General features: G+C 72.8%; 92 protein-coding genes, 1 tRNA gene and 1 pseudogene (2 of these 94 cut by a window edge). 45 read left to right on the top strand and 49 right to left on the bottom strand.

What is annotated here, in order from left to right; translation table 11 throughout:
- A protein-coding gene (gene lysA, locus OG982_RS02400) for a diaminopimelate decarboxylase (protein WP_266947806.1) crosses the window boundary here: on the top strand, positions 1-889 show its 3' portion. 446 nt of this gene lie to the left of the window's left edge; the window shows 889 of its 1,335 coding nt (coding positions 447-1,335); its start codon lies beyond the left edge, outside the window; its stop codon occupies positions 887-889.
- 4 nt (positions 890-893) lie between these two features.
- Here the strand turns inward: lysA and OG982_RS02405 are convergent, their stop codons facing one another.
- The 4 genes from OG982_RS02405 to OG982_RS02420 form a co-directional block, all read right to left on the bottom strand.
- Positions 894-1,766, bottom strand: a complete 873-nt coding sequence (locus OG982_RS02405; protein WP_266790171.1) for an alpha/beta fold hydrolase — start codon at positions 1,764-1,766, stop codon at positions 894-896.
- A gap of 89 nt (positions 1,767-1,855) precedes the next feature.
- Positions 1,856-3,793, bottom strand: coding sequence for an amino acid transporter (locus OG982_RS02410; RefSeq protein WP_266790170.1), 1,938 nt, complete (start codon positions 3,791-3,793; stop codon positions 1,856-1,858).
- A gap of 157 nt (positions 3,794-3,950) precedes the next feature.
- Positions 3,951-6,101 (bottom strand): potassium-transporting ATPase subunit KdpB, encoded by a 2,151-nt coding sequence (kdpB, locus tag OG982_RS02415; protein ID WP_266947807.1) that lies wholly within the window; start codon positions 6,099-6,101, stop codon positions 3,951-3,953.
- Between the two features lie 50 nt (positions 6,102-6,151).
- Positions 6,152-8,020: an APC family permease gene (locus tag OG982_RS02420; protein ID WP_266947808.1), complete on the bottom strand. Its 1,869-nt coding sequence runs from the start codon at positions 8,018-8,020 to the stop codon at positions 6,152-6,154.
- 420 nt (positions 8,021-8,440) lie between these two features.
- Here OG982_RS02420 and kdpF point away from each other — a divergent pair, with 420 nt between their 5' ends.
- The 6 genes from kdpF (at position 8,441) to OG982_RS02450 (ending at position 16,358) form a co-directional block, all read left to right on the top strand.
- The gene (gene kdpF / locus OG982_RS02425) at positions 8,441-8,530 is read left to right on the top strand and encodes a K(+)-transporting ATPase subunit F (protein WP_266790164.1); all 90 of its coding nucleotides are present in this window, start codon (positions 8,441-8,443) and stop codon (positions 8,528-8,530) included.
- An 8-nt stretch (positions 8,531-8,538) separates the two neighbouring features.
- A complete protein-coding gene (kdpA, locus tag OG982_RS02430) occupies positions 8,539-10,203 on the top strand; it encodes a potassium-transporting ATPase subunit KdpA (protein ID WP_266947810.1) in 1,665 nt (554 codons plus the stop codon).
- On the top strand, positions 10,200-12,305 hold the full coding sequence (kdpB, locus tag OG982_RS02435) for a potassium-transporting ATPase subunit KdpB (protein WP_266790161.1): 2,106 nt from the start codon (positions 10,200-10,202) through the stop codon (positions 12,303-12,305). Before kdpA ends, kdpB (OG982_RS02435) begins: the two co-directional genes overlap by 4 nt.
- A gap of 6 nt (positions 12,306-12,311) precedes the next feature.
- Positions 12,312-12,989: a potassium-transporting ATPase subunit C gene (locus OG982_RS02440; RefSeq protein ID WP_266947811.1), complete on the top strand. Its 678-nt coding sequence runs from the start codon at positions 12,312-12,314 to the stop codon at positions 12,987-12,989.
- Between the two features lie 98 nt (positions 12,990-13,087).
- The gene (locus OG982_RS02445) at positions 13,088-13,771 is read left to right on the top strand and encodes a response regulator (protein WP_266947812.1); all 684 of its coding nucleotides are present in this window, start codon (positions 13,088-13,090) and stop codon (positions 13,769-13,771) included.
- A gap of 40 nt (positions 13,772-13,811) precedes the next feature.
- On the top strand, positions 13,812-16,358 hold the full coding sequence (locus tag OG982_RS02450; protein ID WP_266947814.1) for an ATP-binding protein: 2,547 nt from the start codon (positions 13,812-13,814) through the stop codon (positions 16,356-16,358).
- Here OG982_RS02450 and OG982_RS02455 read toward each other — a convergent pair.
- Both OG982_RS02455 and OG982_RS02460 read right to left on the bottom strand, forming a co-directional pair.
- Positions 16,351-17,019 (bottom strand): TetR/AcrR family transcriptional regulator, encoded by a 669-nt coding sequence (locus OG982_RS02455; protein WP_266790153.1) that lies wholly within the window; start codon positions 17,017-17,019, stop codon positions 16,351-16,353. The two genes, OG982_RS02450 and OG982_RS02455, sit on opposite strands and share 8 nt — an antisense overlap.
- A 98-nt stretch (positions 17,020-17,117) precedes the next feature.
- Positions 17,118-18,008, bottom strand: a complete 891-nt coding sequence (locus OG982_RS02460; protein ID WP_266947816.1) for a pirin family protein — start codon at positions 18,006-18,008, stop codon at positions 17,118-17,120.
- A gap of 233 nt (positions 18,009-18,241) precedes the next feature.
- Between OG982_RS02460 and OG982_RS02465 the strand changes: the two genes are divergently transcribed.
- Positions 18,242-19,795 (top strand): alpha/beta hydrolase, encoded by a 1,554-nt coding sequence (locus tag OG982_RS02465; RefSeq protein ID WP_266949849.1) that lies wholly within the window; start codon positions 18,242-18,244, stop codon positions 19,793-19,795.
- 77 nt (positions 19,796-19,872) lie between these two features.
- Here the strand turns inward: OG982_RS02465 and OG982_RS02470 are convergent, their stop codons facing one another.
- Both OG982_RS02470 and OG982_RS02475 read right to left on the bottom strand, forming a co-directional pair.
- Entirely contained in the window at positions 19,873-20,325 is a 453-nt protein-coding gene (locus OG982_RS02470) for an SRPBCC family protein (protein ID WP_266790149.1), read from the bottom strand.
- On the bottom strand, positions 20,325-21,047 hold the full coding sequence (locus OG982_RS02475; protein ID WP_266792259.1) for a TetR/AcrR family transcriptional regulator: 723 nt from the start codon (positions 21,045-21,047) through the stop codon (positions 20,325-20,327). The genes OG982_RS02470 and OG982_RS02475 overlap by 1 nt, the downstream gene beginning before the upstream one ends.
- 181 nt (positions 21,048-21,228) lie before the next feature.
- On the opposite strand from OG982_RS02475, the gene OG982_RS02480 reads away from it, so the two are divergent.
- On the top strand, positions 21,229-22,158 hold the full coding sequence (locus OG982_RS02480; RefSeq protein WP_266790147.1) for an SDR family oxidoreductase: 930 nt from the start codon (positions 21,229-21,231) through the stop codon (positions 22,156-22,158).
- 22 nt (positions 22,159-22,180) lie between these two features.
- Here OG982_RS02480 and OG982_RS02485 read toward each other — a convergent pair whose 3' ends face one another.
- From OG982_RS02485 to OG982_RS02515, 7 genes are all read right to left on the bottom strand, one after another.
- A complete protein-coding gene (locus tag OG982_RS02485; RefSeq protein WP_266947818.1) occupies positions 22,181-22,594 on the bottom strand; it encodes a PaaI family thioesterase in 414 nt (137 codons plus the stop codon).
- Between the two features lie 49 nt (positions 22,595-22,643).
- The gene (locus OG982_RS02490) at positions 22,644-24,668 is read right to left on the bottom strand and encodes an NADPH-dependent 2,4-dienoyl-CoA reductase (protein WP_266790143.1); all 2,025 of its coding nucleotides are present in this window, start codon (positions 24,666-24,668) and stop codon (positions 22,644-22,646) included.
- A 407-nt stretch (positions 24,669-25,075) separates the two neighbouring features.
- Complete coding sequence (locus OG982_RS02495) at positions 25,076-28,099, bottom strand: glycoside hydrolase family 38 C-terminal domain-containing protein (RefSeq protein ID WP_266790141.1); 3,024 nt, start codon at positions 28,097-28,099, stop codon at positions 25,076-25,078.
- A 62-nt stretch (positions 28,100-28,161) separates the two neighbouring features.
- Entirely contained in the window at positions 28,162-29,031 is an 870-nt protein-coding gene (locus OG982_RS02500) for a carbohydrate ABC transporter permease (RefSeq protein ID WP_266949850.1), read from the bottom strand.
- Between the two features lie 5 nt (positions 29,032-29,036).
- Positions 29,037-29,930: a carbohydrate ABC transporter permease gene (locus OG982_RS02505; RefSeq protein WP_266792256.1), complete on the bottom strand. Its 894-nt coding sequence runs from the start codon at positions 29,928-29,930 to the stop codon at positions 29,037-29,039.
- Between the two features lie 122 nt (positions 29,931-30,052).
- Positions 30,053-31,387 carry a sugar ABC transporter substrate-binding protein gene (locus tag OG982_RS02510; RefSeq protein ID WP_266947819.1) on the bottom strand — a complete coding sequence of 445 codons (1,335 nt, stop codon included), beginning with the start codon at positions 31,385-31,387 and terminating at the stop codon, positions 30,053-30,055.
- A gap of 311 nt (positions 31,388-31,698) precedes the next feature.
- A complete protein-coding gene (locus OG982_RS02515) occupies positions 31,699-32,061 on the bottom strand; it encodes a hypothetical protein (RefSeq protein WP_266790137.1) in 363 nt (120 codons plus the stop codon).
- 190 nt (positions 32,062-32,251) lie between these two features.
- On the opposite strand from OG982_RS02515, the gene OG982_RS02520 reads away from it, so the two are divergent.
- Positions 32,252-32,707, top strand: coding sequence for a universal stress protein (locus OG982_RS02520; protein WP_266947820.1), 456 nt, complete (start codon positions 32,252-32,254; stop codon positions 32,705-32,707).
- A gap of 277 nt (positions 32,708-32,984) precedes the next feature.
- Here the strand turns inward: OG982_RS02520 and OG982_RS02525 are convergent, their stop codons facing one another.
- A complete protein-coding gene (locus OG982_RS02525; protein ID WP_266790133.1) occupies positions 32,985-33,920 on the bottom strand; it encodes a serine/threonine dehydratase in 936 nt (311 codons plus the stop codon).
- 62 nt (positions 33,921-33,982) lie between these two features.
- Positions 33,983-34,624 carry a TetR/AcrR family transcriptional regulator gene (locus OG982_RS02530; RefSeq protein ID WP_266790131.1) on the bottom strand — a complete coding sequence of 214 codons (642 nt, stop codon included), beginning with the start codon at positions 34,622-34,624 and terminating at the stop codon, positions 33,983-33,985.
- Between the two features lie 227 nt (positions 34,625-34,851).
- On the opposite strand from OG982_RS02530, the gene OG982_RS02535 reads away from it, so the two are divergent.
- From OG982_RS02535 to OG982_RS02570, 8 genes are all read left to right on the top strand, one after another.
- Complete coding sequence (locus tag OG982_RS02535) at positions 34,852-36,543, top strand: ricin-type beta-trefoil lectin domain protein (RefSeq protein WP_266790129.1); 1,692 nt, start codon at positions 34,852-34,854, stop codon at positions 36,541-36,543.
- A gap of 11 nt (positions 36,544-36,554) precedes the next feature.
- Positions 36,555-38,951, top strand: coding sequence for an alpha-N-acetylglucosaminidase (locus tag OG982_RS02540; RefSeq protein WP_266947821.1), 2,397 nt, complete (start codon positions 36,555-36,557; stop codon positions 38,949-38,951).
- Between the two features lie 233 nt (positions 38,952-39,184).
- The gene (locus OG982_RS02545; protein WP_266947822.1) at positions 39,185-39,472 is read left to right on the top strand and encodes a hypothetical protein; all 288 of its coding nucleotides are present in this window, start codon (positions 39,185-39,187) and stop codon (positions 39,470-39,472) included.
- Positions 39,465-40,499, top strand: coding sequence for a polyprenyl synthetase family protein (locus tag OG982_RS02550; RefSeq protein ID WP_266947823.1), 1,035 nt, complete (start codon positions 39,465-39,467; stop codon positions 40,497-40,499). The genes OG982_RS02545 and OG982_RS02550 overlap by 8 nt, the downstream gene beginning before the upstream one ends.
- A 142-nt stretch (positions 40,500-40,641) precedes the next feature.
- Positions 40,642-41,763 (top strand): oxygenase MpaB family protein, encoded by a 1,122-nt coding sequence (locus tag OG982_RS02555; protein ID WP_266949851.1) that lies wholly within the window; start codon positions 40,642-40,644, stop codon positions 41,761-41,763.
- A 55-nt stretch (positions 41,764-41,818) separates the two neighbouring features.
- Positions 41,819-42,397, top strand: a complete 579-nt coding sequence (locus OG982_RS02560) for a TetR/AcrR family transcriptional regulator (protein WP_266947824.1) — start codon at positions 41,819-41,821, stop codon at positions 42,395-42,397.
- A 154-nt stretch (positions 42,398-42,551) separates the two neighbouring features.
- Positions 42,552-43,334, top strand: coding sequence for an oxidoreductase (locus OG982_RS02565; RefSeq protein WP_266790119.1), 783 nt, complete (start codon positions 42,552-42,554; stop codon positions 43,332-43,334).
- An 80-nt stretch (positions 43,335-43,414) separates the two neighbouring features.
- Positions 43,415-45,043, top strand: a complete 1,629-nt coding sequence (locus OG982_RS02570) for a molybdopterin-dependent oxidoreductase (RefSeq protein WP_266947826.1) — start codon at positions 43,415-43,417, stop codon at positions 45,041-45,043.
- On the opposite strand, the gene OG982_RS02575 is transcribed toward OG982_RS02570, so the two are convergent.
- Positions 45,009-45,902, bottom strand: coding sequence for a hypothetical protein (locus OG982_RS02575; protein ID WP_266947827.1), 894 nt, complete (start codon positions 45,900-45,902; stop codon positions 45,009-45,011). The genes OG982_RS02570 and OG982_RS02575 overlap by 35 nt on opposite strands.
- Before the next feature lie 180 nt (positions 45,903-46,082).
- Here OG982_RS02575 and OG982_RS02580 point away from each other — a divergent pair, with 180 nt between their 5' ends.
- Positions 46,083-47,183, top strand: a complete 1,101-nt coding sequence (locus OG982_RS02580; RefSeq protein ID WP_266947828.1) for an esterase family protein — start codon at positions 46,083-46,085, stop codon at positions 47,181-47,183.
- A gap of 18 nt (positions 47,184-47,201) precedes the next feature.
- Here OG982_RS02580 and OG982_RS02585 read toward each other — a convergent pair whose 3' ends face one another.
- From OG982_RS02585 to OG982_RS02595, 3 genes are all read right to left on the bottom strand, one after another.
- The gene (locus OG982_RS02585; protein ID WP_266947830.1) at positions 47,202-48,467 is read right to left on the bottom strand and encodes a cytochrome P450; all 1,266 of its coding nucleotides are present in this window, start codon (positions 48,465-48,467) and stop codon (positions 47,202-47,204) included.
- Between the two features lie 86 nt (positions 48,468-48,553).
- Positions 48,554-49,816 carry an Ig domain-containing protein gene (locus OG982_RS02590; RefSeq protein ID WP_266947832.1) on the bottom strand — a complete coding sequence of 421 codons (1,263 nt, stop codon included), beginning with the start codon at positions 49,814-49,816 and terminating at the stop codon, positions 48,554-48,556.
- Between the two features lie 98 nt (positions 49,817-49,914).
- A complete protein-coding gene (locus OG982_RS02595; RefSeq protein ID WP_266790108.1) occupies positions 49,915-50,808 on the bottom strand; it encodes a LysR family transcriptional regulator in 894 nt (297 codons plus the stop codon).
- A gap of 473 nt (positions 50,809-51,281) precedes the next feature.
- Between OG982_RS02595 and OG982_RS02600 the strand changes: the two genes are divergently transcribed.
- The 10 genes from OG982_RS02600 (at position 51,282) to OG982_RS02650 (ending at position 72,144) form a co-directional block, all read left to right on the top strand.
- Positions 51,282-58,577: a type I polyketide synthase gene (locus OG982_RS02600; protein WP_266947834.1), complete on the top strand. Its 7,296-nt coding sequence runs from the start codon at positions 51,282-51,284 to the stop codon at positions 58,575-58,577.
- A complete protein-coding gene (locus tag OG982_RS02605; protein ID WP_266947835.1) occupies positions 58,570-63,264 on the top strand; it encodes a type I polyketide synthase in 4,695 nt (1,564 codons plus the stop codon). Before OG982_RS02600 ends, OG982_RS02605 begins: the two co-directional genes overlap by 8 nt.
- Positions 63,251-63,598, top strand: a complete 348-nt coding sequence (locus tag OG982_RS02610; RefSeq protein ID WP_266947837.1) for an acyl carrier protein — start codon at positions 63,251-63,253, stop codon at positions 63,596-63,598. Before OG982_RS02605 ends, OG982_RS02610 begins: the two co-directional genes overlap by 14 nt.
- 6 nt (positions 63,599-63,604) lie before the next feature.
- Positions 63,605-64,486, top strand: a complete 882-nt coding sequence (locus tag OG982_RS02615) for an alpha/beta fold hydrolase (protein ID WP_266947839.1) — start codon at positions 63,605-63,607, stop codon at positions 64,484-64,486.
- Positions 64,483-65,697: a glycosyltransferase gene (locus tag OG982_RS02620; RefSeq protein ID WP_266790099.1), complete on the top strand. Its 1,215-nt coding sequence runs from the start codon at positions 64,483-64,485 to the stop codon at positions 65,695-65,697. Before OG982_RS02615 ends, OG982_RS02620 begins: the two co-directional genes overlap by 4 nt.
- Complete coding sequence (locus tag OG982_RS02625) at positions 65,694-67,580, top strand: class I SAM-dependent methyltransferase (RefSeq protein WP_266947841.1); 1,887 nt, start codon at positions 65,694-65,696, stop codon at positions 67,578-67,580. The genes OG982_RS02620 and OG982_RS02625 overlap by 4 nt, the downstream gene beginning before the upstream one ends.
- Positions 67,577-68,554 carry a galactokinase gene (locus OG982_RS02630; protein ID WP_266947843.1) on the top strand — a complete coding sequence of 326 codons (978 nt, stop codon included), beginning with the start codon at positions 67,577-67,579 and terminating at the stop codon, positions 68,552-68,554. Before OG982_RS02625 ends, OG982_RS02630 begins: the two co-directional genes overlap by 4 nt.
- A gap of 160 nt (positions 68,555-68,714) precedes the next feature.
- A complete protein-coding gene (locus OG982_RS02635) occupies positions 68,715-69,917 on the top strand; it encodes an alkaline phosphatase family protein (RefSeq protein WP_323139219.1) in 1,203 nt (400 codons plus the stop codon).
- Between the two features lie 25 nt (positions 69,918-69,942).
- Positions 69,943-71,211, top strand: coding sequence for an MFS transporter (locus OG982_RS02645; protein WP_266947845.1), 1,269 nt, complete (start codon positions 69,943-69,945; stop codon positions 71,209-71,211).
- 9 nt (positions 71,212-71,220) lie between these two features.
- Positions 71,221-72,144 (top strand): SDR family oxidoreductase, encoded by a 924-nt coding sequence (locus OG982_RS02650; protein ID WP_266790091.1) that lies wholly within the window; start codon positions 71,221-71,223, stop codon positions 72,142-72,144.
- Here OG982_RS02650 and OG982_RS02655 read toward each other — a convergent pair.
- Complete coding sequence (locus OG982_RS02655) at positions 72,135-72,917, bottom strand: TetR/AcrR family transcriptional regulator (protein WP_266790089.1); 783 nt, start codon at positions 72,915-72,917, stop codon at positions 72,135-72,137. The genes OG982_RS02650 and OG982_RS02655 overlap by 10 nt on opposite strands.
- 95 nt (positions 72,918-73,012) lie before the next feature.
- Here OG982_RS02655 and OG982_RS02660 point away from each other — a divergent pair, with 95 nt between their 5' ends.
- Positions 73,013-75,697 carry an ATP-binding cassette domain-containing protein gene (locus OG982_RS02660; RefSeq protein WP_266790087.1) on the top strand — a complete coding sequence of 895 codons (2,685 nt, stop codon included), beginning with the start codon at positions 73,013-73,015 and terminating at the stop codon, positions 75,695-75,697.
- A gap of 17 nt (positions 75,698-75,714) precedes the next feature.
- On the opposite strand, the gene OG982_RS02665 is transcribed toward OG982_RS02660, so the two are convergent.
- Positions 75,715-76,794: an enoyl-CoA hydratase/isomerase family protein gene (locus OG982_RS02665; RefSeq protein WP_266947847.1), complete on the bottom strand. Its 1,080-nt coding sequence runs from the start codon at positions 76,792-76,794 to the stop codon at positions 75,715-75,717.
- 27 nt (positions 76,795-76,821) lie between these two features.
- Here OG982_RS02665 and OG982_RS02670 point away from each other — a divergent pair, with 27 nt between their 5' ends.
- Positions 76,822-77,391, top strand: coding sequence for a dihydrofolate reductase family protein (locus OG982_RS02670; RefSeq protein ID WP_266790083.1), 570 nt, complete (start codon positions 76,822-76,824; stop codon positions 77,389-77,391).
- Here OG982_RS02670 and OG982_RS02675 read toward each other — a convergent pair.
- On the bottom strand, positions 77,376-78,191 hold the full coding sequence (locus OG982_RS02675; RefSeq protein WP_266790081.1) for a helix-turn-helix transcriptional regulator: 816 nt from the start codon (positions 78,189-78,191) through the stop codon (positions 77,376-77,378). The two genes, OG982_RS02670 and OG982_RS02675, sit on opposite strands and share 16 nt — an antisense overlap.
- A gap of 156 nt (positions 78,192-78,347) precedes the next feature.
- Between OG982_RS02675 and OG982_RS02680 the strand changes: the two genes are divergently transcribed.
- The gene (locus OG982_RS02680) at positions 78,348-79,514 is read left to right on the top strand and encodes an MFS transporter (protein WP_266949853.1); all 1,167 of its coding nucleotides are present in this window, start codon (positions 78,348-78,350) and stop codon (positions 79,512-79,514) included.
- Between the two features lie 104 nt (positions 79,515-79,618).
- On the opposite strand, the gene OG982_RS02685 is transcribed toward OG982_RS02680, so the two are convergent.
- Complete coding sequence (locus OG982_RS02685) at positions 79,619-80,185, bottom strand: matrixin family metalloprotease (RefSeq protein WP_266947848.1); 567 nt, start codon at positions 80,183-80,185, stop codon at positions 79,619-79,621.
- Positions 80,182-80,634 (bottom strand): hypothetical protein, encoded by a 453-nt coding sequence (locus OG982_RS02690; protein ID WP_266947849.1) that lies wholly within the window; start codon positions 80,632-80,634, stop codon positions 80,182-80,184. The genes OG982_RS02685 and OG982_RS02690 overlap by 4 nt, the downstream gene beginning before the upstream one ends.
- A gap of 224 nt (positions 80,635-80,858) precedes the next feature.
- Between OG982_RS02690 and OG982_RS02695 the strand changes: the two genes are divergently transcribed.
- Together OG982_RS02695 and OG982_RS02700 are read left to right on the top strand one after the other, a co-directional pair.
- Entirely contained in the window at positions 80,859-81,317 is a 459-nt protein-coding gene (locus tag OG982_RS02695; protein WP_266790076.1) for a MarR family winged helix-turn-helix transcriptional regulator, read from the top strand.
- 43 nt (positions 81,318-81,360) lie between these two features.
- Positions 81,361-81,933, top strand: coding sequence for a hydrolase (locus tag OG982_RS02700; protein ID WP_266947850.1), 573 nt, complete (start codon positions 81,361-81,363; stop codon positions 81,931-81,933).
- Positions 81,934-81,960: 27 nt separating this feature from the next.
- Here OG982_RS02700 and OG982_RS02705 read toward each other — a convergent pair whose 3' ends face one another.
- The 9 genes from OG982_RS02705 to OG982_RS02745 all read right to left on the bottom strand — a co-directional run bounded on the left by OG982_RS02705 (position 81,961) and on the right by OG982_RS02745 (position 88,503).
- Complete coding sequence (locus OG982_RS02705; RefSeq protein ID WP_266790073.1) at positions 81,961-82,359, bottom strand: ATP-binding protein; 399 nt, start codon at positions 82,357-82,359, stop codon at positions 81,961-81,963.
- Between the two features lie 65 nt (positions 82,360-82,424).
- Positions 82,425-82,790 carry an STAS domain-containing protein gene (locus OG982_RS02710; protein ID WP_266947851.1) on the bottom strand — a complete coding sequence of 122 codons (366 nt, stop codon included), beginning with the start codon at positions 82,788-82,790 and terminating at the stop codon, positions 82,425-82,427.
- Between the two features lie 103 nt (positions 82,791-82,893).
- Positions 82,894-84,096, bottom strand: a complete 1,203-nt coding sequence (locus OG982_RS02715; protein WP_266947852.1) for an MAB_1171c family putative transporter — start codon at positions 84,094-84,096, stop codon at positions 82,894-82,896.
- Positions 84,093-84,647: a hypothetical protein gene (locus OG982_RS02720; RefSeq protein ID WP_266790068.1), complete on the bottom strand. Its 555-nt coding sequence runs from the start codon at positions 84,645-84,647 to the stop codon at positions 84,093-84,095. The genes OG982_RS02715 and OG982_RS02720 overlap by 4 nt, the downstream gene beginning before the upstream one ends.
- Before the next feature lie 37 nt (positions 84,648-84,684).
- Entirely contained in the window at positions 84,685-85,275 is a 591-nt protein-coding gene (locus OG982_RS02725) for a helix-turn-helix transcriptional regulator (protein WP_266790066.1), read from the bottom strand.
- 157 nt (positions 85,276-85,432) lie between these two features.
- Positions 85,433-86,053 (bottom strand): ATP/GTP-binding protein, encoded by a 621-nt coding sequence (locus OG982_RS02730; RefSeq protein WP_266790064.1) that lies wholly within the window; start codon positions 86,051-86,053, stop codon positions 85,433-85,435.
- Complete coding sequence (locus OG982_RS02735) at positions 86,034-86,393, bottom strand: DUF742 domain-containing protein (protein ID WP_266790062.1); 360 nt, start codon at positions 86,391-86,393, stop codon at positions 86,034-86,036. The genes OG982_RS02730 and OG982_RS02735 overlap by 20 nt, the downstream gene beginning before the upstream one ends.
- Positions 86,390-86,797, bottom strand: coding sequence for a roadblock/LC7 domain-containing protein (locus OG982_RS02740; protein WP_266790060.1), 408 nt, complete (start codon positions 86,795-86,797; stop codon positions 86,390-86,392). Before OG982_RS02740 ends, OG982_RS02735 begins: the two co-directional genes overlap by 4 nt.
- Complete coding sequence (locus tag OG982_RS02745; RefSeq protein ID WP_266947853.1) at positions 86,794-88,503, bottom strand: sensor histidine kinase KdpD; 1,710 nt, start codon at positions 88,501-88,503, stop codon at positions 86,794-86,796. The genes OG982_RS02740 and OG982_RS02745 overlap by 4 nt, the downstream gene beginning before the upstream one ends.
- A 417-nt stretch (positions 88,504-88,920) precedes the next feature.
- Between OG982_RS02745 and OG982_RS02750 the strand changes: the two genes are divergently transcribed.
- Entirely contained in the window at positions 88,921-89,550 is a 630-nt protein-coding gene (locus tag OG982_RS02750) for a hypothetical protein (RefSeq protein WP_266790057.1), read from the top strand.
- A gap of 139 nt (positions 89,551-89,689) precedes the next feature.
- Here OG982_RS02750 and OG982_RS02755 read toward each other — a convergent pair whose 3' ends face one another.
- Positions 89,690-91,534 (bottom strand): VanW family protein, encoded by a 1,845-nt coding sequence (locus OG982_RS02755; protein WP_266947854.1) that lies wholly within the window; start codon positions 91,532-91,534, stop codon positions 89,690-89,692.
- 287 nt (positions 91,535-91,821) lie between these two features.
- On the opposite strand from OG982_RS02755, the gene OG982_RS02760 reads away from it, so the two are divergent.
- The 3 genes from OG982_RS02760 (at position 91,822) to OG982_RS02770 (ending at position 95,130) form a co-directional block, all read left to right on the top strand.
- Positions 91,822-92,589 carry a YitT family protein gene (locus tag OG982_RS02760; protein WP_266947855.1) on the top strand — a complete coding sequence of 256 codons (768 nt, stop codon included), beginning with the start codon at positions 91,822-91,824 and terminating at the stop codon, positions 92,587-92,589.
- 22 nt (positions 92,590-92,611) lie between these two features.
- Positions 92,612-93,529, top strand: coding sequence for an ADP-ribosylglycohydrolase family protein (locus tag OG982_RS02765; RefSeq protein WP_266947856.1), 918 nt, complete (start codon positions 92,612-92,614; stop codon positions 93,527-93,529).
- Positions 93,530-93,741: 212 nt separating this feature from the next.
- A complete protein-coding gene (locus OG982_RS02770) occupies positions 93,742-95,130 on the top strand; it encodes a chloride channel protein (RefSeq protein ID WP_266947857.1) in 1,389 nt (462 codons plus the stop codon).
- A 12-nt stretch (positions 95,131-95,142) separates the two neighbouring features.
- Here the strand turns inward: OG982_RS02770 and OG982_RS02775 are convergent, their stop codons facing one another.
- The 7 genes from OG982_RS02775 to OG982_RS02805 form a co-directional block, all read right to left on the bottom strand.
- Positions 95,143-95,760 (bottom strand): GNAT family N-acetyltransferase, encoded by a 618-nt coding sequence (locus tag OG982_RS02775; RefSeq protein WP_266947858.1) that lies wholly within the window; start codon positions 95,758-95,760, stop codon positions 95,143-95,145.
- 474 nt (positions 95,761-96,234) lie between these two features.
- Positions 96,235-97,077, bottom strand: coding sequence for an IS5 family transposase (locus OG982_RS02780; RefSeq protein ID WP_266947859.1), 843 nt, complete (start codon positions 97,075-97,077; stop codon positions 96,235-96,237).
- 359 nt (positions 97,078-97,436) lie between these two features.
- The gene (locus OG982_RS02785; protein ID WP_266947860.1) at positions 97,437-98,432 is read right to left on the bottom strand and encodes a carbohydrate kinase; all 996 of its coding nucleotides are present in this window, start codon (positions 98,430-98,432) and stop codon (positions 97,437-97,439) included.
- An 83-nt stretch (positions 98,433-98,515) separates the two neighbouring features.
- Entirely contained in the window at positions 98,516-99,358 is an 843-nt protein-coding gene (locus tag OG982_RS02790; protein ID WP_266613692.1) for a carbohydrate ABC transporter permease, read from the bottom strand.
- Positions 99,359-99,361: 3 nt separating this feature from the next.
- A complete protein-coding gene (locus OG982_RS02795; protein WP_266947861.1) occupies positions 99,362-100,231 on the bottom strand; it encodes a carbohydrate ABC transporter permease in 870 nt (289 codons plus the stop codon).
- 256 nt (positions 100,232-100,487) lie between these two features.
- The gene (locus OG982_RS02800; RefSeq protein ID WP_266947862.1) at positions 100,488-101,831 is read right to left on the bottom strand and encodes a sugar ABC transporter substrate-binding protein; all 1,344 of its coding nucleotides are present in this window, start codon (positions 101,829-101,831) and stop codon (positions 100,488-100,490) included.
- Positions 101,832-101,911: 80 nt separating this feature from the next.
- Positions 101,912-102,931, bottom strand: a complete 1,020-nt coding sequence (locus OG982_RS02805; RefSeq protein WP_266947863.1) for a LacI family DNA-binding transcriptional regulator — start codon at positions 102,929-102,931, stop codon at positions 101,912-101,914.
- A gap of 180 nt (positions 102,932-103,111) precedes the next feature.
- Here OG982_RS02805 and OG982_RS02810 point away from each other — a divergent pair, with 180 nt between their 5' ends.
- The 3 genes and pseudogenes from OG982_RS02810 to OG982_RS02820 form a co-directional block, all read left to right on the top strand.
- Positions 103,112-104,458: a mucin-1 gene (locus OG982_RS02810; RefSeq protein ID WP_266947864.1), complete on the top strand. Its 1,347-nt coding sequence runs from the start codon at positions 103,112-103,114 to the stop codon at positions 104,456-104,458.
- Positions 104,459-104,619: 161 nt separating this feature from the next.
- The gene (locus OG982_RS02815; protein WP_266947865.1) at positions 104,620-105,012 is read left to right on the top strand and encodes a helix-turn-helix domain-containing protein; all 393 of its coding nucleotides are present in this window, start codon (positions 104,620-104,622) and stop codon (positions 105,010-105,012) included.
- Between the two features lie 208 nt (positions 105,013-105,220).
- Positions 105,221-105,634 (top strand): annotated as a pseudogene (locus tag OG982_RS02820) (transposase); the annotation flags it as partial.
- Here OG982_RS02820 and aspA read toward each other — a convergent pair.
- From aspA to OG982_RS02845, 5 genes are all read right to left on the bottom strand, one after another.
- Positions 105,624-107,033 carry an aspartate ammonia-lyase gene (gene aspA / locus OG982_RS02825; protein ID WP_266947866.1) on the bottom strand — a complete coding sequence of 470 codons (1,410 nt, stop codon included), beginning with the start codon at positions 107,031-107,033 and terminating at the stop codon, positions 105,624-105,626. The pseudogene OG982_RS02820 and the gene aspA overlap by 11 nt on opposite strands.
- Positions 107,034-107,089: 56 nt before the next feature.
- Complete coding sequence (locus OG982_RS02830) at positions 107,090-108,106, bottom strand: asparaginase (protein ID WP_266947867.1); 1,017 nt, start codon at positions 108,104-108,106, stop codon at positions 107,090-107,092.
- An 88-nt stretch (positions 108,107-108,194) separates the two neighbouring features.
- Complete coding sequence (locus OG982_RS02835) at positions 108,195-109,634, bottom strand: amino acid permease (protein ID WP_266947868.1); 1,440 nt, start codon at positions 109,632-109,634, stop codon at positions 108,195-108,197.
- Positions 109,631-110,359, bottom strand: coding sequence for a FadR/GntR family transcriptional regulator (locus OG982_RS02840; protein ID WP_136226690.1), 729 nt, complete (start codon positions 110,357-110,359; stop codon positions 109,631-109,633). The genes OG982_RS02835 and OG982_RS02840 overlap by 4 nt, the downstream gene beginning before the upstream one ends.
- A 32-nt stretch (positions 110,360-110,391) precedes the next feature.
- Complete coding sequence (locus OG982_RS02845; protein ID WP_266947869.1) at positions 110,392-111,183, bottom strand: gamma-glutamyl-gamma-aminobutyrate hydrolase family protein; 792 nt, start codon at positions 111,181-111,183, stop codon at positions 110,392-110,394.
- Positions 111,184-111,443: 260 nt separating this feature from the next.
- Between OG982_RS02845 and OG982_RS02850 the strand changes: the two genes are divergently transcribed.
- The 3 genes from OG982_RS02850 (at position 111,444) to OG982_RS02860 (ending at position 114,597) form a co-directional block, all read left to right on the top strand.
- A complete protein-coding gene (locus tag OG982_RS02850; RefSeq protein ID WP_266947870.1) occupies positions 111,444-112,352 on the top strand; it encodes a LysR family transcriptional regulator in 909 nt (302 codons plus the stop codon).
- A 210-nt stretch (positions 112,353-112,562) separates the two neighbouring features.
- Entirely contained in the window at positions 112,563-113,828 is a 1,266-nt protein-coding gene (locus OG982_RS02855) for a hypothetical protein (RefSeq protein ID WP_266947871.1), read from the top strand.
- A 469-nt stretch (positions 113,829-114,297) separates the two neighbouring features.
- Positions 114,298-114,597, top strand: coding sequence for a hypothetical protein (locus OG982_RS02860; RefSeq protein WP_266947872.1), 300 nt, complete (start codon positions 114,298-114,300; stop codon positions 114,595-114,597).
- A 98-nt stretch (positions 114,598-114,695) separates the two neighbouring features.
- Here OG982_RS02860 and OG982_RS02865 read toward each other — a convergent pair.
- Positions 114,696-114,769: transfer RNA gene (locus OG982_RS02865), tRNA-Pro, on the bottom strand.
- 118 nt (positions 114,770-114,887) lie between these two features.
- Between OG982_RS02865 and OG982_RS02870 the strand changes: the two genes are divergently transcribed.
- Positions 114,888-115,343, top strand: the 5' portion of a protein-coding gene (locus OG982_RS02870; protein ID WP_266790045.1) for a DUF309 domain-containing protein. Its footprint extends 24 nt past the window's final position; 456 of the gene's 480 nt are visible here — the first part of the coding sequence; it begins with the start codon at positions 114,888-114,890; its stop codon lies beyond the right edge, outside the window.

Raw genomic sequence — 115,343 nt, forward strand, 5'->3', positions numbered from 1 at the left:
CCGGCTGGCGGCCGCCGTGGGGCCGGGCGGCCATCAGAAGGTGCTGGTCCGGGTGGTCCCCGGGATCTCGGCGGGCGGCCACGAGAAGATCCGGACCGGCACCGACGGCCAGAAGTTCGGGCTGTCGCTCACCGACGGCTCGGCGCAGCACGCCGTCGCCCGGGTCCTGGGCCAGCCGCAGCTCGAACTGGTCGGCCTGCACTGTCACATCGGCTCGCAGATCACCGAGGTCAAGCCGTACGTGGCCGCCCTGCGCCGGGTCGTGGGGCTGATGGCGCGGATCCGGGACGCCCACGGCCTGGTGCTGCCCGAGCTGGACATGGGAGGCGGGCACGGCGTCGCGTACCGGCCCGGCGAGCCGGCGCTGGACCTCACGGCGCTGGCCCGCGGGCTGCGCGGCGAGCTCGCCTCGGCGTGTGCGGCGGCCGGGCTGGCGGTGCCCCGGCTGGCCGTCGAGCCGGGCCGGGCGGTCGTCGGGCCGGCGGGGGTTGCGCTGTACCGCGTCCTCTCGGTGAAGCACACCGGGGACCGGGTGTTCGTCGCCGTGGACGGCGGTATGAGCGACAACCCCCGGCCCGCCCTGTACGGGGTGCGGTACGCGCCCCGGCTGGTCGGCCGCCACTCCGGCGCGGAGCCCCGTACCGCCACCGTGGTCGGGCGGCACTGCGAGGCGGGCGACGTCCTCGCCGCCGACGTGGAGCTTCCCGGCGACATCCGGCCCGGTGACCTGCTGGCCGTGCCCGTGGCGGGCGCGTACCACCTCTCCATGGCCTCCGGCTACAACATGATCGGCCGCCCGCCGGTCGTCGCGGTGGCCGACGGCGCCGCCCGCCTCCTGGTCCGGCGCGAGACGCTGGACGACTTCCGCGGCCGGGACGTCGGCGCGTAGGGGATCAGCCGCACAGCCGGGCCACGCGTTCCAGTTCGTCGGCGAGGACGCCCGGGTCACGGGGGCCGATGTGGGGGGCCGCGAGGGAACGGACGCGGAACCGGTTGTGCGGCGTGACCTCGTCGGCCTCCTTGATCATGAGGTCCTGGAGTTCCGGCGGGATCGTGCGGTCCTCGGTGAGCCGCACGAAGGTGCGCGGGATCCGGCCCCACGTCTCGGGCAGGCCCCGGGAGTCGGCGGGCGAGATCGAGGCCGCCTCGTCGGGTTCGAGGATGTTGAGCAGGGCCCGGATCTCGTGCTCGGGGTAGTCGGCGGCGAGGGCCTCGCGCGCGGCGTCCAGCAGCGCCGGGTCGTTGGAGCGCCAGTTGATCCGGTTGACGCCCAGTTCCGGGGCGGTCTGGACGACGGGAAGCCGGAAGATCATGCTCGCGGCGGCCTCCGGCGCCGCCATCAGCTCCATGGCGGACTTCCGCCGGGCGGGGCAGAAGGCCGAGACGTAGACCAGGTGCGCGAGCAGCTCGGGCACCTGGTTGGCGACGGCGTTGAGGGTCACGCCGCCCATGCTCTGGCCGACGAGGACCACGGGGCCCAGCCGGTGGGCCCGGCGGACGACGGCGGTGACGTGCTCGGCGAAGTCGGCCAGCGTCACCTTGCCCAGCGGGGAGGGCTCCGTACGCAGCCGCTCCGGGTCCTGCGGTGTCTGGTAGGAGGCGGGGAGGTACGCGCCGGGGCCGTGGCCGGGCAGGTCGACCGCGACGGCGCGCTGTCCGCGCAGGGCGAGTTCGGCGAGCAGGGGGGACCAGCCGTACGCGTTGCTGCCGGCTCCGTGGACGAGGACGAAGGTGGGGGCCCCGGCGGCCCCGGTGGTGTCGGTCATGCGGTCAACCGTACGAGCCGATGATCATGTACACGGCGAGATCCGGCCATGTCCGGCCCCCGCCGCCCGCCGGGCGGTGCTCCCCCGCCTCAGCCCGCGTGGACGTGGGGGCGGCGGTTGCGGTCGGGTTCCGCCTCGCGGATGACCTCGCGGGTGACGGGGGCGACTTCGCCCTGTCCGAAGAGGAAGAAGCGGAGGAAGTTGGCCATCGGGTTGCCCTCGGTCCATTCGAAGTAGATGTGGGGGCGTTGCCCGGTCTCGTCCCGGACGTGGAGGAGGAGGGCGGCGAGCGCGTTGGGGATGCTGGAGCTCTCCAGGGTCAGGACGCGGTAGCGGTCGTGCAGGACCTCACCGCGCACCCGCATGCCGGATTCGAACTCCGACGCGTCCAGGACGGTGACCTCGACGAACATCACGTCGTCCTCGGCCGGAATGTCGTTGTCCGCGCGGATTTGCGCCTTCTTCTGCCTGTACTCGTCGAGGTCCCGGCTGTCGGGCTCGTTGGCGATGAGCCGGATGGTGCGGTTGGCGGTGTCACGGATGAACCGCTGCGCCATGTCGTCGAACTCCACGTGCGTGACGCGCAGCTCGAAGACCCGGGCGAGCCGGGACAGGAGGGACAGCGCCATGATGCCGCCGATGAAGCAGGCGCCGATCTTCACGCCGTCCGGCCGCTCCACGACGTTGACGGCGGTGGTGTAGATGAAGACGGCCGAGATGACGCCGAAGCCGATCGTCCAGCCGCGCTCGCCGGCCCGGCGGGCGGCGATGGTCACGGCGACGGCCGCCGAGGTGATCAGGACGAGGACACCGGTGGCGTAGGCGCCGCCCTGGGCGTCGACGTCGGCGTTGAAGATCCAGGTCACCAGGAAGGCGATCAGCGTGAACACGATGACCATCGGGCGCAGGGCACGGGCCCACTGCGGGGCCATGCCGTAGCGGGGCAGGTAGCGCGGCATCAGGTTCAGCAGGCCCGCCATCGCGGAGGCGCCGGCGAACCACAGGATCAGGATCGTCGAGATGTCGTAGACCGTGCCGAAGGCAGAGCCCAGGTACTCGTGTGCCAGGTAGGCGAGGGCGCGGCCGTTGGCCTCGCCGCCCGGCTCGAACTGGGCGGCCGGGATCAGCAGGGTGGTGATCAGGCTGGAGCAGATCAGGAAGACGCTCATGATCACTGCGGCCGTGGTCAGCAGCTTCTTCGCACCGCGGATCCGGCCGGCGGGCCTCTCCTCGGTGTCCGCGGGGTCGCCGTGGACGTGCGGCATGACCGCCACGCCGGTCTCGAAGCCGGAGAGGCCGAGCGCGAGCTTCGGGAACACGACGAGGGCGATGGCGATCATCATGAAGACGTTGCCGTGCTCGGCGGTCAGCGCGGTCGTCCAGTCGGTGATGACCTGCGGTTCGGCGAACACGTTCCACAGCCCCACCGCCACCACGACGACGTTCAGGCCGAGATAGGTGGCCACCAGGACCACCGCGACGCCGATGGCCTCGCTGAACCCCTTGAGGAACACCGCGCCGAGCAGCGCGATCATGATCAGGGTGATCAGCACCTCGTGCCCGTGCAGGGTGGAGGTCAGGTGCGGGTTCTCCACCAGGTGGGCGGTCGCGTCCGCGGCCGACAGGGTGATGGTGATCAGGAAGTCGGTGGCCGCGAACCCGAGCAGGGTCAGGACGAACAGCTTCCCCTTCCAGAAGGTCAGCAGCCGCTCCAGCATGGCGATGGAACCCTCGCCGTGCGGGCTCTCCTCGGCCACCCGCCGGTAGACGGGCAGCGCACCGAACAGGGTCAGCAGCACGAGCACGATGGTCGCCAGCGGCGACAGCAGACCGGCCGCCAGGAAGGCGATGCCGGGCTGGTAGCCGAGGGTGGAGAAGTAGTCCAGACCGGTCAGGCACATGACGCGCCACCACGGCCTGCCGTGGGGCTGGGCCGCCGCCTCCTTGGCGGCGGGCGAACTCGTCTGGGCGGTCAAGCCTTCCAGCAGCCACGCCCGCAGGCGCGAGGTGCGGGCAGGGGTGGCCATCGTGGGGTGCTCCTGTCGTACGGCATGGTTTCGGCCATCGACGCGACGGCCGAGCCAGCGTACGAATTCTGATCGTCCGCGCACGGATCTGAGCGAATCCTGACGTGTCTTTAACGCGAACCGCTCCCCCGGCGTAGCGGGCGGCCGCCGCGGGGCATCACCCCAGGCCGGGGATGGTGGAGACCACGAGGTCGATGACCTTGATGCCGACGAAGGGCAGGACGAGGCCGCCGAGGCCGTAGACGGCGAGGTTGCGGCGCAGCAGGTCGTGCGCGGAGGCCGGGGTGTAGCGGACCCCGCGCAGCGAGAGCGGGATCAGCGCCACGATGATCAGGGCGTTGAAGATGATCGCCGAGGCGATGGCCGAGGTGGGGCTGTGCAGTCCCATGACGTTGAGCGCGCCGAGCCCCGGAAAGGCCGACGCGAACATGGCCGGAATGATCGCGAAGTACTTCGCGACGTCATTGGTGATCGAGAAGGTGGTCAGGGCCCCCCGGGTGATGAGGAGTTGCTTGCCGATCTCGACGATGTCGAGGAGCTTGGCGGGATTGGAGTCCAGGTCCACCATGTTCCCGGCCTCCTTGGCGGCCGAGGTGCCCGTGTTCATCGCCACGCCCACGTCCGCCTGCGCGAGGGCCGGGGCGTCGTTCGTTCCGTCACCCGTCATCGCGACGAGCCTGCCGCCCGCCTGCTCCCGCTTGATCAGGGCGAGCTTGTCCTCCGGGGTGGCCTCGGCGAGGTACTCGTCGACACCGGCCTCCCGCGCGATCGCGGCCGCGGTCAGCGGGTTGTCCCCGGTGACCATGACCGTACGGATGCCCATGCGGCGCAGTTCCGCGAACCGCTCGGCGATCCCGTCCTTGACGACGTCCTTGAGGTGGATGATCCCGAGGACGCGCGGGCCCTCCCAGTCGTGGACGGCGACCAGCAGGGGCGTGCCGCCCGACCGCGACACCCGCGCGGCCCACTCGGCGGCCTCGGGCGGCACGCTGCCGCCGCGCATCGTCACCCAGTCGGTGATCTGGGGGACGGCGCCCTTGCGAATGGCGCAGCCGGTCCCGTTGTCCCAGCTCAGGTTGAGCCCGCTCATCCGGGTCCGGGCGCTGAACTCCACGAAGCGCGGATGGCTCAGCTCGTGCTCCGCCGGGGCCGTCAGTCCGTACCGCTCGGCGAGGGCGACGACGGAGCGGCCCTCGGGGGTGTCGTCGGCGAGCGAGGAGAGCTGCGCGGCGTCGGCCAGTGCGGCGTGCTCGACGCCCGGGAGCGGGAAGAACCGCTCGGCTTCCCGGTTGCCGGTGGTGATGGTGCCGGTCTTGTCGAGGAGCAGGGTGTTCACGTCCCCGGCGGCCTCCACGGCCCGGCCGCTCATCGCCAGGACGTTGCGCTGCACGAGGCGGTCCATGCCGGCGATGCCGATCGCGGAGAGCAGTGCGCCGATGGTGGTGGGGATGAGGGTGACGAGCAGCGCCACGAGCACGGCCGTGGACTGGGCGGCGCGGGCGTGGGCGGCCATCGGCTGGAGGGTGACCACGACGAGTACGAAGATCACCGTCATGGCGGCCAGCAGGATGTTGAGGGCGATCTCGTTGGGGGTCTTCTGCCGGGCCGCCCCCTCGACCAGGGAGATCATGCGGTCCAGGAAGCCGTGGCCGGGGCGGGAGGTGACCCGGACGACGACCGAGTCGGACAGGACGGTCGTGCCGCCGGTGACACCACAGCGGTCGCCGCCCGACTCGCGCAGCACGGGCGCCGATTCGCCCGTGACGGCGGATTCGTCGATCATGGCGGCGCCGTCCACGACGTCGCCGTCCGCCGGGATCATCCCGCCCGCCTCGACGAGGACGAAGTCGAAGGGCTGGAGTTCGGCCGCGGTGACGGTCTCCGTCTCGGCGCGGCGCAGGTCGGTCCCGTACGTCCAGTGCTTCAGCCGCAGCGCGACCGTGTCGGTACGGGCCTTGCGCAGCGACTCCGCCTGCGCGCGGCCGCGGCCCTCCGCGACCGCCTCGGCGAGGTTCGCGAAGAGCACGGTCAGCCACAGCCATCCGCTGATCACCCAGGTGAACACCGACGGGTGCAGGAGCCCGGAGAGCGTGGTCCAGGCGGATCCGACGGCGACGACGAACAGCACCGGCTTGCGCACCAGTTCGCGCGGCCGGAGCTTGCGCACCGCCTCGCGGGCCGAGGCCGCCAGGCGTGCCGGCTCCAGCACGCTCGCCGGTCCGGGGCGCTTGCGGGACGGCCGGTTCACGGGGGCCGGCGACGGGGTCCCGAGACCCGGCGGGGTGTGCTGGGCGGCAGCGGAGGGCATCGAGTGGCCTTCTGGGAGAGGGGGTCCGGTCGGGGTGGTGGGTCGTGCCGTCAGCGCGCGTCGTCGGTGATGCGGAACCGCAGTCGGCAGATCACCGCGTCGGTGTCGCGGCGTACGGCGTGGGCGACGACGGATCCGCGCTGGTTCTGCAGGAGGCGCTGCCACAGGTGCGCGGGCTCGGTCTCCGGGATCAGGACGGTGACCTGGGAGTCCGGGTGGGTGGCGGTGAGTTCGCGGACGTAGCCGGAGACCGGGCGGCCCAGGGCGCGGGTCGGTGAGGTGAGCTCGACGAGTGCGACGCCGGGGTTCCAGAGCTCCCAGTCGCGGCGCAGTGCTTCGGCGTTCTTGCGGTCCTCGGTCGCGGGGTGGGTGACGGTGACGGCGAGGACCTCGTCGCCCAGCGAGCGGGCGGCGGTCAAGGCCTGGCAGGTCAGCCTCGACAGTCCGGAGACGGGGACGACGACCAGCGAGCGGGCCCGGGTCGGGGGCTGCGGGATCCGGCCGAGTTCCAGGCGCTCGCCGATGCGTGCGTAGGTGCGCTGGATCTTCTCGAAGCCGAGGACCAGCAGCGGCAGGGCCAGCACGATCAGCCAGGCGCCCTCGGTGAACTTGGTGGCGGTGACGACGACGGCCGCCACCCCGGTCAGGAGCGCGCCGAACCCGTTGAGGGCGGCGTTGGCCTGCCAGCGCGCGGGGCGCTCCCCGTACCAGTGCCGGACCATCCCGACCTGGCAGACGGTGAAGCCGACGAACACGCCGATCGCGAAGAGCGGGACGAGGGTGTTGGTGTCGCCGCCGGAGAAGACCAGCAGGAGCGCGGAGACGGCGGCGAGCGCGAGGACGCCGTGCCGGTGCACCTGGCGGTCGGCCTTGAGGGCGAACAGGTGCGGCAGGTGGTTGTCGCGGGCCAGCAGGCTCATCAGGACCGGCAGGCCCCCGAAGGAGGTGTTGGCGGCGAGGGCGAGGAGAACCATGGTGGCGAACTGGACGACGTAGAAGGCCGCGTTGTGCCCGAAGGAGGCGTCGGCGAGCTGGGCGAGGACGGTGACGCCCTCGACCGGCTGGAGGTGGAAGCGGCCGATCAGGACGGAAAGGCCGATCAGCATCACGCCCAGCAGGGCGCCGAGCGCGACCTCGGTGCGTTGGGCGCGGCGGGCGGCCGGGGCACGGAAGGACGGCACGGCGTTGGCGACGGCCTCGACGCCGGTCAGCGCCGAGCAGCCGGCCGCGAAGGCCTTCAGGAGCAGCAGCGCGCCGACGGTGGTGGCGCCCTCGCCGAGTGCGGAGGCGTGCCCCGCGGCGGAGGTGGTGCTGACCGGGCCGTCCCGGAACAGGCCGACGGTGATCATGGCGAGGATCGAGCCGACGAACAGGGCCGTCGGCAGCAGGAACAGCCTCGCCGAGTCGACGACGCCGCGCAGGTTGACGGCGGTGACCAGGAGGAGGACGCCGAGGCAGATCCACACCCGCTCCCCGTACAGCTGCGGGAAGGCGGAGGTCAGGGCGGCCACGCCGGCCGTGACCGACACGGCGACGTTCAGCACGTAGTCGAGGATCAGCGAGGCCGCGGCGACCAGGCCGGTCCGCCGCCCCAGGTGCCGCTTGGCCACGGCGTACGAGCCGCCGCCGTCCGGGAACGCGGCGATGACCTGCCGGTACGAGGCCACCAGCACGGCCAGGAGCGCGGCGATCGCGAGCGTGACGGGCAGCGTGAACCCCAGCCCGTACGCCCCGGCGGCCGCGAGCACCAGCACGATCGACTCGGGCCCGTACGCGACGGAGGCCATCGCGTCGAGGGAGAGCGCGCAGAGCCCCTGGAGGGCGGTCAGCCTGTGACGGGCGTCGGCCCCGATATCAGGGGGTTCCTCCGTGCCCGCCGCCTTGAGCGCCGTGTCCGGTGTGCCTGCGTGTATGGCCATGACGTGGTTCCTCCGATTGGGCAAAGTCGAGGAACAGCGTCGAGGCCGGAAGGCGCCCTGCCCAGCACTCTTGGCGGCATCCATACGCCCGCTGCCGCACTCTTCACGCCCTCCATACGGGGGGATCGGCGGTCCATACGGGGGGATCGGCGGCGCCTCACGCGCTCCGCACGGGGGGCGCGGCGGCGCCGCGGCGGGGTCCGCGTCAGGGGAGCGTCAAGAGTTCCGGCGCCCCCGTATGGAGCCCGTCAAGGAGTCTTAACGCACCGCTGAGCTCGCGGTTTGCTCGTACTCGGCCACTCCGGCCGATTCCATTCACCACTTCATCCAGGAGCTCACGATGGCCGATCTGGCCTTCGTCGTCACCACGGTCGCGGTCTTCGCGCTGGTGGCTCTCATCGCCAAGGGGGTGACCAAGCTGTGACCGCCGAGAACATCGTCGGCCTGCTCGTGGCCGTCTCCCTGCTGGGTTACCTCATCCTCGCCCTTGTGTACCCGGAGAGGTTCTGAGCACTGACATGAGCCCCGCAACCGCTGGTGTGCTCCAGCTGCTCGCGCTGATCGGCGCGCTCGCACTGGCATACCGTCCGCTCGGCGACCACATGGCCCGGGTCTACTCCTCCGAGAAGCACTACACGCCGGAGAAGTGGATATACAAGGCCATCGGCGCCAACCCGTCGGCCGAGATGCGCTGGCCCGCGTACCTGCGCGGCGTCCTGGCGTTTTCCGCCGTGAGTGTCCTCTTCCTCTACGTCCTGCAGCGCCTGCAGGGCGTCCTGCCCGGCTCGCTCGGCTTCGTGTCGATCGACCCGGACCAGGCGTTCAACACCGCCGCGTCGTTCGTGGCGAACACCAACTGGCAGTCGTACTACGGCGAGCAGGCCATGGGCCACGTCGTGCAGACCGGCGGCCTCGCGGTCCAGAACTTCGTCTCGGCGGCGGTCGGCATGGCCGTGGCCGTGGCGCTCGTACGCGGCTTCGCCCGCTCCCGTACCGGTGAGCTCGGCAACTTCTGGGCGGACCTGGTGCGCGGCACCGTCCGCATCCTGCTGCCCCTCTCGGTGATCGGCGCGCTGATCCTCGTCGCGTGCGGCGTGATCCAGAACTTCGCCGGGATCCACGAGGTCGGCCAGTTCATGGGCGGCACGCAGCAGTGGAACGGCGGCGCGGTGGCCTCGCAGGAGGTCATCAAGGAGCTGGGCACCAACGGCGGCGGTTACTTCAACGCCAACTCGGCCCACCCGTTCGAGAATCCGACCCCGTTCTCCAACCTGTTCGAGGTCTTCCTGATCCTGGTCATCCCGTTCGCCCTGACGCGGACCTTCGGCCGGATGGTCGGCAACCTGCGCCAGGGTTACGCGATCCTCGCCACCATGGGCGTCATCTGGGTCGGTTTCACGGCGCTGATGATGTGGACCGAGTTCGCCCACCACGGCCCGGCGCTCCAGGCGGCGGGCGGGGCGATGGAGGGCAAGGAGACCCGCTTCGGCATCGGCGCCTCGTCGATCTTCGCCGTGGCCACCACCCTGACCTCGACGGGCGCGGTCAACTCCTTCCACTCCTCCTACACCGGCTTCGGCGGCGGCATCACCATGCTGGGCATGCAGCTCGGCGAGATCGCGCCCGGCGGTGTCGGTTCCGGCCTCTACGGCATGCTGATCATGGCGATCATCGCGGTGTTCATCGCCGGCCTGATGGTCGGCCGCACGCCCGAGTACCTGGGCAAGAAGATCGGCACCCGCCAGATCAAGCTGGCCGCCTGCTACATCCTCATCACCCCGGCGCTGGTGCTCTGCTTCACCGCCGCCGCGATGGCGCTGCCCACCCCGGGCAACTCGATGGCCAACCCCGGCGCGCACGGATTCTCCGAGATCCTCTACGCCTACACCTCGGGCGCCAACAACAACGGCTCCGCGTTCGCGGGCCTGAACGCCGACACGCAGTGGTTCAACTCGACCATCGGCATCGCGATGCTGCTGGGCCGCTTCCTGCCGATCGTGTTCGTCCTGGCCTTGGCCGGCTCGCTCGCCGAGCAGCAGCCCGTACCGGCCACGGCGGGCACGCTTCGCACCGACAAGCCGCTCTACGCGGGCCTGCTCGTCGGCACGATCGTCATCATCACCGGTCTGACCTACTTCCCCGCCCTCGCGCTGGGCCCGCTTGCCGAAGGGCTCGCCTCATGAGCACCATCACCCCCACCCGTGCTCCGCACGAAGACCTTCCCACCGGACACAAACCCCCGGCGGGGCGCGTCGGCGGCGGCCTGTTCGACCCCAAGGCCCTGATCAAGTCCTTCCCCGACGCGGTGAGGAAGCTCGACCCGCGCGTCATGGTCAAGTCGCCGGTCATGTTCGTGGTCCTCGTCGGCTCGGTGGTCACCACCGCCTTGGCGATCAAGGACCCGACGGACTGGTTCGGCTGGGCGATCACCGCCTGGCTGTGGCTGACCACGATCTTCGCCAACCTCGCGGAGGCCGTGGCGGAAGGCCGCGGCAAGGCGCAGGCTGACACGCTGCGCAAGGCCAAGACCGACACGGTCGCCCGCCGGCTGTCCGAGGACGGCCGGACCGAGGAGCGGGTCCCGGGCACGGACCTGCGGATCGGCGACCTGGTCGTCTGTGAGGCCGGGGACGTCATCCCCGGTGACGGTGACGTCGTCGAAGGTGTCGCCTCCGTGGACGAGTCCGCCATCACCGGCGAGTCCGCGCCCGTCATCCGGGAGTCCGGTGGCGACCGCAGCGCCGTCACCGGCGGTACGAAGGTCCTCTCCGACCGCGTCGTCATCAAGATCACGACGAAGCCCGGCGAGACCTTCATCGACCGCATGATCAACCTGGTCGAGGGCGCGGCCCGGCAGAAGACGCCCAACGAGATCGCGCTGAACATCCTGCTCGCGTCCCTCACGATCGTCTTCCTGCTGGCCGTCGTCACGCTCCAGCCGTTCGCGATCTACGCGGACGCCCAGCAGTCGATGATCGTGCTCACCGCGCTCCTGGTCTGCCTGATCCCGACCACCATCGGCGCACTGCTCTCCGCGATCGGCATCGCCGGCATGGACCGCCTGGTCCAGCGCAACGTCCTGGCCATGTCGGGGCGCGCGGTGGAGGCCGCGGGCGACGTGTCGACGCTCCTGCTGGACAAGACCGGCACCATCACCCTGGGCAACCGGCAGGCGGCCGAGTTCGTGCCGGTCAAGGGCACCACGGAGGCCGAACTGGCCGACGCCGCGCAGCTGTCGTCGCTGGCGGACGAGACCCCCGAGGGCCGTTCGATCGTCGTCCTGGCGAAGGAGAAGTACGGGCTGCGCGAACGCCACCAGGGCGAACTGACGCAGGCCACCTGGGTCGCGTTCACCGCCCAGACGCGGATGTCGGGCGTGGACGTGGACGGGAAGAAGACCCGCAAGGGCGCGGCCGGTTCGGTCATCACCTGGGTCAAGGAACAGGGCGGCCGCGTCGGCGAGGACGCCGACCTCCTCGCCAACCGGATCTCCGAGGCCGGCGGCACCCCGCTCCTGGTGGCGGTCCAGGACGAGAAGGGCGCCCGGATCCTGGGCGTCATCCACCTCAAGGACGTCGTCAAGGACGGCATGCGCGAGCGGTTCGACGAACTGCGCCGCATGGGCATCAAGACGATCATGATCACGGGTGACAACCCGCTCACCGCGAAGGCCATCGCGCGGGAAGCCGGTGTCGACGACTTCCTGGCCGAGGCCACTCCCGAGGACAAGATGGCCCTCATCAAGCGGGAGCAGGCGGGCGGCAAGCTCGTCGCGATGACGGGTGACGGCACCAACGACGCCCCGGCCCTCGCGCAGGCGGACGTGGGCGTGGCGATGAACACGGGCACCTCGGCCGCCAAGGAGGCCGGGAACATGGTGGACCTGGACTCCAACCCCACCAAGCTCATCGAGATCGTCGAGATCGGCAAGCAACTCCTCATCACCCGGGGGGCCCTGACCACCTTCTCGATCGCCAACGACGTCGCGAAGTACTTCGCGATCATCCCGGCCATGTTCGCCGTGGTCTACCCGGGCCTCGACAAGCTCAACATCATGGGCCTGCACTCGCCGAACTCCGCGATCCTCTCCGCGGTCGTCTTCAACGCGCTGATCATCATCGCGCTCGTGCCGCTCGCCCTGAAGGGCGTCCAGTACAAGCCGACCAGCGCCGACAAGATGCTCCGCCGCAACCTGGGCATCTACGGACTCGGCGGCCTCATCGCCCCGTTCATCGGCATCAAGCTCATCGACATGCTCATCACCCTCATTCCCGGAATCGGCTGACCTGCCATGAACACTTCTGTCGGCAACACCGCCCGCCTCCTCGGCGCCGGCCTGCGTGCCCTCCTCGTCCTGACGGTCGTCTGCGGCGTCCTCTACCCGCTGGCCGTGACCGGCATCGCCCAGGCCCTGTTCAACGACAACGCCAACGGCTCCGAGATCAAGGACAAGAGCGGCCAGGTCATCGGCTCGTCCCTGATCGGGCAGACCTACAACCTGCCCAAGGCCAACCCGGACGACCCGGAGGAAGCCGCCAAGCCGGACCCGAAGTGGTTCCAGCCGCGCCCCTCCAACGGCCTCGGATCCAACAGCGTCAACACCCGGTACTCCCTGATCCTCTCCGGCGCCACCAACAAGGCCGCCGACAACCCGGACCTGGTCAAGCTGGTCGAGGACGCCAAGGCAGCCGTGATCGCGGACAACACCACGAAGTCCTACACGGTCAAGCCCCAGGACGTGCCGGCCGACGCCGTCACCTCCTCCGGCTCCGGCCTCGACCCCAACATCTCCCCGGCCTACGCCGACCTCCAGGTGCACCGCGTGGCCGAACAGAACGACCTCGACGTCAAGCGGGTCGAGAAGCTCGTCAAGGACAACACCACGGGCCGCACCCTCGGGTTCATGGGCGAGCCCCGCGTCAACGTCCTGGAGCTCAACTCCGCCCTCAGGGAACTGACCAAGAGCTGATGGTCCGCTTCCCACGGACGAGCAGCCGGTGGGGCGCGGGCCCTGCGCGCCCCACCGGTTCCTTATCCGCCCGCAACGAAGGAAAGGCTGCACACCCCATGACCCGGGTGCTCGTGGTGGAGGACGACCCCCAGCTCGTACGCGCGCTGAAGATCAACCTCCAGGCGCGGAAGTTCGAAGTGGAAGAGGCCACCGACGGCACCGCCGCGCTCCGGCTCGCGGCCGCCCGCAAGCCGGACGTCATCCTGCTGGACCTCGGACTGCCGGACATGGACGGCGTGGAGGTGATCAGGGGGGTCCGCGGCTGGAGCCGGGTGCCCATCCTGGTGGTCTCCGCCCGCCACACGTCCGAGGAGAAGATCCGGGCCCTGGACGCCGGCGCCGACGACTACGTGACGAAACCGTTCAGCATGGACGAGCTGCTGGCCCGGCTGCGGGCGGCCACCCGCCGGCAGGAGGATCCCGCCGGGTCCGCCGGGCCGGCCCTGGTCACGACGGACGACTTCACCGTGGACCTGGCGGCGAAGAAGGTGGTGCGCGCCGACCGCACCGTGCGCCTGACCCCGACCGAGTGGCACCTGCTGGAACTGCTGATCGCCCATCCCGGGCACCTCGTCTCCCAGCGCAAGCTGCTGCTGGAGGTCTGGGGGCCGACGTACGCGGAGCACACCAACTACCTCCGGGTCTACATGGCCCAGCTGCGGCGCAAGCTGGAGGCGGATCCCTCCCATCCCCGGTACCTGATCACCGAGCCGGGCATGGGCTACCGCTTCGAACCCTGACGGACACTGGAAATCGAGTAGAACGAGAACCCGGCATCACATGAGACGCGGAAAGCTCCGGATCTACCTCGGCTCGGCCCCGGGCGTCGGCAAGACGTACGCGATGCTCTCCGAGGCCCACCGCAGGATCGAGCGAGGCACCGACTGCGTCGTCGGCTTCGTCGAACACCACCACCGGCCGCGCACCGAGGTCATGCTGCACGGCCTGGAAGTGACCCCGCGAAGGGAAATCCCGTACCGGGACAGCACCTTCACGGAGATGGACGTGGACGCCCTGCTGGCGCGCCGGCCCGCGGTCGCCCTCGTGGACGAGCTCGCGCACACGAACATCCCGGGCGCGCGCAACGCCAAGCGCTGGCAGGACGTGGAGGAGCTCCTCCAGGCCGGGATCGACGTCGTCACCACCGTCAACATCCAGCACCTGGAGTCCCTCGGCGACGTCGTGGAGACCATCACCGGGGTGCGCCAGCGCGAGACGGTGCCGGACGAGGTGGTGCGGCGCGCGGACCAGATCGAGCTCGTCGACATGTCGCCGCAGGCCCTGCGCCGCCGGATGGCGCACGGCAACATCTACAAGCCCGACAAGGTCGACGCCGCGCTCTCCAACTACTTCCGCCCCGGCAACCTGACGGCGCTGCGCGAACTCGCGCTGCTGTGGGTCGCCGACCGGGTGGACGAGTACCTCCAGGAGTACCGCGGCGAGCACGACATCCGCTCCACCTGGCAGGCCCGCGAGCGGATCGTCGTCGGCCTCACCGGCGGCCCCGAGGGCCGTACCCTGATCCGCCGCGCCGCCCGGCTCGCCGAGAAGGGCGCGGGCGGCGAGGTGCTGGCCGTGTACATCGCGGCCAGCGACGGCCTCTCCTCCGCGTCCCCCAAGGAACTCGGCGTCCAGCGCACCCTGGTCGAGGACCTCGGCGGCACCTTCCACCACGTCATAGGCGATGACGTGGCGTACTCCCTGCTGGAGTTCGCCCGGGGGGTGAACGCGACCCAGATCGTCCTCGGCGTCAGCCGCCGACGGCCCTGGCAGTACGTGTTCGGCCCGGGGGTGAGCGCCACGGTGGCCGTCGAGTCCGGGCCCGACCTCGACGTCCACATGGTCACCCACGACGCCGCCGCCCGGGGCCGCGGCCGTCTGCCGGTGGCCCGCGGCGCCCGGCTGGGCCGCTCGCGCCTCGCCTGGGGGTGGCTGACCGGTGTCGTCGGCCCCGCCCTGCTCACCCTGCTGCTCCACCAGGTCGTCCCCGGGCTCGGACTCGCGAACGACATGCTGCTGTTCCTCACCTTCACGGTCGCGGCAGCGCTGCTCGGCGGGCTGCTGCCGGCCCTCGCGTCGGCCGCGTTCGGCTCCCTGCTGCTGAACTACTTCTTCACACCGCCGCTCTACCGGCTCACGGTCTCCGACCCGCGCAACATCGTCGCCATCTCGATCTTCGTCGGGGTTGCCGTGTCGGTGGCCTCCGTGGTGGACCTGGCCGCCCGCCGCACCCACCAGGCCGCCCGGCTGCGGGCCGAGTCCGAGATCCTCTCCTTCCTCGCGGGCAGCATCCTGCGCGGCGAGGATTCCCTGGACGCCCTGCTGGAGCGGCTGCGCGAGACGTTCTCGATGCAGTCCGTGGCCCTGCTGGAGCGGGCCGGCGAGGTGGAGCCGTGGACCACGGCCGGCGCCGTCGGCGCGCGTCCGGTCGCCCGCCCCGAGGACGCCGATGTGGACATGCCGATAGGGGACAACATGGCCCTCGCCCTGTCGGGGCGGGTGCTGCCCGCCGAGGACCGGCGGGTGCTGGGCGCCTTCGCCGCGCAGGCGGCCGTCGTCCTCGACCGTCAGCGCCTGGTCGACGAGGCGGGCAGGGCCCGGGAACTCGCGGAGGGCAACAAGATCCGTACCGCCCTGCTGGCGGCCGTCAGCCACGACCTGCGCACCCCGCTCGCGGGCATCAAGGCGTCGGTCACCTCGCTGCGTTCCGACGACGTCGAATGGTCCGAGGCCGACCGGGCCGAGCTGCTGGAGGGCATCGAGGAAGGCGCCGACCGGCTCGCCGCGCTGATCGGGAACCTCCTGGACATGTCCCGCCTGAACACCGGGGCCGTCGTCCCGCTGATCCGCGAGACCGACCTGGACGAGGTCGTCCCGATGGCCCTGGGCGGCGTACCCGACGGCAGCGTCGAGCTGGACATCCCCGAAACCCTGCCGATGGTCGCCGTCGACCGGGGGCTGCTGGAGCGGGTCGTGGCGAACGTCGTGGAGAACGCCGTCAAGTACAGCCCGGACGGGCAGCCCGTCCTCGTCTCCGCCAGTTGTCTGCCGGGCCGGGTGGAGCTGCGGGTCGTCGACCGCGGGCCCGGCGTCCCAGACGAGGCGAAGGACCGGATCTTCGCGCCGTTCCAGCGGTACGGGGACGCCCCGCGGGGTGCCGGCGTCGGCCTCGGGCTCGCGGTGGCCCGCGGCTTCACGGAGGCCGTCGGCGGCACCCTGACCGCCGAGGACACCCCCGGCGGCGGGCTCACCATGGTGCTCACCCTGCCCACGGCCGCCGACGCCCCGCCGGTCGCCCCGGAGCTGCCGGCCTCGGCGGTCACCTGAGGTAGCGCGCCAGGAAGAGGTCCACGCCGGAGGTGACGACCCGGGAGAGCTCCGCCTCGTCGATCTCCGCGTCCGTCGAGAAGGTGTGCACCAGCTGGAGTACGCCGAGGGTCGCCGCGACGAGCTGCTGCACGGCCAGCGCGGGATCGGGGACGTCCAGCGTCCCGCGCTCGTCGAGCTCGGTGAATGCCTCGGTCAGCGGGCCGTTGTTCATGTCGTACGTGACCCGGTACCAGAGCTGGCCGAGCTGCGGGAAGCGGTCGATCTCGCCGATGACCAGGCGGCGCAGCGACATGATGTCGGGGCGCAGCACCAGCCGGGTCCAGTCGGTGGTGAAGTTGATCAGCGCCGTCCGCAGGTCCGGGGCCTGGGCGATGGTGGAGCTGCAGCACTGGAGGCCGGCGTACGTCTGGGGCAGGACGCCGCCGACGACGGCGAGGAACAGCCGCTCCTTGTTGCCGAAGTGCTTGTAGATCGTCGCCTTCGAGACCCCGGAGCGGTGGGTGATGGCGTCCATCGAGGCCGCCGAGTAGCCCTCGGAGAGGAATTCCGCGAGGGCCGCGTCGATGATCGCCTGCCGCTTGCGCTGGGCCGAGTCGGAGGGTCCCGGGATGATCGGGATGCCGTACTCGTCCGTGGCGTTCATCGTCTCGGCGTCCATGCGGGGATGTCCTTCGGATCTGCTGCGCTGATGGGGGTCTCGCAGGGGTCTCTCAGTATATGAACTGAACCGTTCGGTACGTCACGGGCCGCCCGGGGTCACAGCAGGATGCGCCCCATCAGGCCCTGCTGGTAGTCGAGCTGCGCCTGGTGCAGCTCGGCGGTGGTGTTCATGACGAACGGGCCGCTGCGGGCGACGGGCTCGCCGATCGGCTCGCCGGCCAGCACCAGGACCTCGGCCGCCTCGTCCGGGGCGGACACGACGAACCGGTCGCCGTCCTGCCCGAGGACCGCGAGGTGGCCGTTGGCCAGCGCGGCGTCGGGGGTGGCGGCGGTGCCGGACAGCACGTACAGCATGGCGTTGTGCCCGGCCGGGACGGTGAACTCGGCGCGGCCGCCGACCGCCAGGCGGGCGTGCACCACGAGCACGGGGGTGTGGGTGTCGAAGGGGCCCGTCACCCCGTGGGTGGAGCCGGTGATCACGGTGAGCTCAGCGCCCTCGCCGGTGTCGACCGCGGGGATGTCGGCGGGCGAGCCGTACTGGACCCGCGGCGGGGTGGCCTTGAGGCGGGCCGGCAGGTTCACCCAGATCTGGAGCAGGTGCTGGGGGCCGCCGTCCGCGAGCAGCCCGGGGGTGGGACGGGCGAGGTGGACGAGGCCCGAGCCCGCGGTGAGCCACTGGACCTCGCCGGGGTTCATGACCCGCTTGTGGCCCTCGGAGTCGATGTCCTCCATCGCGCCCTCGATGACGTACTGGATCGTCTCGAACCCGCGGTGGGGGTGCGGCGGCGCGCCCTTGGCCTCGCCGGGGCCGAGTACGTGCGGGCCGACCTGGTCGACCATCAGGAAGGGATCCACGAAGGGGAGTCCGGCCTGAGGGAAGGGGCGGCGGACCGGGAAGCCCTCGCCTTCGAGGGTGTGGAAGGGGCTGACGACGCGGGCGGTGGAGCGCGTGGTGGCGGCCGGGGCGGCGGCTGTGGAGATGTCCATGCCCCGAATGAACTACACCCATCGGTTCACTGTCAATACTGAACGGTTCAGTTGGCTGAATGGACCACTTGGTTCACCAGTCAACACCGTCGGCATGTCGGCCAGTTGTCTGGATTCAAGGTCATACGCGGGGAGGAGCGAGGTCAGATCTCCGGGATGATTCGCCCGGGCGGCGCGTGCAACAGGGTGGGCTGCGACCATCCCTCCGCCGAAAGGACCCGGTCTTCGTGCGCATGAAGCGATTCGCACCGTTGCTCGCCGCCGCCGGACTCGTCGCCACCACCGTCCCCCTGCTGTCCGCCACCCAGGCCGCCGCCGCCCCGGCGCCCGACTACGGCTCGAACAAGCCGGCTTGGCACCGTTGCGGCCCCGACACTCCGGCCTCGTACGAGTGCGCGACCATCAAGGTCCCGCTCGACTACAGCCGTCCGCAGGGGCGCAAGCTCGACCTCGCGATATCCCGGATCAAGAGCGAGAACCCGGCCAAGCGGCACGGCGTCATGCTCATGAACCCCGGCGGCCCCGGCGGGAGCGGGCTCGACCTGCCGCTGATGGCGGCCGAGGCGATGCCCAAGGAGGTACGGGACCAGTTCGACCTCATCGGCTTCGACCCGCGCGGCGTCGGGCAGAGCAGCCCCATCAGCTGCGGGCTGACGGACGCCGAGCAGAACATCGACCGGCCGTACCACAAGGCCACGTTCGGGGCCGACGTGGCGTGGGCGCGGACCGTCGCCGACAAGTGCCGCGAGAAGGCCGGCGCGGTGCTCCCGTACATCACCACCCGCAACACCGCGCGCGACATGGACGCGATCCGCGCCGCGCTGGGCGAGCGGAAGGTCTCGTACCTGGGCTACTCGTACGGGACGTACCTCGGGGCGGTGTACACGCAGATGTTCCCGAACAGGACGGACCGCTTCGTCCTCGACAGCGGGGTCGACCCGCAGCGGATCTGGCGCGGAATGATCCAGGTGTGGGCGACCGAGGCCGAGCCGGCGTTCAAGCGGTTCACCGAGTGGACCGCCGAGCGGTCGGGCGAGTTCCAGCTCGGCGACAGCCCGAAGGCGGTGTCGGACACGTTCTGGGCGCTGGTGGCCCGGGCCGACAAGGACCCGATCGTCCTCGACGACATGAAGATCACGGGTGACGACATCCGGGCCGCACGCGGGGTGTTCTTCTACCCGGCGCAGGCCGCCCCCCTCGTCAAGTCGCTGAAGGACGCGGCCGACGGCAAGACCCCGGCCACCGCCACCTCCGAGGTCAAGCGCGCCTTCCAGGCGCCCGAGCCCGCCACGGACAACGGCACCGCCGTCTTCTGGAGCGTGGTGTGCGGGGACACCGGCGCCTGGCCGCGCGATCCGGAGCAGTACCGGCGCGACGCGATCAGGGACAAGGCCAAGTACCCGCTGTACGGGGACTTCGCCTCGAACATCAAGCCGTGCGCGTTCTGGCAGCGGCCGGTCGAGGCGGCCACGCCCATGAAGACCCGGGCCAACGTGCTGACGGTGCAGAACGAGTGGGACTCGCAGACCCCGCTGGCCAGCGGCCAGGGCCTGCACCGCTCGCTCAAGGGCTCGCGGATGGTGCTGGCGATGGGCGGCGAGGGCCACGGCGTGTACCTCGCGGACCCCAACTCCTGCGCGAACGCGACGGTCAGCGCGTACCTGGCGACGGGCAAGCTGCCGGCCAAGGACGTGACGTGCCGGACGCAGCCGGCTCCCGCCGAGCGGCGTGAGTCGTCGGCTTCGCCGAAGCCGCTCCCGCTCCCGACCGTTCCCGGGCGGTTCTGAGCAGGTACGGACGGAAGGAAGGGCACCGCTCACCTCGTGGTGAGCGGTGCCCTTCCGCCGTTTCGGGCCGCCGCGCCTCAGGCCGGCACGGAGGCCTCCACCGCCGCCTTGATGCGGCGGCCGAAGTCGGGGGCGTCCCTGCGGGCCGCCGACAGCGCCAGCCCGACCAGGAGCTTGCCGAAGCCGTGCCCTTCGAGGGTGTTGAAGATGCGCACGCGGGTCCGGCCGCCCGGCAGGGCTTCGAGGTCGTAGCCGCCCTCCGCCGTCACCATGTTCTTGCTCTGCTCGGTCCAGCGGACCAGGCGGGGCGGGTCGAATCCGGTGATGCGGAACTCCCGGGCGGTCTTCATCCCCGCGTCCTTGACGGTGCTGCGAAAGATCGTGCCGACCGCCGTGGGGCCGTCCGGTGTCTTGGCGATCTCCTGGACGCGCGGGCTGAATTCGGGATCGTTGCGGCCGTCGGCGAGGTAGGCGAAAACCTGCTCGACGGGACGGTCGATCTCCACGATCGACTCGAACTCTCCGGACATCACGACTCCTCGCTCCGCTTCTCCACGACCAACGATCGCAGACCCGTGCGCTCCGCGCGCGCCAGCAGCCCCGACAGAAGCACCTCCAGCGTCTCGCGGAGCGTCTCCTCGAAATCGAGGCGGAGCACGGCCAGCGAGGGGTCCTCCTCGTAGGCGGCGAGCATGGCGGCCGAGGGCTGCGCGTGCGCCCATACGGAGCCGGTCACCATGACCGTCCCGGCGACGAAGCGGAAGGCGTCCCGCTCCCCCAGCTCCGGCAGGTTCGCGGCGATCAGGCCGGCGAGGGCGGTCGCGTTGGCGATGGCCTCCCGCTTGAACTGGCCGGCGACCTGCGGGGAGATGTTCCGCTCCAGCACGGCGGCCTGGGCGCTGACCAGGTCGCAGAGCACGGGGCGGTCCGCGAGCGCCCGCGCGACGCAGCCGGCCAGCCGGTCGGCGCGCTCGCCCGGCGGGGCGGGGTCGACGGCCTCGGCCAGCGCGACCTCCAGATGGGCGACGAGTTCGCGGGTGGCGGAGCCGAGGAGCTCCAGCAGGACGTCCTCGCGGGACTCGAAGTACCGCAGCACGTTCGACTTGGCCAGGCACACGCGGCGGCTGAGCTCGTTGAGGCTGACCTGCGCCACGGGCATCTCCGCGAGCATGTCGGCCGCGGTGTCGAGGATCGCCTGGCGGCGGGCGGCGCGCTGCTCCTCGCTGCGGGCGCGCTGGAACTTCTTGGGCACGGTCACCGCGCCAGTTTACAGACCTGCGGTCTGTTGTTATCAGACCGGCGGTCTGCTAACTTCGGGGAAGAGGCAACAGACCGCCGGTCTATTAACCGGTTCGCCAGTCCCGGCCCCCTCGATCCCGACTGCCTCGGTCCCGACCGCCTCGGCCCCGAACCCCATCCCGGAGGAACACGCCATGTACGCCGTCCCCGACCAGTCCGGAAAGTTCGCCGTCGTCACCGGCTCCAACAGCGGCACCGGCAAGGAAGCCGCCCGCCGGCTCGCCGAGGCGGGTGCCCGGGTCGTACTGGCCGTCCGTACGCCCGCCAAGGGCGAGCAGGCCCGCGCCGAGATCCTGGCCCGCCACCCGCACGCGCAGTTGGAGGTACGCCGGATCGACCTGGCCGACCTCGCCTCCGTGGCCGCGTTCGCCGACGGGATCCTCGCCGACGGCACCCCGCTCGACCTGCTCGTCAACAACGCCGGTGTGATGGCCCCGCCGACCCGGATGACCACCTCCGACGGCTTCGAGCTCCAGTTCGGCAGCAATTTCCTCGGCCCGCTGGCCCTGACCGTACGGCTGCTCCCGGCGCTGCTGGCCGCGCCCGCGCCGCGCGTCGCGACCATGAGCAGCGGTACCGCCAACTTCGGCCGGGTCGACTTCGGCGACCTCCAGTGGCAGCGGCGGCGCTACAGCCCGATGCTGTCGTACGCGCAGTCGAAGCTGGCCGACCTGATGATGGCCCTGCACCTGGCCGAGCTCGCCGAAGAGCGGGGCTGGCCGCTGCGCAGCACGGCCGCGCACCCCGGGTACACGAAGACCAACCTCCAGACGGCCGGCGCCAGCCTCGGCCGCGACAAGCCCGCCCGGATGGGCGGGGTGCTGAGCTCGCTGGACTTCCTCCCGAAGCAGGAGGTGGGCCCGGGCACCGAACCGCTGCTGTACGCGGCGACCAGCCCGGAGGCGGTGGCGGGCGGGTACTACGGCCCGAGCGGCCGCTTCGGCCTGGTCGGCCCGACGGCGCCGGCCCGCGTCACCCGCCGCGCCCTGGACCGCGCGGCCAACGCCCGCCTGTGGTCCGAGGCGGAACGCCTCACGGACGTCAGCGTCGCGGCGACCCTGTGACCGGGTGGCCGCCGGAGCGGGGTCAGCCCAGCAGGGCGTAGACCGTGGCGGCCTTGGCGGCCGGTTCCCCGGCGCCCTCGGGGGTCATGGTGACGTCGGCGAAGGCCATCCGCTTGCCGAGCTTGGTGATGCGGACGTCGATCAGGACGTCCGCGCCGGTCACCGGGCGCTGGAAGCTGGTCGACTGCTGGACGGTGGTCATCGGGCCGTACGCGCCGCGCGCGGCGGAGATCGCGATGACCGTGGCGGTGTCGGCGGCGGCCATCAGGGCCTGGCCCGACAGGCCGCCGCCGTCCCGGGCCAGCGCGTCGGACCAGGGCAGCCGCAGGACGGCGTGCCGCTCGCCCGTCTCCTGGACGGTGAGGCCGAGGGCCAGGACCCAGGGAGCGAAGTTGTCGGCGAGGATCTCGTCCGCGTCTGCCGGTGTCAGCGTCACCGGACGATTGTGGCGGCCCGGAGCGGGCCGCCACAACTCCCCGTACGGGTCAGAGCGTTGCGGCCAGCTCCGTGCCCTGGCGGATCGCGCGCTTGGCGTCCAGCTCCGCGGCGACGTCCGCGCCGCCGATCAGGTGCGCGGCCACGCCGGCGGCGCGCAGCGCCTCGTACAGGTCGCGGCGCGGCTCCTGGCCGGTGCAGAGGACCACGGTGTCGGCGGGGACGAGGCGCTGCTCGCCGTCGACGGTGATGTGCAGGCCCTCGTCGTCGATGCGGTCGTACGCGGCGCCGGCGACGGAGACGACCCCGCGGTGCTTGAGCTCCGCCCGGTGGATCCAGCCGGTGGTGGTGCCGAGGCCGGCGCCGACCTTGGTGCTCTTGCGCTGGAGGAGGTGGACCTGGCGCGGGGGCGCGGGCCGCTCGGGGGCGGTGAGGCCGCCGGGGCCGGTGTACGCGGTGTCGACGCCCCAGTGGCGGAAGTACGTCTCGGGGTCCTGGGAGGCGCCTTCGCCGCTGTCGGTGAGGAACTCGGCGACGTCGAAGCCGATGCCGCCGGCGCCGACGACGGCCACGCGCTCGCCGACGGGGGCTCCGTCGCGCAGGACGTCGAGGTAGGTGACGACGTTGGCGTGGTCGACGCCCTCGATGTCGGGGGTGCGGGGGGTGACGCCGGTGGCGACGACGACCTCGTCGTAGCCCTGGAGGGTCTCCACCTCGGCGCGGGTGTTCAGCCGCACGTCGATGGCGTGGGCGGCGAGCTGGGTGCCGAAGTAGCGGATGGTCTCCTCGAACTCCTCCTTGCCGGGGATCCGGCGGGCGATGTCGAGCTGGCCGCCGATGTGGCCGGAGGCCTCGTAGAGGGTGACGGCGTGGCCGCGCTCGGCGGCGGAGACGGCGCAGGCGAGCCCGGCCGGGCCGGCGCCGACGACGGCGACGCGCTTCTTCAACTGCGTGGGCAGGAGCACGAGTTCGGTCTCGTGGCAGGCGCGCGGGTTGACCAGGCAGCTGGTGATCTTGCCGCTGAAGGTGTGGTCGAGGCAGGCCTGGTTGCAGCCGATGCAGGTGTTGATGGTCTCGGAACGGCCGGCGGCGGCCTTCGCGACGAAGTCGGCGTCGGCGAGGAAGGGGCGGGCCAGCGAGACCAGGTCGGCGCGGCCGTCGGCGAGCAGCTCCTCGGCGATCTCCGGGGTGTTGATGCGGTTGCTGGTGACGAGCGGGACGGAGACCGCGCCCATCAGCCGCTTGGTGACCCAGGTGTAGGCGCCGCGCGGGACGGAGGTGGCGATGGTGGGGATGCGGGCCTCGTGCCAGCCGATGCCGGTGTTGATGATCGTCGCGCCGGCGGCCTCGATCTCCTTGGCGAGGTGGACGACCTCGTCGAGGGTGGAGCCGCCGGGGATCAGGTCGAGCATCGAGAGGCGGTAGATGAGGATGAAGTCCTCGCCGACGGCCGCGCGGGTGCGCCGGACGATCTCCAGCGGGAAGCGCACGCGGTTCTCGTACGCGCCGCCCCAGCGGTCGGTGCGCTTGTTGGTGGCGGCGGCGATGAACTCGTTGACCAGGTACCCCTCGGAGCCCATGATCTCGACGCCGTCGTAGCCGGCCAGCTTGGCGAGGCGGGCGGCGCGGACGAAGTCCTCGACGGTGCGCTCGACCTCGACGTCGGTGAGCTCGTTCGGGACGAAGGGGCTGATGGGGGCCTGGAGGGCGCTGGGGGCGACCAGGTCCTTGTGGTAGGCGTAGCGGCCGAAGTGGAGGATCTGCATCGCGATCTTCCCGCCCTCGGCGTGCACGGCCTCGGTGATCACCCGGTGCTCGGCGGCCTCGTCCTCGGTGGTGAGGCGGGAGCCGCCCTCGAAGGGGCGGCCGGCGTCGTTCGGGGCGATGCCGCCGGTGACGATCAGGCCGGCGCCGCCGCGGGCGCGCTCGGCGTAGAAGGCGGCGAGGCGCTCGAACCCGCCCGCGTGCTCCTCCAGGCCGGTGTGCATCGAGCCCATGATCACCCGGTTCGGCAGGGTGGTGAACCCGAGGTCAAGGGGGCTCAGCAGGTGCGGGTACCGGTTCTGGGTGCTCATGGGGGCGCCTCCTCGCGCGGGGGTGATGAACCTGTTCTAGCGAGCCCCCGAGGGTTTTGCAACTAGGTGCATAACCGGGCCCCCGTCAGCCGGACGCCGTTTCCCCGGTCCCACGGGCCGCTCCCTCCGGGGGCTGTGGCGCAGTTCACCCCGTTCCCCCCGCTCCGGCGGCCTCGGCGCGGGCCCTGCGACGGGTGGCATCCGCCGGGGCCCGGCGCCCCCGAGGAACTGCTGCGCCGGGCCGTACGGGTACCGGAGCCCTCCGGGCCGGTGCCGCGGGAGGCAAAGGCCGAGACGCCGCGGGCCGCCGCCGGGGTCCCCGGCCAGGCGGCACGCGGTCTTGCGCGCCGTCCTGCTCGGGTACCACGACGTCTACGGGGACCTCGACCCCGCCGAGCCCCGGCCGGTCACGCTCGGCGCAGGCGGATCGTGACGATCTGGAACGGCCTCAGGGTGAGGGGGAGCGTCCCGTCCGCGGAGCGGGAACCCAGCGCCGAGCCCTCCAGCGGGCGTTCCAGCAGGTCGCTCTCGACCGCCTCCGTGAACGCGAAGCCCGCCGCCAGCGTGGCCTTCGCCCGCCCGCCGCGCGATTCGTAGAGGCGGACGACCACGTCGCCGCCCCGGTCCTCGGCCAGCTTGACCGCCTCGACCACCACCGCCTCGTTGTCCACCGCCACCAGCGGCGCGACCGGGCCCGCACCCGTCAGCACCCGCTCGGGCAGGTTGAGCCCGTGCCCCTCCCGCACCGCGTCGCCGATCGTCGCGCCCGGCGCCAGCGAGAAGCGCAGGGTGTGCTCGCCCTGGTCGGTCTCCGGGTCCGGGTAGCGCGGGGCCCGCAGCAGCGAGAGCCGCACCGTGGTGGTCTGGCCGCCGTCGGGCCGCACGTCCCGCGTCACATCGTGCCCGTACGTGGAGTCGTTGAGCACCGCGACCCCCCAGCCCGGTTCCTCCGCGTGGATCCACCGGTGGGCGCAGATCTCGAACTTGGCCGCCTCCCACGAGGTGTTGGTGTGGGTCGCCCGGTACACGTGTCCGAACTGCGTCTCGGAGGCGGTCCGTTCGGCCTTCACGTCCAGCGGGAACGCCGCCTTGAGGAACTTCTCCGTCTCGTGCCAGTCCACCTCCGTGACGATGTCCACCGTCTTCGCCCCGGCCCTCAGGGTGATCGACTGGACCACCCGGGAGGCCCCGAAGGAGCGGCTCACCCGTACCGTCGCCGCCTCCGGGCCGAGTTCCGCGACCTCCAGCGCGTCCAGCCCGACCAGGTCGGTGACCTTGTTGCGGTAGAACGCGTCGATGTCCCACGCGTCCCACATGTTCGGGAAGTCGGGGTGGACCTGGAGCAGGTTCGCAGCCCCTCCCGGGGCCACGGCCTCACGGCCCGCCTCCAGGTCGTACGCCGAGACGATCAGCCCCCGGCCGTCGATCTCCACCAGCAGCCGCCCGTTGGCGAGGATCTGCCCGCCGCCGTGCCGCTCCTCCAGGGTGACCGGCTGTCCGGCGGCCGACGCCCGGCCCGCGCCGCCGGCCGGGACGCCGCGCCGAGCGTGCGGGGCGCAGTTGAAGACGAGTTCCTCCAGCCCCTCCCCCGCAAGGGCGAGCTGCGCGGCGAGGGTGATCGCGTTCAGCTCCTCCCGTACCCGCGCGTACGTCTCGCGGGCCTCGCGGTGCACCCAGGCGATGGAGGACCCCGGCAGGATGTCGTGGAACTGGTGCAGCAGCACCGTCTTCCAGATCCGCTCCAGCTCCTCGTACGGATACCCGTACCCCGGGACCCGCAGCGCGGCCGTGGCCGCCCACAGCTCGGCCTCGCGCAACAGCGATTCGCTGCGCCGGTTGCCCTGCTTGGTCTTGGCCTGGGAGGTGTACGTACCGCGGTGCAGCTCCAGGTAGAGCTCGCCGGCCCACACGGGCGCGTCGGGGTATTCGGCGTGGGCCTTCTCGAAGAACGTGTCGGGGCGCTCGATCTCGACGCGCGGGGAGCCTTCGAGGTTCCGCTGACGCCGGGCGCGGGCGAGCTGCTCGCGGGTCGGGCCGCCACCGCCGTCGCCCCAGCCGAAGGGGGCCAGCGAGCGCGAACCCCGCCCCTTCTCCCGGTAGTTGCGGGCTGCGTGCGCCAACTGGGCCCCGCCGAGGTCGGAGTTGTAGGTGTCCACCGGCGGGAAGTGGGTGAAGACGCGGGTGCCGTCGATGCCCTCCCACCAGAACGTGTGGTGCGGGAACTTGTTGACCTGGGACCAGGAGATCTTCTGCGTCAGGAACCACCGGGCGCCGGCGAGCTTCACGATCTGCGGCATCGCGGCCGTGTACCCGAAGGAGTCGGGCAGCCAGACGTTTCGCGGCTCGACGCCGAACTCGTCCATCAGGAACTTCTTGCCGTACAGGAACTGGCGGGCCATGGCCTCGCCGCCGACCATGTTGGTGTCGGACTCCACCCACATCCCGCCGACCGGCACGAACTGCCCGTCCGCGACCTTCTTCTTGACGCGCTCGAAGAGCTCGGGCCGGTACGTCTTGATCCAGTCGAGCTGCTGCGCCTGCGACATGGCGAAGACGAACTCGGGGTGCTCGTCCATCAGGGCGACCATGTTGGACGCCGTACGGGAGACCTTGCGGACGGTCTCGCGCAGCGGCCACAGCCACGCGGAGTCGATGTGCGCGTGGCCGACCGCGCTGATCCGGTGCGCGGAGGCGTTGGCGGGGGCGGCTAGCACCCCGGCGAGCCGCTCGCGGGCGGCGGCCGCCGTGCCGGGGACGTCGTCCAGGTCGACCGCGTCGAGCGCGGCGTCGACGGCGCGCAGGATCTCGTGGCGCCGGGCGTCGTCCCCCGCGAGCTCGGTCATCAGGTCGTGGAGGACTTCGAGGTCCTGTACGAGTTCCCAGACCTCGGTCTCGAACACGGCGAGGTCCATCCGGGCGAGCCGGTAGAGGGGCTGGTCGCCGCTGGTCTGGCGGTCGCCCTCGTACGTGACCGAGTGGTCGACCAGGACCGGGTTGGAGGCGGCCTCGACGTACCACTCGACGCGCTCGCCGCCCGCGGCGCTGTCGGCGACCCGCACCCAGTCGTTGTACGGGTTCAGGGCCTTGATCTCGCCGCCGTCGGCGCGGTGGACCAGGCCCTCGCACTGGAAGCCGGGCATCATCCGGTCGAACCCGAGGTCGAGGACGGCCTCGACGGTGCGGCCGGCCCATTCGGCCGGGACGGTGCCGGTGACCTTGAACCAGGTGGTGCCCCAGGCCGGGCCCCACGGGTCGCCGATCGCGCAGGGCTCGTACTTCGCGGCCAGGCCCTCCGCGACCGGGACGGGCTCGCCGGGCGCCTCCCAGCGCGCGAGGGTCAGCGGGACCGGGCGGGAGTGGACGGCGGGCTTGATCCGCTGCGCGAGGACGCGGCGGAGGCGGTGTTCGGTGATGCTGCGGTCGTCATGCATGACGGCTGCTCCAGGGGTGGTCGTATGACGTACGGAGCGGTGCGGGCGGCGCGGGGGGCGGCTCAGGTCTTGACCGCTCCCTCGCCGACGCCCTTGAAGAAGTAACGCTGGAGGGCGAAGAAGAGGAGCATCATCGGGAGGAGCGCGGCCATCGCCCCGGCGGCGATCAGCCGTTGGTCGTTGACGGTGGTGGCGCCGGCCAGGGTCTTCAGCCCGAGCTGGAGCGTGTAGTGGTCGCTGTTGGTCAGGACCAGCAGGGGCCACAGGAAGTCGTCCCAGGCACCCATGAAACTGGTGATGCAGACGACGGCGAGGGCGCCCTTGGCGGCGGGGAGGAAGACCCGGACGAAGCGGGTCCATTCGTTGGCCCCGTCCAGCACGGCGGCCTCCTCGACCTCTCTGGGCACGGCGAGGAAGGCCGCCCGCATGACCATGATGTTGAGGACGGAGACGGCGCCGGGCAGCCAGACGCCGATGAGGGTGTCGACCAGGCCCATCCCGCGGACGGTCAGGAACATCGAGATCATCACGGACTCGAAGGGGAACATCAGGGTCGCCACCAGCACCGTGAAGACGCTCTTGCGGCCCTTCCAGCCGGCCCGCGAGAGGGCGTACCCGCCCATGGCCGCGAAGAGCAGGTTCGAGGTGACGGCAAGGACCGCCACGATCAGGGTGTTGCCGACGTACTGGAGCAGCGGGAACGATTCGGCGACCCGGACGTAGTTGTCGAGGGTGGGCTGCGAGGGCAGCACCCCGTCGTACACGTTCTCGGTGCGGCCGCGCAGCGACGTCAGGAACTGCCAGACGATCGGCCCGAGCATGACCACGAGCATCAGGGTGAGCGTGGCGTACCGGGCGGCGAGGCCGAGCCGTCGGCGGGGCGGGGTGCGCTGCGGGGTGCGGGGCGGGAGGCGGGGCGGGGTGCGGGGCACGGTGCTCAACTCTCGTCCCCCTTCGACAGGCGGCGGCCCAACAGGCTGAAGACCAGGGTCAGCAGGAACAGCAGGATCGAGATGGCGGAGGCGTAGCCCGTCTCGCCGGAGAAGCCGAGGCCGACCTGCCGGATCAGGAACGGCAGGGTGCGGGCGCCGCCGCCGGGGCCGCCGCTCTCGCCGCCGAGGATGTAGATCTCGGTGAAGACGCGCAGCGCGGAGATCGCGGAGAGCGTGCCGACCAGCAGCATCATCGGCTTCACCTGCGGGATCGTGATGCTGAAGAACCGGCGGACGGGGCCGGCCCCGTCGATGGCGGCCGCCTCGTGGAGGGAGACGGAGACGTTCCCGAGGGCGGCCAGGTAGAAGACCATGTAGTAGCCGAGGCCCTTCCACACGGTCACGATCATCGCGGACACCAGCAGCATGGTGCTGTCGGTCAGGAACGGGACGGGCTCGGAGACGATCCGCAGCTTCTGGAAGACGGTGTTGACGAGCCCGTCGCTGCGCAGAACCCACTGCCAGATCAGGCCGACGACGACGGCCGAGGCGATCACCGGGGTGTAGAAGGCGGAACGGAAGAATCCGATGCCGGGGATCTTGGCCTGGACGAGGACGGCGAGGGCCAGTGGCAGCAGGACCAGGCAGGGCACGACGACCACCAGGTAGAGCACGCTGTTGCCCGTGGCGACCCAGAAGTCGGGGTCGTCGAAGGCGCGGGTGTAGTTGTCGAGGCCGACGAAGCCGCCGCCGCGCAGGATCTGGGCGTCCGTGAGGGAGAGGACGACGGTGTTGACGAACGGCCAGATACTGAACAGCGCCACCATGACCAGGCCGGGGGCGAGGAAGAGGTAGGGGGTCCACCACGTGCGGTGGACCAGCCCCGTCTCGGCCTCCATGGCCCGCCGGGCATTCCTCGCCCGGCGGGCCTCGCTCGCGCGCTTCACCCGCTTCAGCCGCTTGAGCTGCTTCGGCCGCTTCACCCGCCTCGCGCCTCCGTCCGGCCGCGCCTGGGTGACCGTCACTTCCGCGCCGTCTTGGCGAGCAGCTTGTTGGCCTCCTCCTGCGCCTTCTTCACGGCCGTCCTCGGGTCCTGCTCCCCCTTGATGGCCTTCTGCATCTCCCGTACGACCGCGTCGCCGACCTGGTTCGTCCACTGGACGGGCGTGTTGGCGTCGAGCGCGGCGGTCTTCAGCTGCCCGGCGCCGATCGCGCGCGCCACGGTCTCGGCGTCCGTGCCGTCGCCCCGGTCCGAGAAGTACGGGTCGGCCAGGCCGTTGGCGTTGGAGGGGTAGATGGTGGCCTTCTTGGAGAACTCCACCTGGTTCGGGCCGTTGGTCACCCACTTGGCGAACTCGGTCGCCGCGTCGAGGTGTTTGGTGTCCTTCTTGATGCCGAGCGACTGGGCGTAGATGCCGATGTGGCCGAGCTTCCCGGTGACGGCGCCCGCGACCTGGGTGGTGGCGTAGACCTCGGGAGCGTTCTGCTTGATGTCCTTGACGAACCCCGGGGAGCCGGGGCCGAAGACGAGCTTGCCGCCGCCGTAGAGCTGGTTGATGTCGTCGGCCTTGAGCAGGGACTCCTTGGGCATGGCGCCCTTGGCGTACAGGTCCTTCATCCGCTCGACCCACTCCACCGCCTTGTCGGTGTCGAAGGTGAACGCGTCGCGCTGTTCGCTCAGGATCGGGATGCCCATCTTCTGCCAGTCCCCGGGCAGCCGGCCCTTGGGGTCGGCCATGAACGCGGCGTACCGGCCTTCGGACTTGGCGGCTATCCGCTCGGCGTAGTCGAAGAACTCCTCGACGCTGGTGGGCGGTTTGGCCGGGTCGAGCCCGGCCTTCTCGAAGAGCACCTTGTTGTACGTGAGGATCTCGGGCGTCACGTACCAGGGGTAGGCGTACACGCCGTCGCCCTTGCCGGGCAGCTTGAACTGCTCCCAGGCGCCCGGCACGTAGTCCTTGGCGACCTGCCCGTCGAGCTTGGCCACGTCGGCGAGCATGCCGCGGTCGCCGAGGAGCTGGAAGGAGTCGGTGGAGAGGTTGACGACGTCGGGGAGGGCGCCGGCCTGGGCGTCGGCGACGAGCTTCTCGTTGTAGCCGTCGCCCGGCACGTCCTCCCATCTGACCTTGACGTCCGGGTACTTCTGCTCGAACGCGTCGATGACGCCCTGGACGTACAAGGTGAAGACGGGCTTGAGCTGGAGGGTGCGGAACGTGATCTCGCCGGACACCTTGCCGGTCTTCCCGGCCTCCTTCACCTCCCCGCCCCCACCGCTGATGCCGCAGGCGGAGGCCGAGAGGAGGGCGCCGGCCGCGAGCGCGGAGAGGGCCATACGGATCACGTACGAACGGGTCATCGTCGCCGCCTTCAGGGGGAGTTCCGGCCTCGCTGCCGGAGCGCGGAGCCCACGCTGGCCCGAAAGGGACGGTCCGTCAATGTGGCCAAAGTCCCGGTGGCCGGGTACCCGTACGTCCCGAATCCCGGCAGGGGGGTGGCACGCAGACGGAAGGCTTTCCGTCAACACGGCACTGAACTGGCCTAATGCGCTTTAGTTCTTAACCCTGGAACGGTGATATCGATTCGATAACGACCCGGTTTTCCGTTCAGGATTTGACTTCTTATGGGCCGTTCCCCCGAGCCGTTCCCGCAAGTCCGCACTAATGCGCTTTACTTCATCAGGTAGTCGACCTTCTCCGCGAGCTTGCCGTCCTTGAAGCAGAAGCGGTACACCGTGGTCCCCTCGCCGCGGCCGTCGCTGGAGACGTACCAGGAGCAGGTGCTGCCGGCGGGTTCGGCCGGGCCGCCGTCCTTGAGGACGTCCTTGACGAAGCTCTCCCCCGAGGGGAGCTTCGCGCGGACCGCGTCCTCGGGGTCGCCCGTCTTGACCGAGGAGTACACGCCCGGCTCGACGAGGGTCATTTCCGCGACGTCGGCTATCTTCCCGATCCCGAAGAGGAGCAGCACGACGGCCCCGATCCCCAGGACCAGCGCCACGCCGCAGCCGATCAGACAACCCTTGCGCTGTGCCACGCCCGTTCCTCCATGCGATCACCGTGTCCGGCGCCGTTCGCCGTGACTCCTCAGACCTTGGCAGGAGGCGGGGGCTCCGCACTGTCCTCCAAAGTCTTCGGTGATCACAACGATCGTCGTTCGAGGTCAGGCGCCCTTCCCGGGGTATACAGGGGGGACGACCATCCGGACGAAACAGGAGGAAATCACCATGAGTGAACCCATCGAGCCGCTGATCGTCGTCGGCGTGGACGGTTCGAACCATTCGAAGGAAGCCCTGCGCTGGGCCGTTGCCCAGGCCAAGGCGATCGGGGGGCGGGTGCACGCCGTCATGAGCTGGGACTGGAACACCAACCCGTTCGCCGTGGGCACGGCGGCGCCGCAGGAACTCGTCAACGCCGAGGCGGCGGCCCGTCAGAAACTGGCGGACACCGTCGCCACGGCGGTCGGCACCTCGCCCGGCGTGCCGGTGTTCCGGCGGGTGGAACAGGGCTCGGCCGCGCAGGTACTGGTGGACGCGTCCAAGGAGGCGGACCTGACGGTCATCGGCACCCGCGGCTACGGGGGCTTCAAGGGGGCCCTGCTGGGTTCGGTGAGCCAGCAGGTGGTGCAGTACGCGACGAGCACGGTCGTCGTGGTCCGCGAGGGCGCGGACGAGGACGACTGACGCCGTACCGGTACCCCTGGACCCTGGGCACCCTACCGGCGCCCCCGGACGGGACATCGCGCCGCGAGCCCCCGCCGGCCGGGCCCTCGGCAGCCGGGCTTCCAGGCCCGGGGCAACTCTGCGCGGGGGCGACCAGCTTCCGGGGGACAGTCAGGCTGCAGGCGCCGCCAGGCCATCAGGCCCGGAGGGCGGCGGGGCCGACAGGCCCAGGAGCGGTCAGGCGAGCGCCCTGCGGCCCGGGGCGGCGGGGCCGACGGGCCCGGGGGCCGGCAGGGCGTCAGGGCGTGGGAGGCGTCAGGTCTGTGGGGTCGGTGTTGGCGCCGCAGAGGACTACCGCGACGCGGTCGCCCAGGGGTTCCGGGGCGGTGTGGAGGGCCGCCAGGGCGGTGGCCGCGCCCGCTTCGACGACGATGCGGTGCTCCTCCCACAGGGTCCGGCGGGCCGCGGTGATCGCCTGGTCCGGGACCAGCACCGAGCGGACTCCCTCGTGCCGCGCGGCGGCCAGCGCGTCGGCCGATACCCGGGTGGCGCCCAGCGAGTCGCCGGCCACCGAGTCCACGGGCACGTCCACGACCCGGCCCGCCTCCAGCGCGGCGTTCAGGGCCCGGCTGTTCTCCGGCTCGGCCGCGACCACCCGTACGCCGTGCTCGCGCGCGGCCGCGGCGATCCCGGCGAACAGCCCGCCACCGCCCACCGCGACGACCACCGTGTCCAGGCCGGGCAGCCCGGCCCGGATCTCGTCCAGCAGGGTCCCGGCCCCGGCGGCGATCAGCGGGTGGTCGTAGGCGTGGCTGCCGAGCGCCCCGCTCTCGGCGGCGAACTCCTCGCACGCGGCCAGCGCCTCGGCGTACCGGTCGCCGACGAGCCGTACGTCGGCCCCGTAGCCCCGCAGCCGCTCCACCTTCACGCGCGGGGCGTTGACCGGCAGGAACACCGTCGCCGGAACCGCCTGCGCCCGCGCCGCCCACGCGCAGGCGAGGCCCGCGTTGCCGCCGGAGGCGATGGTGACGCCCGCGTCCGGGAGGGTGCCGGCACGGTGGTGGGCGGCGAGGAAGTTGCGGGCGCCGCGGGCCTTGAAGGAGCCGGTGTGCTGGAGGTACTCCAGCGCGTACCAGACCCCTTCGGCGGCGGGCACCACGGCGGCCGGGCGTATCGCCCCCGCGATCCGGTCGGCGGCGGCGCGTACGGCGGCGTAGTCGAGCTGTTCTTCCATGACGGGGTCCCTTCAGACGGCTTCAGACGGCTTCACGCGGCTTCACGCGGCTTCATGCGGCTTCAGACACCGGGCCGGTTGGCCTCGATGAGCTGGCGCAGGGCGCCGTAGTACACCTCGTGGTCGGTCAGCGGCGGCAGTACGTCGGCCAGCCCGCCCGAGAGCACCGGGAACCGCTCCGGGTCCAGCGCGGCGAGCGCCGCCCGCGAGGCGGCGGTCGCCCCGGCCGGGTCTCGGTGGTCGACGAAGGCCGCGCTGCCCAGGGTGAGCAGGTACATCCGTCGGTACGCGGTCATCGCCTCGGCCGGGGTCATCCCGGCGGCCACGCTGTCGGCGAGCGCGGGCTCGACGAGCCGGGCCAGCAGCTGCCGCCCGAGCCAGGGCCGGCCGCCGCGCAGCACCAGCAGCCCGGGGTGGGCGGTGAGCAGCCGGTACAGCGCGCTGAACCGGAGCTCGGTGGCCTCGGCCCAGCCGGTTCCGGCGGGGATGTCGGGCAGCTGCGCGGCGAGGTGCTCGGTGCACAGGTCCAGCAGTCCGGCCAGATCGGCGCAGCGGCGCTGGACGGTGGCGTGGGAGACGTCGAGCCGTTCGGCTAGTGCGCGGAAGCTCAGCGCGTTCGGGCCCTGCTCGTCGAGGATCCGCAGGGCGGCGACGGCGATCGCCTCGGGCGTCGCGCGGTCCAGGGCGGCTGATCTTCTCGGCATGAGATACACCGTATCAGACGACGTAACAGCCACCGTATCGACCGCGTTAGCACACGCCCGGCCGTCACGGGACTCCCCGATCGTGTGACTCCGACTACGGCCATATTGCTGGTCATTGGCCGATATGCATCGACCTTCGTTGACAGAGGGTAACCACAGCGCTGCACTGGGCGACACGGCCACCGTCCCCGGAACCGCCCGTCCCACCCCCACGTCAAGGAGACTCCGTGCCGCCTCGCCTGCGTGCGTCGCTCCCCTGCCTGACCGCGGTCACCCTGTTCGCCCTCGCGCTCTCCCCCCTCACCGCCCCCACGACGGCGAACGCCGAGCCCAACGCCACCTCGGACACCCCGCTCGCGCTCACCCCGCCCATGGGCTGGAACAACTGGGCGCACTACATGTGCGACATCGACGAGGCCAAGGTCGTCGCGAACGCGGACGCGCTCGTCCGCACGGGACTCGCCGCCAAGGGCTACGACACGGTGACCGTGGACGACTGCTGGATGCGGACGACCCGTGACGCGCGGGGCGACCTCGTCACCGACACCGCAAAGTTCCCGCACGGCATGGCCTGGCTCGGCGAGTACCTGCACGCCAAGGGCCTGAAGTTCGGCATCTACCAGGACGCCGGCTCCCTCACCTGCGAGAAGTACCCCGGCAGCGGGGCCCCGGCCGGCGGCGGCGCGGACCACTACGACCAGGACGCCCGACTGTTCGCCTCCTGGAAGGTGGACTACGTCAAGATGGACGGCTGCAACCTCTGGGTGCCGCCGGGCAAGACGAAGGAGCAGGCCTACCGCGACGCGTACGGTGCCGTGGCCCGGGCCCTGCGCGACTCCGGACGGGACATGGTGCTGTCCGCGTCCGCGCCCGCCTACTTCCAGCAGGGCGAGTGGGGCGGCTCCGACTGGCACAAGGTGCTCGGCTGGGTCGGCGAGAGCGGCCAGCTGTGGCGTGAGGGCAAGGACATCAAGGTCTACCAGCCGGCCGCGCCCGCGACCTCCCGCTGGAGCTCGGTGATGGGCAACTACGGCTACAACCGCTGGCTCGGCCGGTACGCGGGCCCCGGCAACTGGAACGACCCCGACTTCCTGATCGCGGGCGCCCCCGGGCTCACCGAGGCGGAGAGCCGCAGCCAGGTCGGCCTGTGGGCGATGATGGCCGCCCCCTTCATCTTGTCCTCCGATGTCTCCCAGCTCACCCCGGCCGGGCTCAAGGCGCTCGGCAACGCCGATCTGATCGAGCTCGACCAGGACCCGATGGGCCGTCAGGGCGCGGTGGTCTCCTCCAACGCCACCTTCGAGGTACTGGCCCGGCCGCTGGCGAACGGGGACCGCGCCGTCGCCGTCCTCAACCGCTCCGGCAACACCCGGGACATCTCCGTACCGCTGGCTGACATCGGGCTGGACTCCTGCACCGTGGACGCCAAGGACCTGTGGAGCGGAGCGCGCACCGAGGTCTCCGACTCCCTGACCGGGAAGCTGGCCGGGCACGACACGGCCGTCTGGCGGCTCAGCCCGCGCGGCTGCGCCGATGCCGTCCCGACCGGGCAGATCAACGGCGACGGCGCCAAGTGCGCCGACGGGGCCAACACCACCGGGGTCGGCGCGGTCGTGATGGCGTCCTGCACGGCGGGCGCCGACCAGCGCTGGACCCTGGGGCCCGACGCGAGCCTGCGGCTGGCCGGCAAGTGCCTGTCGGCGGGCGAGAACGGCTCGGTGGAGCTCGCGAAGTGCGCGGCCGGCGAGCCGGGGCAGAGCTGGACGCACCGCCGGGACGGGGCTCTGGTCGAGGCCGTGAGCGAGCTGTGCCTGACGGCCCCGGCGGCGGCCGCGACCCCGGACGCCCCGGCCGAGCGGCTGCGGCTGGCCGAGTGCGGCGACCACCGGGTCGACCAGGCCTGGTCCCTGCCGGTCTGAAGGGGCGCCCGATGACCCACTCGAAGCCGAACCCGACGTACCCGACGACCCCGACGACCCCGACCAGCCCGACCAGCTCGGCGACCCCGTCAACTCCGACGCCCCCGCCGCGCCGCCGGCGGGCCGCGCTCGCGGTGCTGCCCGCCGCGCTGCTGACCCTGCTCTGCTCGGGGGCAGCGCCCGGAGCCACCGCTCCGGGTGCGCGCCCGCCCGCGCGGGCCGACGTACAGGAGAGGGCCCTGCCGGGGGTACGGGAGGACGCGCGGCCGGCGGCAGCGCCGCGGCGGGCCTTCGACGTGGCCCCGGCGCGGGCCGCGCTGGAGCGGCTGCTGCCCCGGCACGCCGACCAGTTCACGCTGGTCGCGGACGAGGCCGCCGGGGCCGACACCTTCACCGTGTCCGGTACGCCGGGCGCCCTCACCGTGCGCGGCTCGACCGGGGCCACCCTGCTCACCGGCGTCGGCTGGTACCTCCAGCACGTCGCGGGCGCCGACATCGGCTGGCCCGGCGACAGCCTCGGGATGCTGCCGGCGAGGCTGCCGGGAGTACCGGCGCCGGTCACCCGCAGCGCGCTGGTCCCGCACCGGTACGCGCTCAACGACACGGACGACGGCTACTCGGGCCCGTACCGCTCCTTCGAGGAGCACCAGCGGCAGATCGACCTGCTCGCCCTGCACGGCATCAACGAGGTGTTCGTGCAGGTCGGCGCCGAGTACCCGTACTACCGGGCGCTCCAGGGCTTCGGCTACTCCGCCGAGGAGCTGCGGGAGTGGATCCCCGGCCCCGCTCATCAGAGCTGGTGGCTGCTGCAGAACCTGAGCGGGTTCGGCGGCCCGGTCACCGAGCGGCTGATGAGAGAACGCGCCGAGCTCGGCGGGCGGATCGCCGAGCAGCTGCGCGGGCTCGGCATGACCCCGGTGCTGCCGGGTTACTTCGGTACCGTGCCGCCGGAGTTCGCCGCCCGCAACCCGGGCGCCGCCACCGTGGCGCAGGGTGACTGGGCGGGCTTCGACCGCCCCGACTGGATGGACCCGTCCTCGCAGGTGTTCCAGCGGCTCGCGGCCTCCTACTACGCCGAGCAGCGGGCGGTGTTCGGGGACAGCGCCATGTACCGGATGAGCCCGCTGCACGAGGGCGGCCAGACCGGCTCGGTGGACGTGAAAACCGCCGCCGGGGCGATCCAGCGGGCCCTGCACGCGGCGCACCCCGGCGCGCTGTGGGCGGTGCTGGGCTGGCAGGACGATCCGACGGCGGAGCTGCTGGCCGGGGTGGACACCTCGAAGCTGCTGATCCTGGACGGGCTGTCCGACCGGTACAACCGCCTGGACCGCGAAGCCCGTTGGGGTGGCGCCCCGTACGCGATCGGCACGATCTACAACTTCGGCGGGCACACCACGGTCGGCGCCAACACCTCGGTGTGGATCGACCGGTTCGGCGCCTGGCGGGCGAAGCCCAACAGCGCGCTGAAGGGGATCGCGTACCTGCCGGAGGCCACCGGGACCAACCCGGCCGCCTTCGACCTGTACACGGACCTGGCCTGGGAGCCGGGGCCGATCGACCAGAAGCGGTGGTTCGCCGATTTCGCGGCGCGCCGGTACGGGAGGCCCGACGCGGAGGCCGCGGCGGCCTGGGAGGAGCTGCGCAAGGGCCCGTACAGCACCTCCTCCGGCCTGTGGTCGGAGTCCCAGGACAGCCTGTTCACGGCCCGGCCGAGCCTGACGGCGGCGGGGGCGGCGTACTGGAGTCCCAAGTCCATGCGGTACACGGCGGATTCGGTACGCAAGGCCCTGGACCACCTGCTCAAGGTGAAGCCGGAGCTGCGCGGCTCCAGCGCGTACCGCTTCGACCTCGTGGACACGGCCCGGCAGGCGCTCGCGAACCAGTCGCGGGTGCTGCTCCCGAAGATCAAGACGGCGTACGAGGCCAAGGACCTTGCCGGCTTCCGGAACCTGACGGCCCAATGGCGCGACGGCGAGCGGGACTTGGATGCCCTGGTCGGATCCGACCCGAACTTCCTGCTGGGCGGCTGGCTGGGCGCGGCCCGCTCCTGGGGCGCGGACGAGGCCGAGCGGGACCGTTACGAGTACGACGCGCGCTCCCTGCTGAGCGTGTGGGGCCGGCGCAGCACCAGCGAGGGCGGCTTCCTGCACGACTACGCGAACCGCGAATGGAGCGGCCTGATCAGCGAGTTGTACGCGCGGCGGTGGGAGGTCTACTTCACCTCGCTGGAGGACGCCCTGGTCAAGGGGGCCGCGCCGGTGGCGATCGACTGGCACGACTTCGAGGAGGACTGGGCGCGCCGTACCACCAGGCATCCGAGCGGGCCGAGCGGCGACCCGTACGCCCTGGCGGCCGGGGTCGCGCGCGGCCTCGCCGCCACCACCGCGACGGCTAAGGACGTCAACTGAGCTACACCACCGGGGACGGTGGCGATCAGGTCCCCGGGTGATCTCACCCTCCCGTGGGAATCTCGCGACCCGTCCGGGGGAGAAGGATGCGGCCCGCTCGCCGCGCGGGCCGGGCACTCGGTTCACTGGCACGGAAACGATCAGGGGCGGTCGTCGGGGCTGTCTCAGCCGTCCGGCGGCCGCTCCTTCCAACGCGCTGCCACCGGCGCGAGGCCGTCAGGAGTGCACCGGGCATGTCCGACACCGAGCCGGAGCGGCCCTCCGCGACGCTGGAGCTGCTGACGCTCCTCGCCGCCGGGGCCGCCGATCTGGCCCTGGACCAGTTACGCCAGTCCGCGGACCGGGCGCAGGAGGCACTGCGCCGGTCCGACCTGCGGGAGCTGCTCACGGACGGGGTGGTGGAACTGCGCAAGCGCGGCGAACTCGCCACCCGCCGGGCGGGAGCGGCGGCGGAGAACGAGAACTACCTGGAGACCATGGCCCGCCGCGCCGCCGAGCGGGCCGGCCACCCGCGTGCATGACCACACCGGCTTCAAGGAGCGCGTCGACGAGGTGCTGGTCCGGCTTGCCGACGAGGAGGAAGAGGCCCTCCTCGGGCTGCACGCCGAACTCTCGCCGCTGACCGAGCAGTTGCGCCGTTCCCTGGCGCGCGGGAAGCGGATCCGCGCGGCGTTCCTGTACTGGGGGTGGCGGGCCGCGGGCCAGCCCGACTGCGAGTCCGTGATCCGGGCCGCGGCCGCCATGGAACTCGTCCACGCGGCGGCCTGCACCCACGACGACATCATCGACGGCAGCCGGATGCGGCACGGCCAGCTCACCGCGCACGCCGCCTTCGACGCCGCCGGACAGCGCTCCACGGCCCTCGCGATCATCCTCGGCGACCTGCTGATGGGGTACGCGGGCCACCTGTTCACCTCCTGCGGGCTGCCCGGGGCCTACCTCGCGCGGACCGTCCCGCTGTGGACCACCCTGTTGCGCGAGACGATGGCCGGCGAGTTCCTGGAGGTGCTGCGCACCGCCGCCGGACCGGCCCGGGAACCGCGGGTGGCGGAGTCCCTGGAGGTGGCGCGCTACAAGACCGCCAAGTACACGGTGGAACGGCCGCTCCAGCTGGGCGCCACCCTCGGCGGCGGCCCGCGCGACCTGTCCGACGCGTTCTCGGCGTACGGACTGCCCCTCGGCGAGGCCTTCCAGCTGCGCGACGACCTGCTCGGCACCTTCGGCGACCCGGCCAGGACCGGCAAGTCGAACCTGGACGACCTGCGGGGCGGGAAACCCACCGCGCTGCTCGCCCTGACCCTGGAGGCGGCCGGGGAGGACGACCGCCGACTCCTCGGCAAGCTGGTCGGCAACCCGGATCTGGGCCCGGAAGAGGCCTCCTCCGTACGGGAGTTGATGGAGCACCTCGGGGCCCGCGAACGGGTCGAGGCCATGATCCGGGAGCGGATCGACCGGGCGGCGGCCGCGCTGGACACCGTGGCGATGCCGGCGCAGGCGCGGTCCGCGCTGCGCGAGCTGGCCGGTACGGCCGCCGACCGCTCCCTGTAGTCACAGAAGCCAGTCATCACGAGCCATGACCAGAGGGACGACCGTAGTGAACGCCACCCACACCACCCCGTCGGCCGACCCGCAGGCCGATCCCCCGGCCGCCCCGCGCGGGGTCCGCTACGACGACGCCGCGCTCGACGTCCTGAGCGGCCAGGGGGACCCGCTCGCCGACGCGGCCGTGGCCACGATGATCCGCCGCGGCGAGGTGGGCGACCTCAACACCCTGATGCGGTTCTTCACCACCGCCGGGGACAAGCTCCCCGAGCGGCTCCCGGCGGCCGCGGCCGAGTACTTCGAGGCGACGGCGATGCCCCCGGCCTGGGTGGACTGGGACGTCATGGAGCGGGCCCGGCTGTTCTTCATCGACAACGCGGCCCACATCAACACCGGCCTGTCCTTCTCGGCGATGCCCGTGAGCTACGCCCTCCCCCGGCTCGCCCGGCTGCTCTCCTCGACGCACTCGCTCGCGTACCCGTCGCGGCGGATGGCCAACACGGGGCAGTTCGTCACGTACCTGATGCGGACCGACGCGTTCGCGGAGGGCAGCAAGTTCATCCCGGCCGCCCAGAAGGTTCGCCTTCTGCACGCCGCGGTCCGCCACCACCTGCGCGAGGGCGGCCACTGGGACGTGGCGCGGGACGGGCTGCCGATCTGCCAGGAGGACATGATCGGCGGGTTCGGCCTGTTCTCGCTGCTGGTCCTGGACGCCATGCACCGGCTCGGCGTACACATGACCGAGGAGGGCGCGGAGGCGTACTTCTACGCCTGGCGGGTCGTGGCCGCGATGCTGGGCTGCGACATGTCGGCGGCGCCCGAGACCCTCACCGAGTGCCGCGCATACCTCGACCTCTACCTGCGGCGCGGTCTCGGCCCCTCCTCCGAGGGCGTCACGCTGAACGCCCAGCTGATGCGGCTGTACGAGGACGTGGTGCCCGGCACCCTCTTCGACCCGATGGTCCCGGCGACCATCCGCTACCTCGTCGGCGACACCATCTCCGGCTGGCTGGAGGTCCCGCGCAGTCCCTGGGACGCGGCGGCCCGGGCCGTTCCCGTCTTCCTCGGACTGCTGGAGACCATCGAGGACAGCAGCCCGTTCGGGGAATGGGCGCTCGACAAGGCGGGCTCGGTCCTGTCGGGCCTCGAGCTGTCCGCCCTGACCCGGGGCAGGGTGATGCACCACGCGATCCCGGCGGAGCTGAAGCCCGAGTACGGCCTGAAGCCGCCGCGGACCGGCCGCTGGGTACCGCCGGCGCCGGTGCACTGAGCGGGGCCCGCACAGTTCTTGACCTCTGAGTCAAGAATCGGATAGCGTACCGATCATGGGAAGGCCGAAGCAGTTCGATCCGGACGCCGCCGTCGAGCAGGCCATGCAGGTGTTCTGGCGCAAGGGGTACGCCGCCAGCACCCCGCAGGACCTGGTCGACGCGCTCGGCATCGGCAAGGGCAGCCTCTACAACGCCTTCGGCAGCAAGCACGCCCTGTTCGAGCTGGCGCTCCGGCGCTATCGCGACAGCCAGGCCCTCGCCCTGGTGGAGCTGCTCGAAGAGCCCGGCCCGGTCAAGGCCCGGCTGCGCAGGACGCTGGAGCTGCTCGCCGAGATGGACCTGGCCGACCCGGACCGTCGCGGCTGCCTGGCCGTGAACACCGCGGCCGAGCTCGCCGGAACCGACGAGGTGGCGACCGGGCTCGTACGGCGCATGTTCGATCGCACCGAGGGCGCCTTCCGCGCCCTGATCGAGGAGGGCCAGCGGTCCGGGGAGATCGCGCCCGGGCGCGACCCGGCCGCCCTGGGCAGCATGCTGCTGAACACGGTGGTGGGGCTGCGGCTCATGGCGCGCGTCGCCGAAGGGTCCGGCCGGCTCACCCGGGTGATCGACGCGACCGTCGACTCCCTCTGACCTGAACGGCCCCCTCCGACCCGACCCGACCCGACCCGACCCGACCTGACCTGAACCACGGAAACCCATCCCATGGGCTCCCGCCACCCACATTTTGTACTCACAGTTCAAAAATCGTTGGCGGCGCCTCGCCGTCCAGAGAATCCGGAGTGTCGTGAACCTCAACCTGACCGCCAAGACTGCCGTCGTCACCGGCGCGAGCCGCGGCATCGGCCTCGCCACCGTCCGGACCCTGATCGCCGAAGGCGTCCGCGTCGTGGGCGCCGCCCGCACCCTCACCCCCGAACTGAAGGAGACCGGCGCGCACGCGGTGCCGGCCGACCTGAGCACCGCCGAGGGCGTCACCACCCTCATCGACGGCGCCCTCGCCGAGCTCGGCGGCATCGATCTCCTGGTCAACAACGTCGGAGGCGGGGACGACGTCCGGCCCGTCGGCTTCCTCGACACCGACGACTCCCAGTGGACCCGGACCTTCGACATCAACCTGCTCAGCGCCGTCCGCACGACCCGGGCCGCCCTGCCCAGCCTGATCGAACGCCGCGGCGCGATCGTCAACGTCTCCTCCGTCAACTCCCGGCTCCCTTCCGCCGGCCCGGTGGCCTACAGCGCCGCCAAGGCGGCCCTGGCGGCGCTCGGCAAGTCCCTGGCCGAGGAGTTCGGCCCCCGGGGCGTGCGCGTCAACACCGTCTCCCCCGGAGTGGTCCGCACCTCCCTCTGGGAGGACCCCGACGGCTACGGCGGCAAGGTGGCGGCCGCGGCCGGTGTCGAGCACGCCGCCTTCCTCCGGCAGATCCCGCAGGCCTTCGGCATCACCACCGGGCGCGTCACGGAACCGGGGGAGGTCGCCGCCCTGATCGCCTTCCTCCTCTCCGACGTCGCCGGCAACATCACCGGCGCCGACCACGTCATCGACGGCGGCACGGTCAAGACACTCTGATCCGGGAAGCGCGCCGAGACGCTGCCGCGCGGATACCGAGGGGGATAATTCGTACCGTCCCCGGCGGATGGTGAGTGCGTATGGTCCCCGAGAAAGCAGAGCCGAGGCAGTCGCGTCGGCGTGTGCTCGGCGCCGTCAGCGGGGTGGTCGCCGCGTGTGCCGGGCTGGCGGTGGCGGAGCTGGCGGCCGTCGTCGTGCGGCCCGAGGCCGCGCCGCTCACGGCTGTCGGCGGGGCGGTGGTCGACCGTACGCCGGCCGCCCTCAAGGAGTGGGCGATCCGCCAGTTCGGGACCGCCGACAAGCTGGTGCTGACCCTCGGCATCGTCGCCGTCCTCGCCGTGGTGGCCGCACTGGCCGGGCTGATCGCCGTACGGCACCTGCCCGCCGGGATCGCCCTCGCCGGGTCCTTCGGGCTGATCGGGGCGGCGGCCGCGCTCAGTCGCCCCGAGGCCTCGTGGAACGACGCGCTGCCCTCGCTGGTCGGCGCTCTGGCCTCGGCCGGGGTGCTGTACCTGCTGGTCACGGCGGTGAACCGGCCCCGGCTGGCGGGCGCGCCGCCCGGCGGGACCTGGGCGATGGACCGGCGCGGCTTCGGGCGGATGGTGCTCGCGGTGCTCGCGGTCTCGGCGGGCGCCGGATACGCCGGGCGGCGCCTGGGCGCCTACGGCTCGGCGGGGGCCACCACCTCGCGGGCCGACCTCGTCCTGCCCCGGCCGGCCGTGCCGGCGCCGCCCGTACCGGCGGGGGCGGAGCTGCGGGTGCCCGGGATCTCGCCGTTCGTCACCCCGAACCGGGACTTCTACCGGGTGGACACCGCCCTGGTCGTCCCGCGCGTGGACGCGGACGGCTGGCGGCTGACCCTCCACGGCGAGGGCGTCACCCGCCCCCTCACCCTCGACCTGCGGGAGCTCCTCGCCCGCCCGCTCGTCGAGCACGACATCACCTTGACCTGCGTGTCCAACGAGGTCGGCGGCCCGTACGCGGGCAACGCCCGCTGGCTCGGGGTCCGCCTCGCCGACCTGCTCCGCGAGGCGGGCGTCCGGCCGCCGTCACAGGGTGGCCCGGCCGACCAGCTGGTGGCGCGCTCGGTGGACGGCATGACCCTCGGCACACCCGTCGAGACGGTCATGGACGGCCGGGAGGCGCTGCTGGCCGTCGGGATGAACGGCGAGCCGCTGCCCTTCGCCCACGGCTTCCCCGTACGGATGGTCGTACCGGGCCTGTACGGGTACGTCTCCGCCTGCAAGTGGCTGACCGAGCTGCGGCTGACCACCTTCGCGGCGTACGACGCGTACTGGGTCCGGCGTTCCTGGGCGGCGCGGGGGCCGGTCAAGACCCAGTCGCGGATCGACACCCCGCGCCCGTTGGCCGAACCGACCGAGGGCCGGGTCGCGGTGGCCGGGGTGGCATGGGCGCAGCACCGGGGCATCGCCGGGGTGGAGGTTCGGGTGGACGGCGGGCCGTGGCAGGAGGCCCGGCTGGCGGCCGCCGACGGGGTCGACACCTGGCGCCAGTGGGTGTGGCAGTGGGCGGCCACCCCGGGTACGCACACCCTGGAGGTCCGCGCCACGGACGGCGCCGGCGCCGTCCAGACGGGCGAGCGCGCCGGGACCGTCCCGGACGGGGCGACGGGCTGGCACTCCGTGGTGGTGCGGGTCCGCGCCCACACCGGGCTCACGGGCGCGGCGCGAGGATCAGGTCGGTCTTGAAGGCCTCCCGCTCCAGCAGCCAGCCCTCCGGGCGGAGCTTGCCGATCAGGTCGCAGCGGAGGTCCACGGCCTCGCGCAAGGTGGCCGCCTTCGCGGTGATCTCGGCGAACCAGGTCGGCTCGCCGGCCTCCGTGTACAGCGGGGTCACCTGCATCTCCAGCGGGCGGCCGAGCAGCCGACCGGAGTAGTTGGTCTGCCGAAGGGGCCCGTACACGAGGGAGTTGGCGGTCACGGACTCGGCCCAGCCGGCCGGTTTCGGCGGCCATTTGCGGAGCTTGCCGGGCATCCGGTCGCGGGCGAGGGCGCGGGAGGCGTCGGGGCCGGGCAGCTCCCCGGGGGCGAGGTGCGGGGCGGGTTCGCGCTTCTTGTTGCAGAAGTCGAGGGTGGCCCGGGCGTACCCCAGGTTGACCTGCGGCACGTAATTGGTGTCGCTCGCGTCGAAGTTGACCGCCCGGGCGATGTCGAGCGCGCGCCGTACGGCCTCCGGGTCGGCGCCGTCGCCCTCGATGGCGAAGCGGGTCTTGTAGGTCAGGCGGACGTGGTTCTCGTCGCCGTCGCGGCGCATCCGGATGATCCAGCGCTGGGCGGCGAGGCTCAGCCGGTCGTCGTCCACGTACTGGGCGCACTCGAAGCCGACGGCCCCTGCGAGACGCAGGACGGCGGCTGGCTCCGCCAGGGGTACGCCGTCCGCGTCCAGCACCTTCGCGGGATCCAGTAACAGCTTGACCTGGTAGGTGGGTTCGGCGCAGACCGCGCGCCGCGAGGGGACGGTGACGGCGGCCGCGGCGGAGCCCACCGCGGTGACCCGCAGGCCGCGAAAGCGGTGACCGGGGGCACTCTCGGCGAATCCGTTGATCACAGCACATACAACGCCATCGGGGCGCGGGAGGTACGCCCGGACGGCCCATGTCGGCAAGTCGTTCGAAGGCCACCTCATACCGTCCGACACGGCGCGCACCGGCCCTTCCGGGAGCGCCTGCGGGAGCGGGGCTCCCCGTACATTGGCAGCACGACCCAGGACACGTCAGGAGCCCGGACCGTGGAGCTGACCAGTACGTCGTTCCTCGTCACGCTCATCGTCGTCACCGCCCTCGCGATGCTCGCCCTGCTGCTGCTGTGGAACCGGATCCCGGGACCCGGGTGGGTGCGCTGGCCGGCGCGGGTGCTGATGATCGCGCTGTGCCAGCTCACCGCCATCTGTGCCGTCGCCACCTCGATCAACGGCAGCTACGGCTTGTACGCCTCCTGGGACGACCTGCTGGACACCGACACCGGGCGGAACGCCTCGGTGACCGGTCCGCCGCTGGGGCGGGCCCGGTTCACGCAGGGCGGCGACGGCACCCAGAGCACCTACTTCCGCGGCTCCCACTCGAAGCTCGCCGGGCAGGTGATCGTCTGGACTCCCCCGGAGTACGAGGCCCCGGGAGCGGAGAAGACCCGGTTCCCGGTGCTGATGCTGCTGCACGGGTACCCGGGCTCGCCCCGGACCTGGATCGACCTGGGCAACATGCCGGGGTCCCTGGAGCAGCTGGTGCGCACGGGCGGTGCCCACCCGTTCATCGTGGTGATCCCGGAGCTCTATCCCGGCGGGAAGAACACCGACTGCGCGAACGTCGGGCGGCACCGGGTGGCCGACTGGCTCGGCCAGGACGTGCCGGACCTGGTCGCCCGGAACTTCCGTACCCTGCGCCGGCCAGAGGGCTGGGGGCTGCTGGGCGTGTCCACCGGGGGGTTCTGCGCGGCCGAGCTGCCGCTCCGGTTCCCGAAGGTGTTCCGCGCGGGCGCGGCCCTGGACCCCGACCCGCTGGCCGGGGACCCGGCGGTGCTGTCCGACCCGGCGGTGCGGGAGCGCAACAGCCCGCTGTGGCTGCTGACGCACACGAAGAACGCCGACACCGGCCTGTTCCTGGCCACCTCCGCGCAGGACAAGGACAGCCCGCCGGCCCAGCTGGCCGTGTTCGCCAAGGCCGCCGAGGGTACCGGCGTGCGCGTCAGGACCCTCGTCCGGCCCCAGGGCGGCCACAACTTCCAGACCTGGAGCGGGATGTACCCGGAGGCGCTGGGCTGGCTGAGTACGGAGCTCCCCCCGCCGGGCTCCGGCCGCCCGGGCGGTCCGGCCGACGCGGTGGACCGGGAGTGAGCGGCCGTCCGTGGCGGGTCAGTTCCGGTCCAGGCGTACCGGAAGGGCCTGGACGCTGTTGCCGATGAAGCTGCGCTGGTGCGGGAGTTCGGGCTCGGGGACGGCGAGGTCGAGGTCGGGGAAGCGGGTGAACAGCCGCTCCAGGGCGATGGTGGCCTCCAGCCGGGCGAGCGGGGCCCCGACGCAGTAGTGCGCGCCGTGGCCGAAGGAGAGGTTGCGGGCGGCGGTGGGGCGGGTGAGGTCGAAGCGGTCGGCGTCGGGGCCGTGGAAGGCCGCGTCCCTGCCGGCGGCGGTGTACCCGGCGAGGACCGGGGTGCCCTGCCGGATCACGGTCCCGCCGACGGCCAGGTCGCGGGTGGGGTAGCGGAACGGGAACCAGCTGACGGGGCCGTCGAAGCGCAGGGTCTCGTCGACCACGTCCGACCAGCTGGCCTTGCCCTCCCGGACGAGCGCCAGCTGGTCGCGGTGGGTGCAGAGCGCGCGGACGGCGTTGCTGATGAGGTTGAGGGTGGTTTCGTGGCCCGCGACGAGCATCAGACGCATGGTGCCGATGAGTTCGGCCTCGGTGAGGCGGTCGCCGTCGCCCTCGCGGGCGGCGATCAGGGCGCTGGTGAGGTCATCGCCGGGGCTTTCGCGGCGGGCGGCCGCGATGGTGCCCATCAGCTCGACGAGTTCCCGTACGGCGGCCATCGCCTCGGCGGGGGTGGTGTCGGTGGCGATGATCACGGTGTTGGACAGGTGGTGCAGCCGGTCCCGGTGCTCCGGGTCGACCCCGAGGAGCTCGCAGATCACGCTCATCGGGAGCGGGAGGGCGAAGTGCGTGCGCAGGTCGGCGACCCCGTCGGGGGCTTGCGCCGCGGCCCGGGCCAGGCCGTCCAGCAGCCCGGCGGTCAGCTCCTCGACGCGCGGGCGCAGCCGCTCCACCTGGCGGACGGTGAAGGCGTTGCCGACGAGCGAGCGCAGCCGGCGGTGATCGGCGTCATCGGCGGTGTGCATGCCCTGGGCGTTGGCGAACACCCGCAGCGGCCAGTCGGGGGCGATGGTGCCGTCGTGCAGGGCCGGGAAGTGCCGGGCGTCCTTGGCCACGTCGGGGTGGCCGAGGAACTCCCTCAGCGCGTCGTGTCCGAGCACGACCGCACCGGGCACACCGCCGGGGAGCACGACCTCGGCCACGGCGCCCCGGGCGCGCAGCCGGGCGTTCAGCGCGTGCGGGCAGCCGCCCGCGGGGTCGATGACGTGTGCGGGGGCGGAGGTATCGGCGTTGGCGTGGGCATCGGCGTTCAAGCCAGGTCTCCTGACCGGGTGCGGACGAAATTCGGTCAACATTGCGGCCTGGACACCGAGTTGTACAAGCGATTACCCGCCGCGTCTCAGAACCAGCCGACGGCGAGGGGGAAGGCGGCGCTGACGGTGCTCCCGGTGGTGTCGGTGGCGGTGGCGACGATCTGGACGGTGCCGGTGGCCCAGGGTTTGCCGGTGATGCGGCCGGTGGCCGCGTCGACGGTCATGTTCCAGGGGAGGCCGGTGGCGGCGTAGCGGAGGGCGGGTTTGCCTCCGGTTGCGGTGAGCTGGATGGTGCAGGACTGGTTGAACTTGCAGGTCTGCGGGCCGGGGTTGGCGAGCTTCAGGTCACCGGGCGTCGGGGTCGGGGTGGGCGTGGGTGTGGGTGTGGGGGTCGGGGTGGGTGTCGGGGTGGGTGTGGGCGTCGGCGTCGTCCCGCAGCCCGGGGTGGCTTCCGGCGGCAGCGGGACGCGCCAGATCTGGGTGTCGTTCTCCGATCCGACGAGCAGGCTCGCGCAGTCGTAGTACGTCACCGTCTCGCCCTGGGACTGCGCCGGCAGGGCTACGTCCGCCAGCTTGGTGCCCGCCGCGTCGTACACGGAGGCGGTGTTCGCGCCCAGCGGGCCGCCGCTGCGCAGGGCGTAGGAGGCGCCCGACGGCGAGAACGCCCCGTCGGTGGCGAAGACCGGGCCCGGCCGCACGGCGGTGAGGGTGTTGACCTGCCCCGTCACCGGGGGCAGCGGGGCCTTGTAGAGCTGCCCGGCGGCGCCGATCAGCTTGCTGGCGACGTAGAGCTGCCCGGTGACGGGGTCGGCGAGCAGGGACTCGGCGTCGTGCCTGCCGTCCGCGTAGGAGAAGCGGTACGTCACGGGCGTCACCGTCGCGTTGGCCAGCTGGTCGGGCTCGGTGAAGGAGTGGACGGTGATCTCGGCGCGGCCGCTGAAGTTGTCCCCGATGTCGCCCACCAGGATCGCCGGGCGGCCGGACGCGTCCTTGCCGATCGCGAGCCCCTCCCAGTCGGTGTTGCCGACACCGGAGACGGTGTAGGTGGCGGCGAGCCGGCCGCTCGCCCCGTTGCAGTCGATGGCGAAGACCTGGTTGGTGTTCCCGCTGTCGTTGACGGCGTAGAAGACACCGGGGTGTGTGCGGCTCATGGCGAGGCCGCTGAGCTCGGCGAGGCCGCCGGGCAGCGTGCACTTCTTCTCCGGGGCCAGGGCGGTGGCCGCCGCCGGGACCGCGCCCGGACCGGCGGACGCGCTCGCGTCGGCCATCCAGACGGTGGCCGACAGGGCGGTGGCGAGGGCCGCGGTCGCCAGGGCGGCGGCTCTCGGGGGTGTGAGGAGTCGTGACATGACCACCATGTGACAGGCCATCAGTTGTCGGCGCCAGGCCCAACCACCGCCCCTTTGAGCATCGTTCAATGCCGGGCGGGCATGTCTGGAACGCCCCGTCACCGGGCCGGCTCCCGCACCGGCGCCTTGTGCCGGGCGCTGGCGATGAACGCCCGCGCGGCGCGGCTCAGCGGCCGCCGGGCGTGCGCGATCCCCACCGGGCGCAGCAGGGGCGGGTCGAAGGAGCGGACCTCCGCCCGGTGCCCGAAGGCCCGCAGCGCCACGTCCCGGTACCAGATGAGCGAGCCGCGCCCGTCGGTCACCCCCGTCACCCAGGCGAGCCGTTCGTCGACCTCCAGGGAGGGTACGGGCCGGACGCCGAGGCAGCTGAACATGGCCTCCATCTCGGTGCGGCGCCCGGCGCCCGGGGTCGGGAGCACCATGGGGAGCCCGTCGAGCAGCCGGAACGGCACCGGGTCGGGCAGCCGGGAGCCGATGGGCGAGATCAGGACGACCTCGCGCTCCTGGATGTGGTGCGTGGAGAGCTCCTTGTCGACGGGCAGGTCGACCAGGGCCAGCTCTACGCGTCCGTCGAGGAGTTCCTGCACCAGGTCCTCCCTGCTGTCGCGCTGCTGGAGCCGGACGTCCACCCCGGGGTGCCGGTCGGTGAAGCCGGGGATCAGGTCGGCGGCCAGATCGAGGGCCAGCGTCGGCGTGGTGACGAGCGTGAGCGGGACCCGGGCGCCCTTGCCGTGCGCCGTCCCGATGTCGTCGATCGCCTCCACCGCGTCGAGCACGGTCCGGGCCAGGCGCACCACCCGGGCCCCTTCGGGGGTCAGGTCGACTCCCCTGCCCCGGCGGGCCAGGAGCTCGACTCCGAGGTCCCGCTCCATGGCCTGGACGGCCCGGGACAGGGCGGACTGGGCCACGAAGACCGAGGCGGCCGCTCCGGTGATGGAACGGCAGTCCGCGACGGCGACGAGATAACGAAGCTGCGCGAGTGTGGGGGTCATGACCGGACGGTAACCGCGCCATGCTGTACCTGTAAGGGCCGTACGGTGAACAAATGTCCGACCCCCGGCCGCCGTTCATGCCGGGTCGGCCCCAAGGCATACCGGTGCGGCATGAGCCCGCGCCCGTGCGGTACGCCGGTCCGCGCTCCGGGGCCGGTCCGCCCGGGCGGTGTCGCCGCAGGCCAACCGGCCCGGCGGGGGTGCGCGCCGGATTGGCGAGGACGCACCCTACGCGAAATACCGTACTCCGCATGCCCGTTGACAGTGCAAGAAGGTCACCGCACGATGCATCCCGGCGCCAGGGAAGTTGACCACCGTTCAAGCCCGCCCTGCCGACGGCGGGTCGCCCGGCCGAACGCCGCATCGCCCGAGCCCCGCGCACCCCACGCAGTCCCTCGCACGGCCCCCGGTGGTCCGGGGGTGTGTCATCCCGCACTGCGACATGTCACACAGCACCGGAAAGAGGAGCGCCCGTGACCCCCCACCCCCCGCGATCCGCCCCCACCCGCGACCTGGTCGTCGCGGTCAGCCCGTTCGAGGAGCCGCATCCCCGGATCGTGACCGCCGCCGAGCGGGCGGGCGCCCTCGGGCTGCTCGACCTCGGCAGGGACCCCGCCGCCGCCCGGGCCGCCTTCGCGGAGCTCGCCCGGCGGCTCGGCGGCGGCCACCGCTACGGGGTGCGGATCCCGGCGGGCTGCCCGATCGGGCCGGCCGGGCTGCCGGCCGAGGTGGACACGGTGCTGCTGGCCGACCCCGGGGAGCACACCCCGCAGCGGGTCGCCGCCTGGGCGGCCGCCGCCGGACGACCCCGGGTCTGGGCCGAGGCCACCGGCCGGGAGCAGGCCCTGGCAGCGGTGGCGGCCGGGGCCGGGGCGGTCGTCGCCAAGGGCCACGAGGCCGGGGGCCGGGTGGGCGAGGCCACCACCTTCGTCCTCCTCCAGCAGCTCCTGGCCGGCCCCGGCGTCGGGGTGCCCGTGCTCGCCTGCGGCGGGATCGGGCTCCATACGGCGGCGGCGGCCGTCGCCGGCGGAGCCGCCGGGGTGCTGGTCGACGTACAACTGGCCCTGACCGCGGAGGGGGAGGCCGGCCTGCCGGCCGAAGTCGCGGCGGCGCTGCGGGCGATGGACGGCTCCGAGACCCGGCTGACCGACGGGCACCGGGTGTTCGCCCGACCCGACCTGACCCCGCCGGACGGCCCGGTCGCGGCCCTCCTCGGAGCCCGGGACCTGCGCGCCCAGCTGCTGCCCGTGGGGCAGGACGGGGCCTCGGCGGCCCGGCTCGCCGCGCGCCACCGCACCACGGGCGGGGTGCTCCAGGCCGTCCGGGCCGCCATCACCGGGCACCTGGAGGCGGCGGTCGCCGCCCGCCCCCTCACCCGGCCGCGCCCCGTGGCCCAGGGGCCGATGACCCGGGTGAGCGACCAGGCGGCCTTCGCCGAGGCCGTCGCCGCCGCGGGCGGGGTCCCGTACCTGGCCCTCGCGGTGATGGAGGGCCCGGACGTCCGAGCGCTGCTGGCCGAAACCGCCGAGCGGCTCGGGGACCGCCCCTGGGGCGTGGGCCTGCTCGGCTTCGCCCCGCCGGAACTGCGCCGGGAGCAGCTGGCGGCCGTGGCCGAGGTGCGTCCGCCGTACGCGATCATCGCGGGCGGCACCCCGGCGCAGGCGGCGCCGCTGGAGGCCGCCGGAACCCTGACCCACCTGCACGTGCCCTCGCCGGGGCTGCTGGAGCGCTACCTCGCCGAGGGGGCGCGGCGGTTCGTGTTCGAGGGGCTGGAGTGCGGGGGCCACGTCGGGCCGCGCGCCTCGTTCCCGCTGTGGGAGGAGCAGATCGAGCGGCTGCTGGCCTGTCCCGATCCGGGCGCGCTGGACGTGCTGTTCGCCGGCGGCATCCACGACGAGCGCTCGGCGGCGATGGCGGTCGCGGCGGCGGGCCCGCTGGCCGAGCGGGGCGCGCGGATCGGCGTACTGATGGGCACGGCCTACCTGTTCACCCAGGAGGCGGTGGCGGCCGGAGCGGTGCTGCCCGGGTTCCAGCGGGCGGCGGTGGACTGCGCGGACACCGTCCTGCTGCAGACCGCGCCGGGGCATGCCACCCGGTGCGCGGACACCCCGTACGCCAAGACCTTCGAGGCCACGAGGCGGCGGCTCGCGGAGAGCGGGACCGAGCCGCGCCAGATGTGGGAGGAGCTGGAGCGGCTCAACCTGGGGCGGCTGCGGATCGCCAGCAAGGGCCTGCGGCGCGGCCCTTCGGGATCGCTGGACGCCGTGGACGGCCAACAGCAATACGACGACGGCCTGTTCATGCTCGGGCAGGCCGCCACCCTGCGGACGCGGACCACGACGATCACCGCCCTGCACGCCCAGGTCACCGAGGGCGCCACGGAGCTGCTGGACCGGCGCGCCGCGGAACTCGCGAGCCCGGACGTCGCCGAGGACGGCGGCGACGCGGCGGCCGACCCGTTGGACATCGCCATCGTCGGCATGGCCTGCGCCTACCCGGGCGCCCCCGACCTCGCCGCGTACTGGGCCCGGATCCTGTCCGGGGCGGACGCCGTGACCGAGGTCCCGGCCGAGCGGTGGGACCCGGCGCTCTACTACGACGCCGACCCGGCCAGGGCCGGCGAGCGCACGCCGTCGCGCTGGGGCGGGTTCCTCGACCCGATGCCCTTCGACGCGCTCGCGCACGGCATCCCGCCCGCTTCCCTGGCCGGCATCGAGCCGGTACAGCTGCTGGCGCTGGAGACCTCGGCGCGGGCCCTGGCGGACGCGGGCTACGGCAAGGACCGGGAGTTCGACCGCTCCCGCACCTCCGTGGTCTTCGGCGCGGAGGCCGGCACCGAGCTGGCGGGCGCGTACGGGCTGCGCGCCCTGCACCCGGCCTATCTGGGCGAACTGCCCAAGGACCTGGACGAGCAGCTGCCCCGGCTCACGGAGGACTCCTTCCCCGGCGTCCTCGCCAACGTGATCGCGGGCCGGGTCGCGAACCGGCTGGACCTCGGGGGCGCGAACTGCACGGTCGACGCGGCCTGCGCCTCCTCGCTCGCGGCGCTGGACCTGGCCTGCCGCCAACTGCGCGACGGGGACAGCGACATGGTGCTGTGCGGGGGCGCAGACGTACACAACGGGATCAACGACTACCTGCTGTTCGCCTCGGTGCGCGCCCTGTCCCCCACCGGGCGCTGCCGGCCCTTCGACGCCGCCGCCGACGGGATCGCGCTCGGCGAGGGCGTGGGCGTGCTGGCCCTGAAGCGGCTGGCGGACGCGGAGCGGGACGGCGACCGGGTGTACGCCCTGATCAAGGCGGTCGGCGCGGCGAGCGACGGCCGGTCCCTCGGACTGACGGCGCCCCGGCCGGAGGGGCAGCGGCGGGCGCTGGAGCGGGCCTACGCGCGGGCGGGCGTCTCCCCCGGCGAGGTCGGCCTGGTCGAGGCGCACGGCACGGGCACGGTCGTCGGCGACAGCACCGAACTGGCCGTGCTGAGCGAGCTGTTCACCGCCTCCGGCGCGGCCGTCGGCTCCTGCGCGCTGGGCTCGGTGAAATCCCAGCTCGGGCACACCAAGTGCGCGGCCGGGCTGGCCGGCCTGATCAAGGCGGCCCGGGCGGTGCACGCGGGGGTGCGGCCGCCGACCCTGCACATCGACACCCCGAACCCGGCCTGGCGGGCGGACACCAGCCCCTTCGTCTTCGACGCCGTGGCCCGGCCGTGGGCGGTACCGGTCGAGCGCCGGTTCGCGGGCGTGAGCGCCTTCGGGTTCGGTGGCACCAACTACCACGCGGTGCTGGCCGGTTACGCGGGCGCGGCCGAGCCCGGACACGGGTGGGAGGAGTGGCCGGCCGAGCTGTTCTGCTTCCGGGGCGAGGACCGGCGGGCGGCTGGCCGGGCGATGGCGCGGCTGGCGGCGCGGCTGGAGCAGAACGACACGGCCGGGCGGCCGTGGGCGCTGCGGGACCTGGCGGCGGAGGTCGCGTCCGGCGGCGGTTCCGGCACGGCGCCGGTACGGGTGGCGGTCGTCGCCGCCGACCTGGACGAGCTGGCGGCCCGGCTGGAGCGGGCCCGGGCGTTCGCGGCGGGCGAGGGGGTCCACGTACGGGAGGAGTCCGCGGATCCCGGCCGGGTGGCGTTCCTGTTCCCGGGGCAGGGCAGCCAACGGGTGGGGATGCTGGGTGAGTTGTTCACGGCTTTCCCCGCTCTGCGGGAGCTGCTGGACGGCGCGCCGGGGCCGGTCGTCTCGGCGATGTTCCCGCCGGGGGCGTTCTCGGCCGGGGCGCGGGCCGCGCAACGGGCGGCCGTCACCGACACCCGGGTGGCGCAGCCGGCGCTGGGGCTGGCGGGGGCGGCGGCGCACCTGCTGCTGGGGCGGCTCGGGGTACGGCCGGACTGCGTGGCGGGGCATTCGTACGGGGAGCTGACGGCGCTGTGGTCGGCCGGGGTGTACGACACCGCGAGCCTGTTGCGGCTGAGCGCGCGCCGGGCCGAGGCGATCCTGGCTGCGGCCGGAGACGATCCTGGGGCGATGGCGGCGGTGTCGGCCGCGCCGGAGGAGGTCCGGGAGATCGCGGAGCGGGCCGGGTGCGTGGTGGCGAACCACAACGCACCCCGGCAGTGCGTGGTCTCGGGGCCGACGGAGGCGGTGTCCTCGGCGGTCGCCGGACTGCGGGCGGCGGGGCTGTCGGCCGAACTCCTGCCGGTGGCGTGCGCGTTCCACAGCCCGGTGGTGGCGGGGGCGGCGTCCGCGCTCGCCGAGGAGCTGGCCGGGACGACGGTGGCCGACGCTGCCGTCCCGGTCTGGTCGAACACCACGGCCGAGCCGTATCCGGCCGGTGCCGATGCCGTACGAGAAACCCTGTCCGGGCAGCTCGCGAAGCCGGTCCGGTTCGTGGACCAGGTGGAGGCCATGTACGCGGCCGGCGTCCGCACGTTCGTGGAAGCGGGGCCCGGGCGGGTGCTGTCAGGGCTCGTGTCCCGCATCCTGGGCGAACGGCCGCACTCGGTGATCCCGCTGGACGTACCGGGCGAGCACGGCCTGGTCCGGCTGGTCACGGCGCTGGCGGAACTGGCGGCGGCCGGTGTCCCGGTCTCCCCGGAACCCCTGTTCCGCGGCCGCGCGACCCCGCTTCCGGACCGCGCCCCGCGCCGGCCGGGCTGGCTGGTGGACGGCCACCTGATCCGCGACGCCTCGGGCACCCCCATCCGGGGCGGCCTCCAACCGGCCCGCCGGGTGACTCCGGCGGTGGCTGCGGGGCTGCCGCAGGGGGCCTCCCCCTGGACACCCGCGACGGCGGCGCAGCGCGCCGGTGGGCCGACGCCGGACATCTCCCCTTGGGCCACCCCGGCCCCGGCGGCGGGAGCCGGCCGTGAGGGGGCGGGGCCTTCGGAGGGTTCCTCCCGGGTGGCTCCGGCCTCGGCGGGCGCCGGCGGGGCCGAGGGCGGCGGGTTGCCGCGCGGGGGCGCGCCGTACGTCGCCGACCGGCGTGAGGAGGCGGTGCTGGAGTACCTGCGGGGCTCGCGGGCGCTGGTCGAGGCGCAACGGGACGTACTGCTGAGCTACTTGGGCACGGTCCCGGCTCCGGCGCCGCCGCCCCGGCCCGAGGCCGCTGCCGCCGTGCCCGCCGTCTTCGCCGAACCGGAGCACCGCGCGGCCACGGCGTGGGCCAACGGCTGGAGCCCGGCGGGCTCGGACCCCGCAGCGGAGGATCCGGGTGCCGGACCCGGAGCGTGGCCGGAGGCCGCGGTCACCGCAATGCCCGGCGGCCACGGGGCCCCGGACCGCACGGAGTCGGCGGACCGGGCCACCGGCTCCTCACCGAACGGGGCGGGACCGACACAGCGGGGCGACGACAGCGTGTCGGGCGGTGCGGCCGTACCCGGCGCCTCTGCCGCGGCCGCCGTGTCCGCCTCGTCCGCCGAGGAGGTGATGGACGTGGTCGTGGAGATCGTCCAGACCCGGACCGGGTACCCGCCGGACATGCTCGACCCCGAGCTGGACCTGGAGGCGGACCTGTCCATCGACTCCATCAAGCGGGTCGAGATCATCGGCGCGCTGGCCGACCGGATCGGCCTCCCCCAGGACCCCGGCGGCTCGGCCGAGTCGGCCGTCGAGGAGCTTTCCCGGATCAAGACCCTGCGCGGCATCGTCGAATGGGTCACCACCCATGCCGCCGCCGAGACCGAAGGCCCTGCGGGCACGCCCGCCGAGGGGCCCGGTGCCGGTGAACCGGCGGACCCGGTCGTCGAACCCGCCCGGGTCCGGCGGTGGCGGGTGGACACCGTCCCGCTCGGCCCGGCCACCGGGGATCCCGGCCGCCTGCGCGGTCTGCGGATCGGGGTCGTCGAGGACGGCCAAGGCATCGCCCTCGCCCTCAGCCTGGCCTTGCGGGAACTCGGAGCCGAACCGATCCCGGTCACGGGACCGGACGCCGACACCGACACCGGCACCGACGCGGCCGCCGGGGCCGAAGCCCAAGCAGGGGCCGGGGTTCGGGTCGGATCCTGGGCCCAGGTGGTCGGGGTCGACGGCGACGGCAACGCAGGCGCCGATGCCGGCGCCGGGCTCGACGGGATCGTTGATCTCTCCGCGCTTCGGGGCGGCCACGGCAGCGGGCTGCCCGGCGCGTTCGCAGGGCTCAAGCGCGCCCTCATCGGCGGCGTGCCGCGGCTGCTCCTCGGGTCAACACCCGGGACCGGACTGCACGGCTTCGCTCGCAGCGCCGCCCTGGAGTTCCCCGGCGCCCTCGTCCGTGCCGTGGACATCGATCCGAAGGAGGATCCCCGCCAGACCGCGCTCCGGCTGATCGCCGAGCTGAGTTCCGACGCCGAGGAGGGGCCGGCCTCCGTCGGGTACACCTCCGAGGGGGTACGGGTCACCCGCCGCCCCGTGCCCGCGGCGCTCCCCACCGCCCCCGGCGGGACCCCGCCCCTCGGCCCCGACTCCGTCGTGCTGCTCACCGGCGGCGCCCGCGGCATCACCGCCCGGACCGCCCTCGCGCTCGCCCGGGCCACCGGATGCCACGTCGAGCTGATCGGCCGTACGCCCCTGCCCGACGCCGGGGAGGACGAGTTCGCCCAGGCCCAGGACCTGGTCGCACTGCGCGCCGCGCTCATCGCGCACGGCCTGCGCACCCCGGCCGAGATCGAGGCCGCCGCCTCCCGCGTGCTCGCCGGGCGCGAGGTACGGGCCACCCTCGCCGCCCTGGCCCGTACGGCCGCCTCCGTCCACTACCACCGCGCCGACGTCACGGACGAGACGGCCGTACGGGCCGTCGTGGCCGACGTACGGGCCCGGCACGGCCGGCTCGACGGCATCGTGCACGGCGCCGGGACCCTGCGCGACGGGCTGCTGCGCGACAAGGAACCGGCCGCGTTCGCCGAGGTGTTCACCACCAAGGTGGCCGGCGCCCGCCACCTCGCGGCCGCGGCCGCCGAGCACGGCGCCGCCCCCGCCCCCGCGTTCCTGGCCCTGTTCGCCAGCGTCGCCGGCGTCTACGGCAACCGGGGCCAGACCGACTACGCCGCCGCCAACGACGCCCTCGACGGCCTCGCCCTCACCTGGGCGGAGTCCTTCCCCGGCCAGGTGCTCTCCCTGGACTGGGGCCCCTGGGCCGCCGAGGCGGGCGGCATGGTCACCCCCGAGCTGGAGCGCGCGTACGCCCGGCGCGGTGTCCCGCTGATCGGACCCGAGGCGGGTACGGCCGCGTTCCTCGCGGAACTCGCGCACGGCACCGACGTACAGGTGGTCCTGATGGCGCAGGAAGGCGACGGCGATGAGTGAGCGAGGCCGGAGCCGGCGCGGCCCGCGGCCGGGTGACGCCGCGATCGTCGGGATGGGCGCGGTGTTCCCCGGCGCCGCCGACCTGGCGGCGTACCGCCGCAATCTGCTCGCCGGGACGGACTCCATCGGCGACGTCCCGCCCGGGCGCTGGGATCCGGAGGTGTACTACGACCCGGCCGGCGCCACCGGCCCGGCGCGCGGCGACCGGTTCTACTGCCGGCGCGGCGGCTTCGTCGACGGCCTGGCCGTCTTCGACCCGACCCGGTTCGGGATCATGCCGGCCACTGTGGAGGGTGCCGAGCCGGACCAGATGCTGGCGCTGCACGCGACGGCCGAGGCGATCGCCGACGCGGGCGGCGAGGACCGGCTGCCGGCCGACCGCTCCCGGATCGGGGTGGTGCTGGGGCGCGGCGGGTTCATGGGCGTGGCGACCGCCCGGCTCGACCAACGGGTGCGTACGGCACACCAGTTGGAGCAGACGCTGCGCGAGGTGGCGCCGGAGCTCGGTGAGCGGCGGATCGCGCAGGTGCGTACCGCGTTCCAGGAGGCGCTGGGTCCGGAACGGCCGGACGCCTCGATCGGGCTGGTGCCGAGTTTCACCGCCGCGCGGACGGCGAACCGGCTGGACTTCCGCGGCCCCGCGTACACGCTGGACGCGGCCTGCGCCTCCTCGCTGCTGGCCGTGGACCAGGCGGTGGGGCTGCTGGCGGGCGGGCGGTGCGACGCGGTGGTCGCGGGGGCGGTGCACCACTGCCACATCGCCACGCTGTGGAGCGTGTTCACGCAGCTGCGGGCGCTGAGCCCGAGCGAGCGGATCCGGCCGTTCGACCGGCGGGCCGACGGCACCCTGCTCTCCGAGGGCACCGGGGTGGTGCTGCTGAAGCGGCTGGCGGACGCGGAGCGGGACGGTGACCGGATCTACGCCGTGATCCGGGGCACCGGTGTGGCCGGGGACGGCCGGGCGGCGAGCCTGATGAGCCCGCTCGTCGCCGGTCAGGTGCGGGCGCTGGAGCGGGCCTGGCGGGAGGCCGGGCTGGATCCGCGCGCGCCCGGGGCGCTGGGGCTGCTGGAGGCGCACGGCACGGGCACCCCGGTCGGGGACGCGGCCGAACTCGACACGCTGGCCCAGGTGTTCGGGCCGCCGGATGCCGCGGGGCGGCCCGGGATCGGCTTCGGCTCGGTCAAGTCGATGCTCGGGCACACCATGCAGGCCTCCGGCATGGCCGGGCTGATCAAGGCCGCGCTCGCGGTGTACGAGGGGGTGCTGCCGCCGACGCTGCACCTGGAGGAACCGCACGCGGACCTGGCCCGCACCCGGATGCGTCCGGTGACGGCGGCGGAGCCGTGGGAGCGGGGATCCGAGCCGCGCCGGGCGGGAGTCAACGCGTTCGGCTTCGGCGGGATCAACGCGCACGCGGTGCTGGAGGAGGCCCCGGGCGCCGCCGCGCCCGCCTTCCCGGCCCCTCCCGTACGCCGGTTCCTGCCGCTGGGATCCTCCGCCGAGCCGGTGGTGGGGCCGGGCGGAGGGGACGACGTACTGCTGCTCGGGGCGGACGGCCCGGCGGAGCTGGCGGCCCTGCTGGCGGGGCGCTCCGCGTCGGTGGGCGACGGGCCGTGCCGGCTGGCGGTGGTCGGGCCGACACCGCAGCGGCTCGCGCTCGCCGCGAAGGTGCTGGCGCGGGGGCGGGCCTGGCGCGGGCGCGGGGACGTGTGGTTCGCGCCCGAGCCGCTGGGCGGGCGGACGGCGTTCCTGTTCCCCGGCCTGGAGCCGGAGTTCTCGCCGGCGCTGGACGACGTCGCGGACCTGCTGGGACTGGAGCGGCCCCGACTCACCCGGGGTACGGAGCTCATGGAGCGGGCGCTCGACGCGATCGCGACGGGCCGGTTCTTCGCGCGGGCCCTGCCGGCGCTGGGCATCGAGGCCGATGTGCTGGCGGGGCACAGCCTGGGCGAGTGGGCTGCGATGGTGGCCGGCGGGATGTATCCGCGGGACGCTGCGGACGCCTTCCTGGACTCGCTGCGGCCGGGGTCGCTGAAGGTTCCGGACCTCGTGTACGCGGCGCTGGGCTGCGGGGCGGCTCGCGCCGAGGCCGCGCTGCACGGGGTGGAGGGAGTGGTGGTCAGCCACGACAACTGCCCGCACCAGTCGGTGGTGTGCGGGGCCCCTGCCGGGGTTTCGGCGGTGCTGGAGCGGCTGCGGGCCGAGGGAGTGCTGGGGCAGGTACTGCCGTTCCGGTCGGGGTTCCACACCCCGATGTGGGAGCCGTACCTCGGGCAGGTCCGAAGCGCCTTCGCCCGGCTCCCGTTGGCTTCGAGCACGCGTGCGGTGTGGTCGGCGACGACGTGCGCGGAGTTCCCCGCCGAGCCCGGGGAGGTACGGGAGCTGGTGGAGCGGCACCTGCTGGAGCCGGTGCGGTTCCGGGAGCTGACGCTGCGGCTGTACGAGGACGCGGGCGTGCGGAGTTTCGTGACGCTGGGTCCGGGGAGCCTGCCGGGGTTCGTGGAGGACACCTTGCGGGACCGCCCGCACCTGGCGGTGTCCACGTCCTCGCCCCGCCTGCCGGGGCTCTCCGCGCTCCGCCGCGCCTGCGCCGCCCTCTGGGCCGAAGGCCACACCCCGACCTGGCCCCACCCCACGCCACCGCCCCCCGCCGGCCCACCGCCCACGGCCGGACCGGCGCCCGCCGCGACACGGGCCATGCCCCTGGACCTGGGCTCCCCCCTGATCCGCCTGGGCGCCGCGGCCCTCACGCCCCTGTCCCGTCCCAAGCCGACTCCGGTGCCGGACCCGGGCCGGAACCCGGACCCGGACCGCCCGGTCCTCCTGTCCGCCCTGGACGCCGTCCTCTCCGACACCCGCACGGCCGCGCGATCGGTCACCGACGCCTGGTCGGCCACCCGCGCACCGGGACCCGGGCCGGCGCCCGTTCCATCCACCGCACCGCTGCCGGGGGCTCCGCCCCCGGACCCCCGCGCCTCAAACGCCGGCGAGGCTGACTCTCCCGGGACCGACGCGTCGGCGCCCGGCGTCGCGGGATCGCCCGGGGCTCCGGGGGCCGCGCGCCGGGACGGCCCGGTGGGCAGGGGGGTTGACGGTGCGGGAAGGGCCACGGGGATGAACCACCTGCTGCGGCTCTCGCTGCGCACGCTGCCCTCCGTACGCGATCACCGGGTGTACGCGCAGCCCGACGGCTGGCCCGAGGAGTCCGACTGGTTCCCCGTCGTGCCGATGACGACCATGCTCGAACTCGCGGCCGACGCCGCCCGACGCCACCTCGGCGCCCCGCCCGGCGGCGGCGCCACCGGGTACGACGACGTCCGGGCGCTGCGCTGGCTCGCCGTCGAGCCCGCCGTCGACGTCCCCGTCACCACGCGCGTCGACGGGCCCGGGCGGGTCCGGGTCACGCTCGGGGAGTACGCCTCCGTGGTCGTGCTGTTCGGCGAGCGGTACGGGCAGGCGCCGCCCCGCGACCGCACTCCCCTGCGTGATCCCGGCCCGGCCCCCGTCAGCGCCGCCGGGCTCTACCGCGACCGGTGGATGTTCCACGGCCCCCGCTTCGCCGGGGTGCACGAGGTACGGGCCGTCGCCGCCGACGGGATCGTCGGCGTCATCCGTGCGCTCCCCGACCCCGGCGCGCTCCTCGATGCCGCCGGGCAGCTCTTCGGGCACTGGATGCAGCTCCGGCTCCCCGTAGACCGGCTGGTGTTCCCGGCCACCGTCGACCGGATCCGGTTCTACGGGCCCCCACCCGCCCCCCAAGCCCTGGTCACCGTCACCGCCCGCGTCCGGGAGGTACGCGACGTCACCGTGCGCGGCGATCTGGAGCTGTGTGCCGCCGACGACGCCACCGGCAGGGTCTGGGCCCGGATCGACGGCTGGACGTACCGCCGGTTCGGCGCCGACGAGCGGGTCTGGCCGATGAAGTTCACGCCCGAGGTGTGCGGCATCGGCGAACCCCAGCCAGCCGGCTGGTGCCTGGCCCGGCGCCGCTGGACGGACCCGGCCTCGCAGGAGCTGGTGATGCGCCGCTACCTGGGTGCGCGAGAGCGTACGGCCTACGAGCGGCTCGCGCCCCGCGCCCGCGCACCCTGGCTGCTCGGCCGGATCGCCGCCAAGGACGCGCTGCGGCAACTCCTGTGGGACGGCGGCGCCGGGCCGGTGTTCCCGGCGGAGGTCCCGGTCGGCAACGACCCGACGGGCCGGCCGATCGCCCAGGGCGCGCTCGCCGGCGGCGTCCGGCTGTCGATCGCCCACAAGGACCGGCTCGCGGTCGCGCTCGCCCACCCCACCCGACCCGTCGGCATCGACGTGGAGGCGGTAACCACCGATCCCGACGCCCTGGTCCGGATCGCTCTCGGACCGCAGGAGCTGCGCCTGGCCGAGGAGTTGACCGCCCGCGACGGCGCCGGGCTGCCCGCCGCGCTCACCGCCCTGTGGTGCGCCAAGGAGGCCGCCGCGAAGGCGCACGGCACGGGCCTCGGCGGCCGTCCCCGCGACTGGCGCGTGTCCGACGACCCCGGCTCGGGCGGGCTGCGGGTCACGGCCCCGCAGCAGCACGGCGGGAACGCGTACCCGATCCGCACGACTCTCCTGCCCGAGGACCACGTCGTCGCCTGGACCGCTCACCCCGCGACGGCCTCCCCCGTCCCCTTCCCCCTCATGGAGACCAGCCATGACCACCGCTGACAGCATCCTCGCCGAGATCACCGGCATGCTCGTGGAGATCGTCGGAGACGAGTTCCTCCTCTCGGACGAGGTCACGATGCAGACGACCTTCAACGAGGATCTCGCCCTGGAGAGCATCGAGTTCGTCGCACTCGCCGAGTCGCTGCACGAGCGCTACGGCGCCGGTGTGGACCTCATGGGCTTCCTCGCCGAGAAGGACATGGACGCCATCCTCGCCATGTCGGTCGGCGAGCTCGTCACGCACATCGGCCGGGTCGCGCACGCCGGGGCGGCCGCGGCCACGTCCACGTCCACGTCCACGTCCACGTCCACCGCCTCGAACACGGCCGGCTGATCCGCCATGGCCTTCGTCCTCGCCAACTCCCTCCGCTTCCACGTCCAGCGGCTCCCGGCCGCCGCCACCGAAGCCGCCGGCACCGCAGCGGCCCCCGCCGAGACGGCCGCCACCGCAACCGCGGCCGACCTGCCCGTGGTGGTCTTCCTGCACGGCCTGGTCGTCGACAACCTCTCCTCCTTCTACTGCCCCCTCGCCGTGCCCGCGGCCCGCGCCGGGAACGAGGCCGTGCTCTACGACCTCCGCGGCCACGGCCGCACCGAGCGCCCGGCCACCGGCTACGACAGCCGCACCGCCGTACGGGACCTCGTGGCGCTGCTCGGCGCGCTCGGCCTGGCCCGCCGGCCCGTCCACCTGGTCGGCAACAGCCACGGCGCGACCCTCGCCCTGCACGCCGCCCTCGCCCGCCCGGATCTGGTCGCCGGGCTCACCCTCCTCGAACCGCCGCTCAGCGGGGCCTGGGTGGAGAACATGGTGGACACGCTGTCGGCCGCCGCCCTCAGCCTGGAGGACAGCCCGGTTCCGGCCGAGCTGCTCTCCCTGCGACTGCGCAAGGCCGCGAACCTGACGGCGATCGCGGACGGCCTGCTGAACCGGACCAGTCTGATCGACGACATGGCCGCCAGCCGCCCCTTCACCCCGGCGGACTACGAGCGGCTGCGCTGCCCGGCGCTGATCGTGTGCGGGGAGCACTCCGAACTGGTGCCGGGGGCCCGGGAACTGGCCCGCCACGCACCCCGCGCCGTGATCGAGATCCTGCCGGGGCTGGGTCACGACGTCCTGAAGGAGAGCAGCGGCGTCCTGCGCAAATCCGTACTCGCCCACCTCGACGCGACGGCCGGCGCGTCCACGGCGCGGACCGCGCAGGCGGGGGCGCTGGTCCGATGAGGGTGCTGTTCACGGTCCCGCCGCTGGCGGGGCACGTCAACCCGACGGTCGCGGTGGGCGCCGAACTGGCCTCCCGGGGCCACGAGATCGCCTGGTGCGGGCCGGCCGGGGCGCTGGCGCGGCTGCTGCCCCCGCACGCCCGGATCCTGCCGGCCGGCGAACAGGCCGGCGACCGGGCCGGCCAAGAGGCCGGGCCAGAGGCGGCAGCCGCGGCCGCCGACGGCGGGTACGCGGCGCTGCACGAACGCTGGCGCGATCTGCGCGGCGTCGCGGCGCTGCGCTTCCTGTGGGAGGAGGCATTGGTGCCGCTGGCCCGGGACATGGTGCCGGGGGTGACGGACGCGGTCCGATCCTTCGCGCCGGATCTGCTGGTCGCCGACCAGCAGGCGCTGGCCGGGCCGGTGGTCGCGCGGCGGCTCGGGATCCCCTGGGCCACCTCGGCCACCACCTCGGCAGAACTGACGCTGCCCTTCGCCGACTTCCCCAAGGTCGGGGAGTGGGTCGACGGCCAGATCGCCGGGTTCCTCTCCGCGTGCGGGGAGCGGGAGGCGGGCTGGGATCCGCGGTTCTCCGAGCGGCTGGTGCTGGTCTTCTCGACGCCCGAACTCGTGGGCCCGGCCGACCGGTTCCCGCCCCACTACGCCTTTGTCGGCCCCGCCTTCGGGGCGCGCCCGCCCGCGCCCGGCTTCCCCTGGCACCGGCTGGACCCGGAGCGGCGCCGCGTCCTGGTGTCCCTGGGCACCCTCAACCAGGAGGCGGGCGCCCGGTTCTACGGTGCGGTGCTGGGCGCCGCCGAACGGCTGGCCCAGGACGTCCAGTTGGTCTTGGTGGCGCCCGCCGATCTGATCGGGGCCGTGCCCGCGAACGTACTGGTCCAGGACCGCGTGCCGCAGCTGGAGCTGCTGGCGCACCTGGACGCGGTGATCAGCCACGGCGGGCACAACACCGTTTGCGAGGCACTCGCGTACGGGCTGCCGCTGGTGGTCGCGCCGATCCGGGACGACCAGCCGATCGTGGCGCGGCAGGTCGTCGAGGCGGGGGCCGGGGTCCGGGTGCGGTTCGGCAGGACCCGGGCCGAGGAACTGCGTGACGCGCTCACGGCCGTGCTGGACGATCCCGGCCCCCGCCGGGCCGCCCGGCGTATCCAGGCCTCCTTCGCCGCGGCGGGCGGGGCCGCCGCCGCGGCCGACCGGTTGGAGAAGCTGCTATGACACCTCCCCCCTTCCACGGGGTCCGGTGGACCTCCGCGCTGCTGCTGGCCGCGCTCGGCGCGGGTACCGTACGCGCCCGCCGTCGGCTGCGGGCGATCCCCGTGCTGCCGCTCACCCCGCCGGGCGCGGCCGGGCTGCCGCGCGCCGCCGGGTGGCGGCTGCTGACCGCGCGCGGGGTCGAGCCCGACGCCGCGACGTTCCTGGCCGCCTGCGCGCACGCCGAGCGGGAGGGCCTGCGGGTGGTGGACCTGCTGCCGGGGGACCTCGCCGCCGAGCGGGCGCTGGGGCTGCTGCGCCTGGTGGATCCCGCCGGGTACCGGCATGACCGGCTCGGCGAGGGCCGCGGGGCCGGGTACGCCGTGCTCGTCGACGAGGAGGTGTTGGCGCGCGCCGGGGTGGAGCCGGGCGGTCCGCGGCCGGATCCGGCGGAACTCCTGGCGCTGGTGCGGCGTTTGAAGGAGTACGCGGCCGACGCGACGGGGCTGGCCGTCGCCCCGGCGCTGAGTGCGGGCCGCCCGGCCGAGCCGACCGGGCCGGTGCGGGTGGCCGAGATGCGGGCACAGGGGCTGCCGCCGGGGGCGCTGGCCGCCGCGCAGCTGGCCGGGCTCGCGATGCTGGCCGGGGTCGCCGCGCGCCAGGGCCGGTGGGGCGCGGCCGCGGCCGGCCTGTACTGGCTCCAGCCGTACCTCGCGCTGGGCGGGCCGGGCGCCCCGCTGCGCCCCGCCGATCTGGCCGGGGCGACCGCCGCCCGGCCGGTGCGCTCCCTGCGCGCTGCCCTCCGTACGGCCGCCGCGAGCACCCGTACGTCCGCGCGGGCCGAGGAGGCGGACGCGGCGCGGGCCGCCGCGTACCGGGCCGATCTGGCCGCCGGCACCGACCGGTTCCTCGAACCGCGCCGGCCGGACTGCCCCTGGTGCGGTTCGGAGCGGCTCGCGGTCCGCGTCCGGGTGCCCGACCTGCTCCAGGGCAAGCCCGGCCTGTTCACCCTGGAGCAGTGCGCGGACTGCCGTCACGTCTTCCAGAACCCCCGGCTGACCCTGGAGGGGCTGGACTTCTACTACCGGGACTTCTACGACGGGCGCGGCGGCGAGGGCGCGGGCACGGTCTTCGGGCGGCTCGGCGCCGCGTACCGCGGCCGCGCCGAGATGCTCCGGCCGTACACGGGCGCCGCCGGCCCCGGCTCCTGGCTGGACGTCGGCACCGGGCACGGCCACTTCTGCAACGCGGCGCGGGCCGTGTGGCCGCACACCCGGTTCGACGGTCTGGACATGGGCGACGGCGTCCGCGAGGCCGAGCGGCGCGGCTGGGTGGAGGCCGGATTCCTGGGCCAGTTCCCGGAGTTCGCGGACAAGCTGGCGGGCCGCTACGAGGTGGTCAGCATGTACCACTACCTGGAGCACACCCGGGATCCGCTGGCCGAGCTGGACACGGCCGCGGCGGTGCTCGCCCCCGGCGGGCTGCTGGCCATCGAGCTCCCCGACCCGGAGTCGCGGATGGCCCGGCTGCTGGGGCCTGCCTGGTTGCCCTGGTTCCAGCCGCAGCACCAGCACCTGATCCCGGCGGCGAACCTGCGCGAGGCGCTGGCCGACCGGGGGTTCGCCGTCCTGGCCGAGGAGCACGGCCCGGCCCACCAGGGCAACGACTTCTTCGGCGCGGTGGCCCTGACCGCCACCCGGCTGGCCCCGGACCCGGACCGCCCCTGGGCCGACCCGGCGACGCCCCGGCAGCGCGCGGCGGCCGTCGCCGTACGGGCGCTGGCGCTGCCCGCCTTCGCCGGCGCGGCGGCGCTCGACGCGGTGCGCAGCGTCGCGGCCCGGCGCACGGACGGCGGGAACGCGTACCGGATGCTGGCCCGCCTGACCCCCACCGGGGAACGACCGTGACGGCCACCACCGGGGCGGGAGCCGCCGGGGCAGGGGCGGGAGCCGCTGCCAGGGCAGAGGCCGCCACCGGGGCAGGGGTCGCCGTCGGGGCTCAGGACATCGCCCGCCGGGCCACCGCCGACCCGCTGTTCCGGCTCGTCGCCTACGCCCTGGAGGCCGCGCACGACCGGCCCCCGGCCGCCGTGTGGAGCGCCCCGTACGCCTTCCACCTGGGCTCCCCCGGGCTGGTCGCGGCGGCCGGCTGGCCGGTGGCGGCCGCCGCCGCGCCGCGCACCGACGGCCTGGTGCGGCTCAGCTCCCTCGGGCACCCCGCCGACAGCTGCGATCTCCCGCTGACCCCGTCCGGGCCGGCGCCCGACGCGCCGGCCTGGGCGGTGCGGCCGTACGCCGTGCTACGCGCCCTGGCCCGGGCCGGATACGGGCGCGGCGGCACCGACCTGCACCTCCAGGGCTCCCTCACGGCGGCCGCCGGGCTGGCCACGGCGGAGCCCGCCGACTGCGCGGTGGCGCTCGCGGTGGCCGACGTCCACACCCCGGCGGGCCAGGACCCGGACCGCGAACGGCTGGCCCGGCTGCTGGCGCGGGCCCTGCCGGACGGGGACGAGGCGCTGCGCCGGGCGGTGCTGTTCGCCCGGCCGGGCGAGGCGCTGCTGACCGGCTCCGGGAGCGGGCTGCGGCACGTGCCCTTCGACCCGGCCGCTTCGGGGGCGCGGCTGGTGCTGCTCGCCGTCCGGGGCGATCCCGGCGACCGGGCGGCGGAACTGGCCCGGGCGGTGGCGTGTGCCCGCCGGGCCGGGGCGCTGAGCGCCTGGCCGCCGGGGCAGGGGCCGGGGCGGAGCGTGCTGGTGCTGCTGCCCGAGGCACGTCTGGCGGCGGTGCGGGCCGCGGTCGCGGAGGAGTTCCGCGACCGCGGGCGTCCCGTGCCGCGCTTCCTGAACATCGCCGTGGCCGGCGCGGCCCGGCGGGAGGAATGAACCCCGACCTCCAGGAACCCCGACCGCAAGGAACCGCCGCCCTCAAGGAACCACCGATCCCGAGGAACCACCGGTCCAGGAACCACCCATCCCGAGGAGGGAACCGCTCATGCCATCACCAACGGCTGCCGCGAGACGCCGGACCCGAAGGTCCGCGCTCGTGGCCGCACTCGGCGCGCTCGGCCTGCTGGGCGCCTTCACCGTGGCCAACTCCCAGGCCGCGGAGAGCAGTCCGGGAGCCGCCCGCACGACGGCCACCGCCGCCGCCGGGCTGCCGGCGTACGACCACGTGGTGGTCGTCGTCTACGAGAACAAGCAGTACGGCGAGATCATCGGCAGCGCCAACGCCCCGTACGTCAACCAGCTGGCGAACGGCGGCGCGAGCCTGACCGGCATGAAGGCGCTGACCCACCCGAGCCAGCCGAACTACTTCAACCTGTTCTCCGGCAGCACCCAGGGCATCACGGGAGACGGCTGCTACACCCCGCAGTCGATGACCGCGCCGAACCTCGGCCAGGAGCTGATCGCGGCCGGCAAGAGCTTCGCGACGTACAACGAGGACCTGCCGGGCGAGGGGTCCACGGCGTGCACGAACGGCCAGTACGCGCAGAAGCACAACCCGTGGTTCGCGTTCAAGAACGTGCCACTGAACACCGGGAAGACCTGGGCGCAGTTCCCGCAGAACAACTTCGCGGCGCTGCCGAACCTGTCGTTCGTCGTCCCGAACCAGTGCAACGACATGCACTCCTGTTCGGTGAACACCGGTGACACCTGGACGAAGAACAACATCGACGCGTACGCGCAGTGGGCGAAGGCCAACAACAGCCTGCTGGTGCTGACCTGGGACGAGGACAACTACCTGGGCTCCAACCAGATCGCCACCGTCTTCTACGGCGCGAACGTGAAGACCGGCAAGTACGCCACCGCCTTCAACCACCACCACCTGCTGCGCACCTTCGAGGACCTGTTCGGCACGACGCACGCGGGCAACGCGGCCAACGTCCAGCCGATCACCGAGGTGTTCACCGAGGGGGGCACGACACCGACCCCCACACCCACGCCCACCCCGACACCCACGCCCACCCCGACCCCGACGCCCGGTGACCTGAAGCTCGCCAACCCCGGCCCGCAGACCTGCAAGTTCAACCAGTCCTGCACCATCCAGCTCACCGCAACCGGAGGCAAACCCGCCCTCCGCTACGCCGCCACCGGCCTCCCCTGGAACATGACCGTCGACGCGGCCACCGGCCGCATCACCGGCAAACCCTGGGCCACCGGCACCGTCCAGATCGTCGCCACCGCCACCGACACCACGGGGGCGAGCGCCGCCACCACGTTCGCGCTCACCGTCAACTGGTTCTGATCCCCTCCGAGTCAGGGAGACATCCGTGTACCTGTCCGCCAGCCGGGCGGCGGACGCCGCCCAGGGCCTCCCCGCCCCCGGCCGCCGCTCGGCGGTACCCGGGACCGTGCTCGCGCTCGGCCTGGTCAGCATGGTCACGGATGTCTCCGCGGAGATGGTCACCGCCGTCCTGCCGCTCTACCTGATGGTCGGGCTCGGGATGTCCCCGCTCGCGTTCGGCGCCCTGGACGGGCTCCACCAGGGCGCCACCGCACTGCTGCGCCTCGCCGGCGGCCGGATCGCCGACCGCACCCGGCGGCGCAAGCTCGTCGCGGGCACCGGCTACGCCCTGTCCGCCGTCTGCAAGGCGGCCCTGCTCGCCGTCAGCACCCCCTGGTCGGTGGCCGCCGTACTGGCCGCCGACCGGACGGGGAAGGGCCTGCGGACCGCCCCGCGCGACGCGCTGATCTCGCTGTCCTGCCCGCCCGGCGAACAGGGCCGGGCCTTCGGGGTGCACCGCGCGCTGGACACGGCCGGCGCCCTGCTGGGGCCGCTGGCCGCCTTCGGGGTGCTGTGGCTGGCGGTGGACGGCTACGACGCCGTGTTCACGGTGAGCTTCTGCGTCGCCGTGCTGGGAGTGGTGCTGCTCGCCCTGTTCGTACGGGAGGCCCCCGCGACCGCGACCGGGCCGGTCGCCGCGACCCGCCCCGCGCAGCCCGCTTTCCGCACGCTGCTGCGGATCCCGGGCCTGCGGCGGCTGTGCCTGACCGCCGCGCTGCTGGGCGTGTTCACGGTCGGCGACGCCTTCCTCTACCTGCTGCTCCAGCGCCGGCTCGACCTGCCGGCCGCGTACTTCCCGCTGCTGCCCGTCGCCACCGCGGCCGTGTTCCTGCTCGGCGCGCTGCCCGCCGGCCGGCTCGCCGACCGGGTGGGCCGGCACCGGGTCTTCCTCGCCGGGCACCTGCCGCTGATCGGCGCCTGCCTGCTGCTCCTCGCGCCCTGGCCGGCCGGGCCGCTGCTCGCCGTCGGGGTGCCGGCCCTGCTCGGCCTGTTCTACGCGGCCACCGACGGGGTGCTGATGGCCGCCGCCGGGCCGTTGCTGCCGCCCGACCTGCGCGCCACGGGGCTCGCCGTGCTGCAGACCGCCCAGGCCCTGGCCCGGTTCGCGGGCTCCCTGCTGTTCGGCGCGGCCTGGACGCTGTGGGGCCCGTCCCCGGCCCTGTGGGCGGCGGCGGCCGGGCTCCTGGCGGCCCTGGCCGTGGCCGCCTGGAGGCATCCGGCGTATCTCCGCGCCCGGCCGCCGGGGGCGGCGTAACGTCGGGGCATGGCCGAACCACAGCGGACACTCGAAGGCAAGGTCGCCCTCGTGGCGGGGGCGACGCGGGGCGCGGGGCGCGGGATCGCGGTCCAGCTGGGCGCGCGGGGCGCGACCGTGTACGTATCGGGGCGCAGCACGCGCGGGCGGCGGTCGGAGTACGACCGGCCGGAGACGATCGAGGAGACGGCCGAGCTGGTCACGGCGGCCGGCGGGCACGGCATCGCGGTGGTCGCGGACCACCTGGTGCCGGCGGAGGTCGAGGCGCTGGTGCGGCGCATCGAGGAGGAGCAGGGCCGGCTGCACGTCCTGGTGAACGACATCTGGGGCGGTGAGCAGCTCTTCGAGTGGGAGAGCACGGTCTGGGAGCACGACCTGGACAACGGGCTGCGGCTGCTGCGGCTCGCGGTCGAGACCCATGCCATCACCAGCCACTACGCGGTGCCGCTGCTGCTGCGCGAGCCGGGCGGGCTGGTGGTGGAGATGACGGACGGCACGACGGCGTACAACACGGACCACTACCGGGTGTCGTTCTTCTACGACATCGCCAAGTCGTCCGTGCTGCGGATGGCGTTCGCGCTCGGACACGAACTGGGTCCGCGCGGGGGGACGGCGGTGGCCCTGACGCCGGGCTGGCTGCGCTCGGAGATGATGCTCGACAACTACCGGGTGACCGAGGCCAATTGGCGGGACGCGCTGGAGAAGTCCCCTCACTTCGCCATCTCCGAGACGCCCTCGTACGTCGGCCGCGCGGTCGCGGCGCTGGCCGCCGACCCGGACGTGTCGCGCTGGAACGGGCAGTCCCTCTCCAGCGGGCAGCTCTCCGGGGTCTACGGCTTCACGGACCTGGACGGCAGCCGGCCGGACGCGTGGCGGTACATGGTCGAGGTCCAGGATCCGGGCCGTCCGGCGGACACGACCGGCTACCGCTGAGCCTCCTCCACCAGCCGGGCCAGGCCGTCCAGGACGCAGCGCAGCCCGAAGGCCCATACCGTGTCGGGGCTGTACGCGCCCACCGACGAGCCGACCCGGCCGGCGAGCGGGTAGCGCTCCGGGTCCATGGCCCGCTCCAGCAGCGGCGCGCTGACGGCCCACCAGTCCTCGTCGCTCTGGCGTGCGTTGTGGGCCGCCGTGTCGGCGGCCGCCAGGGCGCCCGCGTGGACGAAGCCGAGGAGATGGGTGAGGGCGGCGTCCATCTCGGTGTCGGTGAGGCCGATGCCGTCGAAGGCCGCCAGCTCGTGCTCGTACTTGCCGATCACCCCGGGGCCCAGCGGGGGGCGGGTGACGGCGAGGTCGGCGATCCAGGGGTGCCGGACCAGCAGTGCGCGGTTCTCCTCGGCGACCCGCGTGACCTTCGCGCGCCACGCCTCCCCCGCGCCCGGCTCCCCCGGCTCGGCCTCCGCCTCCGCCTGGCGCTCCATGGTGCGGTAGGCCTCGTCGAGCATCAGGTCGAGCAGCTCGGCCTTGCCGGGGACGTACGTGTACACGGTCATCGGGGTGACACCGAGACGCTGGGCCAGCGCCCGCATGGTCAGCGCGGCGAGCCCCTCCTCGTCGGCGAGCCCGATGGCGGCCCGTACGACGGCGTCGACGGTGAGCCCCTGGCGCGGTCCGCGCCGGCCGCCCCGCGGCTCTTGGCCGGGCTCGCGCCACAGCAGCTCCAGGGTGCGGACGGGGTCGCCCGCCCCGCTCCGGTCCTTCGCCATGCCGATCCCTTCCCCAGCCCCGTCCATAAACTTTCTACGCCGTACAGAATACTATGTACAATGTAGCGCGAGACACCGGCCCAGCAAGGAGTTCCGTGCAGATCACCAGCACCGCGATATCCCTGACCGTTGACGACGTCACCGCCTCCGCCACCTTCCTGGCCAGGCATTTCGGCTACCAGGAAGCCATGTCCGCCGAGGGCTTCGCCTCCCTCTCCCACCCTTCGGGCCCGCAGGTGATCTTCCTGCGGCGCGGCATCGAGGTCCTGCCCGAGGACTTCCGCGACCAGCGCGCGGCGGGGCTGATCCTGGCCCTGACCGTGGCCGATCTGCCGGGTGAGTACGAGCGCCTGCGCGCCGAGGGCGCCCCGATCACGATGGGGCTCCGCGAGGAGCCCTGGGGCGAGCGCCTGTTCCAGGTCACCGACCCCAACGGGGTCGTCATCCAGCTGGTGGACTGGGTCGGCGGCACCAGCGCCGCCGGCGACACCGACGCCACCGACACCAACGCCGCCGGAGCCGGAGCCGCCGACGCGCACCAGGCCATCCAGGTCCGCGGCGCCCGGGAGAACAACCTCGCCGGCGTCTCCCTCGACATCCCCAAGCGCCGCCTCACCGTCTTCACCGGCGTCTCCGGCTCCGGCAAGTCCTCGCTCGTCTTCGGCACCATCGCCGCCGAATCACAGCGCATGATCAACGAGACGTACACCGCATTCGTCCAGTCGTTCATGCCGAGCCTGGGCCGGCCGGACGTGGACGGGCTGCACAACCTGAGCGCCGCCATCGTGGTCGACCAGGAGCGGATGGGCACCAACTCCCGCTCCACCGTGGGCACCGCCACCGACGCCTACACCATGCTGCGGATCGTCTTCAGCCGCATCGGCGCCCCGCACATCGGCACCTCCAGCGCCTTCAGCTTCAACAACCCGGAGGGGATGTGCCCCCGGTGCGAGGGCGTGGGCCAGGTCTCCGACATCGACGTGGACCGGCTCGTGGACCGCGAACTCTCCCTCAACGAGGGCGCGATCAGCGCCCCGGGCTTCGCCGTGGACTCCTGGTACTGGCAGGTGATGGCCAACTCCGGTTTCTACTCGCCCGACACGAAGCTCAAGGACTTCACCGAGCAGGAGTGGGCGGACTTCCTGCACAAGCCCGCCGTGAAGGTGAAGTCCGGCTCCACCAACATCACGTACGAGGGCCTGATCACCAAGATCCAGCGGACGTACCTCTCCAAGGACCGCGAGTCCATGCAGTCCCACATCCGGGCCTTCGTGGACCGGGCCGTGGTCTTCGCCGACTGCCCCGACTGCGGCGGCACCCGGCTCTCGGCGGCCGCGCTCTCCTCGCGGATCGACGGCATGAACATCGCCGAGTGCTCGGCCATGCAGATCAGCGACCTCGCCGCGTTCGTCCGCCGGATCGACGACCCGGCCGTGGCCCCGATGCTCGCCGGCCTACGGGGCCTGCTGGACTCCCTCGTCGAGATCGGCCTCGGCTACCTCAGCCTGGACCGCCCCTCGGCGACCCTGTCCGGCGGCGAGGCGCAGCGCGTCAAGATGGTCCGCCACCTCGGCTCCTCGCTCACGGACATCACGTACGTCTTCGACGAGCCGACGACCGGTCTGCACCCGCACGACATCCAGCGCATGAACGACCTGCTGCTGCGGCTGCGCGACAAGGGCAACACCGTGCTGGTCGTGGAGCACAAGCCGGAGGTCATCGCGATCGCCGACCACGTGGTGGACCTCGGGCCGGGCGCGGGCACGGCCGGCGGGCAGCTCTGCTACAGCGGGGACGTGGCGGGGCTGCGCGCGTCGGGCACCCTCACCGGGAACCACCTCGAACACCGGGCGCGGCTTCGGGAGTCGGTGCGGACCCCGCGCGGGCTGCTCTCGGTGAAGGACGCCGATCTGCACAACCTCAAGGACGTCAACGTGGACGTGCCCCTCGGGGTGCTGACCGTGGTGACGGGCGTGGCCGGCTCCGGCAAGAGCTCGCTGATCCACGGCTACCTGGCCGGGCGGGACGGGGTGGTGGTGGCCGACCAGTCGCCGATCCGCGGTTCGCGCCGCTCCAACCCGGCCACGTACACCGGGCTGCTGAACCCGATCCGGACCGCCTTCGCCAAGGCCAACGGGGTCAAGGCGGCTCTGTTCAGCGCGAACTCGGAGGGTGCCTGCCCGAAGTGCAACGGCCTCGGGCTGCTCTACACGGACCTGGCGATGATGGCCGGGGTGGCCTCGGTCTGCGAGGAGTGCGAGGGCAAGCGGTTCACGCCCGAGGTGCTCACGTACCTGCTGCGCGGCAAGAACATCAGCGAGGTGCTGGACATGCCGGTCGCCGAGGCGCGGGAGTTCTTCCCGACCGGCCAGGCGGGGGCGATCCTGGGGCGGCTCGCCGATGTGGGCCTGGGCTACCTGCGGCTCGGGCAGCCGCTCAACACCCTCTCGGGCGGTGAGCGGCAACGCCTCAAGCTCGCCATCAACATGGCGGAGAAGTCCTCGACGTACATCCTGGACGAGCCGACGACCGGGCTGCACATGGCCGACGTGGACAAGCTGCTCGCGCTGCTGGACCGGCTCGTGGACGACGGGAACTCGGTGATCGTCATCGAGCACCACCAGGCGGTGATGGCGCACGCCGACTGGTTGATCGACATCGGCCCGGGCGGCGGCCACGACGGCGGCCAGGTGGTGTTCGAGGGCACTCCGGCGGCCCTGGTGGCCGAGGCGGACACCCTGACCGCCCGCCACCTGCGCGCGTACGTCGGCGCGCGGTAGCGCAGGGGCGTCGGGCGTCACGGCCCCGGGGTCAGTTCGCGGCCCTCCCCCAGCGGGGCGAAGAACCGGGCCACGTCCTCGCCGGTGACCTCGGCCAGGGTGGCCGGCGACCAGCGGGGGGTGCGGTCCTTGTCGATGACCTGCGCCCGGATCCCCTCCACGAGGTCGGGCGAGCGCAGCGCGTTGCAGGAGACCCGGTACTCCTGGACCAGCGCCCGCTCCAGGTCGCCCAGTTCGCGGGCCCGGCGCACGGCGGCGAGGGTGACCTTGAGCGAGGTCGGGGACTTGGCCAGGATGGTCTCGGCGGCCTCCTTCGCCGCCGGGCCGCCCTCGCCCCCGGCGTCGCCCTCGCCGAGCAGCCGCTCCACGATCTCCTCGACGGTGTCGGCCGGGTAGCACCGGTCGATCCAGGCGCGCCGCCCGGCCAGTTCACCGGGCTCGGGCCGGCCGGTGTGGCGCGGCAGCGCCTCGCGTACGGGCGCTCCGGCGAGCAGCTCGGCGGTGAGGTCCGCCAGCCGGCCGGCGGGGACGAAGTGGTCGGCGAGGTCGCAGAGCAGCGCGTCGGCCGCGCCCACCGCGGCTCCGGTCAGCGCGAGGTGGGTGCCGAGCTCCCCGGGGGCGCGTCCGAGCAGGTGGGTGCCGCCGACGTCGGGGACGAAGCCGATGCCCGTCTCCGGCATGGCGACGCGGGAGCGTTCGGTGACGATCCGTACGCTGCCGTGGGCCGAGAGGCCGACCCCGCCGCCCATCACGATGCCGTCCATGAGGGCGACGTACGGCTTGGGGTAGCGGGCGATCAGCGCGTTGAGCCGGTACTCGTCGCGCCAGAAGCCGGCGGAGGCGCTGGTGCCGGCCTTCGCGTCGTCGTGGATGGCCCGGATGTCGCCGCCTGCGCACAGTCCGCGCTCACCGGCGCCCCGGATCAGGACCTGGGTGACGGCGGGGTCGTGCTGCCAGGCGGTGAGGGCCTCGGTGATCCGCAGCACCATGGGGTGGGTGAGGGCGTTGAGGGCCTTGGGACGGTTGAGGGTGATCACCGCCGTGGGTCCGTCGGCGGCGAGCAGGACCGTGTCGTTGACGGCATCGTCGGTCTTCACACCGGCCAGTATGTAGCGTGGTCCGCCATGCGAAAGATCATCCTGATGTCGTCGGTGTCTCTCGACGGCTTCGTCGAGGGGCCCGAGCGGCAGATCGACTGGCACAGCGTGGACGACGAGCTGCACCAGCACTTCAACGACGAACTCGCCGCCATGGGCGGTTTCATCCACGGCCGCGTCACGTACGACCTCATGGCGGAGTACTGGCCGACCGCCGACGCCGACCCCTCCGCAGGCGGGCCGGAGGCCGAGTTCGCGGGGATCTGGCGGGACATGCCGAAGTACGTGTACTCGCGCACCCTGAGGCAGGCCGACGTCGGCTGGAACTCCACCGTCGTGGGGGACGTCGTACCCTCCGAGGTCGCCGCGCTCAAGGCGGCCCCGGGCGGTGACCTGACGCTGGGCGGGGCCGATCTCGCGGCCTCGTTCCTGCGGCACGACCTGGTGGACGCGTACCGGATCTACGTGCACCCGGTGCGCCTCGGCCGGGGCAAACCGCTGTTCCCGGCGGTGGACTACGCCCCGACGACGCTCCGGCTCGAAGGCACCCACGCGTTCGGCAACGGGGTGGTGCAGCTGCGCTACGCCCGCCCGTAGGGAGTGTCCTGCCGGCCGGGGTGCGCGCCCGGGGTGTGCCCGAAGGCCCGCCGGAAGACGTCGATGAACGCGCTGGCGGACGACCATCCGCAGCGGTGCGCGACCGCCGTCACCGGAGTGCCCACGGCCAGCAGCCGCAGCGCCTGGTGCAGCCTCAGCTGGGTGCGCCACTGCGGGAAGGTCATGCCGAGCTCGGCGCGGAACAGCCGGCTCAGGGTCCGCTCGCCGGCCCCCGCCCCCGCCTGCGCGGCCAGCGCCGCGAGCCCCCGCGAATCCGCCGGGTCGGCATGCAGCAGGTCGCACACCGCCGCCAGCCGGGGGTCGGTGGGCGCGGGCAGGTGCAGGGGCTGGAGCGGCGAGGCCTTCAGCTGGTCGAGCAGCACGCCGAGCATCCGGCGCCGCTGCGGGCCGTCGTCCTCGGGGGTCCGGGTGTACGCCAGGATCAGCTCCCGCAGCAGCGGTCCGACGGCGAGCACGGCGGGCGCGTCCAGGGACAGCGGGTTGAGGTGGACGGGCAGGCCGACGGAGTGCAGGTCGGTGCGGCCGTACGCGCGGTGCTCGTGCACGGTCCCGGCGGGGATCCACAGCGCCCGGGTCGCGGGGGCCACCCAGGTGCCGGCGTCGGTGGTGACGGACAGGACTCCGGAACCGGCGTAGGCGATCTGGTGGTCGTCGTGCCGGTGCGGGTCGATCCCGACGTTGGTGTCCAGCGCGCGGATGCTGGTCGCGGCCCTCGGGGTGTGCCGGATCGCGGCGTGCCGGATCGGCGGCCGCATCGGGGCTTGGCGGTTTTTCTGCATCACCCGGCAATTTATCGGAAGCGGGACGCGGGCGGCGCGGGTGATTCTCGTCCGGTGAACCCTCAGAACCCGGTGAAGCCCCCGTCCCCGTCGCCGTCCTCGCCCCCGTCCTCGCCCCCGTCCTCGCCCCCGTCCGTACGGCGCCGCACGGCCGCCCTGTCGGCGGGCCACGCCTGCGTGGACGTCTACCAGGGCGCCGTCGCCGCGCTCGTCCCCTTCCTCGTCTCCGAGCGCGCGTACGGGTACGCGGCCGCCTCCGGCATCGTGCTCGCCGCCTCGCTGCTGTCCTCCGTCGTCCAGCCGCTGTTCGGGGTGCTGAGCGACCGCCGGCCGATGCCGTGGCTGATACCGCTGGGCACGGCCGCCGCCGGGGCGGGCGTCGCGCTGGTCGGCGCGGACGCCGGCTACCCGGCCACGGTGGCCGCTGTCGCCCTGTCCGGGCTGGGGGTCGCCGCGTACCACCCGGCGGCCGCCCGGCTGGTCCGCACCGCGCTGGGCGGCGCCGGGCACACGGCGATGAGCTGGTTCGCGCTGGGCGGGAACATCGGCTTCGCGTGCGCGCCGCTGCTCGTCTTCGGCGCCCTGTCGGTGCCCGGGGCGGCGGGCTGGTGGCTGCTGGCCCTGCCGGCCGCGCTGGGCGTCCTCCTCGGCCGGCCCGCGCCCGCCTCCCGCCGGCCCGGTGGCCCCGGCGCGGGCTCGCCGGGCGGCGCGGCGCCGGGGGCCGCGCCGGGCCCGGAGGACCGGCGGGCGTTCGCACGGCTGTCGCTGGTCGTGATCGTCCGCTCGGTCGCCTTCACCGGGCTGAGCACCTTCATCGCCCTGTACGTCCGCGAGCGCGGGGGCGGTGACACCGCCGGCACGGTGGCGCTGTTCGCCCTCTTCGCGGGCAGCGCGGGCGGCACCCTGCTCGGCGCCCGGCTGGCCTCCCGCTGGGGCCGGGTCGCCACGGTCCACCGGGCCTACGCCGCGGCCGCGCCCGCCATCGCCGGGATCCTGTTCCTGCCGCTGCCCCTGGTGTACGGGTGCGCGGCGCTGGCCGCCGCCGCGCTGTACGTGCCGCTCTCGCTCCAGGTGACCCTGGGCCAGGACTACCTGCCGAGCCGGATGGGCACGGCGAGCGGGGTGACCCTCGGACTGACGGTCAGCGTCGGCGGTGTCGCGAGCCCGCTCATCGGGGCCGCGGCGGACGCGGCCTCGCTGGGTACGGCGCTGCTGCCACTGGCCGTGCTCCCGCTGCTGGCGTGGGCGCTGGCCCGGCGGCTGCCGGAGCCCGTCACGGCCCGGCCCGAGGCGGCGGAGGCCGAGACCGCGCCGGCCGGGTGAGCCCGGGCGCGCCGAGACCCCGCACCCCTGGCGGACGGGGCGCGGGGCTCGCGGGCGTCAGTTGCGTGCGCCTCAGTTGCCGTGCGTGTCAGTTGCCGCGGGCGTCAGTTGCCGTGCGCGTACAGCGACTTCAGCGTCGCCAGGTCATCCGCGCTCGGGTACACGGAGATGCCGTTGGCCACCGCGTCGCCCGACATGAGGCAGCTCGTCCGGGTGAACTGGTGGTCGAGCCCCAGCACGTGCCCCTCTTCGTGGCAGGCGGTCTTGCGGGTCTGCGTCGCGTTGCGCGCCAGGCCGCTGTTGAGCCACACCTCGGCCGAGGTGAAGTGGCCGTTCGCTCCGATGTTGTAGAAGGTCACGCCGTACCGGTTGTCGCCGCTGTCGTTCCACTCCCACACGTTGACGCAGTGCAGCCAGGAGCCCGGGCACGACGTCACGTAGTACGAGTCGACGCCGGACGCCTTGTTCCACTCGTTGACGGTGCCGCCCACGGGCCAGTTCGCGCCCGTGTGGTCCACGAAGTAGATCTGCGCCCGCGCCAGGCCGTCCTTCGCCCAGTGCCCGCCGATCAGCGGCCCGGCGGCCGCCGGGGGCGCCGTCGTCAGCAGGGCCGTCAGCAGGGCCACGGCGACGGCCGGCAGCCCGAGTAGCTTGCGCGTACCGGCTCTCATCGGCTGCCCCCGATCGCCTTCGGACGGTCGCACAGGCTCTTCTTCGCCGCTTCCGTGAGCCCCTTGGCCGGGTCGGCGAGGTCGGCCATCGCGACCCCGGACACCGTGCCGTCCGGGTTGAAGCAGACCACCGCCTCGCCCGGGTGCTTGGCCGCGAGGGCGTTCGCCTCGGCCAGCTTCTGCGCCTCGGTCAGCGGGGCTTCCTTGTGCACCCCACCCTTGGGCGGGGCCAGTTCCGGAGTCTTCTCCGGGTTGATGTTCATCGGCTGCCGGGACTTCGGCTGCGCTTCCGGCCAGGTCGGCGTTGCCTTCGACGATCCGTCCGAGGACGCCGACGCCAAGGTCGCCGCGCCCGTCACTGCCGCGCCCACCAAGAGCGCGGCTCCCACCCCCAGCACCAGCCGGCGACGCGCGGAGCGCGAGCCGTCAGAGTTCCTTTGAGTGCTCATGTCGGCAGGCTGACACGCATGACTAACCGTAACAACGCAGTCCGGCCTGGGGAGTTGACTCCGGCCGAAATCGAACACTCCCTGGCCTGAACCGGCTTTCCGGCGACCGGAAGTCGACTCCGGGGCGTGCGCCGGAGGCTCACCCCAGGGGCTCGGGGAGACACGGAGAGAAGGATTGACAGGCAAACTTGCAAGTCTGCCTGAAGATCTCCTAGGGTCGCCCCATGACCGAAGGCCCGCCTCCCATACCCCCTCCGCAGCCGCAGCCGCCGCGCGACACCGCCGAGGAGCTCCAGCTCGCCCTCGGCATGCTGGTCCGACAGCTGCGCACCGCCGCCGACGGCGGGGTGAGCCTGTCGCAGGTCTCCGTACTCAAGCGGCTCGACCGGCTCGGCCCGTCCACCGCGTCGGAGCTGGCCCGGGCCGAGAAGATCCGGCCGCAGTCGGTCATCGCCACCGTGAACACCCTCCAGGCGGGCGGCCACGTCGTCCGCACCCCGCACCCGACCGACGGCCGGCAGCTGCTGATCTCCCTCACCCCCGGGGGCCGGGCCTTCGTCCGCGAGCGCCGCGAGGCCGGGCACGGGCGGATCGCCGAACTGATCGCCGAGCGGCTGACCCCGGCCGAGCAGCGGCTGCTCGCCGAGGCCGTCCCCCTGCTGCGACGGCTGGCCGAGGACTGAACGCCCTTCCCCGCGCCCTCCCCCCACGTACCGAGGAGCTCCCATGACCGACACGCTGACGCTCGACTCCAGCACCGCGCTGGTCCTGATCGACCTCCAGGGCGGCATCCTGAGCATGCCGACCAACAAGCCCTCCGCCGAGGTCCTGCGCAACGGGATCGCGCTCGCCGAGGCCTTCCGCGCGCACAAGCTGCCGGTGGTCCTGGTCAGGGTCGCCTGGTCGCCCGACGGCGGCGATCTGCCGATCACCGATGTCGACCGCCCGGGCCCCGACACCGCGCCGCCCGCCGCGTTCTCCGAGATCCCGGCCGAGCTCGCCGCGCTGGGGGACGTGGTCGTCACCAAGCGCCACTGGGGCGCCTTCACCGGTACGGAACTCGACCTCCAGCTGCGCCGGCGCGGAATCCACCGCATCGTGCTGGCCGGCATCTCCACCAGCGCCGGCGTCGAGTCCACCGCCCGTACGGCCTGGGAGCACAGCTACAGCCTGGTCTTCGCCGAGGACGCGACCGCCGACCGCGACGCCGCGTCGCACGAGCACAGCTTCGGGAAGATCTTCCCCCGCATCGGCAGGGTCAGCACCACCGCCGAGATCATCGCGGCCCTCAACGCCTGACGAGCCGACCCCGCCAGGCGCCGGCGGTCACCGGGCAGCCCCGCACCCTCGCCGGACCGGGGCCGGGCAGGGCACCTCCACCCACACGCACTTGCCGCCCGCCCCCGGCCGGCACCCCCAGTCGCGGGCCAGGCGTTCCACGATCAGCAGCCCGTACCCGCCGGGCCGCGCCGGCCGGGAGAGGCGGCCGGCCAGCGGCACCGGCGGCGCCGGATTCGCGTCCGTCACCTCGATCCGCAGCCGCTCGTGGGTGCAGTCCAGGACCAGGGCGGTCGGCCCGCCGCCGTGCAGGCAGGCGTTGGACACCACCTCCGACACCAGCAGCAGGACGTCGTCGGCGGCCTGGCGGTCCTCGTCCGCCTCGGGCGGCAGCCAGTGCCAGGCGGTCAGCGCCCGCCGCGTGAAATCGCGGCTGCGCGTGACCACGTCGGCGTCCCCGGCAAAGGCCAGGCGCCGGATCCGGCCGGACGGCCCACACGGTTCCATGGCGCTCAGGTCCCTCCCCCGCGCCCCAGCGCTTGCGCCACATCGGCGTACACGTCGAACACCCGGTCCACGCCGGTGATGCGGAACATGCGGGCGACCGGCCCGCGCGGCTCCCCCACCCGGAAGGCACCGCCGGCCTCCTGGACGGCGAGGCGGCCGCGCAGCAGCTCGTTCAGCCCGGCGGAATCGCAGAACCCGAGTTCCGTCAGGTCCACCACCAGCCGCGCGGCCCGCACGAGGGCCGCGTCGAGGGCTCGGCGCAGCGCGCTGGCCGTGTCGTGGTCCAGCTCCCCGGCGAGCGCGAGGACGACGGCCCCGTCGACCGTCTCCACCTTCACGGTGAAGCGCTCCTGAATCACTCCCGTCGCCATCCGGCATCACCCCTCACCCCCCGGTCACACCGTTTCGCCCGGCGCCTGCCCGGATCCAGGCGGGATACGCCTCGGCTCGCGATGCCCGCGATGCCCGCGGCGGCTACGCGCGGACGCGTCCGGACCCGCGCATGCCCGCCGCCGCGCCGCCGGGCACGGGGAACGGCGGGCGGCGGATCATCCGGGAGACCCGGATCAAAGCCCGCTGGTCGAGGGACGGCAGCGCGGTCGCGGCGCCGTCGTCGAGGAGCGGGGGCTCCGCGTCCCCGGACGCCGTCTTGGCGGCCATGGCGTCGACCAGAACGGCGGCCTCCACGGCGGCCGCCACCTTCTCGGGGGTCAGCCGCAGGGCCGACGCCCGCGCCTGCGCCGCCCGCGCGACGGCCGGGTTGCGGTACGGCCGCAGGGCGAGCCGGCCGTCCTGGACCTCGGCGACCCGCCGGGTGGCCTTGAGTTCGACGTCCCACCACGGCACCGGCAGCGCGGCCGCGACGGCCGGCGTGGCCTCCCGCAGGGCCCGCCACAGCGGTCCCAGTTGCAGGAAGACCCGGTTCTCCCACAGGGTGCGCTCCACGCTGCCCCCGACCATCGGCAGCATGAAGCCGATGCCGGTGAACAGGGTGCAGGCGAAGGCGAACCCCCGGGAGACCTCGGAGTCCAGCCAGTCCCACCCGGTGCCCCCGCACCAGCGTGCGCCGACGGCGAGCAGCTTCGCGGCGTCGAGGCCGATGTTGAGGGCGAAGCCGAGGATGAGCACCCGCAGGCCGCGGCGCAGCCACTTCGGCCCGGTGACGCCCGCGGCCCAGCGCACGCACAGCACGGTCGCCATGACGCCGGCGACGGTGTGGGCGGCGAGGTAGAGCAGGATCATCTCCCGGATGTACGGGGTCCTGGCGTAGTACGGGTCGAAGTCCACGCGGCGTTCCACCGGCGCGTCCCCGAGGGCGAACAGGACGACGATCCCGATGACGGCGAGTCCGTAGGCGACCATCAGCCGGCGCACCCAGCGGCCGGCCTTCTCCCGGCTCCAGTCGCGCCAGTAGATGATCAGGGTGAGGACCAGCGCGCTCTCCAGGGTGAGCATCGAGTACACCAGGGGCGCGCTGACGTTGGGGATGCCGGTGGCGGCGTTGACCACGCCGATCACGTCGGGGTTGGCGCAGGCGAAGCAGGTACCGCCGAGGAGCAGGACCCCGCAGACGAGGACGTACAGCGGGTCGCGGTTGTGGCGCAGGCCGGGCGCCTTGACGAGGAACGCGAGCCACATCAGGCCGGAGACGACCCAGAAGCCGACGTTCTCGGTCACCAGGCGCCACCGCCGGCGGGGCCGAGGGAGACGTTGAGCTTGTGTCCGAAGGCGCTGGAGGACTGCGGGACATGGGCGCCCTTGCCGAGCCAGTGCTTGCTGCGCATGGCGAGCAGGGAGCCGAACAGCTCGCAGGCGCGCTCGCCGTCCTCGCCGCAGTCGGTGCGCGCGGAGGAGCGGGCGGCGATCCGCTCGACGGTGCTGGCGGTCAGGTCGGGGGCGAAGAGGTCCGCGCAGTCCGATTCTCCGAGGATCTGGGCGTGCCCGGAGTCCTCCTCCATGTGCCACAGCTCGTGGCCGAGGATGCCCAACTGGTGCTCGGGATCGGTGTTGGCCTCGATCAGGACGAGATTGCGGGTCCGCGTCCACACGAGCAGGCCGCTGACGGTACTGACGGGAAAGGACACCAGGTGCGGTTCGACGGGCTGGCCGTGCCGCTTGGCCATCGCCTCGCACAGCGCACGGAAGACGACGGCGGGTTCGACGGGAGCGTGCAGTTCGATGCCGCGGATGAGGTCGTCCCGGGTGCGGCGCATTCTCTTGATGTCCATGTCGTCCTTTGACCTGAGGAAGGGGTCGTGCTCCGCGCTACCGGCCGCCCGTGCCGGGGCGCAGAATGCTTTCCACCAGGCCGAGCAGGGTGGCGGCGGTGGCCTTGTCCCTGACCGACACCCCGGCGCTCCGCCCGGCCGTCGCCAGCGCCGCGCCGCTGTCCCGGCACCGCCGGCGCAGCCGGTCCACCTCGTCGGCGTCGTGTGCGGCCCGGGTCTCTTCCGCGTCGGCGGGGCCCGGGAGGCCGAGGGGGTGCGCGGCGGGCGCGCCGCCCGCCGGACAGGGGGCGGCGGGCAGGCCGGACGCACGGGCCGACTCCAGGGCCAGCAGCCTGCGTTCGACGGCCGCCACCGCGGGGTGCGTCTCGGGCCGGACGAAGTAGTCGACGCCGTCGAGGCGGAAGAAGGCGGCCAGGCTCAGCGCCCGGTCGAGCCCGGGCACCGATTTCCCGTTGCGGAGATTGGCCACGTGCTGCTGGCTGATGCGCGTGCCCGCGGCGATCTCGACGTCGAGGTAGCGGGCGCCCCCGTCCGGATAGCGCAGTTCGATCAGGCGGCTGAGCCGGGCGCCGAACAGTGCGGCACCCGTGGCCCGTTCGGCCGGCACGCCCGATGCAGGGGGGATCATGATTCGGAATCGTAGGTCCCGGGCGCGACGCTCCGGAAGGGACGATCCACAATTGTTGATCTGACCTGCGATATCGGCCACATCCGGGGAAACGATCGCGCCATCTCCGGCAGGCGCCCCGCCTCGGCGCGACGCCCGCCGGATCCCGTTCAGCGGCTCATGAGGCCTCCGTGGCCGCGGCGAGGGAGTGCAGGTAGCGCATGAGCGTCATCAGGACGTCGCGGCTGGAGTCGCGGCGCCGGGCGTCGCAGACGACGAGCGGCACGGACGCGGGCAGGTCGAGGGCGGCGCGCAGCTCGTCCAGCGGGTGCTCGGGCGCCTCGGGGAAGGAGTTGACGGCGACCACGAACGGTACGCCTCGCTCCTCCAGCCGGCCGATCACGTCGAAGCTGACCTCCAGCCTGCGGGTGTCGACGAGGACGACCGCGCCGAGGGCGCCCTCGAACAGGCCGTGCCAGAGGAACCAGAACCGCTGCTGGCCCGGGGTGCCGAACAGGTACAGCACCAGTTCCTCATTGATGCTGATGCGGCCGAAGTCCATGGCCACGGTGGTGGAGCTCTTGCGCTCCACCCCCCGGATGTCGTCGACGCCGACCCCGGCCTGGGTCATCGTCTCCTCGGTGGTCAGGGGCCGGATCTCGCTCACCGAGCCGACCAGGGTCGTCTTGCCGACCCCGAATCCGCCGACGATGACGACCTTGACCGCGGCGGCGGCCGTGGCCGGCAGCGCGTCCTCCCGCCGCGGGCCGGCGGGCTTCTCAGAGCTTTCGAAGTCCATCGATGACTGCCTCAATCAGTGCCAGATCCGGGAGTTGGGCGGGTGCGACGGGTGGGCGGGACAGCACCTGGTTGGCGTCGAGCAGGTCACCGAGCAGTACGGTGACCACGCTCACCGGCAGGCCGAGGTACGCGGAGATCTCGGCCACCGAGAGCGGCGACTGGCACAGCCGCATGATCGCCGCGTGCTCGGGCTGCATCCCGGGCCTGGGCCCCGACCTGGCGATGATCAGCGTCACCAGGTCGAGGGAGGTGGACTGTAACGGTCCGCTGCGACCGCCGGTGATGACGTAGAGCCGCTCGGGGGTGCCGTCGTCCCAGCCCCGGCCCGGGTTGCTCACGCGGGCTGCCCCTCGCGGCGCGGCGGGCTGCTCAGGTGCTCTCCGATCCGGGCGACCAGGTCGCGCATCCGCTGGCCCATCAGGCCCGCGTCGACGCCCTCGTCGGCGAGTACGGCGAGGTAGGCGCCGGCGCCGGCCGCCATCAGGTAGAAGAAACCGCCGTCCATCTCGATGACGACGAGCCTCATCCGCCCGCTGCTGTTCGGGAGTTCGGAGGCGACCGCGCCGGCGAGGCTCTGCAGCCCGGCGCAGGCGGCGGCGAGCCGGTCCGCGGTGTCGGTCTCCGCGCCGTACTGCGCCATGCGCAGGCCGTCGGCGGAGAGCACGATGACGTGGCGGGTCTGCGGAACGCTCTCGGCCAGGTCCTTGAGCATCCAGTCCATATTGGTCTGCAGCTGACTCATGGCTGTTCCCCCTTGCTCGCCGAGTCCGGCGAGGCGTCTGTGTTCTGGCTTGCTCCGCCGGTCCGGCTCGCGGCGGTCTGACTGTCCCCGGCCAGGCCGCCCTGGAAGGCGGCCAGCCACATGCCGGGCTGCACCTGGGGCTCGGGCTCGGTCACGGCCCGTGCGGCGGGTACGGCGGACGCGGTGGCGCTGGTCGGGTCGAGGGCGCCGGGCAGGGCCGGCGCCGGGGTGTGGGCCTTGCGGCGGCGCTGCGGGAGGCCGTTCGCGGTGCGCTCGGTGACCACGGGGATCTCCTCGTCGGCCGGCATCGGCCGCGGACCGGTGGCCGGGCGCGGGGGCGCCTGACGTACGGCCGTGGTATCGGCCGCGTGACGGACGGCCGTGGTGTCGGCCGCGTGACGGACGGCCGTGGTGTCGGCCGCGTGAGGTACGGCCGCGGTGTCGGCAGCCTGGCGTACGGCCGCGGTGTCGCCGGCCGGCGCCGCGGTCCTTCCGGCCCCCGTCGGCAGGGCCGCCCGGGGCCCGGAGGCGGTGCCGATGCCGTGGGCGACGCCGGTGGCGGCCTCGGCGGTGGTGATCAGGTCCTGGGGGATGACCAGGACGGCGCGCACCCCGCCGTACGCGGAGGCGCGCAGGGAGACCTGGAAGTCGTACGCCTGCGCGAGGCGGCCGACGACGGCGAGGCCCAGGCGCGGGGTCTCACCGAGGTCGTTGAGGTCGATGCCCTGCTGCGCCTGGCGCAGCATGCGCTCGGCCCGGTTGCGGGCCTCCTCGCTCATGCTCACGCCGCCGTCCTCGATCTCGACGGCGATGCCCGAGTTCACGTCGACGGCGGTCAGGTGGACCCTGGTCTGCGGCGGGGAGTAGCGGGTCGCGTTGTCCAGCAGCTCGGCGAGCGCGTGGATGAGCGGTTCGACGGCGGGGCCGACGACGGCCACCTGCGAGACGGAGTGCAGCTCCACGCGCTGGTAGTCGATGATCCGCGACATGGCGCCGCGCAGCACGCTGTACAGCGGGACGGCCTTGTTCCACTGGCGGCCGGGCCGGGCGCCGCCGAGGACGGCGATGGAGTCGGCGAGGCGGCCGATGAGGGCCGTGCCGTGGTCGAGGCGCAGCAGGTCGCCGAAGACCTTGGGGCTGCGGCCGTGCCGGTCCTCCATCTCCCGCAGTTCCTGTGCCTGCTGGTGCACGATGGCCTGGACGCGGCGGGCGATGTTCACGAAGGCGCGCTGCGCCGAATCGCGCAGGTCCTCCTCCGCGACGACGGCGTCGAGCACCGAGCGCAGCACCGCCTGGTGGGCGGCGCGGAACGCGGGGGTCAGCCCCGGCTCGTAGGCGTCGGGGTCCTCCAGGGAGGCGAGCACCTCATCGGGGAACTCCCCCTTGCGCAGCCGCTCCACGACGTCGGGCAGCAGGTCCTGCGCGAGCCGTACGGTCTCGGTCTCCTGGCGCGTCAGGGACGCCTCCTGGCCGGCGACCGTGGCCCGCAGGGCCCTGATCACCCGACCCCGCCGGGCGGCCTCGGCACAGGACAGCGCCACCGCGACGAAGGCCACCGCACCCACCCACGCGACGGGTGTGCGGGCAGGCGCGGACACCATGACGAGGGCGACCACCGCGGCGGCGGCGGTCGCCAGGGCGGGCAGCGCCCACACGACGGGTGAGGTGGGCCCTGGACTTCCGGGCGACGATCCCACTCGAACCATCAGAACCCTCAAACGATCGAAAGCGAATGATCATATGACAACGGCCCGGAAGCTTAGCGGCTTTACGCACGTGTCTTGACAGCAGGTCATGATCTGGACGGTGAAGGCCTGTTGGGCGTGCCGGAAGTGGCCGAAACCCACAGGCTGCACCAACCGGTCGAGCGTCCTCCGATTCCACTTCCCATACGCGCGGAGCCCGTTGTGGCGGGTCTCCCGGGCTCCGGAACGGACTGCCGGATCGCCTCTGCGGATCGGCCGATTCCCGCCGTAGCAGGCCCCGCCGCGTACGCCGGATTTGCCGCTTCCGCCCGCCAGGACAGGCCGATGATCAAGAAGATTCGCAGGTCAGGGACAATCGTGAGGGGCAGGACACAATCCGCGCCCCGTCGACCCAACGACTGAACAGGAGCTGGCGCGTTGAACCACGAGAAGCGCGAACAGGCCCAGAGGTTCCTGCGTCCGGATGAGCGGCTGATCGCCGCGTGTGCCTACGAACTGGGGCCCGGCGTACCGCTTCCGCCCGAGGACCTGCTGGCTCCGGCAGAACCCCTCGACCTCGGCCGGCGCATCGAGGCCAGACTCCCGCGCCCGCTGCGGCAGCTCGTCACCCGGGGGCAGGACTCCCGGCCGTCGCGGCCCGCCGCGGCGGCGGACGCGGCCGGCCGCGCACCGCAGGACCCGGTGGACGACCCCGGCGCGCGGCTCGCGCACGGCACGAGCATGGAGGGCGGCTGGCAGAGCTCGGCCGGGCACTTCCTCGTCAGCCGCGCCAACGTCCGCGGCTCGGTCACGGGAGTGCTCGCCGTCACCGACCGGCGCTGGTTCGGGCTGAGCGACGTGTCGCCGCTGTGGCAGACGACGCCCGCGCTGAAGCAGTACTGGGAGGCCCCCCGGTCGGCCATCACGGCGCTGCGCGCCAACCCGACGGGCGTCCTGCAGCGGGGCCGGATGGAGATCCAGTTCACCGACGGGTCGTGGGTCGCCGTCCTGGCGACCCTCCCGGCGCACGCGGCCCCCTTCGCGGCGGCCGCCGCCCGGCTGCGCTGACCTTGCCGCGCTGACCTTGCCGCGCTGACCTTGCCGCGCTGACCTTGCCGCGCTGACCTTGCCGCGCCGGCCGGGTGCGCTGACCGGCCGCGTTACAGGATGCGCCGGCCGGCGCTCTGACCTGCGGCTCTGGCCCGGGTCAGGCGGCGGGCTGCCGGGAGGCACCCGGGGCCGCGGCGGCCTCGGCCGTCTGCGCGGGTGCCCGCGTCCCGGTCTGCGCCGGGGTCTGCGCCGGCGCCGGCGTGGCCGACCCGGTCGGGGCCGGCTCGTCGCAGGTGACCTCGTCACGCGGGGTGTAGTGGGTCCGGAAGGTCTCCTTCTTGACCTCCTGGCCGCCCTTCACGAAGACGCGGTCGACCGAGACGTCGAACCCCTCCAGCGGGGTCTGCACCTCGCACGTCGGACCGGTGCCCGTGCGCTTGCCCGGCGGGACGGGGTTGCTGCGCGGGCTCTGGGTCGCGCGTATCTCGTCGTACTTCTTGGTGCCGAGGAAGCTGATGGTCACCGAGGTGTCGGTGGACTGCGCACGGACGTAGATCGCGTGACCGGAGTCGTTCCGCCAGCGCAGGTCGAGGGTGCCCCAGGCGACGGTGGCCTCGCGGCCCTCGGGGTAGCGCTCGATGTAGAACGAGTGCGCCCCGTGCTCCAGCGGCTTGACGCCCGCGAAGAACAGGGCGTTGTACATGGTCGTGGCGACCGCCGAGACACCGCCGCCGGGCGACTTCGTGTACTGGCCGTCGTTGATCATGATGCCGTCGACGAACCCGTTCTCCTTGGTGCGCTCGCCGACCGTCTTGTTGAAGCTCCAGGTGTCGCCCGGCATCACCACCGAGCCGTTGATCAGCTCGACGGCGCGCCCGATGTTGGTGGTGCGGTACGGCGCGGCCGGGAAGTTGACGGTGAAGGACGAGACCTTCTCCTTGATGCCGAGGCGCTCGGCCTCCGCGCCCGTCAGGCGCGGCTGGACCGCCGGCACGGCGAGTTCCGCGGTACGGGCGTCACCCGAGCGCGTCAGCAACGGCATGACGGCGTCGCCGAGGGCCTTGGCGGTGACCCGCACCCCGGGGCGCCCGGCGTCGGCGACAACCACCCGGTCCGCGTCGTCGAGACGCAGCGTCGCGTCGCGCGGGGCGGGGGCGGCCTCGGCCACCTGACGGGCGACCTCGGGGTCGGCCAGCAGCCCCGGCGCGTCGAGGTGGGGTACGAGGCGGCCGTGGCCGTCGTCCTTGACCGTCAGGTACGTACCGAGGACCTCGGGGGTCAGGGTGACGGGCTTCCCCGCGACGACGAGGGTGACCGGGCCGGACATCGCGGGCTCGGCGAACTCCTTCATGGCCCGGGCGGTCTCCTGGGACCCGACGGCCGGGGGCGTCTGCTCCACCGGCAGCGCGACGGGGCCGGTCCGCGGGCGCAGGTAGGCGGCGCGGACGGTGTCCGCCGCCTGGTCGGTGCGCAGGGCGACACCGGTGACGGGGCCGGTGACCTTGGCCTCGCCCCCGTCGAAGGTGATGGCGCCGCTGCGGGCGTCGCGGTGGCTGGCGGCGGCGAGCCGGTCGGCGGCCTTCGTCCCGGCCGGGGCGTCCACCCGGACCACGGGCTCGACGTCGCGGTCCCGCTCCGGGGCGAAGAGGCGCCCGATCACGGAGACGGGGTCCGCCGCGGAGTCGGTGGCGCGGGCGGCGGTGGCGGCGGTGTCCACGGACAGCCCGAAGGAGGCGGGGGCGGCCTTCTCGATCCGGTCGCCGATCTTCAGCTCGATCGGCGCGGCGGCCTTCGGGCCGAGGTGCCGGTCCAGGGCGGTCTTGGCCTCCGTACGGCTCATTCCGCCGATGTCGACGCCGCGCACGCTGGTGCCGTCGGCCACGGCGTCGCCGGTCACGATCAGACCGGTGACGTAGAGGCCTCCGAAGCCCAGTACGGCGGCGCCCGCCGCGAGGGGCAGGGCTATCCGCAGATTGGCCTTCCGGCCGGGTACGCGTCGCATCTCTCTCCCGGTGGCGCTGTGACGTCAGGGGCGCCTGGCAACCCACCCACGAATCCGAAAAATCCAGCCAGACCGGACACCATGATTCACCAATTCGGACTAAACGGGTCATAAATGTGCCGGTTCTCACCCCGGGCGGGAGCGCGGGGAGGGCGGCCTGCCCAGGGCCGAAATCCGAGCCTCGAAAACAAGGCCACTTGGATCGGATTGGCCCTGTCCGTGCCGTACGGGGATGCCACACGGTGGGCTCTGCCCCCCTTTGGCCCCAGGAAAGGCTGGCCCCACCGGTGTCCACCACCCCTCCGCCCCCGCCGCGCCGCCTCACCCGCCGGCTGTCCCAGCTCTACGTGGGACTCGCCCTGTACGGGGCGAGCTCGGCCTTCCTGGTCCGCGCGGGCCTCGGCCTGGACCCGTGGGACGTCTTCCACCAGGGTCTGGCCGAGCGGCTCGGCTGGAGCATCGGCACGGTGTCGGTGACCGTCGGGGCGCTGGTCCTGCTGCTCTGGGTACCGCTGCGGCAGCGGCCGGGGCTGGGCACCGTGTCCAACGTCTTCGCGGTGGGACTGTCCATGGACGCGACGCTCGCCGTGCTGCCGGACGTGCACGGCATCGCCGCGCAGGTGGCGCTGCTGACGGCGGGCATCGTCCTCAACGGCGTCGCCACCGGCCTCTACATCAGCGCCGCCTTCGGACCGGGGCCGCGCGACGGCCTGATGACCGGACTGCACCGCCGGACCGGCCGGTCGGTGCGGCTGGTCCGCACGGGAATCGAGCTCACCGTCCTGGCGGCCGGCTTCCTCCTGGGCGGCACCGCCGGCTTCGGCACCCTCGCCTACGCCCTGGCCATCGGCCCGCTGTCGCAGATCTTCCTGAAGGCCTTCGCCCTCCCCGAACCCCCGCCGGCCCGAGCCGAGGCGGGTGCGGCGCCCCCGGCCGACGCGGGGGCGGCAACCCCGGCCGACGCGGGTGCGGCGACCCCGGCCGACGCGAGCGCGGCCGTCCCGGCCGACTCGGTTCCGGTGGCGGCCGGCGGGAATCCAGGTGCGCAGCGGTAAGAGCCACTGCCAGCATGCGGGCATGACCCCAACTGCTGCCGCCCGCGACTCCCTCGAAGGCCTCGCCCTCGGTGACGCCTTCGGAGAGCGCTGGTTCCCCCGGTTCTGGCCCGGCCAGGACCCGTACGAGCTGATCCGCGCGCGCCGGACCCCCGAGGACCCGGCCTGGCGCTGGACGGACGACACCGCGATGGCGCTCGCGCTCCACCAGGTCCTGGTGCTGCACGACGCCGTGCACCAGGACCAGCTCGCCGAGGCGTTCGCGGCGGCCTACCTCGACGACCGGTACCGCGGCTACGGGTACGGCATGCACCAGCTGCTGCCGAAACTGGCTCAGGACCCGTCGAGTTGGCGGACCGAGACCAGGGACCTGTTCGACGGCCAGGGCAGCCTCGGCAACGGGGCGGCCATGCGGGTGGCGCCGCTGGGCGCGTGGTTCTGCGAGGACCTCGACGAGGTGGCGGAGCAGGCGGTGTTCTCCGCCGAGGTCACGCACGCCCACCCGGAGGGCGTCGCGGGCGCGGTGGCCGTGGCCCTGGCCGCCGCCCTGGCCGCCCGCAGCCGGAACCGGCCCGCCCCGCACGGCGCCGCGTTCCTGACGGAGGTGGCGGACCGTACGCCGTCCGGGCGGATCCGGGACGGCCTGCGCGCGGCCGCCGCTCTCGCCCCGGGCACGGGCGCGCGGGAGGCCGCCGAGGTCCTCGGCAACGGCCGGCGGATCCGCGCGAGCGACACGGTGCCCTTCGCCCTGTGGTCGGCCGCGTGGAACCTGGACAGCCTCGCCGACGCGCTGTGGACCACGGCGGAGGGCCTCGGCGACGTCGACACCACCTGCGCCATCACCGGCGGAGCGGTCGCCGCCCGCACCGGCACGTCCGCCGTCCCCGCACTCTGGCGCGAGCGCCGCGAGCCACTGCCCGACTGGCTCGTGAACGCCTGAGCCGGGGGAGGAGGCCGGGGGAGGAAACGGTACGTTTCGCTGTTCATCGGGCGCCGTCGGCGGCGTTAGGCTCAGGCCGCAGAACGACCTCCGGCGCCCTTCCCCCCGGCCCACGGCCACCGGGGGCCCAGGGGCCCGATCAACGCCGATGTCGCCGGCCGACGGCATCACCGACCGGCGGCATCGCCAACTGACGGCATCGAGGAGCCACGTTGACGTCACCGAATCCGCCGGAGCGCAAAGCGCCGCCGAAGGGCACCCCGTTCGCCGCGCTCGCCGCCGACCCCTTCGGCCCGCTGCGCACCCGCGGGTACCTGAAGCTCCTCGCCCTCGCCGCCCTGCTGGGCGTCGTGGTGTCGGCGGGTGCGTACGGGTTCCTCCAGGCGGTCGATCAGATCCAGCAGGCCCTGTACGACGACCTCCCCAAGGGCCTCGGATTCGAACGGCCGCCCGCGTGGTGGCCGCTGCCCCTCCTCGTACTGTCGGGCGTGCTGGTCGCGCTGACGGTGCAGTACCTGCCGGGCAACGGCGGCCACCAGCCGGCCGAGGGGCTCAACACCAAGGGGGCGCCGCCCTCGGCGGAGATCCCCGGCATCCTGCTCGCGGCCCTGGCCGGGCTGGGCTTCGGCGCGGTGATCGGCCCCGAGGCCCCGCTGATCGCCCTCGGCGGCGGCGTCGCGCTGTACGCCGTCCGGCGCGTCCAGCCGCACGCCGACGCCACCACCCAGGCCGTCGTGGCCGCCGCCGGCAGCTTCGCGGCGATCAGCGCGCTGCTGGGCTCGCCGCTGATCGGCGCGTTCCTGCTCATGGAGACCGCCGTGGTCGCCGGGCCCGCGCTCGGCGTCACGCTGATGCCCGGACTGCTGGCCGCGGGCATCGGCTCGCTGGTCTTCACGGGGCTGGGCTCCTGGACCGGGGTCGGCGCCGGCCAGCTCGTCATCCCGAGCCTGCCGGCCACCAGCCGCCCGGACCTCGCGCAGTTCGGCTGGGCGCTCGTGGTCGGCATCGCGGCCGCCTTCGTGGGCACCGGGATCCAACGCCTCGCGCTGCGGCTGCAACCGCACGTGAACCGGCGCCGCCTCCTGTGGACCCCCCTCTTCGGCCTCGCCACGGCGGGCCTGGCCATCGCCTACGCGCAGGGCACCGGCAACGACTCCGCCCAGGTGCTCTTCTCCGGCCAGAGCGCCCTGCCCGACCTGCTCCGCCACGCCACCGACTACACCGGGGGCGCGCTCACCCTGCTGGTCGTCTGCAAGGGGATCGCCTACTGCCTCTGCCTCGCGGCGTTCCGCGGCGGCCCGATCTTCCCGGCCCTCTTCATCGGCGCGGCGGGCGGCATCGCCCTCTCGAACCTCCCCGGCCTCCCGTTCGTCGCGGCCGCCGCGATGGGCATGGGCGCGATGTCGGTGGCGCTCCTCAAACTCCCGATGACGTCGGTCCTGCTCGCCACCCTGCTCCTGGGCGCGGACGGCGTGACCGTGATCCCCCTGGTGATCGTGACCGTCGTAACGTGCCACGTCACCGCCTCCCGCCTGACCCCGCCCCCGCAGCCCAAGCCCACCGCCGCTGCCGCCGCCGCCGCCGCACCAGCAGGGCCCTGAGACGGGCGTCCGTCAGGCCGCTCCCCCTCCGGCGCGGCCCACCAGGCGCGCCTCCAACGCGCGCTTGGCCTGCGGCCATTCCGGCCGGGTGATGCTGTACACCGCCGTATCGCGGATCCAGCCGTCCCGCATGACCATGTGGTGGCGCAACACGCCCTCGTGCGTCGCGCCCAGCCGGGCGATGGCCGCGCGCGACTTCGCGTTCCGCACGTCCGTCAGCAGCTCGACCCGGTTCATCCCCATCGCCTCGAAGGCATGGGTCAGCATGAGCAGCTTCGCCTCGGCGTTCAGGCCGGTCCGCTGCCAGGACTCCGCGAGGAAGGTCCAGCCGATCTCCAGCCGCCGCTGCGCGGTGTTGATCATCATCAGCCGGGTCGACCCGACGACCCGCCCCGTCGCCACGTCCACGGTCGCGTAAGGGATCTGCGCCCCCTCGGCACGGGCCGCCATCGCCTCTTCGATGAAGCCGCGGACATCCTCCGGATGTGGAACGAGCGTCACCGGCAGCTCCCACAGCCTGCCGTCCCGAACCGCCTCGCACAGCCCGTCGTGATGCCGCAGCCCCAACGCCTCCAGCCGCACCCGCTCCCCCACGAGCTCCACCAGCCCCGCCGCCCCCACACGCTCCATCCCGCCCCACCCGTCCCCGCAACCACCACCGACAGAGCGGACCCTACCCGGCGCCTCCGGAAAACGATCAAGGGCCCTGCCTCACCGAAGTGAAACAAGGCCCTGATCAACGACTGCGGAGCTGACTCCCAGTCGGGACGACAGGATTTGAACCTGCGACCCCTTGACCCCCAGATGGCTGCGCCAGGCCCACAGTCAGGACATGTGGCGCTATTTGAGGGCGAGGAACGTGTGCCAATGTGCGTGCCGTGCACCTGCGCGCAGCGGCACTGGTCCCCAACTGGTCCCCAACCAGTCGTCACCCCAAGGCGCCACTCGGGAGGTTCGGACGGATTGGGCGGGCCGCGCACGCCCTGGGCTTTCAGCCCACTCCCTCAGCCGAGCCGGACCCACTCCTTTCGATTGTGACGCTCCTCACTCCCACGGGCGACCTGAAAGAGCGTTTTGTCCTGTCGATGGTGTTTGGTAAAGGGGTCAGCTGTCGCGCCGGTTCGGTGTGGATTCACGGGTGAGGCGTCGACTCATGAGGTCGATCATCGCGAGGTGGATCATGGCTTCGGAGCGGTGCGGGTGGGCCTCGTAGTCGCGGGCAAGCCGGCGGTGGTGCATGAGCCATCCAAAAGTCCTCTCCACGACCCAGCGTCGCGGGATGACCTTGAAGCCTTTCCGGGTGGGGTCGCGGTGGAGGACTTCGACGCCGATGCCGAGGCGGGCACCGTGGTCGATGGCCTTGTTGCGGTAGCCGGTGTCGGCGCAGGCCTTGGTGATGCGGGGGTGGGCTGCGGCGATGTTCGAGAGCAGGTGGATGCCGCCGACGTTGTCCGAGACGCTGGCGGCGGTGACGAGGACGGCGAGGAGGAGGCCAAGGGTGTCGACGCCGATGTGGCGTTTACGGCCTGCGATCTTCTTGCCCGCGTCGATGCCCTGGCCGGGGGCAGGCACGTTCGCGGAGGTCTTGACGCTCTGGGCGTCCAGCACGCAAGCGGTCGGCTCGGCATCCCGGCCCTCGGCCTCCCTGACTAGTCGGCGGAGGAGGCCGTTGAGCTGCTCGAACACGCCGTCCTTCTGCCAGGCGGCGAAGTAGCCGTAGACCGTCTCCCACGGGGCGAAGTCGTGTGGCAGGTACCGCCAGGGGATCCCGGTTCGATCGACGTAGAGGGCCGCGTCCATGATCCGGCGCAGGTCGCGCTCGGGCGGCCGGCCGATATCCAGGCCCTTTCCTCTCCGCTCGGCCCGCCAGGCCGACAGAATCGGTTCGAGCAGTTCCCACCGGGCATCGGACAGGTCACTGGGATAAGGCCACGGTCGTTGGCGCATGTTTCGGGAGTACTGCCGGCCGACGGCCCAAGACAGGGCGCAAACAGGGGTGAGCGGGGGCGCCTTGGGATCAGACAGGAGCGAAGGGACCGAGATGGACCTGCAGCAGCCGTCACCAGCCACACGCTTAACACCACAACCAGCCGCCTCAGCCACCCGGCGACAGCCACCCGCCCAGATTCGAACCAAACACCATCCACAGGACAAAACGCTCTTTGAGAGGGTGGCTCGTGAGTCTTTGTGTGTTTCTACCGTCGCCTGATGGTGTGGGTGCGGGCCGAATCGGGCGGGTCCTGAGAAGCGGAAGTGGAGGTGGAGGTTAGTCCCTGCTTCTCACGGGTTGGCGCCGTTCCCCAGGCTCATGTGCTGTGGATGTGCCCTCGTGCGCCCGGGTTCTGGGCGGTCCGGGACGCCAAACGTTCTGCCCAGGGTGGGTCTGCGCCGGGGACGGAGCAGGTGAGGGCGGCGACGCGGGCGGCGAAGGAGCAGGCGTCGGCGGTGCCTTCGAGGGTCAGGGCGTCGAGTCGGCCGCCAAGGTGTCCGAGTGCGGTGAGGCGGTGCAGCAGGCCGGCAGTGAAGGCGTCTCCGGCGCCAACGGTGTCGATGACGTCGACGGTCGGGGCCGGGACGGTGACGCGTGCGCCGTCGAGGGAGGCGAGGGCGCCACGTCCGCCGAGGGTGATGACGACGAGGCGCGCGCCGGCCGCGTGCCAGGTATCGCAGGCCTGTTCGGGGCTGGCCCCGGGGAGGAGCAAGCTGAGGTCGTCTTCGCTGAGGCGGAGGATGTCGGCCACGGCGCACCAGTGGTGGAGCCGCTGGTGGTAGGCGGCGGGCGGTACGAGGAGTGGGCGGACGTTGGGGTCGATGGACACGGTGGCGTGCTCGCGTGCCTTGGCGAGGTAGTCCTCGATGTGGCTGCCTCCGGGGCTGCGTATCAGCGCCAGGGAGCCGGTGTGCACGGCGACGGTTTCGCCCGGCACGGTGTCGGACAGTTCGTCGGCGGTCCACTGCCAGTCGGCGGCGCCGTCGGCGAAGAAGGAGTAGGTGGCCTGGCGGGTCTCGTCGAGGTCGGCGATGGCCAGGGTGCTGGGCTCGGGGGCGGCCACGCTGCCGCTCAGGTCGACGCCGGAGGCGCTGAGGCGGTTGCGGAAGAGGGTGCCGAAGACGTCGTTGGAGATCCGGGCGAGGAAGCGGGTGGGGGTGCCGAGTCGGGCGAGGGCAACGGCGGTGTTGGCGGGGCCGCCACCGGGCAGGACGCGCAGGGCGAGATCGGCGGGGCTGGACAGGGCGGGGTCGGTGAAGGCGTCGGCGACGCACTCGCCGAGGACGGTGACGCTGCTGGTGGGGATGTTCATGGGCTGTCTCTCTGTAAAAGCGCAGTGCGGGGGGCTCGGTCGTAGCGTTCGTCCTTGACCTTGCGGATGGACACGCGCCGGACTCAGCCCTTGACCGCAGAGCTGGCCACGCCTTGGACGAACCACCGCTGGAAGAACGCGAAGACGATCAGCACCGGTAGGACCAGCAGGACGCCGAAGGCGAGGATCTGGCCCCAGTCCGGGGGCTGCTGGCCCTGGAAGACGCTCATCTCCAGCGGCAGCGGGCGGACCGACGGGTCGGAGACCATCAGCACCGGCCACAGGAACGAGCCCCACTGGATAAGGAAGGTCAGGATCGCCACTGAGGCGAAGGCCGGCTTGCTCATCGGGACGATGATCGCGAAGAAGGTGCGCCAGGGGCCCGCGCCGTCGATCCGGGCGGCTTCCTCGATGCTCGGTGGGATCGAGCGGAAGAACGTGTGGAACTGATAGACCGAGAAGGCGTTGGCGATGAAGGGGAGCGCCAGGATGTAGAGGGTGTTGCGCTGGTCGTTGAACATGTAGAAGAGCGGGACGGCCACCGACTCGAACGGGACCAACATCAGCAGCAGAATGAGCGTGAAGACGGCTTCGCGTCCGCGCCACTTCAGCCGTGACAGCCCGTACGCAGCCATCGAGTTGACGAACAGGCCGCCCGTCACGACCACGAACGCCAGCAGCAGCGAGATGCCCATGAAGCGCCAGAAATAGCCGGTGCTGTCGGAGTTGAGGCTGCTCAGGACGGCGGAGTAGTTGTCGAAGGACAGGTCGGTCGGGAGGAAGCCGGAGAGGCCGTTCAGGATCTCGTCGGACGGCTTGAGGCTGCCCAGGAACAGGTAGATCACCGGTAGCACGAAGACGGAGGCCAGCACGCTGAGTACGGCGTAGTCCATGAAGCGGCGCAGGGGCGTAGGGGTCGTGCCCATGAGTCAGTCCTCGTTTCCGGGCCGGACGACGCGGCGCTGGATGAGGGTCAGGACGACGACGATCAGGAAGAAGACGACGGTGATCGCGGACGCCTGGCCGATGTTGTTCTGGTCGAAGGCGGTGGTGACGGCCTGGTACATCACGGTGCGGGTGGCGTCCTCATCCAGACCGCCCCCGCGGACGAGGACGTACACCTGGTCGAAGACCCGGAAGGAGAGCACCGAGGTGAGCATCGCAACGAAGACGAGGGTGGAGTGGATGCCGGGCAGGGTGACGTGGCGGAACTGCTGCCAACGACTGGCGCGGTCGAGTTCGGCGGCCTCGTAGAGCTCACCCGGGATCTGCTGGAGGCCGGCGAGCAGGATGACCATCTGGAAGCCGACGCCCTGCCAGATGGACAGCACGACGATCGAGGCCATCGCGGTGGCGGAGTCGCCGAGCCAGTCGAAGGCGCCCCAGTTGCCAAAACTCGCCGCGTCCAGCGCGGAGTTGAGCATGCCCTGGTCACTGCGGGCCAGTATGAGCCGCCAGATCACGGCGACCAGCGCCATGGGGAAGACGACCGGCATGAAGAAGAGCGACCGGAACAATCCGATGGCCTTGAGCTTGCGGTTGAGCAGGATCGCCAGGGCCAGTGCCAGGGCCGTCTGCACGGGTACGACGAACACGGCGAAGGTCAGGTTGTTGAGCAGGGCCCGCAGGAACGGGCCGGACAGGTCGGGGTCGGTGAACAGCCTCCGGTATTGCTCCAAGCCGAAGAAGCTGGGCTCCAGCGGGGAGCCGAGGCGGACGTTGTAGAAGGAGAGCACCACGGCGTAGCCGAACGGCACACCGACGAAGACGATCAGTCCGACGACGGCCGGGGCGGACATGAGTAGTCCGTGCAGCCAGTCACGGTTCTTGCGGCCCGGCCGCGCTGATCGCGTCGATCGCGCGGATGTCACGGATGTCACGGATGAGGCCGGCTCCGGGCCGGGCGGCGCGGCGTGCGCGGGTTCCACGGATGTCACGGATGAGGCCTGCTCCGGGCCGGGCGGCGCGGCGTGCGCGGGTTCCACGGATGTCACGGGAGGGTCCTGTTCCTGGCGGGGTGGGCGCGGCAGCCGCGGCCGCCCGGGCCGATGGGTCCTACGGGATCTTGTAGCCAGCGTTGTCGGAGAAGTCCTGGTCGATGGCGCGGGCGGCCTTTTGCAGAGCGCTCTCGGGGTCGGCGCCACCGTAGATGGAGTTCAGGGCCTCGCTGAACTTCGAGGTGACCAGGGGGTAGCCGGGTGTCACCGGGCGGGTGACGGCGACGCAGGACTTGGTGATGTCCTTGTCGCCGCAGGGCTTGGCGAGCTGGTCGGCGTAGAGCTGGAGCGGGCCGCCCTGCTTGTAGAGCTCGCTCTTGTCGAGCGCGGTCTTGGTGGCGGGCACCGCCCCGTTGGCCGTCGTCATGGCGGTGATGTTGGCGTCGTTCAGGAGGGTGTCCAGGAACGTGCCGGCGGCCTTGGCGTTCTTGCTGTGGGCGCCGATGCCCCAGGCCCAGGAGCCCTGGCCGGTCTTGGGGCCGTTGCCGAAGTCGGGCAGCGGCAGTACGACGAGGTCGTCGCCGAGGGCCTCGCTGTAGGCGGGGTACATCCAGTGGCCGACCCAGCTCAGGGCGACGCGGCCCTTGGCGAAGGCGTTGCCGTCGGTGTTGGGGTCGACATACGTCTTCCAGGACTGGAAGGTCTTCATGGCCGAGATCACGGCCGGGGTGTCGAGGGCGCCCTCCGCCTTGCCGTCCTTGAGGAGGGAACCTCCCGCGGACCAGACGACCGGGGCGAAACCGTAGGTGCCCCACTCGTTGGCGTAGCCGCCGGTCTCCTGGAGGTCGAGGGTCTTGCCGTCGGTGTCCATGGCCTTCAGCGCCCCCAGCGCGGCGGTGAACTCCGTCGCCGTCCAGTCATTGGACAGGCTGGTCGGGTACTTCACCCCGGCCGCGTCGAGCAGCTTCTTGTTGCCGTAGATCCCCAGGCCGGAGTCGAACATGCCCAGGCCGTAGTGCTTGCCGCCGACCTCGCCCTGCGCCTTGCTCGCGTCGGTGGCGTTGTCCATGGTCTCGGTGGAGACGTGCGTGTCGATGGGGGCGAGCTTCTTGTTGTAGACGAAGTTCGCCATGGTCGGGCCGTCGAACTCCATCACGTCCGGCAGCTTGGAGGCGTCGGTGGCCGTGATGGTCTTGGTGTAGTCGGCCTCGGGGATCAGCTTCAAGTCGACCTTGATGTCGCCCTGCGAGGAGTTGAAGGACTTCACCGCGTTCTGCAGCGCACTGGCCTCGTTCTTCTGGCCCTGGTGGGCCCAGACGCTGATGGTGCCCTTGCCGCTTCCGGCCTCGGCGGAGGCATCGGTGCCGCCGCCCGAGCCGCAGGCGGCCAGCGCCACCACGGGGAGAGCGAGGGCCAGGCCCGTACGGACGGTACGGCGGTACTTTCTGTTGGTCGAGCTCATGGTTTGTGCCTCCGTGCTGTGGCGAGGGTTCGAAGTGCGGGGGGAGCTTCCCGGGGCGTGGGGGTGCGGCGCTCGGGGGGTTACCTCGGGCCGCGCAGGCGCGGCGGGGCGGTGGTCTCGCGCAGGACGAGACGGGTGGGCATCTGCACCTGCCCCGGCGGCTCGGCGTCGGGTTCGTCCAGTTGCCGCAGCAGCAGCCGGGCGGCCTCGGCGCCCTGGTCGGCAACCGGCTGGGCAACGGTGGTCAGTCCGACCACGTCGGCGAGTTCGTGGTCGTCGAAGCCGACGACGGACACGTCGTCCGGCACCTTCAGCCGGTGGCGGCGCAGGGCGCGCAGTGCGCCCATCGCCATCTCATCCGACTGCGCGAACACGGCAGTCGGCGGGCGGGAGACAGCCAGCAGCTCGGTCATGGCCCGCTCACCGCCCTCGACGGTGTAGTCGCCGTCCGCTTCCAGGGCCGCATCGTGCTCTATCCCCGCATCGGTCAGGACGTCCAGGTAGGCGCTGCGCCTTTCGACGGGGGTGGTCCAGTGCAGCGGCCCACTGGACCCGCTGATCATCCCGATCCGTCGGTGACCGAGGTTCACCAGGTGGCGTACGGCGCTCTCCGTTCCGGCCCGGTCGTCGATGCCGACGACGGTGAAGCCGAACCGGGCTCCGCCGACCGTGGTGGCCAGCGGCACCCCGAGTGAACGCAGTGCAGCCGACTCCTCCTCGTCAGGGATGAGGAGCGACAGCACGGCGTCCACCCGCTTGCGGACCGGCAGCTTGGTGAAGAAACGCTTGCGTGTCTCCGGCGATCCCAGGTTGTACAGCAGCACGTCGTACCCGGCGGCGCTGAAGACCTGCTCGGCGGCGTCCAGCACGGTGCCGAAGAACCAGCGGCCCACGTACGGGACCACGACCCCGATGGTGAAGGTGCGCCCGCTGGCCAGGCTCGACGCGGAACGCGAGGCGGTGTAGCCGAGCTGGGCGGCGAGGGCCGCGATCTGCGTCCGCACCTCCTCGGACACGCCCGGCCGTCCGCGCAGCGCGCGAGACACGGTGGACGTCGAGACTCCGGCGGCGCGGGCGACATCGGTGATGCTGGCCGTCACGGCGCATTCCCTCCCGTTGGTTTCACGTCGATGTGATCTGCAGGTGACGTGACCGTAAGCCCGCCCTCGTTGTTGCGCAAGCGTTTGCGTTCGGATTTACTTGGGCTGACCCTTGAGAGACCTTTTTGTTATCAAGCATCAGCGCATACGTTTGGGCGCTGTGAGCCGACAGGAATGTGCATGCGATACGCCCCGCCCGGCTTCTGCGTGAACGACTTCGCCCTCCTGCGGGACGAGGACGGCACATACGCGGTGCTGCACCTGCAGGGGCCCTGGACAACGGAGTTCGATCATCTGCGGATGGAGACCTCCTACGGCCGGGCAACCTCCACCGACCTGGTCCACTGGCAGCCCCAGGGCACCGCCTTCGGCAACGGCCTGCCCGGCCGCTTCGACCAGCAGGCCGTGTGGACCATGCACCCCATCCGGCACGGCGACGCAATGACGATGTTCTACACCGGCGTCTTCGGTCTCACACCGGGCGGCTGGCCGGTCCAGTCGGTCGGACTGGCGTACTCGGACCGCACGGACGGCACCGGTTGGCGCCGCCATGGCACCAGGCCGGTCGTCGAGGCGGACCCGCGCTGGTACCGCACCAGCGAGAAGATGGCCTGGCGTGACCCGTTCGTCGTACGCGATGACGCGTCGGACGGCTGGGTCATGGTCGTCTGCGCCAGCGACGCCTCCCTCCCGGTGGAGGTCAGCGGCTGTGTCGCCCTGGCCACCTCGGCGGACCTGGAGCACTGGACCGTCCATCCGCCGCTCATCTCCCCCGGTGACGTCGATGAACTGGAGTGCCCGGTCCTGGAACGCCTCGACGACGGAAGCTGGCTGCTGCTCGGCTCCATCGGCGCGACCCGCGGCTTCGAGTCGTGGACCGCCCCCAGCCTGCGCGGGCCCTGGACCCGCCGCGGTCCCCTCGGCCCGGCCGGCGCCTACGCCCCGCGCGTCATCGTCGCGCCCGATGGCTCCCGCGTCGTGCTGCACACTACGCCTCGCCGGGTCGGCCTCACTGACTCCGGCGAGACCTGCCGCGGGATGCTCGCCCAGCCCAAGTCCCTTGTCATGTTGGACGGTTCGACGCCCCGCCTGGAATGGTGGCCCGGCCTGGACGTCTGGCTCAGCGAGGAAACGGAGCACCCCGCCCCGCACGCAGTCGGCGACATCGGCCTCACCGGGCCCGTCGACGTTATTCTCCGCACCGATTCCCCGGACGGCAGCCCCGCCCTCGTTGTCGGCTGCGACGGCAAGAACCTCTGGGTCACCGGCCCCGAGGGGACCCGGCTCGGCGAGACCGTCCTGACCGAACCCGCCGCCACGCTGCGCATCCTCACCATTGGCGAGTACGTCGAGGTCTACGCCGACGGCCTCTTCGTCCTGACCACCCTGTGCTACTCCGGGCACCCCGCCCCGTGGACGGCCGCCACCGAAGGCCGCAAACGCACCATCCCTGTCCGCCCGATCCGGCTGCCCGACCCGCACCGCGACGACGCCTCGGCCATCTGGCCAGGCTCTACAACACCCTGACGGGCGACAGCCCACGCCCGTCTGATCGTCACCCGGCACGACCCCGGAAAGGCTCAATCGGGTGTGCGAGGACATCGACCGCCCGCCAGGAACTGGCGAGTCAGCTCGAGCGCTCCACCGGGCGGAGTGCCACGATCTTCCAGAGGGACACCTTGCTGTCCATGGCGTTGACTCGGGCCTGCGTCATGCCGACGGCAGCCGCGATGCGCGCCTGGCTGGCCCTGCTGTACTGCTGGCCGTGGCGGAACACGGTGCCGATATCGCGGGTGCGGAGGGCTTGGCGGACATCTGCGCGCTCCCATGCCCAGTCAGGCAGAGACGTTGGTACGAGCGGTGTGGTCACGGTCCTCGACGACGACCTCGGCGCCACCGCGCTCGCCGCGCACACGGGAGTCAGTGCGCGCCACCTGGCCCGGCTGTTCCTCGACCAGCTCGGACAGACACCTGCCCAGTTCGTACGGACCGCCCGAGCCGAGGCGGCCGCACAACTCCTCGTCTCCACGGCACTGCCGCTGGCCTCGATCGCCAGGCGCTGCGGGTTCAGCTCCGCCTAGACGATGAGGCAGGTGTTCCTGGAGCACTACGGAACGACACCCAGCCAGCACCACACCCTCCACAGCAGTTCCCGGGTCGCACCCTCCGAAGTGCCAGTGGTTGGATGTTTCGACTCGGACGGCGACGCATCGTGGCCTGCGGTCGCACGTGGTCCACGAGCACGGGAGCGACACGGCCCGCAGCACCTCCGCGTGGTCCCACGGCGACTGGCGCCTGCTTGTGCCCGCCGAGTGGCAGGACGACACTGAACGCCGCATAAAAGCCGGCCTACCCGAAGAGGTCGGGCACCGGGAGAAATGGCGCCTGGCCCTGGACCTCATTGACGAGGCGGTCGCCTGGGGCCTGGAGCCGATGGTGATCGTCGCCGACGTCGGCTACGGCCAGTTCACCGCGTTCCGCCACGGCCTGGCGGAACGCGGGCTGGACTACGTCGTCGCCGTCCGCTCGGACGAGTCCGCGCACCCGCAGGCGGCCGCGCCCAGCGCATCGCCGTGGAGCGGGAACGGCCACCATCCCGCCACCGCCACCCTCCGCACCACGGCTGGCCACGGCCGGAGTGAGGAGCAGCGCCGGAGTCGCACGCGGCCGGTAAGCCGACAGCGGACCCGTGTCAGGCCATAGCCGCGCCGGTTCCCGCGATCACCTCGGGCCGCAGCAGGGCGGCGAGCCTCTCGGCCGGCAGCAGGCCCCTCTCCAGGACCAGCTCGGCCACACCCCGGCCACTGGCGAGGGCTTCCTTGGCGATGTCGGTGGCGGCCGTGTATCCGATGTGCGGGTTCAGGGCGGTCACCAGGCCGATGGAGTTCTCTACGGTGGCGCGCAGCACCTCGGTGTTGGCGGTGATGCCGGCCACGCAGCGCTCGGCGAGGGTGAGGCAGGCCGCGCGCAGGTGGGTTATGGACTTCGACAGAGAGTGCAGGATGACCGGCTCGAAGGCGTTGAGCTGGAGCTGTCCGGCTTCGGCGGCCATGGTGATGGTGATGTCATTGCCGATCACCTCGAAGGCGACCTGGTTGACGACCTCCGGGATCACCGGGTTGACCTTGCCGGGCATGATGCTCGAACCCGCCTGCACCGGCGGCAGGTTGATCTCGCCGAAGCCGGCGCGCGGCCCGGAGGACAGCAGGCGCAGGTCGTTGCAGGTCTTGGACAGTTTGACGGCGATGCGCTTGAGTACACCGGACATCTGGACGAACGCGCCGCAGTCCTGGGTGGCTTCGACCAGGTTGGCCGCGGTGACCAGGGGCAGCCCGGTGATGTCGGCAAGGTGGCGGCGGGCCGATTCGGCGTATCCGGCGGGGGCGTTGAGACCCGTGCCGATCGCGGTCGCGCCGAGGTTGATCTCAAGAATCAGCTCGACGGCCTCAGCGAGCCGGCTGCGGTCCTCGTCGAGCATGACGGCGAAGGCGGAGAACTCCTGCCCGAGCGTCATCGGCACGGCGTCCTGCAACTGGGTGCGGCCCATCTTCAGAACGTCGCGGAACTCGACGGCCTTGCGGGCGAACGTGTCCTGGAGGACGGCCATGGCGTCGAGCAGGCCACGCACCGCGGAGACGGTCGCGATCCGCACGGCGGTCGGGTAGACGTCGTTGGTGGACTGGCCGAGGTTGACGTCCTCGTTGGGGTGCAGGTGCCGGTACTCGCCCCTGGCGTGGCCCAGCAGCTCCAGCGCCCGATTGGCGATGACCTCGTTGGCGTTCATGTTGGTCGAGGTGCCGGCGCCGCCCTGGATGACATCGACGACAAACTGGTCGTGGAGCTTGCCGCCGCGTATCTCCTGGCAGGCGGCGACGATCACGGCTGCCTTCGCGGGCTCCAGCAGGCCGAGTTCCTCGTTGGCGAGGGCGGCGGCCTCCTTGACGGCGGCGAGGGCGTCGATCAGGTGCGGGTAGGCGGAGATGGGCGTCCCGGTGATGGGAAAGTTCTCGGTGGCGCGCAGGGTGTGGACGCCCCAGTAGGCGTCGGCGGGGACGTCGCGGTCTCCGAGCAGGTCGTGTTCGCTGCGGGTGGCGGCGGTCATGGGTGTGCGGCCCTCTTCCTGAGGTGGGTGGGTCAAAGTGGTGAAAGGGGATGGAGTCAGGCGGTGGCGGGGACGCTGGGCGGGTTCAGCGCCGCCACCGGCTGGATGCCGCCGACGGGCCGGCCGCCGCCGGTCATCGGCTCGCCCTCGAACCCGGCGAGCAGCCGCGGCTCGACTCCCGCCCGGGCGAGGGCTGCGGCCGTGACCGGGATGCGCGCCCGGTCCGCCCCGTCGGCGATCTTCACTGCGACGGCGCGGCCGTCGGGCAGCGCGGCCACCTGGACGCCCTCGAAGCCGTCCTTGGCCAGCAGCCCGGGCACCGCGCGCATCAGCTGGGCCGTGTCTCGCCCTGTGCCGGAGGCCATCTCCGGGTGGACGCGCAGCGCGTCCGCCACCCGGCGCCCGGCGGTGTCCGGACCGGCCGTGGCGATGCGGGCGGCGGCGCGGGCCAGGCCGTGCAGGGACACTGCGAACAGCGGGGCTCCGCAGCCGTCGACGGTGACGTTCGCGATGTGCTGGCCGGTGAGTTCCTCGACGACCTCGGCGATCGCCCTCTGAAGCGGGTGGCCCGGGTCGAGGTAGCTCTCCAGGGGCCAGCCGGCCAGCTTGCACAGGTACAGCATCGCCGCGTGCTTGCCGGAGCAGTTCTGGGCGAGCCGGGAAGGCCCGCGGCCCTCACGCACCCAGGCATCCCGGACCGCCCGGGCGTACGGCACGTCGGGGACGTTGCGCAGGTCGTCCTCGGTGAGGCCGGCCAGTTCGAGGATCAGCCGGGTACCTGCGAGGTGGTGCTCCTCGCCGGAGTGGCTGCCCATCGAGAGGGAGAGCAGGGCGCCGTCGAGCGGCAGCCCGGCCCGCACCATGGCGAGGGCCTGGACCGGCTTGAGGGCTGAGCGCGGGTAGCAGGCGGCCTCGATGTCTCCGATGCTCAACCGGACGTCGCCATTACCGCCGAGGACGACGACGGATCCGTAGTGGACTCCCTCGATCACGCCGCCCCGGGTGACGTGGGCGACGGGTGCATGCTGGGGCTCGCGCATCGCGGGCGCGTCCGCGAGGAGACTGCTTCGCATCACTGCCTCGTTTAGTGGTGGGTTGCTGCTGACCGGGGTGGCCGGCGGCAGGCCCGGCCAGGGGGACGGGCCGCGTCCGCCGCCCGGCTCAGCCGTCGCTCTTCGCGGCGGCGCGCGCCACGCGGCCGCGGACGGCGTACCAGCCGGCGACCAGCGCCGCGGCGATCAGTGGCACGCACAGCACGGTGGTGCGCGCCGCTCCTCCGTCGGCGTACATGAGGACCAGGACGGAGGCGAGGAAGGCCAGTGTCACGAGTTCGGTCCACGGGGACCCGGGCAGGCGGTAGGAGGGACGGGTCAGTTTGCCGTCACGGGTCTTCCGCCAGAAGAAGAGGTGGCAGACCATGATCATGCCCCAGGTGGCGAGGATGCCGATGGCCGCGAGGTTGAGCACGATCTCAAACGCATCCGCCGGAACCACGAAGTTGAGCCCGACGCCGAGGACGCACATGCCGCTGGTGAGCAGGATGCCGCCGTAGGGCACCTGGGTGCGGCTGAGCCGGGCGGTGAAGCGCGGGGCGGAGCCGTTGACGGCCATCGAGCGCAGGATGCGGCCCGTGGAGTAGAGGCCGGAGTTGAGCGAGGACATGGCGGCGGTGAGGACGACCAGGTTCATCACGCCGCCGGCCGCCGGCACACCGATGTGGGAGAGCACGGTCACGAACGGGCTCTGGCCGGCGCTGTAGCTGCTCCACGGCATCAGCATCGACAGCAGGACGACCGAGCCGACGTAGAAGAGGCCCACACGCCACATGATCGAGTTGATCGCCTTCGGCATGATCTCCTCGGGGTTCTCGGTCTCACCGGCCGTGACGCCGACCAGCTCGACGGAGGCGTAGGCGAAGACGACCCCCTGGATGATCAGCAGCATGGGCAGCAGGCCGTTGGGGAAGATCCCGCCGTTGCCGGTGATCAGAGCAGATCCGGGGACGGCGCCGTCGACGGGATGCCGGGTGACCAGGAGGAAGATCCCGATCCCCATGAAGACCACCAGCGCGCTGACCTTGACGATGGCGAACCAGAACTCCAGTTCGCCGAAGATCCGCACCGAGATGAGGTTCACGGTGAGGACCACGGCCAGGGCTATGAGGGCGATCACCCACTGGGGGACATCGGAGAACAGGTGCCAGTAGTGGGTGTACGTGGCGACGGCCGTGATGTCGGCGATGCCGGTGGTCGCCCAGTTGAGGAAGTACATCCAGCCCGCGGTGTACGCGCCCTTCTCCCCGAGGAACTCCCGGGCGTACGACACGAAGGCGCCGGAGGACGGCCGGTACAGGACGAGCTCGCCGAGCGCGCGCACGACGAGGAACGCGAACACGCCGCAGACGGCGTAGGCGACGAACAGGGAGGGCCCGGCCTCGGCGAGGCGCCCGCCCGCGCCGAGGAACAGCCCGGTGCCGATCGCACCCCCGATGGCGATCATGTTGACGTGCCGGGGTTTCAAGGACTTGCTGTAGCCGGTGTCCCCGGCGTCGACATGACGGGCCGTGGGGCGCTTCTCGTCTTTGAGGAACTGCTCGCTCACGCCTCGGGTCTGCCTTCCGTGGAAGTGTCCGTGCGCTGGGGGCGCACGATGTCGGTGAGGGTCGTCTCGACCCGCAGCAGGTGGTGGGACATGGCCTCCACCGCGTCGTGCTCGGAACCGTCGACCAGCGCTTCGAGGATGGCCCGGTGCTCGCAGTTGGACTGCTCGCGCCGGCCGCCGAGCTCGTTGAGGAAGGTCGACTGACGCGCCAGCGCGTCGCGGATCTCCTCGATGACGCGGCGGAAGACGGGGTTGCGGGATGCCTCGGCCACCGCCAGGTGGAAGACGGTGTCCATCGCCACCCACGCGGTGGTGTCGGTCTCCTGCTCCATCCGGTCGAGCAGGTGGCCCAGATGGTCCAGGTCCTCCGGGGTGCGGCGCAGCGCGGCGTACCCGGCGACCGGAATCTCGACGTGCCGGCGCACCTCGAGCAGGTCGCTTGCGGCGTAGTCGCCGAAGGTGGGGTCCTCGACCGTGTTCGCCAGGACGAACGTGCCCTTGCCGCTCCTGGAGACGGTCAGGCCCATGGCCTGGAGAGCTCGGAGCGCCTCCCGCAACACGGGCCGGCTGACCTCGAGGCTCCGGCACAACTCGGCTTCGGAGGGGAGCTTGTCACCCACGACGTACTGACCGCGCTCGATGGCGCTGCGCAGGTGGCCGTAGACCGCTTCCATCGCGCTTACGCGCCGCGGTACGCCACCTGTCTGGCTGTCTGACAGGTTCACGCTGCGATCTTGCGGGCTGCGCCAGGAGGGTGTCAAGACACCTGTGTCGGGAAAATCGGGCCCGGCGGGCTTCGTACCGGGCGCACCTTCCGGCCGGCCACCCGAGCAGGCTCGGCGCTCGCGGCGGAACTCGCAGCCGCCACCAAGGCGTGCACGACCGGCGCGTCGACACCCATCTCCGGGTGCCACTGGACGCCCACGGCGAAGCGGTGCCGGGAGCTCTCGATCGCCTCGACGGTGCCGTCCGCCGCACGGGCGGCCACGATGAACCCGGCGCCCAGGCGATCCACCGCCTGATGATGATGCGTGGCGACCTCGCGGGTCCCCGGCAGGAGGGCGCCGATCCGGGTCCCCGGCACGGTGGTGACGGCGTGGGCGCAGAAGTGGCCCCGGTAGGGGTTGTGGTCGTCGTGTCCTACGCTGTCGGGCAGGTGCTGGATGAGGGTGCCGCCCGCGTGCACGTTCATCAGCTGCATTCCCCGGCATACTCCGAGCACGGGTATGTCGCGGGCGAGGCAGGCGACCAGCACAGCGCGTTCCCACCGGTCGCGCTCGCGGACCGGCGGGCCCGTGCGCGGGTGGGGCGGCGCACCGTACAGGGCGGGATCCAGGTCCTCACCGCCCGTCAGGATGACCGCGTCCAGACGCTCGACCACATCGGCCGCGGCCTCCGGCGCGTCCGGCGGCAGCAGAACGGCGCGGCCGCCCGCCGCCCGGAGACAGCCGACGTAGGCCGCGGGCAGCACCGCGGCGGGCAGGTCCCACTCGCCCCACTGGGCGTCGGCCAGGTAGGTGGTGAGTCCGATGAGTGGTGGCTGGGGCATACCACTTCCTTTCAGGGCATGCGAGGTGATCGTCGACGGCCGGATCCACACCCGCGCCGGCAGACGTCCCCGGCCGCGGCGGGCTGCGGCAGAAGACGGACGGGGCACTGGCGGAGGGGCACCGCGACGGCGAGGGGAGCGGCGGTCACGCCCCGGCAACGCGGGCTTGCGTTTTTCTTGCCGCGAGCAGAATCCTGCTGGCGTTCATCCGCAATCACAAGAAAACACATCTTCGCGACAGATAAGTGAGCCTTAACTCCGTGCACGGACTCGACCCCCGCCTGCTCGCCACCCTCGAAGCCGTCGTGCGGCACGGCTCCTTCAACGCCGCCGCACGCGAGCTCGGCTACAGCGCGCCCGCGGTCTCCCAGCAGATCGCCGAACTCGAACGCCGCGCGGGCCTGAGAGTGCTGGAGCGCCGGCCCGTGCGCGCCACACCGGCCGGCGAAGTCCTTCTCGACGCCGAGCAGGGCGTCCGCAACGCGTTGGCGACGGCATCGGTGGAACTCGACGCCATGCGCGCGGGTACGGCCGGACGGATCCGTCTCGGCGCCTTCGCCTCGGCCGCCACCAGCATCGTTCCGCAAGCGCTGGCCCAACTCCACACGGCCTACCCCCACGTGCAGGTCAGCCTCGGCCAACTGGAACCCGAGGCCTGCTACAACCGGCTCAAGCGGGGGGACATGGACCTGGCCCTCAGCTACGACTACGACTTCATCCCCGTCCCGCCACCCCGGATGCTGCGCCGGACGCTGGTCGCACGGGATCCGGTGGTGGCCGTGGTCCCGGCACACCACCGCCTGGCCGACAGGGAGGTCATCGACCTGGCCAGCCTCGCGTCCGAGACCTGGATCGCGGCTCCGGAGGCCGCACTGCGCCTGGAACTGCTTTCCCAGATGGCCAAGACGCCTGGCTTCCAGGCCCGCCTGCAATACGAGGGGGACGACTTCAACACCGTGCTCGGCTTCGTGGCCGCAGGCCTGTGCGTGGCCGTCATGCCGCAACTCGCCCTGCCCCGCGCCAACACCCAGGTCGTGGCCCGCCCCCTGGCCGAGCCGCAGTTGACGCGCTTCATCTACGCCGTTCGCATCGACACCCGGCACGCCCCGCGCACCGTCCTGGACCTGGAGCAGATGCTCGCCGCGCAAGCGCTGGCCGCGCTCGCATGAGGCTGCGGCGGGCGGCTACCGGAGGCGAACGGAGCGTGAACCCACGTGAAATGCGCCAAGTTGACGGCGGCCGCACGCGCGTAGACCGGGTGGCGACGCCCGGTCTCCCGGCTTGTCCGACTACCGGACGCGGTGGCTGAAAGTTAAACTATTCTGTGACGGGCGGCCTACGTTTGCGGCGGTTGACGTTCCAGCGAGAGGAAACCCCTCATGACCGCCGCCGACAGTGCGCCGCGAACGGCCCGCGTTCTCACCGGCTACCGCCCCGAGGACGGCTTCATGGCCGTGGAGCTGGACCCCCCTCCGGGCGAGTACGTATGGCACGACGAGCACGCCGAGCAGCAGGAGCAGCGCTACGGCCCGGGTGCGGGCTACCATCAGTGGCTGGCAGTGGACGCACGCGACGGCGCCGTATGGTTCGGCGACATCGACTGGCGGGCCCCGTCCGAAGACCTCGGCAGCCAGCTCCCCGGCCTCCCCCGCAGGGCACTCGGCGACGGGGCCGTCCCGGCCTCCGGAATAATGGTGCAGCTGCTCGGCCACCTGGCCCATGACGAACAGCGCGGCTGCTCCTGGCGCTTCTTCACCGCTGAGGAACTGCACGCGCTCGCCCTGCGCATACTCCCCGCCGTGCAGCGGCTCGTGGACTCCATCCACCGCATCGGACCGGGCGACGAACTGGAGTGGTCGGCCGAGGCCGCCACCGCCTGGGACGACATCGAGCAGGCCGCGACCCACACCTTCGATCCCTCCGGCGATCTCCGCTGGCCCAGGCTGCGCACGACACCGGTCCCTGCCTGGCGTGTCGAGGTCGGCGCGTTCCTCGCCATGAACCCCGGTCTGTGCGATCCCTCCTGGGGCCTGGCCACGGACGCGGAACTCGATGCCTACGCCGACTACAGTCCCGAGAGCGGCTATGGCGGTGTACCGGGGCGGATGTGCCGCGCCGCCGACCGGCAGATCGAGGACGGTTTCACTTTCTACGGCCACCGTGCCGCCCTGTACGCCTACCGCGCGCAGGCTTGCGGCGACCGTGTTCCGACAGACGCCCGCGTCTGGCTGGAGACGACAGAGGCGGGTCGGGGCACCTGGGAGGCAGCCAAGCCCCCCGGGGCCACCCTCGCCGACGTCCCCGACTGCGTGCTGGCGGCCTTGGCCGAAGGGTTCCAGAACTCCGCGCACCAGGAGGGTCTGGTCCTGACGGGCCTGGACGCCCATCTGCGCCGGTTGCGCGCCGAGGAACGCTCCGCCGTCGACCAGCAGCTCGTCCGCGAAGCCGAGGAAGTCAAACGCCACGAAAACATGCTCAAGGACTTCCGCGCGGCACGGAACCGCACCGTGACACGGATCCTGGCCTGGTCCGATGGGCGCAGCGACGGGGAAATCGCCCGCCTGGCGTCCATGCCCGACGATTACGTCAGCGACTGGCGGGCCCGCCTGACCGACGAACAGACGACGGCCACACCCGCAACCTAAAGCATGTGCGGCGAAGACAGGGCACCCGCTCCGCAGCCTCACCGCCCGGGCAGCCCGTCGAGCGCCACGGCCGTCCGTAGACCGAGGCGACGGCCCGAGGCCTTGAGCTGGCGCCGCCGGCCCGCGGCGAGTACCGCTTGCGCGGGGTAGCCGGAGCCGGACCTGGCCGCTGTACCGGCGAGACGACCGGAGATGGTGCTCGTCGACGGCCTCGGGACCAAACGCTCCTGGCTTGCTGCGCCCCGAGCTCCGGACTCCGGCCGCTGCGATCCGAAGCCGCCATCCTCAGCCGGTGCCTACGACCGGACATCGTGAACCCCTGCGCAGGGCAGCGACGCGGATGCAGTGGGCGCACGCAGCGCTAACAAGGGAAAGGCATTGGTCGCGGCGGCCTCGGGAGCGCGGTGGTCGCCTGTGGTCGCACCCTGGAAGCGTCCGAGTCGGCAACCGCCGAGGCGGAGCCGAGTTCGTGCCCGGCCTCGCGCTGGGCGGCCGACAGAAACGGCATCACGGCCAGGGACAGAGCGGCGAGCACGATGCCGGGGATGGACCGCTCGGCCTCTCCGGTGCCAGAGGGCGCCAGGACGGCGTCGACGGCGACGTCCGTGGCGAGCGCGAAGAACGAGAAGGCGATGATCTGACCACCACTCAGCGCTACCTCCACCCCGACGCCGGCCAGATCACCGCAGCTGGTGCCGCGCTGTCCGCGCACCTCATGGTGCTCCGTGCACCTCGTTCGCTGCCAGTCACGGCCGTCACCGCGATCTGACCCGCACGGGCCGACCTGGTCCCCAACTGGTCCCCAAAAATGATCAAGGGGCCGTTTCGGATTGCTCCGAAACGGCCCCTGACCTCGACTCTTTCGAGTCGGGACGACAGGATTTGAACCTGCGACCCCTTGACCCCCAGTCAAGTGCGCTACCAAGCTGCGCCACGTCCCGATGTGCTTCCGACTGGGCTTCCCACTTGGGGATTCCCGTCCCGGCGGCACATGCAGAACATTACCCCACGCCGAGGGGTGTGCACGCACGGGTAATCGGCGGGAGGGAGGATGAGGGGATGGACGCACGGGATCGGGACGCTGAGGGGCGGGCGCGGAGTGCTCGGCCACGGGATGGGCTGGGGCGGCCGCTGGCGTACGGGGAGGCCGGGGTCGAGCGGCAGCCCGAGGGGGTGGTGCGGACTCCGGTGGAGACCGTGCGGGAGGCTCAGCGGCTGCTGGACGCCGGGATGCCGTTCCACGCGCACGAGGTGTTCGAGGACGCCTGGAAGACCGGCCCCGAGGCCGAGGCCCCGCTCTGGAAGGGGCTCGCGCAGCTGGCCGTGGGGCTGACGCACTCCGCGCGCGGGAACGCGGTCGGCGGGGCGCGGCTGTTGCGGCGCGGCGCCGATGCCCTGGCCGCGCGGGGCAAGGGGGAGGCGGGCGAGGCGTACGGGGTCGACGCGGCCGGGCTGGTGCGGTGGGCCCGGGGGCTGGCGCTGCGGGTGGAGGCCGGGGAACGCGTCGACGCGGGC

It is taken from the genome of Streptomyces sp. NBC_01551, assembly GCF_026339935.1.
Classification (GTDB): domain Bacteria; phylum Actinomycetota; class Actinomycetes; order Streptomycetales; family Streptomycetaceae; genus Streptomyces.

Excerpts from the sequence above, each read along its gene's own strand:
- OG982_RS02810 (WP_266947864.1), top strand. The coding sequence starts at position 103,112 with ATGCGATACGCCCCGCCCGGCTTCTGCGTGAACGACTTCGCCCTCCTG.
- OG982_RS02695 (WP_266790076.1), top strand. The coding sequence starts at position 80,859 with ATGACCGAAGGCCCGCCTCCCATACCCCCTCCGCAGCCGCAGCCGCCG.
- OG982_RS02670 (WP_266790083.1), top strand. The coding sequence starts at position 76,822 with ATGCGAAAGATCATCCTGATGTCGTCGGTGTCTCTCGACGGCTTCGTC.
- OG982_RS02410 (WP_266790170.1), bottom strand. The coding sequence starts at position 3,793 with ATGGCCACCCCTGCCCGCACCTCGCGCCTGCGGGCGTGGCTGCTGGAA.
- OG982_RS02540 (WP_266947821.1), top strand. The coding sequence starts at position 36,555 with ATGACCCACTCGAAGCCGAACCCGACGTACCCGACGACCCCGACGACC.
- OG982_RS02755 (WP_266947854.1), bottom strand. The coding sequence starts at position 91,534 with ATGCGACGCGTACCCGGCCGGAAGGCCAATCTGCGGATAGCCCTGCCC.
- OG982_RS02560 (WP_266947824.1), top strand. The coding sequence starts at position 41,819 with ATGGGAAGGCCGAAGCAGTTCGATCCGGACGCCGCCGTCGAGCAGGCC.
- kdpB (WP_266947807.1), bottom strand. The coding sequence starts at position 6,101 with ATGCCCTCCGCTGCCGCCCAGCACACCCCGCCGGGTCTCGGGACCCCG.
- OG982_RS02610 (WP_266947837.1), top strand. The coding sequence starts at position 63,251 with ATGACCACCGCTGACAGCATCCTCGCCGAGATCACCGGCATGCTCGTG.
- OG982_RS02655 (WP_266790089.1), bottom strand. The coding sequence starts at position 72,917 with ATGGCGAAGGACCGGAGCGGGGCGGGCGACCCCGTCCGCACCCTGGAG.
- kdpB (WP_266790161.1), top strand. The coding sequence starts at position 10,200 with ATGAGCACCATCACCCCCACCCGTGCTCCGCACGAAGACCTTCCCACC.
- kdpA (WP_266947810.1), top strand. The coding sequence starts at position 8,539 with ATGAGCCCCGCAACCGCTGGTGTGCTCCAGCTGCTCGCGCTGATCGGC.
- OG982_RS02620 (WP_266790099.1), top strand. The coding sequence starts at position 64,483 with ATGAGGGTGCTGTTCACGGTCCCGCCGCTGGCGGGGCACGTCAACCCG.
- OG982_RS02510 (WP_266947819.1), bottom strand. The coding sequence starts at position 31,387 with ATGACCCGTTCGTACGTGATCCGTATGGCCCTCTCCGCGCTCGCGGCC.
- OG982_RS02650 (WP_266790091.1), top strand. The coding sequence starts at position 71,221 with ATGGCCGAACCACAGCGGACACTCGAAGGCAAGGTCGCCCTCGTGGCG.
- OG982_RS02455 (WP_266790153.1), bottom strand. The coding sequence starts at position 17,019 with ATGGACGCCGAGACGATGAACGCCACGGACGAGTACGGCATCCCGATC.
- OG982_RS02700 (WP_266947850.1), top strand. The coding sequence starts at position 81,361 with ATGACCGACACGCTGACGCTCGACTCCAGCACCGCGCTGGTCCTGATC.
- OG982_RS02765 (WP_266947856.1), top strand. The coding sequence starts at position 92,612 with ATGACCCCAACTGCTGCCGCCCGCGACTCCCTCGAAGGCCTCGCCCTC.
- OG982_RS02830 (WP_266947867.1), bottom strand. The coding sequence starts at position 108,106 with ATGCGAAGCAGTCTCCTCGCGGACGCGCCCGCGATGCGCGAGCCCCAG.
- OG982_RS02570 (WP_266947826.1), top strand. The coding sequence starts at position 43,415 with ATGGTCCCCGAGAAAGCAGAGCCGAGGCAGTCGCGTCGGCGTGTGCTC.
- OG982_RS02465 (WP_266949849.1), top strand. The coding sequence starts at position 18,242 with ATGAAGCGATTCGCACCGTTGCTCGCCGCCGCCGGACTCGTCGCCACC.
- OG982_RS02780 (WP_266947859.1), bottom strand. The coding sequence starts at position 97,077 with ATGCGCCAACGACCGTGGCCTTATCCCAGTGACCTGTCCGATGCCCGG.
- OG982_RS02420 (WP_266947808.1), bottom strand. The coding sequence starts at position 8,020 with ATGGCCATACACGCAGGCACACCGGACACGGCGCTCAAGGCGGCGGGC.
- OG982_RS02495 (WP_266790141.1), bottom strand. The coding sequence starts at position 28,099 with ATGCATGACGACCGCAGCATCACCGAACACCGCCTCCGCCGCGTCCTC.
- OG982_RS02785 (WP_266947860.1), bottom strand. The coding sequence starts at position 98,432 with ATGAACATCCCCACCAGCAGCGTCACCGTCCTCGGCGAGTGCGTCGCC.
- OG982_RS02675 (WP_266790081.1), bottom strand. The coding sequence starts at position 78,191 with ATGCAGAAAAACCGCCAAGCCCCGATGCGGCCGCCGATCCGGCACGCC.
- OG982_RS02815 (WP_266947865.1), top strand. The coding sequence starts at position 104,620 with ATGGCGTTGACTCGGGCCTGCGTCATGCCGACGGCAGCCGCGATGCGC.
- OG982_RS02450 (WP_266947814.1), top strand. The coding sequence starts at position 13,812 with ATGAGACGCGGAAAGCTCCGGATCTACCTCGGCTCGGCCCCGGGCGTC.
- OG982_RS02790 (WP_266613692.1), bottom strand. The coding sequence starts at position 99,358 with ATGGGCACGACCCCTACGCCCCTGCGCCGCTTCATGGACTACGCCGTA.
- OG982_RS02480 (WP_266790147.1), top strand. The coding sequence starts at position 21,229 with ATGTACGCCGTCCCCGACCAGTCCGGAAAGTTCGCCGTCGTCACCGGC.
- OG982_RS02795 (WP_266947861.1), bottom strand. The coding sequence starts at position 100,231 with ATGTCCGCCCCGGCCGTCGTCGGACTGATCGTCTTCGTCGGTGTGCCG.
- OG982_RS02405 (WP_266790171.1), bottom strand. The coding sequence starts at position 1,766 with ATGACCGACACCACCGGGGCCGCCGGGGCCCCCACCTTCGTCCTCGTC.
- OG982_RS02470 (WP_266790149.1), bottom strand. The coding sequence starts at position 20,325 with ATGTCCGGAGAGTTCGAGTCGATCGTGGAGATCGACCGTCCCGTCGAG.
- OG982_RS02525 (WP_266790133.1), bottom strand. The coding sequence starts at position 33,920 with ATGGAAGAACAGCTCGACTACGCCGCCGTACGCGCCGCCGCCGACCGG.
- OG982_RS02730 (WP_266790064.1), bottom strand. The coding sequence starts at position 86,053 with ATGGACTTCGAAAGCTCTGAGAAGCCCGCCGGCCCGCGGCGGGAGGAC.
- OG982_RS02595 (WP_266790108.1), bottom strand. The coding sequence starts at position 50,808 with ATGACCCCCACACTCGCGCAGCTTCGTTATCTCGTCGCCGTCGCGGAC.
- OG982_RS02800 (WP_266947862.1), bottom strand. The coding sequence starts at position 101,831 with ATGAGCTCGACCAACAGAAAGTACCGCCGTACCGTCCGTACGGGCCTG.
- OG982_RS02845 (WP_266947869.1), bottom strand. The coding sequence starts at position 111,183 with ATGCCCCAGCCACCACTCATCGGACTCACCACCTACCTGGCCGACGCC.
- OG982_RS02725 (WP_266790066.1), bottom strand. The coding sequence starts at position 85,275 with ATGATCCCCCCTGCATCGGGCGTGCCGGCCGAACGGGCCACGGGTGCC.
- OG982_RS02855 (WP_266947871.1), top strand. The coding sequence starts at position 112,563 with ATGACCGCCGCCGACAGTGCGCCGCGAACGGCCCGCGTTCTCACCGGC.
- OG982_RS02745 (WP_266947853.1), bottom strand. The coding sequence starts at position 88,503 with ATGGTTCGAGTGGGATCGTCGCCCGGAAGTCCAGGGCCCACCTCACCC.
- OG982_RS02615 (WP_266947839.1), top strand. The coding sequence starts at position 63,605 with ATGGCCTTCGTCCTCGCCAACTCCCTCCGCTTCCACGTCCAGCGGCTC.
- OG982_RS02490 (WP_266790143.1), bottom strand. The coding sequence starts at position 24,668 with ATGAGCACCCAGAACCGGTACCCGCACCTGCTGAGCCCCCTTGACCTC.
- OG982_RS02590 (WP_266947832.1), bottom strand. The coding sequence starts at position 49,816 with ATGTCACGACTCCTCACACCCCCGAGAGCCGCCGCCCTGGCGACCGCG.
- OG982_RS02720 (WP_266790068.1), bottom strand. The coding sequence starts at position 84,647 with ATGGACATCAAGAGAATGCGCCGCACCCGGGACGACCTCATCCGCGGC.
- OG982_RS02545 (WP_266947822.1), top strand. The coding sequence starts at position 39,185 with ATGTCCGACACCGAGCCGGAGCGGCCCTCCGCGACGCTGGAGCTGCTG.
- aspA (WP_266947866.1), bottom strand. The coding sequence starts at position 107,033 with ATGACCGCCGCCACCCGCAGCGAACACGACCTGCTCGGAGACCGCGAC.
- OG982_RS02505 (WP_266792256.1), bottom strand. The coding sequence starts at position 29,930 with ATGGAGGCCGAGACGGGGCTGGTCCACCGCACGTGGTGGACCCCCTAC.
- OG982_RS02685 (WP_266947848.1), bottom strand. The coding sequence starts at position 80,185 with ATGAGAGCCGGTACGCGCAAGCTACTCGGGCTGCCGGCCGTCGCCGTG.
- OG982_RS02445 (WP_266947812.1), top strand. The coding sequence starts at position 13,088 with ATGACCCGGGTGCTCGTGGTGGAGGACGACCCCCAGCTCGTACGCGCG.
- OG982_RS02625 (WP_266947841.1), top strand. The coding sequence starts at position 65,694 with ATGACACCTCCCCCCTTCCACGGGGTCCGGTGGACCTCCGCGCTGCTG.
- OG982_RS02710 (WP_266947851.1), bottom strand. The coding sequence starts at position 82,790 with ATGGCGACGGGAGTGATTCAGGAGCGCTTCACCGTGAAGGTGGAGACG.
- OG982_RS02740 (WP_266790060.1), bottom strand. The coding sequence starts at position 86,797 with ATGAGTCAGCTGCAGACCAATATGGACTGGATGCTCAAGGACCTGGCC.
- OG982_RS02460 (WP_266947816.1), bottom strand. The coding sequence starts at position 18,008 with ATGGACATCTCCACAGCCGCCGCCCCGGCCGCCACCACGCGCTCCACC.
- OG982_RS02775 (WP_266947858.1), bottom strand. The coding sequence starts at position 95,760 with ATGGAGCGTGTGGGGGCGGCGGGGCTGGTGGAGCTCGTGGGGGAGCGG.
- OG982_RS02520 (WP_266947820.1), top strand. The coding sequence starts at position 32,252 with ATGAGTGAACCCATCGAGCCGCTGATCGTCGTCGGCGTGGACGGTTCG.
- OG982_RS02605 (WP_266947835.1), top strand. The coding sequence starts at position 58,570 with ATGAGTGAGCGAGGCCGGAGCCGGCGCGGCCCGCGGCCGGGTGACGCC.
- OG982_RS02440 (WP_266947811.1), top strand. The coding sequence starts at position 12,312 with ATGAACACTTCTGTCGGCAACACCGCCCGCCTCCTCGGCGCCGGCCTG.
- OG982_RS02690 (WP_266947849.1), bottom strand. The coding sequence starts at position 80,634 with ATGAGCACTCAAAGGAACTCTGACGGCTCGCGCTCCGCGCGTCGCCGG.
- OG982_RS02530 (WP_266790131.1), bottom strand. The coding sequence starts at position 34,624 with ATGCCGAGAAGATCAGCCGCCCTGGACCGCGCGACGCCCGAGGCGATC.